Source organism: Escherichia sp. HH26CH, assembly GCF_009820205.1.
Taxonomy (GTDB): Bacteria; Pseudomonadota; Gammaproteobacteria; order Enterobacterales; family Enterobacteriaceae; genus Escherichia; species Escherichia coli_F.
In genome coordinates, this window is sequence record NZ_VNXM01000002.1 from 1 (window position 1) to 85,200 (window position 85,200).

Here is an 85,200-nt window from a genome sequence, read left to right on the forward strand (position 1 = left end):
AAAGGGGTTTTAATAACTGGCTCAAAGCTGAAAGCTTTCCGGAACCCCCAGCCTAGCTGGGGGTTTTCTGTGCACAACGAAAAGGTCCGATGGGTGTCGGACCTTTTATTTAACGCTTATCTGCCGCCAGCAGCGGCGGAATGCTCGGCACCATTGGCGCGTCATCAATATCTTTCTGCGTCATACGGAAGGCTTCGGGATAATGTTCGCGGCTGGTGCGACGTAGCGGTTCAGTATCGCGCCAGGTATAAAGGCAATGCTGGCACTGGTAGACCGTCCAGACATCTTTCACCGGCGATTTCGCCATCACTTCAATCTGTTCATCGGCACAACGTGGACAAATCATCTTGTTCTCCTTATTTACGTGCGGCCAGCATAGCGGTCAGTTTTTCAGCCCAGGCTTTGGTTTCCGGTAAGTCCACCACCGGCTGGCTGTAGTGACCACGGTTGTCCGGGGCGACAGGCGTAGTGGCGTCGATAATCAGCTTATCGGTGATCCCCGCCGGGCTTGAGCCAGGGTCGAGTTCCAGTACTGACATATTCGGCAACTGCACCAGATCCCCTGCCGGGTTCACTTTCGACGAAAGCGCCCACATCACCTGCGGCAGGTTGAACGGATCAACGTCTTCATCGACCATAATCACCATCTTCACGTAGCCCAGACCGTGCGGCGTGGTCATCGCACGCAGGCCCACCGCGCGGGCAAAGCCGCCGTAGCGTTTTTTGGTGGAGATAATCGCCAGCAGGCCGTGGGTGTACATGGCGTTCACCGCCTGCACTTCCGGGAACTCGGCTTTCAGTTGCTGATACAGCGGCACACAGGTGGCTGGCCCCATCAGATAGTCGATTTCGGTCCACGGCATACCGAGATAGAGCGATTCAAAAATCGGTTTGGTGCGGTAAGAGACTTTATCGATGCGCACTACGGTCATGTTGCGCCCGCCGGAGTAGTGGCCGGTAAATTCACCGAACGGCCCTTCAATCTCGCGTTTACGGCTTTCGATTACCCCTTCGAGGATCACCTCCGAGCCCCACGGCACATCAAAACCGGTCAGCGGGGCGGTGGCGATCGGGTACGGGCTTTCGCGTAGTGCGCCAGCCATTTCGTACTCTGATTGATCGTATTTCAGCGGGGTGGCGCCCATCAGGGTGATGATCGGATCGTTACCGAGCGTGATCGCAATCGGCAGATCTTCACCGCGCTCTTCTGCTTTATGCAGATGCAGGGCGATATCGTGCATCGGCACCGGTTGCAGGCCGAGCTTACGCTTGCCCTTCACTTCCATGCGGTAGATGCCGACATTCTGCTTGCCGAAGTTATCCGAGTCGAGCGGATCGCGGGAAACCACGCAGGCTTTGTCGAGATAGAAACCGCCATCGCCATCGTTTAAACGAAACAGCGGCAGAATATCGAACAGGTTGATCTCGTCGCCATCGACGGTGTTCTGCGCCCAGGCAGGATTCGCACGGCGCTCCGGGGCTATCGGGAAGTTATCCCAGCGGCGGATAAACTCATCAATCTGTTTTTTAACCGGGGTGTTTGGCGGCAGGCCGAGGGAAATTGCGTGGTTCTGCCAGGAACCGATGGTGTTCATTGCAACGCGGGCATCGGTAAAGCCGCGAATATTATCAAACCACAGCGCCGGTGCACCGTCACCGATGCGCCCGGTGGCGTTGGCAGCGGCAGCCAGATCCGGCTCGGCATTCACCTCTTCGCTGATTTTCAGTAACTGGCCGTGGTCATCAAGCGCCTGTAAGAAGCTGCGTAAATCATCAAATGCCATTATTCATTCTCCTGAGAAAAATTCCGGGCCTGCGGCAACCCTTGCCAGCGCCTGGCGTGAGGATGTTCGAGGCCAAATTGATCCAGCACGCGGGCTACCACGTGGTGGACAATGTCATCTACCGTTTCGGGATGGTTATAAAAGGCAGGCATCGGCGGCACCATCGCCACGCCCATGTGCGAAAGCGCGAGCATATTTTCGAGATGGATGGTGCTAAGCGGCATTTCACGCGGCACCAGCACCAGTTTGCGGCCTTCTTTGAGCACGACGTCCGCCGCGCGCCCTACGAGACCATCGGCGTAACCAGCGCGGATACCGGCGAGCGTTTTCATACTGCATGGAATAACGATCATGCCGTCGGTACGAAAGGAGCCGGAAGAGATGGTCGCAGCCTGATCCGCCGGGTTATGGCTGAAGTCAGCGAGGGCGGCAACATCGCGAGCGCTGTAAGGCGTTTCCAGTTCAATAGTGGTTTTCGCCCACTTCGACATCACCAGATGAGTCTCGACATTCGGCATCTCCCGCAGCGCTTGCAGTAATGCCACACCAAGAGGCGCACCGGTAGCCCCTGTCATCCCGACGATCAGTTTCATTGCTTACTCTCTTAATTGTTCGTATACGAACGTTATTATTAACATACTCCTTCATTTCCACAGCGGCAAGGATTGAAAAGTAACAACATCTTCTTCGTCACTGAAAAACCGCTATGATAGCGACAGAGAATTAGCCCGGAGTTTACATGGCGTTACGAAATAAAGCGTTCCATCAGTTACGACAGCTTTTTCAGCAGCATACGGCCCGCTGGCAGCACGAGTTACCTGACCTGACCAAACCACAGTACGCGGTGATGCGCGCCATTGCTGATAAACCTGGTATCGAACAGGTGGCACTGATGGAAGCAGCCGTCAGCACCAAAGCAACGCTGGCAGAAATGTTGGCAAGAATGGAAAATCGTGGCTTAGTCAGACGTGAACATGACACCGCTGATAAGCGGCGACGCTTTGTCTGGCTGACTGCCGAAGGAGAAAAGGTACTTGCTGCGGCGATACCGATTGGCGACAGTGTAGATGAGGAATTTTTGGGGCGTTTGAGTGGAGAAGAGCAGGAGCTGTTTATGCAGCTGGTGCGCAAGATGATGGTGTGAAAGTTCCCGCAGTAAATACCGAGGATTCCCCACCTATCAGCACAGAGCCGGATTACGAAGCCTGGATGGGCTTGACGACGTTCCCCACGCCATAAGGGCACTATCCCTTCTGGCTCTGGTAATTAATCAAACTTGTGACCTTTTCCAGCCAACACCAGGAATAACCATGGTAAACATTGAGGTACATATTTATACTTACCAAACTAATAGAATAAAAACGAAATCATTTTCAACCTTACGACATTGGTTTGGTATATTTAATGACTCCTATTCAACTTCCTCGCCCTGTGTTATTTCTTGATTTTTTTGTTCGGGAAGTCAGTTTTCAAGGCAAAGGAACTGTTCGTACAACACTGCCCGCTGATGCGTTTTTCTATACTGGCGAATCAAAAGCAACGTCTTATCTTTATTGGCAGCAAAACAGTCATGCTGCACAGCAAATGGGTATCAACCGTTGGCAAAAAAAACACCTGACATCAATACCGCGCTTACTCTCTTTTATTGATGAACGCCCCGTAATTTCCACCTTAGCAGTAGACCAGGGCAAGGATCAGCTCTGGTTCAAACCCGATATTGCCGTAATTGCCAATATTGGCCATGAATTTCTTCATGAAAATACCTGGTTTCGCACACCAGATGAGGTTGTGACACATCACTATTGCGGAAAAGAAGACTGTTTTCGTTACGTTAATTTGCATGAAATTCTTCCCTGGGGATTCTTCGGCCCGATATTGGATGTTGATGATGCGGGGATAATATGGCGCAGTGGCACAACGCCATGGCCGGTAAAACTTATTGCACCAGGCGAAACTCACTGCCATCTCTGGAGAACAACGGAAACCACTCACAAAAAACCAAATCGCAATATGGTGATGTTTATTAAAAACTACGGACTACATCAGACTGTACGATGTGTCACGCCAATGGACGCGGGACAATACGATAGTAGTCATCTATGCCGGGAAAAATTTACCGTCAGAGATGGACGTTACCATCAACGTGTAGATTAAGCTGACAAAAGAAAAAGGCCAGCCTCGCTTGAGACTGGCCTTTCTGACAGATGCTTACTTATTCGCGGAACAGCGCTTCGATATTCAGCCCCTGCGTTTGCAGGATTTCGCGCAAACGGCGCAGGCCTTCAACCTGAATCTGGCGAACACGTTCACGGGTGAGGCCAATTTCACGACCTACATCTTCCAGTGTTGCCGCTTCGTACCCCAGCAAACCGAATCGACGTGCCAGCACTTCACGCTGTTTGGCGTTCAGCTCGAACAGCCATTTGACGATGCTTTGTTTCATATCGTCATCTTGCGTGGTATCTTCCGGGCCGTTTTCTTTTTCATCGGCCAGGATGTCCAGCAACGCTTTTTCGGAATCTCCACCCAGCGGGGTGTCTACCGAGGTAATGCGCTCGTTAAGACGAAGCATACGGCTGACGTCATCAACTGGCTTATCCAGCTGCTCTGCGATCTCTTCCGCACTTGGTTCGTGGTCCAGTTTATGGGACAACTCGCGTGCGGTTCGCAGGTAAACGTTCAGCTCCTTTACGATGTGAATCGGCAAACGAATAGTACGGGTTTGGTTCATAATCGCCCGTTCGATCGTCTGGCGAATCCACTAGGTTGCGTATGTTGAGAAGCGGAAACCACGTTCCGGGTCAAACTTCTCTACCGCGCGGATCAGCCCCAGGTTGCCCTCTTCGATAAGATCCAGCAAAGCCAGACCACGATTGCCATAACGGCGGGCAATTTTTACCACCAGACGCAAGTTACTCTCGATCATCCGGCGGCGGGAGGCAACATCTCCTCGCAGTGCGCGACGCGCAAAATAAACTTCTTCTTCGGCCGTTAACAGTGGTGAATAACCAATCTCACCAAGGTAAAGCTGAGTCGCGTCCAACACACGCTGTGTGGCCCCTTGCGATAACAGTTCCTCTTCGGCCAAATCGTTATCACTGGGTTCCTCTTCTACTAAGGCCTTTTCGTCAAAAACCTCAACTCCGTTCTCATCAAATTCCGCATCTTCATTTAAATCATGAACTTTCAGCGTATTCTGACTCATAAGGTGGCTCCTACCCGTGATCCCTTGACGGAACATTCAAGCAAAAGCCTGGTTCCGCCGATTTATCGCTGCGGCAAATAGCGCAGCGGGTTTACGGATTTCCCCTTGTAACGAATTTCAAAATGCAAGCGTGTTGAACTGGTTCCGGTGCTACCCATAGTCGCTATTTTTTGCCCCGCCTTCACTTCTTGTTGTTCCCGGACCAGCATTGTGTCGTTATGGGCGTAGGCACTCAGGTAATCATCATTATGTTTGATGATAATCAGATTACCGTAGCCGCGCAGCGCGTTACCGGCATAAACAACGCGGCCATCTGCGGTCGCGATAATTGCCTGTCCTTTGCTGCCTGCGATATCAATCCCCTTGTTGCCCCCCCCAGAAGCACCAAAGGTTTCGATCACTTTGCCCTCAGTCGGCCAGCGCCAGGTGGAGATAGGCGCACTGGTTGATGTACTGCTGACAGTCGGCTCGGTTGTGCTTGCTGTTGGTACCGTTACAGGCGCTGTGACCGTGGTCCCAGTTGGCTTGTTGTTCGGCAACATTTTGTTAGCACTCTGTTCACCCGAAGACTCAGAATACGTAATTGTCGGTTGCGACGCAACAGCAACGGTGGAATTTTGTGCAGGCTTGATCACAACTCCTTGCTCTGCTGCATCGGCCTGGGTAATGGCATTTCCACCAGTGATTGGCGTACCGGAAGCATTACCCACCTGTAAGGTCTGACCTACATTCAGCGCGTATGGTGCCTGAATATTGTTGCGCTGAGCAAGGTCACGGAAATCATTGCCAGTAATCCAGGCGATATAGAAAAGTGTGTCGCCTTTTTTCACGGTGTATGTACTGCCGCTATAACTGCCTTTCGGAATGTTCCCATACTGACGGTTGTAGACGATGCGTCCGTTTTCCATCTGTACCGGCTGCTGAGCTACTGGCTGCACTGGCTGGATTTGCGGTTGTTGTGCAGATTGAATTTGTGGCTGCTGTACCGGCTGAATTTGCGGTTGCTGCGTTGTAGACGTCGTCCCCATTTTCGGCGGCGGCGTAATCAACATACCAGAATTGGTGTTTGCAGACGCATTGCCATTAACGGAGCTGACCGGTGCCGGTGGATTTGAAGTGTCAGAACAGCCTGCCAGCCATAGCGAAACCAGTGACAAAGCCGCAATGCGGCGAACGGTGAATTTTGGGCTTCCCGCGCTCATTTATCCCCCAAGAAAAATTGGTTAATAACCAGTGACATAATTACCGTGCAAGGCACCATACTGAACACTGGAAAAGATGTTCACGATACGCTGACCTGCGGCAAAATAACCAGGAAAAATCCAGGTATTTCCTCACGTTTTAAGCCAGCTCACCCTTCACTAAAGGGACAAAGCGCACGGCCTCCACGGTATCGATAATAAATTCGCCTCCCCGACGACGCACCCGTTTCAAATACTGGTGCTCCTCCCCTACGGGTAAGACGAGAATCCCGCCTTCGTCCAGCTGCGTCATTAGCGCAGTTGGAATTTCCGGCGGTGCCGCCGTAACAATGATAGCGTCAAACGGCGCACGTGCCTGCCAACCTTGCCATCCATCGCCATGACGGGTTGAAACATTATGTAAATCAAGGTTTTTCAGGCGGCGACGCGCCTGCCACTGCAAGCCTTTAATCCGTTCAACCGAGCAAACATGCTGGACAAGATGCGCCAGGATTGCCGTTTGATATCCCGAACCGGTGCCAATTTCCAGCACCCGCGACTGCGGCGTCAGCTCGAGTAATTCGGTCATTCGCGCCACCATATACGGCTGCGAAATTGTCTGCCCCTGACCTATCGGCAAGGCGATATTGTCCCAGGCTTTTTGTTCAAACGCTTCATCAACGAATTTTTCACGCGGCACGGCGGCAAGTGCATTCAGCACCTGCTCATCCTGAATACCTTGCGCACGTAATTGATCCAGAAGTGCTTGTACGCGTCTGCTTACCATTGCGTGCCAACTCCCACGCTGTTTAACCAGTCTGAAACCACATCTTGCGCGCTATGCGCAGTTAAATCCACATGCAGCGGCGTGATAGAGACATAGCCCTCATCGACCGCAGCAAAATCGGTCCCCGGACCGGCATCGCACTTACCACCCGGCGGGCCAATCCAGTACAGCGTATTGCCGCGCGGATCTTGCTGCGGGATCACCTGATCTGCCGGATGTCGGGTACCGCAGCGCGTCACGCGAATACCTTTGATTTGATCCAACGGTAAATCCGGTACGTTAATATTGAGAATACGCCCGGTGCGCAACGGCTCTTTACACAGAGCTCGCAAAATGGAACAGGTTACCGCCGCGGCAGTGTCGTAATGTTTATGCCCGTCAAGCGAGACAGCAAGCGCCGGAAATCCTAAATGACGGCCCTCCATCGCGGCGGCTACCGTACCGGAATAGATAACATCATCCCCCAGATTCGGCCCGGCGTTAATCCCCGACACAACAATGTCCGGGCGCGGACGCATCAGAGCATTCACGCCAAGATAGACGCAATCGGTCGGGGTTCCCATTTGCACAGCAATATCACCATTTTCAAAGGTAAACGTGCGCAAGGAGGATTCCAGTGTCAGAGAATTTGAAGCGCCGCTGCGGTTACGATCGGGGGCGACCACCTGAACGTCAGCAAACTCACGCAAGGCTTTCGCCAGCGTTTGTATACCGGGTGCATGTACCCCGTCATCATTACTCAGCAATATGCGCATAATCACCTGTTGTGTTGATAAGTTCCCTGACAACGCTGGTTGCAAAACTTCCCGCTGGAAGCCAGAAACGGATTTCTACGGTGACGTCATCCCACCAGTTCCAGCTTAATTGTTGCGGATACAGCAGCATCGCTCTGCGCGCGGCTTCAACTTTTTCGCGCACCAGTAAGGCTTGTAATTCAGTTTCTTCGGCGACAGCGGCTTGTTCGAATGCCAGCGCTTCACGCTGAGTTCCCCATTCGCCACTGCCCGGCAATGCAGCAGTAATCATCAGCTCTTTATCGTTGACGCGACGCTGTAATTCCGCCAGTTCTTCATTGGAGGCAACAAACCAGCTGCCACGTCCGGCTAATTGTAGCGCATCGCCGTCAACAACTTGATTAACGTCTGCTTTTTTGAGGCGCTCAGCAACAATCTGATTAAACAACGCACTGCGGGCTGCCGACAACCAAAAACTCCGTTTATTGCGATCACGCACCGGAGTATTGGTTTGCGCCCAGCGCAGCGCACCCTGCAAGTTGCTGCCGCTAATACCAAAACGTTGGGCACCAAAGTAGTTCGGTACACCTTTTACGCAAATATCGATCAGACGTTGTTCAACGTCATCACGATTGCTCACTTCGCGCAGAACCAGGGTAAAAGCGTTACCTTTCAGCGCCCCTAAACGCAGCTTACGCTTGTGCCGCGCATACTCCAGCACCTGACAACCTTCCAGTTGAAAAGCACTGAGATCGGGCATCTCTTTGCCTGGCACGCGAGCGCATAACCACTGTTCCGTAACAGCATGTTTGTCTTTTTGCCCAGCGAAGCTGACTTCACGGGCATGAATTTTCAGGAATTTCGCCAGTGCATCCGCCACAAAACGGGTATTACAGCCGTTTTTGAGGATTCTAACCAGAATATGCTCACCTTCACCATCAGGCTCAAAGCCCAAATCTTCCACCACCACAAAGTCTTCCGGATTGGCTTTCAGCAGCCCGGTACCTTGCGGTTTACCGTGGAGGTAAGTGAGATTATCAAACTCAATCATTTTGTTGCCTTAATGAGTAGCGCCACCGCTTCACAGGCAATCCCTTCCCCACGCCCGGTAAATCCTAATTTTTCCGTAGTAGTGGCTTTCACGTTAACATCATCCATATGGCAGCCGAGATCTTCGGCAATAAACACGCGCATTTGTGGAATGTGCGGCAACATCTTCGGTGCCTGAGCGATGATAGTGACATCGACGTTGCCAAGGGTATAACCCTTCGCCTGAATACGACGCCAGGCTTCGCGTAGCAGCTCGCGGCTATCGGCACCTTTAAATGCCGGATCGGTATCCGGGAACAGTTTGCCGATATCCCCCAGCGCCGCCGCGCCAAGCAATGCATCGGTCAACGCATGGAGCGCCACGTCGCCATCAGAATGCGCCAGCAATCCTTTTTCGTAAGGAATGCGTACGCCACCAATGATAATTGGGCCTTCACCGCCAAAGGCGTGTACGTCAAAACCGTGTCCAATTCGCATTATGTATTCTCCTGATGGATGGTTCGGGTGAGGTAAAACTCGGCCAGTGCCAAATCTTCCGGACGCGTGACTTTAATGTTATCCGCGCGGCCTTCGACCAACTGCGGATGGAATCCGCAATATTCCAGCGCCGAGGCTTCGTCGGTAATAGTCGCACCTTCATTTAAAGCGCGCGTCAGACAGTCATGTAACAGCTCACGAGGGAAAAATTGCGGCGTCAGCGCGTGCCATAAGCCGTTGCGATCAACGGTATGAGCAATGGCATTTTTGCCCGGTTCGGCACGTTTCATGGTATCGCGCACCGGTGCGGCGAGGATCCCCCCTGTGCGACTGGTTTCGCTCAACGCCAACAATCGCGCAAGGTCATCCTGATGCAGACAAGGACGAGCGGCGTCATGCACCAATACCCACTGCGCGCCGTCAGCGGCTTTCAGACCTGCCAGCACGGAATCGGCACGCTCATTACCGCCATCTACAACGGTGATTTGCGGATGATTCGCCAGAGGAAGTTGTGCAAAGCGGCTATCGCCAGGACTTATGGCAATGACGACACGAGTCACCCGGGGATGCGCCAGCAGCGCATGCACCGAGTGTTCAAGAATGGTTTGATTACCGATTGAGAGATATTGCTTAGGACATTCCGTTTGCATTCGACGGCCAAATCCGGCCGCCGGAACCACGGCGCAAACATCCAAATGAGTGGTTGCCATGTTAATTCCCGGGCTGATTTATCGAGTGTTTTGCCCCGCAGACTGTGCGCGTTTCGACGCGTCAGGCACCAGACGATAAAAAGTTTCGCCCGGCCTGGTCATGCTGAGTTCATTACGCGCACGCTCTTCGAGCGCCTCCTGGCCGCCATTGAGATCGTCAATTTCGGCAAAAAGTTGATCGTTTCGCGCTTTAAGTTTCGCGTTTGTAGCTTGCTGTGCCGCCACATCATCATTGACGCGGGTATAGTCATGTATACCGTTCTTACCGAACCACAGCGAATACTGTAGCCAGACCAGAATAGCCAGCAACAGCAGCGTTAGTTTACCCATCCTGCCCCCTGAAAAACGGCATCATCATCCCATGCATCCGAAGACGACTCTACATCCTCTGTTGGGGATACCGCGACAACGCGGGCAAATGTACCACATTTGTCCATTGTTACGTATACCCAGGGCGTGCAGAACATAATCTCATTATTCGTTACGGTTTGAATTATGAACAGAGGAGACGGGAAAGTACAAATTAGCCCAGTAGCCACATAAACAGTGCGCCAAACATAATGCCGACTGTCACCAGGGTGAAAACAATACTGTAGCGTAGCTTTCCGTCCATCAATGAATGCAGCGCAATCCCCACCACCACCGCGACAGGCATCAGTGCCAGAAAGAAAGGCCAGGTGTAGATAAAGAAGAACAGCGTGTTAGAGCCATAAATCAACATCGGCATCGCCAGCGCAAATAACCAGGAGACAAAACCAACCACAGCACCTGGCAGTGACCATGTGGTTTCTTCATCCTCAGTAAGGCTGTCGTTATTTGTTAGTGTAATGTTATGGCTATTACGCATATTTGATCCTGTAACTTTGACGGACCGGGCATGGAAACCCGGTGGTGTCTCAGGATCTGATAATATCGTTCTGTCTCAACAGATCTAATAATTGCTGTACCAAATTTGTTACTAATTGTTCACCATTGAGATGAATTTCTGCCGATTCAGGTGCTTCGTAAACGGAATCTATTCCCGTAAAGTTACGCAGTTCACCGGCACGTGCTTTCTTATATAAGCCTTTTGGATCGCGGGCCTCGCAAATCGCCAGCGGCGTATCGACAAACACTTCGATAAAACGCCCTTCTCCTACGCGTTCGCGAACCATCTGGCGTTCGGCGCGGTGTGGCGAGATAAACGCGGTCAGCACCACCAGTCCAGCTTCAACCATTAAATTCGCCACTTCACCGACGCGACGGATATTCTCTTTACGATCGGCATCGCTAAAACCGAGATCGCTGCATAAGCCGTGGCGGACGTTGTCGCCATCCAGCAAATACGTACTGACACCAAGGTTATGTAACGCCTCCTCCAGCGCCCCGGCGACCGTGGATTTACCGGACCCGGAGAGGCCGGTAAACCACAGCACTACACCACGATGACCGTGGTGTTGCTCGCGTTGTTGCACTGTGACCGGATGGCTATGCCAGACGACGTTTTCGTCATGCAGCGCCATTATTTATCTCCCAGTAAATCGCGCGCACCCCAGTGCGGGAAATGACGACGGACCAGGGCATTCAATTCCAGCTCGAATGCACTGAATTCAGATGGCACAGCAGTAGCCTGGCTAACTGGCTCGTGCACCATACCGGCACCCACGGTCACATTGCTCAGGCGATCGATAAAAATCAGACCACCAGTAACCGGGTTTTGCTGATAACGATCTAACACCAGCGGCTCGTCAAAAGTGAGATCCACCAAACCAATGCCGTTTAGCGGCAGATTTTCAACTTCGCGTTGAGTAAGGTTATTAATATCAACCTGATAGCGAATACCATCAACACGGGCACGCGTCTTCTTACCGGCAATTTTGATGTCGTAACTCTGGCCCGGGGAAAGCGGCTGTTCTGCCATCCATACCACATCCACCGACGCGCTCTGCACAGCCGGTAACGCTTCGTCTGCCGCCAGCAGCAGATCGCCACGGCTGATGTCGATCTCATCCGTCAGCACCAGGGTGATCGCTTCTCCGGCAAAGGCTTCTTCGCGATCGCCATCAAAGGTCACGATCCGCGCGACGTTTGATTCCACACCAGAGGGCAGCACTTTGACACGTTGCCCGACTTCCACGCGACCGGATGCCAGCGTTCCGGCGTAGCCACGAAAATCGAGATTCGGGCGGTTAACGTACTGCACCGGAAAGCGCATTGGCTGAGCATCCACCACTCGCTGGATTTCCACGGTTTCCAGCACTTCGAGCAGTGTCGGACCGCTGTACCACGGCATACTTTCACTTTGCGAAGCCACGTTGTCGCCTTCCAGCGCGGAGAGCGGCACAAAGCGAATATCCAGATTACCCGGCAACTGCTCGGCAAAGGTCAGATAATCTTCACGAATGCGGGTGAACGTCTCTTCGCTGTAATCCACCAGATCCATTTTGTTGATCGCCACGACCAGATGTTTGATACCCAACAGCGTGGAGATAAAACTGTGACGACGCGTTTGATCGAGCACGCCTTTACGGGCATCGATCAGTAAGATCGCCAGTTCGCATGTCGATGCGCCAGTCGCCATATTGCGGGTGTACTGCTCGTGCCCAGGGGTATCGGCGATTATAAATTTACGCTTCTCGGTGGAGAAATAGCGGTAAGCCACATCAATGGTGATGCCCTGTTCACGCTCAGCTTGCAGGCCGTCCACCAGCAGGGCCAGATCCAGTTTTTCGCCCTGGGTGCCGTGACGTTTACTGTCGTTATGCAGTGATGAGAGCTGATCTTCGTAGATTTGGCGGGTATCGTGCAGCAGGCGACCAATCAGGGTACTTTTGCCGTCATCGACGCTACCACAGGTCAGAAAACGCAGCAGGCTTTTATGTTGTTGCGCAATCATCCAGGCTTCGACGCCGCCTTCATTGGCGATTTGTTGTGCAAGTACGGTGTTCATCTTAAAAATACCCCTGACGTTTTTTCAGCTCCATGGATCCCGCCTGGTCGCGGTCAATCACGCGCCCCTGACGTTCACTGGTGGTGGAAACCAGCATCTCTTCGATGATTTCCGGCAGTGTTTGCGCATTTGACTCCACCGCGCCGGTCAGCGGCCAGCAGCCCAGCGTACGGAAACGCACCATCCGTTTTTTAATCACTTCGCCCGGTTGCAGGTCGATACGGTTGTCATCAATCATCATCAACATACCGTCGCGTTCCAGAACCGGACGTTCAGCAGCGAGATACAGCGGGACAATGTCGATATTTTCCAGCCAGATGTATTGCCAGATATCCTGCTCGGTCCAGTTAGAGAGCGGGAAAACGCGGATACTTTCGCCTTTGTTAATTTGCCCGTTGTAGTTGTGCCACAGCTCCGGGCGCTGATTTTTCGGGTCCCAGCGATGGAAGCGGTCACGGAAAGAGTAGATTCGCTCCTTAGCGCGGGATTTCTCTTCGTCACGACGTGCGCCACCGAAGGCGGCATCAAAACCGTACTTGTTCAACGCCTGCTTCAAACCTTCGGTTTTCATAATATCGGTATGTTTTGCGCTGCCGTGTACGAATGGATTAATCCCCATCGCCACGCCTTCCGGGTTTTTATGCACCAGCAACTCGCAGCCATAGGCTTTAGCCGTACGATCGCGAAACTCATACATCTCGCGGAATTTCCAGCCAGTATCAACATGCAGCAGAGGGAAAGGCAGCGTACCCGGATAAAACGCCTTGCGCGCCAGATGCAGCATGACGCTGGAATCTTTACCGATAGAGTAGAGCATCACCGGATTTGAGAATTCTGCCGCCACCTCACGAATAATGTGGATGCTTTCCGCCTCCAGTTGCCGCAGGTGAGTAAGTCGTTTTTGATCCATAACCGTTCCTTTGCAATACCGCTATTTTCTTGCCATCAGATGTTTCGACTATAGGGAGCGTAAGAGAACGAATGAAATTACCAATTAGAATGAGTAGTTCCTTAACGGAATAACGATTTGGCAAAGCTAATATCAAAAAGTGCTTAAGGCACCGGATTTCGGGCGTTTAGGAAGATTTGAAATTGTTTTAGCGCAGCGGCAGTTTCATACTATGGCGGTAAAAAAATTTGCATGGTATTTAAGGACTCACTATGTTTTCCGCATTGCGCCACCGTACCGCTGCCCTGGCGCTCGGCGTATGCTTTATTCTCCCCGTACACGCCTCGTCACCTAAACCTGGTGATTTTGCTAATACACAGGCACGACATATTGCTACTTTCTTTCCGGGACGCATGACCGGAACTCCTGCAGAAATGTTATCTGCCGATTATATCAATCAGCAGTTTCAACAGATGGGTTATCGCAGCGATATTCGGACATTTAATAGCCGTTATATCTTCACCGATAAAAACAAGCGTAAAAGCTGGCATAACGTGACAGGAAGTACGGTGATTGCCGCTCATGAAGGAAAAGTGCCCCAGCAAATCATCATCATGGCGCATCTTGATACCTATGCTCCGCAAAGCGATGCAGATATTGATGCCAACCTTGGGGGGTTAACATTACAAGGTGTGGATGATAATGCCGCAGGCCTTGGTGTTATGCTTGAACTGGCAGAGCGCCTGAAAGATATTCCGACTGAGTATGGGATTCGTTTTATTGCCACCAGTGGTGAAGAGGAAGGGAAATTAGGTGCTGAGAATTTACTCAAGCGCATGAGCGATACTGAAAAGAAAAATACCCTGCTGGTGATTAATCTCGATAATTTGATCGTGGGCGATAAGCTTTATTTTAATAGTGGCGTAAATACACCAGAAGCTGTCAGGAAATTAACCCGTGATCGAGCGCTGGCAATTGCGCGTAATCATGGGATTGCAGCGACAACAAATCCAGGTTTGAATAAAAACTATCCGAAAGGCACCGGGTGTTGTAACGATGCAGAAGTTTTCGACAAAGCCGGTATTGCGGTACTTTCGGTGGAGGCGACCAACTGGAATCTTGGAAATAAGGATGGTTATCAGCAACGCGCAAAAACACCGGCCTTCCCGGCGGGAAATAGCTGGCATGATGTAAGGCTTGATAATCAACAGCATATTGATAAGGCGCTTCCTGGAAGAATAGAACGTCGCTGCCGTGACGTTATGCGGATAATGCTACCGCTGGTGAAGGAACTGGCGAAGGCGTCATGAGGCGTTTGAAAATGGGAGTTGGGAGTTCCCCCGCTGACGCGGGGGAGCTCAGTTATGGGTAACAGTACCCCAGAACCGAGAGCGGTTTATCCCCGCTGGCGCGGGGAACACTTATCATCACTAAAACGGCAGGAAAATAAATCCGGTTTATCCCCGCTGGCGCGGGGAACACTTTTCCATTTAAGTTATTCTAATGCTCCTTGACGGTTTATCCCCGCTGGCGCGGGGAACACTGCGGTCTGAATCTCAATACCGAATTTCGTCTCGGTTTATCCCCGCTGGCGCGGGGAACACGCGCGGGGCCACGCACACAACCTGCGAGAGTCCGGTTTATCCCCGCTGGCGCGGGGAACACACTAAGCATACGTATCTGTTTTTAAACAATTTTATTCCACATCAACAATCTACCAACTAAATTCAAACATTTCCTTATTTTTAAAGAACGGGTAACTTATTGATTCTCAACAGGAAGAAACGAAACCAACCGTAACCCATCCAAATCCACCGGAATACGTCTGTTTTCACCCCAGGTCTGAAATTCAAAACCCGACTCGGTATTGGTCGCCCAGGCCATGACCACATTTCCGCAACCTGCCAGTTGGGAGATTTGCTGCCAGATCATCTCCCGAATACGTTTGGATGTATCACCAACATAAACACCAGCACGCACTTCCAGTAGCCAGATCGCGAGCCGTCCACGTAAGCGCGGCGGGACATTTTCTGTAACAACCACGACCATGCTCATCCGCTGCGCCCCCGGTGACCACTATCACCCAGCGTTTCAGGTTCCGGGATAGCTGGCGGTAACATATCCGGCGCGGGTTGTGGTGGTTCAATTTCACCGGCGGCAAGGACTTCCTCAATTAACGGGATTAATTTGCCCGTTAACTTAGTGCTACGGAAAATATCGCGACAGGCCAACCTGACTTCTTTATCTGGTTCTGCGGGTTGCCTCGCCGCTATTTCAAATGCCTTTGGCACAACCAAATCAAATTTAATGATATCGGCTATGTCATAAACAAATGAAAGCGGTTTGCCACTATGGATAAATCCAATAGCGGGCGCATATCCCGCGGCTAATACCGCCGCTTCAGATATACCGTACAGGCATGATGTGGCAGCACTGATGCAGCGATTCACAACATCGCCTTTTTCCCAGTCTTTAGGATCGTAGTTGCGACCATTCCATTTCACACCATATTGCTTCGCCAGTAATGCATAGGTCTGGCGTACTCGGGCTCCCTCAATTCCCCGTAGCTGCTCCACTGAACGGCGAGCTGGCGGTGGTTCACGAAAACGTAATTCATACATTTTGCGCACCACCTTCAACCGTAGATCTTCCGTTAAAGCCAGCTTTGCCTGGTAGAGTAATTTATCTGCCCGCGCCCCTCCAGGTTGTCCGGGGGAGTAAACGCGAACGCCCGCTTCACCGACCCAGACCAGCAGTGTCCCCACCGTGGCGGCCAGATGCACCGCCGCGTGGGAAACTCTCGTTCCTGGTTCGAGCATTATGCAAGCGACCGATCCCACCGGAATATGCGTGCGGATCCCTGTTTTGTCGATCAGCACGAAAGCGCCATCCAGTACGTCGATCTGACCGTACTGGAGGAAGATCATGGAGGTGCGATCTTTTAATGGGATCGGACTCAGTGGTACAAACGTCACGCCTCTGCTCCGGGTTTGATTAACATCAGACCACAGCCGAACGCCCGGCTTTTGCCATACCCCAGGCAGAGACGTTGCAGAAATAACCCTGGCTCGGTGACCGTCAGCATCCCCGTATAATCCACGCTACTGAACTGGATCAGTTGCCGGGCATTTTCCCGCCGCAGTTGCTGTTGTCGGTAGGCATCGACCGAGGTATCCAGCAGTGTAAAACCACTTCTCTCTCCCTGCGCAGCCAGCCAGCCCAGCACCGCCTGTTGTTGATGCAACCAGACATCACTTCCTTCCGCCTGCCCCCTCACCTGCCGTTTCGCCTCCATCAGCAGATCGTGGCGCTTACCCGCTTTACAGACTGTTGGATTCGCCCGCAGGTTGAAACAAAGGGATTGTCCGGTACGCAGCTCCGGCGCAAATGACCGGCATTCGATGGTGAACATTTCACTTTCCGCCGGGCGTTCCTGCGACAGGACAAAAAAGCGAAACGCGCCCTGGAGTTCTTCCCGACGATAAAGAAATTGCCTTTCTTTGCCGCCAGGAAAAAGATCCCACAGCCACTGATGCATCACATATTCACCGCGATCCACCAGATGCAGTAACTGCGCAGGCGAAAGCTGGCCGGTATGTAAGGTTATTCTTGAGAGGTACATGGTTCCTCCTTGCTGAGCCACGGCCCCTGATTGACGGTGCGTTCCCCAAACAGCCACTGCTGACGATTTAAAGGAACATCCCGGCGGCGTAATATTTTGCTCGAGACCAGGCCATCGTGCTCCCCTTCCCACCAGCATTCATCCTGAAGTTTCGGGAGTGAGACTTTCAGTTCGTGGAAACGATCCTGATACTGTTGGTATGCGTTACGTAAGGCATCAGACGCGTTACCTTCAAGCAGTAACGGCGCAAGGGGTAATGCCAGCGGATGGCTTTTTCGCCCCAGATAAAGCGGAAAAACCGGATGGCGTAAACCTTCCTGCAACTGTTCGAGGCTGTAAGGCGCATCAGCTGTTGTTGCCACGGCCACCATCCACCAGGCATCGGTGTAGTAGTCGCGCCGGGAGATAATCGCGCTTAGAAGATCAGGGGCGCTCAACTCTTCGCGACGGCTGAAATAACGCGCTTTACGCACCTCTTTTGGCATCTGGACCGTGTGATAATCCCGTGCCCAGCGCGGGTTACGGCTGGCGCAAACCACCAGTGAATAGTGGCGATTAAACGCGTTTAAGCATTCGGTGTCATCACGCCGTATCCCTACCCCGGCAGCCAGCAGCCCCAGCAATGCTGAACGCGAAGGCAGTTCATGGGTATGACGCACCTCACCGGGTGCATCAACGCCCCAGGATGCCATTGGCCCATGAAGCTGAAAAATCAGATATTGGCTCATAAGCCGCCCCTTACGCGCAGATAAAGTCCAGCACGTCCTTCATGCTTCCCTGTTTGTTCATCACGTCAAAACTTGCGCATTCGGTCTTCTGTTCGTAAACCGTATTCATGTTTTCGCGAAGCGTTGTAATACGCTGCACTGCCACATCTAACTGACGTGTGCCATTAATGGGTTCATAGAAAGCCGCCGCCAGAGAACGCGGTTGTTCGGTGCCTTTTTCTGCCAGCGCCCAGGAGGCGTAGGCACGGCTGGCAAAGCTGTTTTGTTTACCGGTTGGGGAAACTTTAAACGCTGCTTCCGTAAAGGCGCGCAGGGTCTGATTAGCTAATGCTTCGTCACCGCCGAGGTTTTCGACCAGCAGATCTTTATCAATGCAGATATAGGTGTAGAACAGCGCAGAACCAAATCCAGTTTCACCAAGATGCCCTGCACCAGCATCTTCAGAGACCTGGCGCAAATCATCAACGGCGGTGAAAAAATCATCTTCGACAATCGTTTCACTGACACCAAACGCGTGCGCGACCTGACAGGCGGCTTCAACATTAAACTCGGGTTTATTCGCCAGCATACGACCAAACATGGCGATATCTACCGCCATGCGGTCTTTACGTAACAAAGCGAGATCGTCCTCTTTTGGCGCGCGCTTTTCTTCTGCCAGTTGATGGGCCAGCGCTTTTACGGCGTCAAATTCTGCCGGGCTGATATGGACGAGCTGTTCAGTTTCAGCGTTAGTGAGCGGATCTTTTGGTTTTTTGTCTTTTTTGGCTTTACCAAGATAATCGGCAATATCTGCCGCCCATTCGATGGCTTTTTTTTCTTCGATTCCTTTCTCAATCATGATAGTTGCTGCCTCGCGCGCGATACGCCCACTACGAATACCAATATGGCCCGCCAGCGCCTGTTCAAAAAGTGCAGAAGTGCGCCACGCACGTTTCAGACTTTGCGAGGAAACGCGCAGACGCGTTGCTCCACCCAGCACCACGGTTTTCGGCGCACCGGTGTCATCACGGTTAAGATTGGCTGCAGGGTAAGCGGTTAACAAATGGAGCTGAATAAATGTCGTCATGAGATAGTCCTTTATTAATTTTGTTCGTTATCGGCGTCGCCAGCCTGGTAATATTCCAGCGCCCAGCGGATACGGATAAATTCTGTTGGCCGCTGCTGACGGCGGTGATGGTTGAGCAGGTCGTCACTCTCCTGGCACCAGCGGAAAATATCGTCTGCCAAAGAGATAAGATTGACGGAACCGTTTAATAATTTGACCGCGCGACGTAACTGGCGCAGTAAATCATCCGGCGTTTTTACTGCCGACAGGCGCGAAAACCGCCCTTCTGACATTACTGCCGCCAGCTGCGCGGCAAAAGGCTGCCGTTCATCAATGGCTTTTACATTGGCGCTAACTGCAGCGACCAGTGCCAGTGCGGTAAAACGCCACTCTTGCGCTTCAACTTTCCACAACGTGTGGGTCTGCATTAGCAGAGAACGAAACCCTTCTGACAAACAAACATCATTAACCGTCGTACTACGCCGCAGACTGGCACGATTGCCGCGTTTTTCCTGCAATTCCTCGTGCCATTTGCGCAGCGTGGCTTTGTGCTCCTCTTTTACAATACTCATTCAGCAGCCTCCTGCTTTTTCTCCCTGGCGGCTTTAGCACTTTGCTTCTCCGCCGATGTTGTAAAATATTTCTTGCGCGCGGTCATGACGCGTTTCAAATCAACGGGCTCATAAGGATTAGTGAATACCCGCTCGTCAAAATCCTGACGCGCGAATAACCACATTTCCTTTTGCCATTTGCTGAGTAATTCATCCGCCTCCTGACCTTCTTCAATTTGACGCACTAACCTCAGGAAGCGATGCTGAGTTTTGTTCCAGAAGTCGATATCCACAAAACTGAAATCACCCCGTGCACCTTTTGGATCGGAGAACCATGCTTCTTTCAATGCACTCCGTAACAGACTTAGAATCCGTGAAGCCGTTTGCGCAGCCAGCCGCAGCTTTGGTATCTGGCCTTCTTTTTTATTGAGCAGTAGCGGGAAATGGTGTTCGTACCAACAGCGCGCTTTCATGTTGTCGAAATCATAGCCAAATCCCCACAGGCCCACTTTTGCCTGTTTCAGACTGCTGGCATTAAAGAGTTTCACCACCAGCGCGGGAAATTCCGTATTGTTTTCTGACTTACCCGTTTCGATAAGACCTAACCAGTCGCGCCAGATTAAACCGCCCGGTTGTGGCTTGACCGAGTAAAGCTCGCCGCCCTCTTTAAGTGGTACACGGTAGGGCGTTAAGGGATGCTGCCACATGGCATAATTCGCACCGTAATTTTTGGTCGTCATCAGGCTCAGGAGCGCATCGCTCTGCTCACCGCAAATATCGCAGTTGCCGACTGTCGTGGTATTAAAATCAACACGTATGCGCCGAGGCATTCCCCAGTACGCCTGGAGTTTGTTGACCTGATCATCAGTTACCACCGCACCGGCCAGTTCACTGGTACGCGTCGGGCCAAGCCAGGGGAAAACCAGATCGTCAAATTTTTTGGGTAGCGGTAAGTCAGATTCATCCTGCGGCATCACGTTGAGCCACAGTTTGCGCCACAAGGGTGTTTGTTGATTGCCCTGATATTCCTGTAATTCAATCAGCGTCGTCATCGGCCCACCGCCGCGCAAACCGGTGCGATAGCCTTTGCCACCTGACGGTGCATTTAACTGTAGGGAGAACAGAGCTAACGCAGAACAATGAGGGCATACGTGTTCAGTCACGCCACGCTTAATAAAGTGGTCTTTATTGAACTTCGTTGTTTGAGCGCCGGGAATTTCAGGCAGTAACGAAGCGACAGGAACTTTATCTCCCGTAAGCGCCTCGAAATCCTGCATAAATGAAGGGGAATCTGGGCCAAACTGGAAAGCATGTTCTAAAGATAGCAATGCTTCCCTTAGCTTTTCAGCTTCCAGTCCGTCTTCCCATATATCATCCCAACGACGATGATCTTTTGGCGCAAAGCTGGTTTGTAGTAGCCCCAGCAAAAACTGCCATGCCGCACCTTGTAAATCTGCTCGCGGTGCGGCGATATCGACAACATTTTCATCAGCCAGATCGACTGGTGCCAGCTTGCCTGTTGTTCCGTCTTTATAACGAACGGGCAACCACGGGGTTGTCAGAAGTGAAAACGAGTTCATACGCATCCTCTCGTAAAAAAGACCATCCCTGGTCGGTTGTCCATCCTTCCATCCTTTTTTGTGTATCAACTATTCAGAGAATCCTGTCGCAGGCATCTCAACCAACCTTGCCAATCAATCCCTCCGTAGCCGAATATCCACAACTTTCGTCATCGGTGACTAAAATCACGTTTGCCATCTCCGGATCTTGCCGCTGTTCAACGCACCACTGCCTGAACGCATCCCCTTCCAGTAAAGAAAACTCATCCCGATGTTTTTTCCACCAGCTTCGGCGCACTCTGACAACGCTCATTTCCCATGCGTGTGCACCGGTGGCATAAGGCTTCACTACACCGTCAATACAGCTAGCCAGCCACAGGGAAACAGACTCTTCAGCCAGACGTGTCGACAGTTTTTCCGGGAGGTAATCGTTGATATTGGCGGCATAGCCGGGCCTGAAGTTCAGCACAAACTTATTAGCCATTGAACGATCGCAGTAGTATTTGCCCACTTGCTCCTGCTCGCTGCGGGCAAACCCTTCCGGCATTACCACGTCCTCACCGTAGACTGATTCAATCAGAAGCCGGGCTGAGTGTGGCATCTGAATCGCGCCTTGTTCACGCAGCACACGCTGCGTCAACCAGATTCGCCCATGATCGGGATAGACAAATGCACTGTTACGCATGGCACTGGCAAACCATTCTTCACCCGGAGAGTCGTCCCAGACGGGGGCCAGAATCAGCAATACAGGAGGGTGACGCTCGTCTTTACCGTCACGCTTTAACTGACCATTAATATCGCGGATATGTCGCTGTAATCGCCCTGCTCGCTGGATCAGCAAATCAACAGGGGCAAGGTCGGAAATCATTTCGTCCAGGTCGCAGTCGACGCTCTGCTCCAGGACCTGAGTACAAATGAGGACTTTTCCGGCACGCTGTGAACAGTCTTCTTTACCAAAGCGTGCCAGCGTCTCCGTTTCAATTCGCTGGCGATCGCTGAAAGCAAAGCGGCTATGAAAAAGTGAAAGGCTGGAAGCAGGAATGACGCCGCGGGCAAGCAGCTGACGATGAACCTGGATGGCGTCATCGACAGAATTCCGAATCCAGGCGATGCATTTCCCCTGACTTACCGCCGATTCGATACGCGCAATACACTCTTGTTCGCTATGAAGCCAACCCACACTCACGCTGCGCTCAACGTCTTTGCGCGTCGCTACCCGGTGCGAATGCACATCGGATTTCGTGACATGCGTCAGCCAGGGATAATCATCTTTTTCCAGCAACGGAGCTTCTTGCTGGCCCTCTGCACCACGCGCAAAGGCGGCGACGAGTTTGTCACGCTGCTGTTGAGACAACGTAGCAGAAAGCAAAATAACGCTGTTTCCGCCACGCGCCTGCCGCTCGATCAGCCCTTCAAGAATGCACGACATATAAGCGTCACAGGCGTGGATCTCATCGGCTAGCAGGATTTTGTTACTCAGCCCCAGAAGCCGCAGATTATTATGTTTGAACGGCATCACCGCCATCATCGCCTGATCCAGCGTGCCGACGCCAATTTCAGCCAGCAACGCCTTCTTGTTACTGTCAGCAAACCAGGCCGCACATCCCTGACTGAACGCTTGTTCATCCGGTTCTTCTGACCCCACAAAATCACCAGACCACAGCGATGCGTTAAAGCGATCCATTAGCGAACGAGCGCTGTGTGCCAGCACCAGGCTGGGGCGGGATTGTGGCGAATAGAAAGCAAGCCAGGTTTTTACCAGCCTATCGTACATGGCATTGGCCGTTGCCATTGTTGGCAAACCAAAAAACAAACCCTGTGCTTTCCCCGCAGACATCAACCTGTGCGCCAGGATAAGCGCCGCTTCTGTTTTACCTGCGCCAGTCACATCTTCCAGAATAAACAACTGTGGTCCTGGCTGGCTGATATCCAGATCCAACACCTTTTGCTGTAACGGTGTTGGGTTCTCAATAAAAGGAAACAGCGTATTAATTCCAGTGAAAGGCGCGCTTTCTGCTTTTGGGGGAAAGACGGTTAATGCGTTTTGAGCCTGAACTAAAGCCTTCTGCCAGTAATCTTTAATATCCATTACGTGTGCGACACGTGGAAAAAATCGCGTTGACGATCCCGTCCAGTCTGCGAGTACGACGGTTGCAGAGATATACCAGGAAAGATGTTTTATAAGTTCAACGCCCTCGTCATCATCCCAGAATGTAGGGATCTCGATGAGCGGAAACAGTACCTTGATTTCAAGGAGAAAATCCCTTGCGGCAGCTTTGTCTTCAGGCAGAAAGTTGTCCAGTTCATCGATACGATCAGGAGGCCGACCATGATGCCCGGTTGTCATGGGCATCCACATCTCTATTACCCGTTTAAGTTTGCGGGGAGAGAGTGAAGATGAGGGAAGCAACTCTTCACATTCAATTAAATAATGATTCCACAACCAGTAACCCAGCGTTGAATGAGAGATCTTTTCGTAATTCTTTCTTGCGCCTTCCGGAACCTTGAGTTGTGGGTGCAGGTAAAGTTGCTGAAATGAGCGGGCAAATTTTCCAGTATCGTGCCAGCACAACAACCAGGCGAAAAATTGTGCTGCCTGATCCGTGTCAGCGAAACCTAATTGACGAAAATAGTCAGCCAGCCCGAAACAGTTGTTTTTGACCATTAAATAGCCTATCGCGGCTACATCCAGCGAATGCCAGCAAAGAAGGTGATAATCGTCGCCACCCTCTTTCTCGCCACGTCGGGTTTTTCCCCAGAAATCAAAGAAAGTCACAATGTTTTTATCCTTCAGTAAAACTTAAAGGATATTTACGCATATATTAAAAATTATCTGTGATATATATCGTTCAATAAAGTATTTACATTATGAATAATTCAATGATTTTCATCTGTGATATATATAAATAATAAACACAGGCATAATATTCACAAAAACAATATAAATGAAAAAGGGTGCAGGAGACCAAACCATCACAATTCAATACGCGGGGTTTTACCCCCGCGTGGTGGCTACTTCTTCGGTTCGTAAGCGAGAACTGCCTTAAACTCCATACCACGTTCTCTGATACTCAACTCACACAACGAGTCGCCTACCATCAGCGTGAATCCCAGTACTGTACAACACAGTACGATGATTGCCACAAGGGCATATTTTGTCAGCATGTCTTGCCTCCCTGCAAAGAAGAGACTAACATCCGAATTGCTACGTTCGAACGCGAGCCTCAGGTTGATAGAAATATCGCCTGGGGCTTTTGTCCATCTGGAACCTCGCGAATGCTCAACGCCAGACAGCCTCAAGCACCCGACGCCATTCTATAACTGTTGATTTCCCCTGCTATATTCACGTTTAAATGCCGGAATGCGGCTCGCAAAATAAAAACGCCCCCATCATTTCTGACAGAGGCGTTTATTTTATCCGGCAATATTTACCCTTCGTGCAGCCCACATTCCCTTTTTAAGCCAAAGAAACGCGTTTCTTCTTCCGCCATACCAGGTTCCCATTTACGGGTTGTATGGGTATCACCGACCGATAAATATCCTTCGTCCCATAATGGATGGTATTTCAGGCCATGTTTTTGCAGGTACTGATAAATAGTTCGGTTATCCCAGTCGATAATCGGCAGCACTTTAAATACGCCACGCTGAATTGCCAGCACCGGTAAATTAGCGCGGCTGCCGGATTGTTCACGGCGCAGGCCAGCAAACCACGTTTGCGCGTTTAGTTCTTTCAGCGCCCGGTTCATCGGTTCGACTTTGTTGATATCGTTGTACTTTTCAATGCCTTCAACGCCCTGTTCCCACAGTTTGCCGTAGCGTGCTTCCTGCCAGGCGGCGCTTTCGGTAGCGCGGTACACTTTCAGGTTGAGCTTGAGTTTGTCCGTTAACTCGTCAATAAAGCGGTAGGTTTCCGGAAACAGATAACCGGTATCGGTGAGGATCACCGGAATATCCGGGCGAATCTGATTCACCAGATGCAGGCTAACCGCCGCCTGGATACCGAAGCTGGAAGAAAGCACATATTCACCGGGCAGATTATCCAGCGCCCAGGCAACGCGGCCTTCAGCATCCAGTTTTTCAAGCTCGGCGTTAGTTTCCGCCAGCGCCAGAATGCGATCTACCTTCGGCAGTTCGTTCAGGGCATTTAGATCGAGTTTGGACATAGATTCCTCACTGTTTGCCTTGCCTGATGCGACGCTTACGCGTCTTATCAGGCCTACAAGACTGGACTGATGGTTAATCCCACAAATCACGCGCCGGATCGAGCACCGGGCGAATGATGCCCGCACGCACCGTAAAGTCGCCGAAGCCTTCACCCGCTTCACGTTCTTTCGCCCAGCGCCCTATCAGTTCATCAAGCGTCGCCAGGATTTCCGGCTCGGTGATGTTTTCTTTATGCATCCGTGGGATACGTGTCCCAATGCGGTTGCCACCAAGATGCAGGTTGTAGCGCCCAGGCGCTTTACCCACCAAGCCCACTTCCGCCAGCATCGCGCGACCACAACCGTTCGGGCAGCCTGTTACACGCATCACGATATGCTCATCGCTGACACCATGTTTCGCCATTAAATTATCGATGTTATCGATAAACGACGGCAGGAAACGCTCCGCTTCCGCCATCGCCAACGGGCAAGTCGGGAATGACACGCAGGCCATTGAGTTTTCGCGCTGCGGCGTGACGGCATTCATCAATCCGCTCTCTTTGGCGATCTTCTCAATCTTCGCTTTCTCGCTTTCCGGTACACCGGCGATGATCAGATTCTGGTTCGCCGTAATGCGGAAATCACCTTTGTGGATCTTCGCGATCTCCAGCAGGCCAGTTTTCAGCGGACGCCCCGGATAATCAAGAATTCGACCATTTTCGATAAACAGCGTCAGGTGCCATTTGTCGTCGATCCCTTTTACCCAGCCGATACGATCGCCGCGTCCGGTAAATTCATAAGGACGGATCGGCTCAAATTTGAGCCCCGCGCGACGTTCCACTTCTGCTTTAAACGTCTCAACACCCACGCGCTCCAGCGTGTATTTGGTTTTGGCGTTTTTACGGTCAGTACGATTACCCCAGTCACGCTGAGTGGTAACGACCGCTTCCGCCACCGCCAGCGTATGCTCCAGCGGCAGATAACCAAACTCGCTCGCGGTACGGGCGTAGGTTTTCTTGTTGCCGTGTTCGATAGAAAGCCCACCGCCCACCAGCAGGTTGAAGCCCACCAGTTTGCCGTTTTCCGCGATCGCCACAAAGTTCATGTCGTTGGCGTGCAGATCGATATCGTTCTGCGGCGGGATCACTACCGTGGTTTTGAATTTACGCGGCAAATAAGTCTGACCGAGGATCGGTTCTTCATCGGTGGTGGCGACTTTCTCCTGATCGAGCCAGATCTCCGCATAGGCGCGGGTACGCGGCAGCAGATGTTCAGAGATTTTCTTCGCCCATTCATAGGCTTCCGCGTGCAGCTGCGACTCGTAAGGGTTCGAGGTGCAGAGTACGTTACGGTTCATGTCGTTAGCAGTCGCCAGCGCATCAAGACCGACCGAGTGCAGCATCTGGTGCACCGGTTTGACGTTCTTTTTCAGAATGCCGTGGAACTGGAACGTCTGGCGGTTGGTCAGGCGAATGCTGCCATAAATGGTGTTTTCACCGGCAAATTTATCGATCGCCTGCCACTGTTTAGTGGTGATCACCCCACCCGGCAGACGGCAGCGCAGCAGCATCGCATGACGCGGTTCCAGCTTCTGTTCAGCACGTTCCGCGCGGATATCGCGGTCATCCTGCTGATACATACCGTGGAAACGGATCAGCAGGAAGTTGTCGCCCTTAAAGCCGCCGGTCAGACCGTCGTTTAAATCTTCCGCAATGGTCCCGCGCAGGTAGTTGCTCTCAAGCTTCATGCGCTCGGCGTCTGTCAGTTTTCCTTCGACCACTAAAGGCCCTGGATGTTTTTCGTTCATTAGTAGACATCTCGCTGATAACGGCGCTCTACGCGCAGCTCACTTAAAAATTCATCCGCCGCTTCGGTGTCCATGCCACCAAATTCGGCAATCACTTCCAGAAGTGCCTGTTCAACGTCTTTCGCCATGCGATTAGCGTCGCCGCAGACATAAATGTGGGCACCGTCATTGATCCAGCGCCACAGCTCTGCGCCCTGTTCGCGCAGTTTGTCTTGTACGTAAACTTTTTCTTTTTGATCGCGCGACCAGGCAAGATCAATACGTGTCAGCACGCCCTCTTTGACGTAGCGCTGCCACTCCACCTGATAGAGGAAATCTTCCGTAAAGTGTGGGTTGCCAAAGAACAGCCAGTTTTTACCCGGCGCTTCGTCAGCGGCACGTTGCTGCATAAAGGCGCGGAACGGCGCGATGCCGGTGCCTGGACCAATCATAATCACCGGCGTTTCCGGGTTGGCTGGCAGGCGGAAGTTGTCGTTATGTTCGATAAAGACGCGGACTTCGCCCTCTTCTTCCACACGATCCGCAAGGAAGCTGGAGGCACCGCCAGCACGGGCGCGGCCTTCCACGTCATAACGCACCACACCAACGGTGACGTGTACTTCGTTCTCGACTTCCGCCTGCGAGGAGGCGATGGAGTACAGGCGCGGGGTCAGCGGACGCAGCAGATTAATCAGGGCTTCAGCGTCAAGCTGTGCCGGTGAAAAACGCACCATATCGACAATCGGCGTCGTCGCGGCGTAATGCTGTAACTTCGCTTTATCACCCACCAGCGGCAGCAGCGTTTCACTGCGGGTAAGCGTGGCGTAGTTCTCAACGATGTTGGCGGTGTTGACGGTCAGTTCGAAGTGCCACTGTAGGGCCTCGTTCAGAGGTAACGTTTTGCCCTCGACGGTGACAGGTTCATCGCCTTTCAGCCACAGCAGTTCGACAAGTTCTTTCACCAGTGCCGGATCGTTCTGATACCAGACGCCCAGCGCGTCACCCGGCTGATAACGCAGGCCAGAGTCACCTAAGTCAATTTCGATATGGCGAACGTCTTTTTCAGAGTTACGTCCAGTAATCTTCTGGTTAACAGAGAGGCTCGCCACCAGCGGCGCGTCTTTGCTGTACGGGCTGGTGTGGATTTCATTTACCGCGCCAGTGGCGACGGATTGTGAAGGTGCTGCGACAGGCGCGCGCGATTTAAGAACATCGACCACGCGGGCGCGCCACTCGCTGGCAGCAGCCTGGTATTCAACGTCGGCATCGACACGGTCGAGCAGGCGTTCACCGCCCAGTTCCGCCAGCTTGCTATCGAAATCTTTCCCGGACTGGCAGAAAAATTCATAAGAGCTATCGCCGAGACTAAACACGGCAAACGCGGTGTTTTCCAGCTTCGGCGCTTTTTTGGAGAACAGGAACTTATGCAGCGCGACGGCCTCCTCCGGCGGTTCCCCTTCACCTTGCGTTGACGTCACCACGATGAGCAGTTTTTCGCTGGCGATTTGTTTGAATTTATAGTCGCCCGCGTTCACCAGCTTAACGTTCAGTTTTGCCGCTAATAAATCATCGCGTAATGCTTCAGCAACCCGGCGCGCATTGCCGGTTTGCGAAGCGGAGATAATAGTTATACCCGGCATTTCTGCGGCGGGCGCTGGCGTCGCTGCAAGCGCAGCAGGCTGCTGGTTGAGCACGCCCCAGAAATAGCCAGAAACCCAGGCAAGCTGGGTGGGAGTTAAATCGGTCGTGGCCGCCTGAAGGCGTGCCAGTTGCTCCGGGTTCAACGGAAGCAACGCGGAAGGTGGGACCTGTGTCGTCATGCGTCGTTATGTTCCAGTAAGCAAAGCTGTTTCTGCGCCCTGTCAGCGCCCATAAAACAGAAGAGAAGGTAAGGTTAACGGGGTGAACGGTGTGGATTAAAGACGGGATAGCGATAACTAATAACCAAATCGACTAACCTGTTTTAGCAATAGTCTTTAACAACAAAATAGATTAATCAACCCAATGAAAAACAAATGAATATTGCCCATCATCAAGATAAATCAGCGATTTTGCGCAACAAAGGCGTTTTAGATAATGCGAAAAAACAGGCTTTCCGGTACTCTACGGCGGTTTTATCGTCATGTAGAGAAATTATGATGTCCACCACGTTATTTAAAGATTTCACCTTCGAAGCCGCTCACCGCTTACCACACGTCCCGGAAGGACATAAATGTGGTCGCCTGCACGGGCATTCCTTTATGGTGCGACTGGAAATTACCGGGGAAGTCGATCCGCATACGGGCTGGATTATCGATTTCGCTGAACTGAAAGCGGCATTTAAACCAACCTATGATCGCCTCGATCACTATTATCTCAATGATATTCCTGGCCTGGAAAACCCGACCAGCGAGGTTTTAGCAAAATGGATTTGGGATCAGGTTAAACCGGTTGTTCCGCTGTTAAGTGCGGTTATGGTGAAAGAAACCTGCACCGCAGGTTGCATCTATCGCGGCGAATGATAAGAGTGTGTCGGCGGTCAATTTCCCTTAAGTAACGCTATGTTAGGGTGTTGCGCTCTGGATATCTGGGGCATGACATGGAAGACGACTGCGACATTATTATTATTGGTGCGGGTATAGCAGGCACCGCTTGCGCTTTACGCTGCGCGCGGGCAGGTTTATCCGTTCTGTTACTGGAACGCGCTGAAATTCCCGGCAGTAAAAACCTTTCCGGCGGGCGTTTATACACCCATGCGCTCGCGGAACTCCTCCCTCAGTTTCACCTGACCGCGCCTCTTGAACGACGCATCACTCACGAAAGTCTTTCTCTGCTAACGCCGGATGGCGCAACGACGTTTTCCAGCTTACAGCCCGGCGGTGAATCCTGGAGCGTATTACGTGCACGGTTCGATCCGTGGCTGGTTGCCGAAGCCGAAAAAGAAGGTGTCGAATGCATCCCTGGTGCGACGGTAGATGCGCTGTATGAAGAAAACGGCAGGGTGTGTGGTGTCATTTGTGGTGACGATATTCTCCGCGCCCGTTATGTGGTGCTGGCAGAAGGTGCCAACAGCGTCCTGGCTGAGCGTCACGGGTTAGTGACTCGTCCTGCTGGCGAAGTGATGGCGTTGGGGATTAAAGAAGTTCTGTCACTGGAAACATCCGCTATTGAAGAACGTTTTCATCTGGAGAATAACGAAGGCGCAGCGTTGCTGTTCAGCGGCGGAATCTGTGATGACTTACCCGGCGGCGCATTTCTTTATACTAATCAACAAACGCTCTCGTTAGGGATTGTTTGCCCGCTCTCTTCACTTACGCAAAGTCGTGTTCCGGCAAGCGAGCTGCTGGCTCGCTTTAAAACGCATCCGGCAGTGCGCCCGCTTATCAAAAACACGGAATCACTGGAGTATGGTGCGCATCTGGTGCCAGAAGGTGGCTTGCACAGTATGCCGGTGCAATACGCCGGTAACGGCTGGCTGCTGGTGGGCGATACGTTGCGCAGTTGCGTCAATACCGGAATTTCCGTGCGCGGCATGGATATGGCGCTGGCTGGCGCACAGGCGGCGGCACAAACGCTGATAAGCGCCTGCCAGCACCGCGAGCCGCAAAATCTGTTTCCGCTTTATCATTACAACGTAGAGCGCAGCCTGCTGTGTGATGTTCTACAGCGCTATCAGCATGTTCCGGCGCTTTTGCAACGCCCTGGATGGTACCGTGCGTGGCCTGCGTTAATGCAGGATATTTCCCGCGATTTATGGGATCAGGGTGATAAACCTGTTCCACCGCTGCGCCAGTTGCTCTGGCGTCATTTACGTCGTCATGGCCTGTGGCATCTGGCGGGCGATGTTGTCAGGAGTATTCGATGTCTGTAGCCCGTAATCTCTGGCGCGCTGCTGATGCGCCACATATTGTTCCGGCTGACTCCGTTGAGCGCCAGACGGCAGAACGGTTGATTAACGCTTGTCCGGCTGGTCTTTTTTCGCTCACACCGGAAGGTGATTTGCACGTTGATTATCGTAATTGTCTGGAGTGCGGCACCTGCCGTTTGCTGTGCGATGAAAAAACGCTACAACAGTGGCGCTATCCGCCTTCCGGATTCGGCATCACCTACCGCTTTGGATAAATAATAAGGATAATTTATGCCCCTCTTACATCTGCTCCGCCAGAATCCGGTGATTGCTGCCGTTAAAGATAATGCCAGCCTGCAGTTGGCAATCGATTCTGAATGCCAGTTTATTTCCGTGTTATACGGCAATATTTGTACCATCAGTCATATCGTCAAAAAGATTAAGAACGCCGGAAAATATGCTTTTATTCATGTCGATTTGCTGGAAGGCGCGTCAAATAAAGAAGTAGTAATTCAGTTTCTGAAACTGGTGACCGAGGCGGACGGCATTATCAGTACCAAAGCGTCAATGCTAAAAGCGGCGAGAGCGGAAGGCTTTTTCTGTATTCATCGCTTGTTTATTGTCGACTCGATTTCTTTTCACAACATTGATAAGCAGGTTGCGCAATCGAATCCTGATTGTATTGAAATTCTGCCAGGCTGTATGCCTAAAGTGCTGGGCTGGGTAACGGAGAAAATCCACCAGCCGCTGATTGCTGGCGGGCTGGTGTGCGATGAAGAAGATGCGCGTAATGCGATTAACGCCGGTGTAGTGGCGCTTTCTACCACGAATACCGGGGTCTGGACGTTAGCGAAAAAATTGCTTTGACGAGATAATCGTAACGAATTGAATTTGTGTGATTTGTAGGCCACATGCCAAATCCGGCATTCAGCGCCTGATGCGACGCTTGACGCGTCTTATCAGGCCTACAAGTCCCCAGGCCAGAACCGTAGGCAGGATCATCCGGCAGCACGTTATTGGCAATCTGCGTGAATGGTTGTCACCAGTGCCTCCAGCACCGCTTTCCAGTCATCAACCACGCCAACATCTGCCTGTGAAAATACCGCCGCGCTGGCGTCATGATTAATCGCCACCACAAACTTGCTATTGCGGACGCCCGCCATTAACGCTGCTGCGCCGGAAGCACCAACAACAATACACACCTCAGGTGCCAGCAGATGTCCTGAAATACCAATCACTTTTTCAGCATCAACGCCACCGTTCATCACTCGTGCCCGACTGTAGCCCACTTCGGCTCCCAGCTTTTCTGCCAGCATAGCGATTTCCTGGTTATCTGCCTCTCCGCCCTGCCCCACCACCAGCACCCGTCTGGCCTCAGCTAATGGGTCGCGGGTAACATTTTTCAGGTTTTCTATGCTAACCAGCCAGTCGGGAAGCGCACCTGGGACAATGTTCAGTTGCTGCATACCAGAGGGCAACGAGGCGTTTTTATCTGCTCCCGCCTGACGCGCCAGGGAGAGGCATAGCGGGCGTTTTTCTGTTTGCAGCGTCGCCGTTAGCGCATTTCCCCAGTGGGATTTGCGTACGCTTCCGGTTGAAATATCTAACGAAGTCACCTGGCTGATGCTTGCACCATGTAATCGCCAGGCCAACCGTGTCGACAGTTCATCACCAAACGTTCCCGGCGGAAAGAGAACAACGTCCGCAGGCGTTCGCTGCCACTGTTCTACCAGCGCATCCAGCACCTGTTCCGCGACCATCGGCTGCGGCTCGATTTGCCAGTGCGTTAATGTGCTGCCGCTGAAATCCTGCTCCGCCAGCCAGCCCGCTATTGCGGCATGGTCCTGATTTATTGTCACAATGGCGATATTCATGGCTGCATCCTTTGGCGTAAATAGTCCTGCCATAGCTTTTGCGCTTTTTCTGCTACCGTTTGCCCATCAAGAAGCGTTGCACCGCGTCGTTGCTCTGGCCTTTCCAGTTGCCGGCACTGCATCGCTGACGATTCAGCAGTAACAGTTTTGCGGATAATTTCAGCTTTCCCCGCAGCCATTCGCTGGCGCATTCCCGGTACTGGCAAGGCCGCCTCGCCACACTGGCGCACGGCAATCACCGCAGGCAAGCGAACCCGACAACAGCGTAATCCATGTTCAGTACGCTGTTCGAGCGAGATAAACGGTGCGTCGAGAGTAAAACGCTCCACCTGGGTAAAGCAGGGCCAGGTCAGCATTTCCGCCAGCAAAAATGGCGTTTGCCCGTTCTGCCCTTCGCTGCTCTGGCAGCCAGTAATGATCAGATCCAGCGGATTCTGGCGCTGCCATTCGGCAATATGGCGAGCGACAAATTCCGGTGCAAAGCGCAGATCTGCTGCCGTCTCCAGCAATACTGCCTTCTCAAACCCCAACGCCATAAGATAGCGCAGCCAGTGCAACGCCCGTTCATTCCCCATGCTCAACGCGGTTAAAGACATCGGCGTACCGTTTTTTCTCTGCGCTAACAGAAGCGCGGCAGCGGCCTGTTCATCAGCACCGAGTAAACTTCGCAGCAGCGAAACATCCGGTCCGCAATTACCCTGAGCCGCCACCTGCCACTCTTTTTCTGCCAGCATTCCGGCATCCGGTTCGGCTTTAAACGCTAACAGAATGTTCATTCACACCTCCTACATTTCCCGCCGCCACCAGCGGGAGTGCTTTGGTTTCTGGCGCCCATAGCCAGGTCACAACAAAACCAACCAACAACACTGTCGCCAGGAGCAATAAGGTGACTTGCATTCCCCACTGCGCCAGCACCCACGGCAGCAGGCCAGTACTTACCGCCGCGCCCAACCGACTCATGGCGGTGGCAAAACCGACACCCAGCGAGCGAATGTCAGTAGGAAAACTTTCCGCAGGCAAAATGCCCACCAGATTACTGACTGCCGAAATGGTGGTACTGAAGAGAACAAAAAGCAGCAGCGTTAATGAACAGCCAGAAGGCAAACAGGCCATCACTACCAGCGTTGCCGCCAGCAACAAAAAACTGCCAAGTAAAAATTTGCGATGTGCCAGCAGGTGCGTCAGAAATAATCCCAGCAGCGCGCCCACAATTAACAACGCATTAAGCATCAGGCTGGCAGTCAGCGCATCTTCCAGTCCAATAGTCTGGGCGATAGTTGGCAGCCAGGTGTAAATTACAAACCATGGGATTACGAGGCAGACAAAGAAGACGCTGTTAAACGCCGTGCGCCGCCAATAGCGCGAAGAGAACAAGGTTTTGATGTGTTTATGGGTCGCCGTTGCAACTTCATCGCCCAGTAAAACATGGGGACCAAAATAGCGATGCACGATAGCGTGAGCTTCTGCAAAACGCCCCTGGCGCAGTAGCCAGCGTGGCGATTCTGGCGTTCCCCAACGTAACAACGTAATCAACAGGGCAGGAAATGCCGCCGATGCAAGTAACCATCGCCAGGCTTCGGGGCTTTCGCTAATAAAGTGATGTCCGGCAAGACTTGCCAGCACATAGCCTACGGTCCACACCACGCTGAATGCGCCCAGCAAAATACCGCGATGGCGGCGCGGAGAAAATTCAGCCAGCAAGGTGTGGCCTACTGAGTAATCGCCTCCCAGCCCAATGCCGATCAAAATGCGTAGTCCAATAAGATGCTCTGGCGTGGTGGCAAAAAATTGCAGGAACGAAGCGAGCGTAATCAGCAAAAAGCTGAAGGTGAAGATTTTTTGCCGCCCGATATGGTCGGAGATCCAGCCCAAAACCAGGCTGCCGATAAACAGGCCAAGTAGCGCCGAGCCACCAATCATTCCCGCCATAAACGGCGTCAGTTGCATGGCTGGAGTAAGCTGAATTATGGCGTAACCAATGACGCCGAGAACATAACCGTCGGTCAGGTGTGCGCCGAAAGTCAGCGCAGCAATTCGACAGTGAAAACGGTTAAGCGGTAAATCATCCATTCGCACCGGTGAAGTGTTCATCTTTACCCCTTCATTGTCCGGTAATAAGAACGGCTTCCCGGTTGAGAAGCCGAAAAGACAACGCCCCGTCATCGCGAAACGCTGCCTGACACATTATTTTTCAATCGGATAGATAGTACCCGTATTCATAATACCGTTAGGATCGAACTGTTTTTTCAGCCCTTCCAGCAATGTCCACGCGCTGCCGTGTTCCAGTTTGCTCCAGTGAACACGATGTTTACCGATACCGTGATGGTGTACCATCGAACCGCCGAGGCGAATGGTTTCTTCGCAGATGATTTTGTTGAGCGGATTGTGGTATTTGTCGATTTCCTCTTCCGGCTTACAGTCAACGACGTTGTAGTCGTAGACGAAGTACATGTTGGTGCCGTTCTGATAGCTATGAGAGGAGTGACCGCCCAGCATGGTGATGTCGTCGGCGTGCGCGAACTCGGTACGAATACGGTTAATAACGCTTTCGTAGATTTCGTGTATGCAACTCCAGCAGCCGGACACTTCGGTGGTAAAGCCCATGTTGCCGGTTTTGAGGATCTGCACACGTTCGGCAGCCACTTTATCCGGTCCCCAGTTCAGGTTGTTAAACCAGGTTTCGATCAGCTTGCTGTCCACGCGCTGGCATTGCGAGTAACGTGCCACGATTTCAGCAATCCCTTCGCCCGTCGCCTTCGCAATGCGAGGGTTACCTTCAGCCATAAAGATCAGCACGCATTTTCCGTCGGCAAAATGGGTGAAGTGTTGGGTGCCATCTTCAGCGTCATACAAACGAGCGATCGACGGACGATATCCTTCCACCATGATTTCACGCAGGATGTTGAAGCCGGTTTTCATGTCTTCCAGGATATAGCCGTAGAAGAGGTTGTTTTCCGGGGTGAATTTAAAGATTTTCACAGTGACTTCAGTGATATAGCACAATGCGCCTTCGTTGCCGATGATGATGTGACGAATGTCCGGACCCGCCGCGCGTCGTGGCACGTTTTTAATGCGTGTCACGGTGCCATCAGCCAGTACTGCTTCCAGGCCAACGACCATATCCTCGATTGCGCCGTAGAGTGTGGAGAACTGCCCGATACTACGGGTCGCCACCAGTCCACCCATCTGCGCCAACGGTTTTGACTGCGGAGAGTGCCCCGTGGTGTAACCTTTTTCACGCAACGCGTTTTCCAGCACTTCCAGCGGAACGCCACATTGCGCCGTCGCCTGCATATTCTCTATATCAATATTAATGATTTGATTCATTGCAGAGCCATCAAGCACTACCGAGTTTTCCACAACGGTTTCCAGCCCACCTTCGGTAGCGGAAGCCCCGGTACGCGGCACACCGTTAATTTTGTGTGCATTCATAAAATTCAGCACACGGGACACTTGCTCTGTGGAACCGAGTTTTACGACCGCTGCCGGAATAGGCAAAGTATAAATACCATGAATATCCGGAAATTTACGAAAACGATCAATACTGTTTTTCTTCAATACCGTTTCATCGGTAATTACGCGATCTGCACCAACAATTTCCTTTAGCTGGTCGACAATCGCTGCGCGAGATAAAGACATAGTAATTCCTTCCTGATAATAAAAATGGAATAGTCATTAATAAAAGAAATCAGAAACCACCGTTATGGATTAGCGCACTAAATAACCGCCATCAACCACTAATAAATGCCCGTTGACATAATTCGATGCCGGACTTGCGAGAAATATGGCTGCGCCCATTAAATCCTGAGTATCGCCCCAACGGTTTGCTGGAATATGATCAAGAACGCGCTGATTGGTTTCTGGATTACTGCGTGTCGCCAGGGTGATATCGGTAGCGTAATATCCTGGGGCAATACCATTTACCTGAATATTATATTGACCTAATTCATCGCAATAGGCTTTGGTAAATCCGGCAAGGGCGTGTTTAGTGGCAGAATAAGCAGGAGACCATTGACCACCTAAGTAAGAAAACAGTGAACAGATATTAATGATTTTACCGCTTTTCTGCGGGATCATAATTTTTGCCGCTTCGTAGCTTAACTCGAATGCGGCGGTCAGGTTCACGTCAATCATCGGGTCCCAGTCGGCACGACCGAAATCCAGCACCTTATTCAGCTTACATATACCGGCATTGTTAACCAGAATATCGACGGTGCCGAAACGTTCACAACAGGCGGTAATTATCTTCTGCGGCGCGCCTTCTACGGTGATATCCACCTGCATGAAGTCCACCTCAACACCCTGTTTTTCAATCATTTCCTTTGTTTCGCCATTATCTTTAACGAAACTTGGAATAAAGATATTTGCGCCTGCTTTTGCGAGTGCCATGGCAAATGCCTGGCCTAAACCGCTATTCCCGCCGGTAACAATTGCGGTTTTACCTTTCAGGGAGAAAAAATCCATTGAGAACGCATTGAGAGATTCGATTGACATAGTTAGCTCCAATTTCCGTAAGGCAAAAAAAAAGAAAGGTAACTTCCCCCGCGAGAGGGAAGTTACCTTTCTCATTATCTCTGGTAACTGGAGATAATTTTTAGCATAAGGGCATAAACGCTAATGTGATCGTAATCACAGTGTGATATTCGTATTATCAAATAATTTTAAAAAGCAGAAGCGTGACTACTCTCACACAACACCCCTGCTTTCCATGTTATTTCTTATTGCAATTACTAGAGACCTGAGAAAAGTAATCCACCTGAAAGGGCGGCTTACTTTTCTCTTTTTTTTGTCTATTACAAATGGGAATACGATATGCAACACAACTCATATCGCCGTTGGATAACCCTCGCGATAATTAGTTTTAGTGGCGGCGTTAGTTTTGATCTGGCTTATTTACGTTATATTTATCAAATTCCCATGGCTAAATTTATGGGATTCAGCAATACCGAGATAGGTTTAATAATGAGTACCTTTGGTATTGCGGCTATTATTCTTTATGCCCCCAGCGGCGTTATTGCCGATAAATTTTCGCATCGCAAAATGATTACTTCCGCGATGATCATTACCGGATTGCTGGGTCTGTTAATGGCAACGTATCCACCGCTGTGGGTAATGCTCTGTATTCAGGTCGCCTTTGCGATAACGACGATTTTAATGCTGTGGTCGGTGTCGATTAAAGCCGCATCGTTGCTTGGCGATCATAGCGAGCAGGGGAAAATTATGGGCTGGATGGAAGGGCTGCGCGGCGTCGGTGTAATGTCGCTGGCGGTGTTTACCATGTGGGTCTTTTCTCGCTTTGCACCGGATGACAGCGCCAGCCTGAAAACGGTCATTATCATCTATAGTGTGGTTTACATCTTGTTGGGGATTTTGTGCTGGTTTTTTGTTAGCGATAACAACAACCTGCGCAATACCAACACCGAAGAAAAACAGTCATTCCAGCTTAGCGACATCCTTGCCGTTTTGCGTATCAGCACCACCTGGTATTGCAGCATGGTGATTTTTGGTGTCTTCACCATCTACGCCATTCTGAGTTACTCCACCAATTATCTGACCGAAATGTACGGCATGTCGCTGGTGGCGGCGAGCTACATGGGGATTGTGATCAACAAAATCTTCCGCGCACTGTGCGGCCCACTTGGTGGCATTATCACCACCTACAGCAAAGTGAAATCCCCTATCCGCGTGATTCAAATACTTTCCGTACTCGGCCTGCTGGCGTTAACTGCCCTGCTCATCACGAACTCTAACCCGCAATCGGTCGCGATGGGGATTGGTCTGATTTTACTTCTGGGATTCACCTGTTACGCCTCACGCGGGCTGTACTGGGCCTGCCCTGGCGAAGCGAGAACACCGTCTTACATTATGGGCACCACGGTAGGTATTTGTTCGGTGATTGGATTTCTGCCGGATGTCTTCGTTTACCCAATTATCGGCTACTGGCAAGACACCCTGCCCGCTGCAGAAGCCTACCGCAATATGTGGCTGATGGGCATGGCGGCGCTTGGCATGGTGATCGTCTTTACCTTTTTGCTGTTCCAAAAAATTCGTACTGCTGATAGCACCCCCGCAATGGCTAGCAGCAAGTAAGCCAGGAAAATTACAGGAGAAAAATCATGTCGAAAAAATACATCATAGGGATTGATGGCGGAAGTCAGAGCACAAAAGTGGTGATGTACGATCTGGAAGGTAACGTGGTTTGCGAAGGCAAAGGCTTATTACAACCGATGCACACTCCAGATGCCGATACCGCAGAACATCCTGACGATGATTTATGGGCATCATTATGTTTTGCTGGTCACGATTTGATGAGCCAGTTTGCCGGGAATAAAGAAGATATTGTCGGCATTGGTCTGGGATCTATCCGTTGCTGCCGTGCGTTATTGAAAGCCGATGGCACGCCAGCTGCGCCGTTGATTAGCTGGCAGGATGCACGCGTAACACGTCCCTACGAGCACACCAATCCTGATGTGGCATATGTCACCTCTTTTTCAGGTTATCTGACACACCGTTTAACCGGCGAGTTTAAAGACAATATCGCCAACTATTTTGGTCAGTGGCCGGTGGATTATAAGACCTGGGCATGGAGTGAAGATGCCGCAGTCATGGAGAAGTTTAATATTCCCCGACAGATGCTTTTTGATGTGCAAATGTCGGGCACTGTTCTTGGGCATATCACACCACAAGCCGCGCTGGCGACACATTTCCCGGCTGGGCTGCCAGTTGTTTGTACCACCAGTGATAAACCGGTAGAAGCACTGGGAGCCGGGTTACTGGATGATGAAACGGCGGTAATTTCTCTTGGCACTTACATCGCGTTGATGATGAACGGCAAAGTACTGCCGAAAGATCCGGTAGCGTACTGGCCGATTATGTCTTCTATTCCGCAAACCTTGCTGTATGAAGGTTACGGTATTCGCAAAGGCATGTGGACGGTGAGCTGGCTTCGCGACATGTTAGGCGAGTCGTTAATTCAGGATGCCAAAGCACAGGATCTTTCACCGGAAGATTTGCTCAACAAAAAAGCTTCTTGTGTGCCGCCTGGCTGTAATGGTCTGATGACGGTGCTGGACTGGCTGACCAATCCGTGGGAACCGTACAAACGCGGGATTATGATCGGCTTTGATTCCAGCATGGATTACGCATGGATATATCGTTCGATACTGGAAAGCGTGGCGCTGACGCTGAAGAACAATTACGACAATATGTGTCATGAAATGAATCACTTTGCGAAACATGTGATCATTACTGGCGGCGGTTCGAACAGCGATCTGTTTATGCAAATTTTTGCCGACGTGTTCAACCTTCCGGCACGACGTAACGCCATTAACGGTTGTGCAAGCCTGGGGGCAGCGATTAATACGGCGGTAGGTCTGGGGCTATACCCGGATTACGCAACGGCTGTCGACAAAATGGTTCGCGTGAAAGATATCTTTATGCCGATTGAGAGCAATGCCAAACGCTACGACGCGATGAATAAAGGCATTTTCAAAGACCTAACCAAACACACTGATGTGATCCTGAAAAAATCGTATGAAGTGATGCATGGTGAGTTGGGGAATGCAGATTCGATCCAGAGCTGGTCGAATGCGTAAGTGAGGAAGGCCGGGCGGGAAAATGCCCGGCCTGAACATACCTGAATGGTTATCCCCGCTGGCGCGGGGAACATAAGTTCGACAACATCAAGAATTATAACAAGTCCGGTTTATCCCTGTTTTTACAAGGAATATTAACTACAATCGATGTCCTTAGAATAAAAGACTACGCGAATCGTACTTTATCAATTTTCACTTAAAGTATGAACTGGATATCTTTATTCATAAGAACTATTCATCAACAGCGTATAGAGGCGATTATGTAAAATCATTCATTAGCCTCAAAACAAAGACAAATTTCCAGCTTTATTACTTAATCAATGAATAATAAGCTTAAAAAACAAACCATTATCCTAAAGAAAAAATTAACAAACATCAATTCAATATTAAAAAAATAATATATGATAATTTCTTAATGATTTAAACATCATACAACTAACACTTTAATTAAATTTGATTTTTTGTATCGATAATTGTGAACTTCTCATATATGGAGAGCTATTTTGAACATGAGGTGTTACGTGGATATGTTGCTTAATACGAGTACTGCTAATATAAAAACTTGAGAAAGAGATAACGGGTTATATGGTGGTTTATCCCCGCTGACGTGGGGAACTCATAGCAAGGTCTGTAGCTGCAAGCTGTTGGCGCGGTTTATCCCCGCTGTCGTGGGGAACTCGTACGGCTGTTCGCCGTTAATATCCAGGCTGCCGGTTTATCCCCGCTGACGTGGGGAACTCGCACGGTTTTTTTAATCGTTGAATTGCTGTTACGGTTTATCCCCGCTGACGTGGGGAACTCTTCCCTGTGGTTTAACTGTTGAAAGAGTCAAACGGTTTATCCCCGCTGACGTGGGGAACTCGATCATTTCGTTATTATCGCCATCACAAACAACGGTTTATCCCCGCTGACGTGGGGAACTCTCTAAACATAACCTATTATTAATTAATGATTTTTTAAGCCAGTCACAATCTACCAACTTTACAGGATCACACAAACAACACACCCATTATGTTAAAGAGCACTTAATTCATTGATTGAAAAGCTAAATATTTAAAGTAATCCTATACCGACTAAAATCCACCAAACTTTACCGCAATAATTTTCACTCCAACGAAAAATTAACGCCATAGAATTTGTAGAGAATGATAATGATTAGTCCAGGATGAGCAAAATGGAGGTTTTTCAGAGGCGACAAAGAATATAAATGAGTGGAAGTCTTTACAGGTTCCACCCATTTATAACGCTTATAAATGTTTAATCAGGCAATATTTAAATATTTATGTGTTTGCATCGATAAACGCCAGTTACGCGCAATACAGGTTTCAATGCACAAACGTGTGGCATCGTCCTTCTGGCTAATTGGCTGCAGTGCAATGACTCGTGGTTTATCATCGGTCAGCGTTGCCAGTAGTTCATCCAGTGCTTCAATATCACGTACGCGTCCCACTGGATGCTTGATTTCGTTGGCTCGCTCCAGTGCCTGTGACAACACTTCATAGCCGCCGCGCATGTTCAGCTTTGGCGATACGGTAACCCAGGTATTCGGCGTGCAGCGTACTTCATGAGTACCGCTGGTTTCGATCTGGCAGCTAAAACCGTTCTTTTCGAGCAGGTCAGTCAGTGGCAGCAAATCATGAATGCAAGGCTCACCACCCGTAATCACCACATGCCGCGCGGTGTATCCCTGACGACCAATGACAGCCAGCAAATCTTCACTGCTCGCCGCCCCCCACTTATCACTCTCTTTGGTCTTCGCCAGAATGCTGAAAAGTGAGACTTCCCGATCCTCAAGCTTTTCCCAGGTGTGTTTGGTGTCGCACCAGGCACAGCCGACCGGGCATCCCTGTAAACGAATAAAAATGGCGGGGACGCCGGTAAAGTAACCCTCACCTTGCAGGGTCTGGAACATCTCGTTAATCGGGTACTGCATAGCATTCTCTGTGAAGTGGATAATTGTTAATTATTGCAGATCCTGCCACAACAATCATGTCTTATTAACATTCTGTTACAGGCAGGTTTAAGGCAAAAAGTGGATTAGATCATAAAGAATAAAATGAAGTGGCGTATTATGTTTTAAGGAATTAATTAAAAGGAATTTAACCATGCTCAGAATATTCATCGTAATTATATTTATTTTCAATTTATCAGGCTGTGGATATAACGATATTCAAACCTATGATGAGCAGGTTAACGCTTCCTGGTCTGAGGTATTAAATCAATATCAACGTCGCGCCGATCTTATTCCTAATCTTGTCGCTAGTATTAAAGGTTATTCCAGCCATGAACAAGAGGTACTGGAAGCCGTAACATTGGCACGTAGTCAGGCTAATCGCGCCAGTAGCGATCTTCAGCAAACTCCGGGGGATGAACAAAAATTACAAGTCTGGCAACAAGCTCAGGCGCAGGTGTCTCGCACTCTCGGTCAGTTAACGATAATTAGTGAACGTTACCCTGAGCTAAAGGCCCAGGAACTCTATCAAAATTTGATGGTACAGCTCGAAGGAAGTGAAAATCGAATTGCCGTTGCGCGAGGAAGATATATTAAAGCCATCGAACAATATAATGTCACTATCCGCAAATTCCCCGCAGTGTTAACCGCAAAAGTCATGGATTACACACCGAAGAAAAATTATTTGCCGGATGATGTCGCCGCTGTGAGTAAAGCCCCGACAATAGATTTTAGCCAGAATACTAATGCTCATTAAGCGAGGAAGTCCTGTGCGAAATTTTATCTTCCTTATGGCTTTCTTTTGTTCATCTGTGTTTGCCATACAAATTCCAGTGCCTGAATCACCCAGGTATGTGAATGACTTAACCGGTAAATTGACGAACGATGAAGTAAATACTTTGACCAATCAGATTAAAGAGCTGACGCAAAAAAGCCACGCACAACTGGTCGTGTTAGTGGTTGAAACAACGGGCGATGAAACCATCGAGCAGTACGCTACGCGGGTATTCGATAGCTGGAAACCGGGTGATAAAGACCGCGATGATGGCGTTCTACTGTTAGTCGCCTGGCAGGATCAGGCCGTGCGTATTGAAATCGGTTACGGACTGGAAGGCGTTATTACGGATGCGCAGTCCGGGAAAATTATTCGCAACAGTATTATTCCGGCATTTAAAAATGGCGACCTGGCTGGCGGCTTGCAAAAGGGAATAAGCGATATTGATAATCGTCTGACGGGGAATAATTTAGCAACGATAACACCGACCGATCACCCTTTGCCCTTTAACGGTTGGTGGGCTTTGTTAGTCTGGGCAATAGTACTGACCTTTATTTCCGCCAGAGGATATTTCAAAACGCTGGGACTAATTTGCTTCACAGCTATTGTACTGGCCTTTGTTTTACCTATAGCAGGTTTCGGCGGAAGCTGGGGAGTACTCGCAACATTACTCTGCTTCGCCACACCGTTCCTGGCTGTCGCCATCGCTTTTACCCCCTTCGGCAAAAAGGTTCGGGATTCGATGCGTAGTGCCAACCGACCGTCACGCTACGAAAGAAGTAACTCGGCCTCCTGGCGTTCTTCATCATCGTCGTCATCTTCCTCTTCATCCTCTTTTGACAATGATAATTTCAGCGGTGGCGGCGGTTCTTCAGGAGGCGGCGGTTCATCCGGCCGTTGGTGATTGTTATGCGTATAATCCTTTTTCTACTCACTTTATGGTGCCTTCCTGTGCTTGCCCAGCAAATTGCTGTGCCGGAGCTGCGCCAACAGGTGACCGATATTACTGGTACCTTAAGCACGTCTGAACAACAATCACTGACACAACAGCTGCAGGATATTACACAAAAAACACGGGCACAGGTCGCCGTATTAATAGTGCCATCCACCGGAGACGATACCATTGAACAATATGCAACACGCGTTTTTGATAGCTGGAAACTGGGAGATAAGCAGCGAAACGATGGCATTTTACTTCTGGTTGCCTGGGAAGATCATGCTGTTCGTATAGAAGTCGGCTATGGGCTGGAAGGGGTGGTTACCGACCTGCAAGCGGCAAAGATTATCCGTGATATATTAATCCCTGCTTTCAAAAGTGATGACCTGATGGGGGGGTTAACACTGGCAAGCGAAAATATCGGCGCACTTCTGATGAATGGTGAATTACCGGAAGGCAGGGGGAATTATTACAGTATCAATCCCCCTATCCCATTTTCGCTTGCTGTACTTATATTGCTGGCAGTGCTTTCATATTTTATTATTTTTACCGATCCGTCGAATTTACCCTGGATAACTCTCACTGCCGCAATTTACGGGATGGTATTCCTCTATGTTGCCGAGCCAGGACCATGGACGAATTTAATCGTTGCCTGCGGTATGTTAACGCCTTTTGCGATCGTAGCGCTGCTTATCTTTTGGCTTATCGTTAATAAAAAGCTACGAGCCAAATACAAGACGCTCGGTAAAGAAAGAGCTTCAAGAAAAGGTTCTTCTTCATCCTCTTCCGGTGGCGGCTCAAGTGGCGGCGGATTTAGCGGAGGTGGCGGTTCTTCTGGCGGTGGCGGCGCGTCTGGCCGCTGGTAACTCAGCCATAAAAAATGCCAGCCCGAAGGCTGGCATTTTTAAATCAGATAAAGTCAGGCTTATGCCTGGCCTTTGATCTCTTTACGACCGTTGTACGGTGCTTTTTCGCCCAGAGCTTCTTCGATACGAATCAGCTGGTTGTATTTAGCAACACGGTCAGAACGGCTCATAGAACCCGTTTTGATCTGGCCTGCAGCAGTACCAACAGCCAGGTCAGCGATGGTAGCATCTTCAGTTTCACCGGAACGGTGAGAGATTACTGCAGTGTAGCCAGCATCTTTCGCCATTTTGATCGCAGCCAGAGTTTCGGTCAGAGAACCGATCTGGTTGAATTTGATCAGGATGGAGTTAGCGATACCTTTTTCGATACCTTCTTTCAGGATCTTGGTGTTGGTTACGAACAGATCGTCACCAACCAGCTGGATTTTGTCGCCCAGAACTTTGGTCTGGTATGCGAAACCGTCCCAGTCAGATTCGTCCAGACCGTCTTCGATAGAAACGATCGGGTACTGTTTGGTCAGTTCTTCCAGGAAGTGAGTGAATTCTTCAGAGGTGAACGCTTTGTTGCCTTCGCCAGCCAGAACGTATTTACCGTCTTTGTAGAATTCAGAAGCTGCGCAGTCCATCGCCAGAGTGATGTCTTTGCCCAGTTCATAACCAGCAGCTTTAACAGCTTCAGCGATAACAGCCAGAGCTTCAGCGTTGGAACCCAGGTTCGGCGCATAGCCACCTTCGTCACCAACAGCAGTGTTCATGCCTTTCGCTTTCAGAACTTTTGCCAGGTGATGGAAAACTTCAGAACCCATGCGGATGGCTTCTTTCACAGTTTTCGCGCCAACCGGCTGAATCATGAATTCCTGGATATCAACGTTGTTGTCAGCGTGCTCACCACCGTTGATGATGTTCATCATCGGAACCGGCATGGAGTATTTGCCCGGAGTACCGTTCAGTTCAGCGATGTGCTCGTACAGCGGCATGCCTTTAGCGGCAGCAGCAGCTTTGGCGTTAGCCAGAGATACAGCCAGGATTGCGTTCGCGCCGAATTTGGATTTGTTTTCGGTGCCGTCCAGGTCGATCATGATCTTGTCAATGCCAGCCTGATCTTTGGCATCTTTGCCAATCAGCGCCTGAGCGATCGGGCCGTTAACTGCAGCAACAGCTTTAGTTACGCCTTTGCCCAGGAAACGGGATTTGTCGCCATCGCGCAGTTCCAGAGCTTCACGGGAACCAGTAGAAGCACCTGACGGAGCAGCTGCCATACCGACGAAACCACCCTCCAGATGTACTTCGGCTTCAACAGTCGGGTTACCACGGGAGTCGATGATTTCACGACCGATGATTTTTACGATTTTGGACATTAGGTTTTCCTCAAGTCACTAGTTAAACTGAAACTCCAGACAAACAACGCGTACCCTGGGTACGCGTTGCCGTTCTAACTTTTTTACTTACTTCGCCTGACGTTTCTGGAACTCACTGGCGGCTTTCACAAAGCCTGCAAACAGCGGGTGGCCATCACGTGGAGTAGAAGTAAACTCCGGATGGAACTGGCAAGCCACGAACCACGGGTGATTCGGAACTTCGATGATCTCGACCAACTGATCATCCCCGGAACGGCCCGCAACGCGCAGACCTGCATCTTCAATCTGTTTCAACAGCATGTTGTTGACTTCGTAACGGTGACGATGACGCTCAACAATTGTCGGCGCATTGTACAGCTGGCGAACCAGGCTATCGTCAACCAACTGGCACTGCTGTGCGCCGAGACGCATGGTACCGCCGAGATCGCTCTTCTCGCTACGAACTTCAACGTTGCCGTTTTCATCACGCCACTCGGTAATCAGCGCCACAACCGGGTACTTACAGTCTGGCACAAATTCCGTAGAGTTGGCGTTCTCCATGTTGGCAACATGGCGAGCGTAATCAATTAACGCCACCTGCATACCCAGGCAAATACCCAGATAAGGAATATTGTTCTCACGCGCAAAACGCGCGGTCGTAATCATGCCTTCTACGCCACGATAGCCGAAACCGCCAGGTACGAGGATTGCGTCCAGACCTTTAAGGATTTCAACGCCGCGCGTTTCAACATCTTGTGAATCGATCAGTTTGATGTTGACGCTGACACGATTCTTCAGCCCACCGTGTTTCAGTGCTTCGATCACGGATTTGTAGGCGTCCGGCAGTTCAATGTACTTGCCGACCATACCAATGGTGACTTCACTTACCGGATTCGCTTCTTCGAAGATAACCTGTTCCCATTCGGACAGATTCGCTTCCGGGCAGTTTAAGCTGAATCGTTTACAAATATAATCGTCCAGCCCCTGCGATTTCAACAGGCCCGGAATTTTATAGATGGAATCGACGTCTTTCAGAGAAATAACCGCTTTTTCCGGAACATTACAGAACAATGCAATCTTCGCACGTTCGTTCGCCGGAACAGCGCGATCTGAACGACAAATCAGGATGTCAGGCTGGATACCGATGGAGAGCAGTTCTTTTACAGAGTGCTGAGTCGGTTTGGTTTTGACTTCACCAGACGCTGCCATGTACGGCACCAGCGTCAGGTGCATAAACAGGGTGTGCTCACGGCCAATTTCAACAGCCATCTGGCGAATCGCTTCAAGGAACGGCAGGGATTCGATATCACCTACAGTACCGCCGATTTCTACCAGTACCACGTCATGACCTTCGCCGCCTTCCAGCACGCGCTCTTTGATAGCGTTAGTGATGTGCGGAATAACCTGTACGGTTGCGCCGAGGTAATCACCGCGGCGTTCTTTACGCAGAACGTCAGAGTAGATACGCCCCGTGGTGAAGTTGTTGCGGCGGCTCATTTTGGTACGAATGAAACGCTCGTAGTGCCCCAGGTCCAGGTCGGTTTCAGCGCCGTCTTCAGTAACGAACACTTCCCCGTGTTGGATTGGGCTCATAGTACCGGGATCGACGTTGATGTACGGATCCAGTTTCATGATGGTCACATTGAGGCCACGGGCTTCAAGAATGGCTGCGAGGGAGGCTGCGGCAATGCCTTTACCCAGAGAGGATACGACCCCGCCGGTCACAAAAATATAGTTCGTTGTCATGCTGAACCTGAGAAGTTAGGTTGAAAAGACGATGGAATAACCAGGACGGGAAAGCAGTATACCCGAACATGACCTGTGCCACAAACTTTCATTATCCCTCCTCTTCGCCAGCGCACCATTGAAATCAGGAGTGAGAAAATAGCCCCTTTGGGGTAAATGTTTTTGACGCAAATCAAGCGCTTGTCATTTAAAAAATGACACAAATCGCGCTTGACCGCGTAATTCCCTTAGAGATCAATTTCCTGCCGTTTTACCTGTTGCCAGACTTCTTCCATTGTTTCGAGGTCAACACCTGTCATTTCCAGTCCACGCGCGGCAACAATACGCTCCACTTCGCGAAAGCGACGCTCGAATTTTTCGTTCGCTTTTTGCAATGCGATTTCCGCTTTTGTCCCTAAATGACGAGCCAGATTAACCGTGGCAAACAGCAGGTCACCCATTTCCTCCTCCAGTTTAGCCTGGTCGACAACAGCCTGCCGCGCCTCGTACATCACCTCGTCGATCTCTTCGTAGACCTTATCGACTACCGGGCCGAGCGTCGTCCAGTCAAAGCCAACGTTGGCGCAACGTTTCTGGATTTTTTGCGCACGCATTAAAGCCGGCAAACTACGAGGAATATCGTCCAGCGCCGAATGCTGCGCTTTCTGCGCGCGCTCTTCGGTTTTGATTTCTTCCCAACGGGCGAGCACTTCATTACTGTTTTCGGCAGAACTGCCTGCAAAAACATGTGGATGGCGACGTTCTAGCTTATCGCTAATCGCGGCGCAGATATCATTAAAATCAAAGCGCCCTTCTTCCTGAGCCATTTGCGCGTAAAACACCACCTGGAACAACAGATCGCCGAGTTCACCGCGCAGATCGTCAAAGTCTTCGCGGGCGATGGCGTCCAGCACTTCGTAGGTTTCTTCAAGGGTGTAAGGTGCAATGGTGGCAAATGTCTGCTCTTTATCCCACGGGCAGCCGTTTTCCGGGTCGCGAAGACGCTGCATAATAGTGAGCAAACGATCGATTTGATTCATTAGAATGTCCTGAAAATTGCGGGTCTGTCAGGTGTAATACCTTCGAGTAAAAGATACCGCTGGATACAGCTGATGCCATATCCAGCTATGCAGATTAATTCCCATGCAGTCGACGTGCGTCGATAACATCCGGCACCTGGTTGAGTTTACCCAGCACGCGACCCAGCACTTGCAGGTTGTAAATCTCAATGGTCATGTCGATGGTCGCCAGTTGCTGTTTGGTGTCGCTACGGCTGGCAACGCCAAGCACGTTCACCTTCTCGTTGGCGAGAATGGTCGTGATATCACGTAACAACCCACTACGATCATTAGCCAGAACACGAACCACCAGCGAATATCCGGCGGAGTAACTCTCGCCCCATACAGCGTCAACAATGCGTTCCGGCGCATGGGAGCGCAGTTCCGCCAGTTGTTCGCAATCGGCGCGGTGTACTGAAATACCGCGCCCCTGGGTAATGAAGCCGACAATCTCATCTCCAGGAATCGGCTGGCAGCAACGCGCGATGTGGTGCATCAGGTTGCCGACACCTTCAACCACCACCCGACCGTTATCTTTACTGCGGTTTTGTGGCGTATAGCTTTTTTGCTGAAGTTGCTTCAGCGCGGCGGCATCCTGCTCTTCGGCACTCGGCTTATTAAATTGCGATTGCAGGAAGTTCACCATCTGATTGAGACGGATATCCCCGCCACCAATCGCTGCTAACAACTCGTCGACATCATTGAAGTTGTAACGCGGCAGCAGATGTTTTTCTGCTTCTTTCAGGCTGATCCCCAGATGTTCCAGCTCGTCGTCAAGGATTTGCCGCCCAGCCAGAATGTTTTTGTCACGGTCCTGTTTACGGAACCAGGCGTGAATTTTCGAACGCCCACGGCTGGTTGTGACGTAACCGAGGTTTGGGTTTAACCAGTCACGGCTGGGGTTCGGCTGTTTCTGGGTGATAATTTCAATCTGGTCGCCCATCTGCAACTGGTAGGTGAACGGCACAATGCGCCCGCCAATTTTTGCCCCGATGCAGCGGTGTCCGACATCACTGTGGATGTGGTAAGCGAAGTCCAGCGGCGTTGATCCCGCAGGCAAATCAACGACATCGCCTTTCGGCGTAAAGACATACACCCGGTCGTCAAAAACCTGGCTGCGTACTTCGTCGAGCATTTCGCCGGAATCAGCCATCTCTTCCTGCCACGCAATCAGTTTACGCAGCCAGGCAATTCGGTCTTCATGTCCCGAACGTGCGCCGCCAGCTGCCGCGCCTTCTTTATATTTCCAGTGCGCAGCAACACCCAACTCTGCATCTTCATGCATCTGTTTGGTGCGGATTTGGATCTCAACGGTTTTGCCACCCGGCCCCAGAACCACGGTATGAATAGACTGATAACCGTTTGGTTTCGGGTTAGCAACGTAATCGTCAAACTCATCCGGCAGGTGGCGATAGTGAGTGTGCACTATCCCCAGTGCGGCATAACAATCCTGTAAACGCTCGGCGACAATACGTACCGCACGCACATCAAACAGCTCATCGAAGGCGAGGTTCTTTTTCTGCATTTTGCGCCAGATACTGTAGATGTGTTTCGGACGACCATACACTTCAGCTTTAACGCCTTCAGCTTTCATCTCAGCGCGCAGATGACCGACAAACTCTTCGATATAGTGTTCGCGGTCGAGACGGCGTTCATGCAGCAGTTTTGCGATGCGTTTGTATTCGGTCGGGTGGAGATAACGGAAGCAGTAATCTTCCAGCTCCCATTTCAGTTGTCCAATCCCAAGACGGTTCGCCAACGGCGCGTAGATATTGGTGCACTCTTTTGCCGCCAGTACGCGTTCATCTTCCGGCGCGTCTTTTACTTCGCGCAGATGAGCAATACGCTCTGCCAGTTTGATGACCACGCAGCGGAAATCATCGACCATCGCCAATAACATCCGGCGAACGTTATCGACCTGTTCGGAGGAAACAGAATCGGTATGCGTCGCTTTCAGCTGGCGGATCGCCGCCATATCACGCACGCCGTGAATAAGGTTAACGACCGACTTACCGACGCTCTCACGCAGCACATCTTCGCTAACTACGTTGGCATCCGCCAGAGGGAACAGCAGCGCCGCCCGCAGCGTGTCAATGTCCATACTTAATGTCGAGAGGATCTCCACCATCTCAACACCACGCCACAATAACAGACTGGCATCCGGATGCCCCTGCGTCTGTTGCAGACAATACGCCCAGGTTTCGGCTAAGCACTCACACGACTTCTGGCTGGTAATACCCAGACTTGCGATCCATTTTTCCGGATCAAATTCACCAGCCTTATTGATATGTGCACTTCTTACCGCAACCATCGTCCTCTCCTTTAGGGACCAGACCTGCCGAAATCGGCAAATCGTAACTATTTAACGCGCGAGAAAAGTACCATCGATTCCAGATGTCCCGTGTGTGGGAACATATCCAGCATCGCCAGTCGCGCAATGGTATATCCTGCTTTTAATAACGCTTCGCTATCCCGAGCCAGCGTTGCAGGATTACAGGATACATAAACTATACGAATAGGTTCCAGTTTTATAATTTGCTGCATAACACCTGCGGCACCTGCTCGCGCCGGGTCCAGCAACACTTTATCGAAGCCGTTTTTCGCCCACGGCTGCTTTGTGACATCTTCTTCAAGATTTTCGTGATAAAACGTCACATTGTGTAAGCCATTAAGACGCGCATTCTGCTGGCCTTTTTCAACCAGCGCCGGAACGCCTTCTACACCCACCACACTGGCAGCTTGTGTCGCCAATGGCAGTGTAAAGTTGCCCATACCGCAGAACAGATCCAGTACGCGATCTTCAGGTTGTACATCCAGCCATTCCAACGCACGCGCTACCATTTTTTGGTTCACACCCGCATTGACCTGAATAAAATCGCGCGGGCTAAAAGTTAAGCGCAACCCGTTTGAGTCATACCAGGGCATCTCACCAGAGACGGTTTCGAGTATCTCACTATCGGGGGCGAGATACAGATCCAGGCCTTCAGAATGCGAAAAGCGTTCCAGTTTTTCGCGATCTGCCGAACTTAGCGGTGCGGTATGGCGCAAAATCATCAGCGTGCCGCTGGTTGCCTGTACCAGTTCAACATGACCAAGATGGCGCATAGTTTGTAAGCTGCCCAGGCATGCCCTGACTTTGGGCAGCAATGCTTCAAGTTGGGGCACTAAAATGGGGCATTGTTTAACGTCGACAATGTCACTGGAGCCCGCTTTGCGAAACCCCATCTGAAGTTGCTGTGTTTTCGGTAAGTAGTTCAAACTTAAACGCGCGCGACGGCGATAGCCCCAGGGAACATCGGCGATCACTTCAGAGACTTCGTGTTTCATTAATCGGGCGAGTGCCGCACTTTTGCTTCGCTGCTGTAAATCCTCGCTGGCGTGTTGTTGCTGACAGCCACCGCATACGCCAAAATGAGGGCAGCGTGGCGTTTCGCGTTCCGGGCTATCGCTTAACCGGCGCACGACTTTAGCGCGGGCGTACTGTTTTTTATCTTCAGTAACAGTAACTTCCGCGTTTTCCTGTGGCAATAATCCAGGAATAAATAACGCTTTGCCGTTATGTCGTGCCACGCCCTGACCAAAAGAGTCGAGGTCGTTGACTGAAACAGTTATGATCTGACGCGTCGTCGTGCGTCGTTTTGCAGAGTAGAATTGCGCCATTGGCGAGACTTTCTCAATTTAACAGTGTGACCTTAATTGTCCCATAACGGAACTCCATGACCAACTACAGCCTGCGCGCACGCATGATGATTCTGATCCTGGCACCGACCGTCCTTATTGGTTTATTGCTGAGTATCTTTTTCGTTGTGCATCGCTATAACGACTTGCAGCGTCAACTGGAAGATGCCGGAGCCAGCATTATTGAGCCGCTTGCAGTTTCTACTGAATATGGCATGAGCCTGCAAAATCGCGAATCTATCGGTCAGTTAATAAGCGTACTGCATCGTCGCCATTCCGATATTGTCCGCGCGATTTCGGTTTATGATGAAAATAACCGACTCTTTGTCACCTCCAATTTTCATCTTGATCCCTCATCAATGCAGCTCGGCAGCAACGTGCCGTTTCCTCGCCAGCTCACTGTCACACGTGACGGTGATATTATGATCTTACGCACACCAATTATTTCCGAGAGTTATTCCCCCGACGAATCGCCCAGTAGTGATGCCAAAAATAGTCAAAATATGCTGGGATATATCGCGCTTGAACTGGATCTAAAATCGGTTCGCTTGCAGCAATATAAAGAGATCTTTATTTCCAGCGTGATGATGCTGTTTTGTATCGGTATTGCGCTTATTTTTGGCTGGCGACTCATGCGTGATGTAACCGGTCCAATTCGCAACATGGTGAATACCGTCGACCGTATCCGTCGCGGACAACTCGACAGCCGAGTGGAAGGATTTATGCTCGGCGAGCTGGATATGCTGAAAAATGGCATCAACTCGATGGCAATGTCGCTGGCAGCTTATCACGAAGAGATGCAGCACAATATCGACCAGGCGACGTCCGATCTACGTGAAACGCTGGAGCAGATGGAAATTCAGAACGTTGAGTTGGATCTGGCGAAAAAACGTGCCCAGGAAGCGGCGCGGATTAAGTCTGAGTTTCTGGCAAATATGTCCCACGAGCTGCGAACTCCGCTCAATGGCGTTATTGGCTTTACCCGCCTGACGCTGAAAACAGAATTAACGCCAACGCAGCGCGACCACCTGAATACGATTGAACGTTCGGCAAATAATTTGCTGGCAATTATTAATGATGTTCTCGACTTCTCGAAACTGGAAGCAGGTAAGCTGATTCTGGAAAGTATTCCATTCCCACTACGCAGCACGCTGGATGAAGTCGTTACCCTGCTGGCACATTCTTCTCACGATAAAGGGCTGGAACTGACGCTCAATATTAAGAGCGACGTGCCCGATAACGTAATTGGCGACCCACTGCGATTACAGCAAATCATCACTAACCTGGTAGGGAATGCAATTAAATTCACCGAGAATGGCAACATTGATATTCTGGTAGAAAAACGTGCGCTGAGTAATACCAAAGTGCAGATTGAAGTGCAGATTCGGGATACCGGCATTGGTATTCCTGAACGCGATCAATCGCGCTTATTCCAGGCCTTCCGACAGGCTGATGCCAGTATTTCCCGCCGTCATGGTGGCACCGGGCTGGGGCTGGTGATTACACAAAAACTGGTTAATGAAATGGGCGGCGATATTTCGTTCCATAGCCAGCCGAATCGCGGTTCAACTTTCTGGTTCCACATTAATCTCGATCTGAATCCGAACATTATTATCGAAGGGCCATCCACCCAGTGCCTCGCCGGCAAGCGCCTGGCCTATGTCGAACCAAACTCCGCAGCAGCGCAATGCACGCTGGATATTTTAAGTGAAACGCCGCTGGAAGTGGTTTATAGCCCAACGTTCTCCGCGCTGCCTCCCGCGCATTACGACATGATGTTATTAGGCATTGCGGTGACCTTCCGCGAGCCGCTAACAATGCAACATGAGCGATTAGCGAAAGCGGTATCGATGACCGATTTTCTGATGCTGGCACTTCCTTGCCATGCACAAGTCAATGCTGAAAAACTTAAGCAAGATGGTATCGGCGCGTGTCTGCTGAAACCATTAACACCTACGCGCCTGTTCCCTGCCCTGACGGAATTTTGTCATCACAAACAAAACACGCTTTTGCCTGTTACCGATGAAAGTAAGCTGGCAATGACTGTCATGGCGGTTGATGACAACCCCGCTAACCTGAAACTTATCGGCGCGTTACTGGAAGATATGGTGCAACATGTAGAGCTTTGCGATAGCGGGCATCAGGCCGTTGAACGGGCGAAACAGATGCCGTTCGATCTGATCTTAATGGATATTCAAATGCCGGACATGGACGGAATTCGGGCCTGCGAACTCATCCACCAGCTCCCCCATCAGCAACAAACGCCGGTTATCGCGGTAACGGCGCATGCAATGGCCGGGCAAAAAGAGAAGCTGCTTGGCGCAGGGATGAGCGATTATCTGGCGAAACCGATTGAAGAAGAACGATTGCATAATTTGCTGTTGCGCTACAAGCCTGGCAGCGGTATTTCCTCTCGGGTCGTGACCCCCGAAGTCAATGAAATTGTGGTGAACCCGAATGCGACCCTCGACTGGCAACTGGCACTACGCCAGGCAGCAGGAAAAACCGATTTAGCGCGCGATATGCTGCAAATGTTACTCGATTTCCTGCCTGAAGTTCGCAACAAAGTTGAGGAACAGCTGGTTGGAGAAAACCCGGAAGGCCTGGTTGATTTGATTCATAAACTGCATGGCAGTTGCGGCTATAGCGGTGTGCCGCGTATGAAGAATCTCTGCCAACTGATCGAACAACAGCTACGTAGCGGTACTAAAGAAGAAGATTTGGAGCCGGAGCTGCTGGAACTGTTGGACGAGATGGATAATGTAGCGCGCGAAGCCAGCAAAATTCTCGGGTAATGGACGTCTTGTCGAGTCAAAATAGGTTCCGTCCAATGCCAATGCTGGGAGCAGCACAGACAGTCCCCTCGCCCCTCCGGGGAGAGGGTTAGGGTGAGGGGAACAGGCCAACGCAAGTGCGAATGATTCCCCTCACCCCGGTCCTCTCCTTGAAAGGGCGAGGGGAAAACCGTCCCCGTAAGCCACTTCGTCAGTAATCTCAACCCGGCTCCTGACAGAGCCGGTTTTGGTTTTCTGTCTTAACGCACCATGCACGGACGCTTGTTATCGAACGTCCAGCCAGGAATCAGATACTGCATTCCCATTGCATCGTCACGCGCGCCAAGCCCGTGTTTCTGATACAGCTCGTGGGCTTTCATCACCTGATCCATATCGATTTCTACGCCCAATCCTGGTTTTTGCGGCACCTGTACCAGCCCGCCTTTGATCTCAAACGGTTCTTTGGTCAGACGCTGATTGCCTTCCTGCCAGATCCAGTGCGTATCAATAGCAGTAATTTTACCCGGTGCAGCAGCGGCTACATGGGTAAACATCGCCAGGGAAATATCGAAGTGGTTGTTAGAGTGTGACCCCCAGGTCAGGCCAAATTCATGGCACATTTGCGCCACACGTACCGAACCTTGCATCGTCCAGAAATGCGGATCCGCCAGCGGGATATCAACGGATTGTAACGAGAGCGTATGGCCCATCTGCCGCCAGTCGGTGGCGATCATATTGGTTGCGGTCGGCAGGCCAGTCGCGCGACGGAACTCTGCCATCACTTCACGCCCGGAGAAACCTTGCTCCGCACCACACGGATCTTCTGCATAAGCCAGCGAACCTTTCAGGTATTTACCGATTTTAATCGCTTCGTTCAGCGACCAGGCACCGTTAGGATCGAGGGTAATACGCGCCTGCGGGAAGCGTTGCGCCAGTGCCACAATAGATTCGGCTTCTTCTTCTCCGGCCAGTACACCGCCCTTCAGTTTGAAATCGTTGAAGCCATATTTTTCATATGCCGCTTCCGCCAGGCGCACCACCGCATCCGGCGTCATCGCTTCTTCGTGACGCAGGCGATACCAGTCGCATGAGTCATCCGGCTGGCTTTGATACGGCAGCGGTGTGGCTTTGCGATTACCGACGAAGAACAGATAACCGAGCATTTCGACTTCGCTACGCTGTTGACCATCGCCCAGCAGCGATGCCACGTTAACCCCCAGATGCTGCCCCAACAGATCCAGCATTGCCGCTTCTATCCCGGTAACTACATGAATAGTGGTCCGCAAATCAAATGTCTGCAAACCGCGCCCACCGGCATCACGATCGGCAAAAGTATTACGCACCAGCGTCAGAACGTTTTTGTATTCACCCAGCGTTTTACCCACCACCAGCGGAATTGCATCTTCCAGCGTTTTACGGATTTTCTCGCCGCCGGGAATTTCCCCTACGCCAGTGTGACCAGAATTATCTTTGATAATCACAATATTACGCGTGAAGAACGGTGCGTGTGCACCACTCAGATTCATCAGCATACTGTCATGGCCCGCCACCGGGATGACCTGCATTTCAGTAACAACAGGCGTCGTAAATTGAGAACTCATATCTATGTCCTTTTTCAAAATCAATGACGGCCGAAAACGGGACGTTTACGGTCAAAGGTCCAGCCGGGGATCAGGTACTGCATCGGGCCCGCGTCGTTACGCGCACCGCCAGGCAGACGTTTATAGGCCTCATGCGCCTTTTGTACCTGCTCCCAGTCCAGTTCCACGCCCAGACCGGGCGCATCAGGAACGGCAATTTTTCCGTTTTTAATCTCCAGCGGATTTTTGGTCAGGCGACAATCTCCCTCCTGCCAAATCCAGTGGGTATCGATAGCGGTAGGATTACCCGGTGCCGCCGCACCCACATGGGTAAACATCGCCAGAGAGATATCAAAGTGGTTATTGGAATGGCAGCCCCAGGTCAGCCCCCAGTCGTCGCAAAGTTGCGCCACGCGGACTGCACCGGAAAGCGTCCAGAAATGCGGATCGGCAAGTGGAATATCTACCGCATTGAGCATCACCGCATGGCCCATTTCGCGCCAGTTGGTGGCGATCATGTTAGTCGCGACGGGCAAGCCGGTCGCCCGTCGAAACTCAGCCATCACTTCACGTCCGGAGAAACCCTGCTCAGCGCCGCACGGGTCTTCCGCATAGGTGAGAACATCATTCAGCCCTTTGCACAGAGAAATGGCTTCATCAAGCAGCCATGCACCGTTGGGATCAACGGTAATTCGCGCATCCGGGAAGCGTTTCTTCAATGCACGAACAGTGTCGATTTCTTGCTCGCCAGGTAACACGCCGCCCTTAAGTTTGAAATCTTTAAAGCCATAGCGATCCTGTGAGGCTTCCGCCAGACGCACAACGGCTTCGCTGTTCATCGCTTTCTGATGCCGCAATTGATACCACTCATGGTTGCCCGGCGTATTTTCCAGATAAGGAAGATCGGTTTTGGTCCGATCACCGATATAAAACAGATAACCGAGGACAGTAATAGCATCGCGTTGCTTGCCTGGCCCTAACAGTTCGCAGACCGGAACATTCAGCACCTTACCTAACAGGTCAAGCAAGGCGGCTTCCAGCGCCGCCACGGCATTAACGCGCAATTCAAAAGTCCAGGCACCTTTGCCGAAGGTATCAAAATCGGCTGCCTGATTACCTTTATGCACCTGCTGAACCACTTTATTCAGTCGTGCGATCTCCTGGCCCAGCACCATCGGAATAGCATCGACCAGTGTCTGATAAATCACCTCTCCGCCGGGCGCTTCACCAATACCGGTATGCCCGGCGTTATCGGTGAGTACCACAATATTGCGGGTGAAATATGCGTTATGTGCACCACCAATATTAAGCAACATGCTGTCATGCCCGGCCACCGGAATGACTTTCATATCAGTAATAACAGGACTGGATTGTGTCGCCATCTTATTGCCCCGCAACAGGTTTCAACTCGATACGCTTGATATCGCCCACCAGCACCAGGTAGCTCAGTACCGCGATTAAGGCATGAACACCAACATAAATCAGCGCCCCATTAAACGAGCCAGTCGTGCCAACGATATAACCAATTGCGATTGGCGTGACGATGCCAGAAATGTTACCGAACATGTTGAACAGGCCACCGGAAAGACCGCTGATCTCTTTTGGCGCGGTATCTGCCATTACTGCCCAACCCAGCGCCCCGATGCCCTTACCGAAGAAGGCCAGCGCCATAAAGCCGATGATCATCCACTCAACGTTGACGTAGTTGCAGAACACCATCACCATCGACAGCAACATGCCCATTACGATCGGTGTTTTACGCGCAATGTTCAGCGATCCCGTGCGGCGCATCAGCCAGTCGGAAATAATCCCACCCAGCACACCGCCGATAAAACCGCAAACCGCCGGAACGGAAGCCACAAAGCCCGCTTTCAGAATCGACATCCCGCGTGCCTGCACCAGATAAACCGGGAACCAGGTAATAAAGAAGTAAGTCAGGGCGTTGATACAGTACTGACCGATATAAACGCCGATCATCATCCGTGACCCGAGCAGCTGTTTGATCTGCCCCCACTTCACGCTGAACGGCACTTTAACTTTGGTGTTTTGCTGATCCATATTGATCAGCGCGCCACCCGCGGCGATGTACTCCAGCTCTTTCTGATTTACGCCCGGATGTTGATTTGGCTCATGGATGACTTTCAACCAGATAAAGCTGATGACAATGCCCAGACCGCCCATGAAGAAGAAAACATGTGACCAACCCACTTCATGAGTCAGCCAGCCCATAATCGGCGCGAAGATCACCGTTGCGAAGTATTGGGCGGAGTTAAAAATAGACACTGCAGTTCCCCTTTCCTGCGCCGGAAACCAGGCCGCTACAATGCGACTGTTACCGGGGAAAGATGGCGCTTCAGCAAGCCCGACCAGGAAGCGCAGCGTAAACAGGGCAACGATAATGCCAAATCCACTAAAGATATCGACGAAGCCTTGCAGCAAGGTAAACATCGACCAGATAAAGATCGACCAGAAGTAGACGCGTTTTGAACCAAAACGATCCAGCAACCAGCCACCAGGGATCTGCCCGATAACATAAGCCCATGAGAAAGCTGAGAACACATAACCCATTCCCACTGGATCAAGGCCGATATCTTTTGCCATTTCCGAACCGGCGATAGAGAGCGTAGCGCGGTCGCCGTAGTTGAAGGATGTGACGATAAACAACATCACCACTATCCAGTAACGAGCATTCGTGCGTTTTTCCACACTGCTCGCAGCCTGACTTAAAGAACTCATTGTTGCACTCCTGAAAATTCGCGTTAGCCACGCTCACTCTGGACTGCGACATCGCCAGGAAATCAGAGGTGACGTAGGGTGTTTTTTGCCGTTTTTATAGGTCGTTCGCCGAATACGGCGCGTGTTTATATCTGGCAATAACAGTATAAAAAGCGCGCCATAGCGGCTCACCGTGCAACAACACAACATTAATGCGTTCAATGAGGCCCGATTTTGGCATTAGCCCTGGACGGTGGAATCCACTTCACGGAAATGAAAACAAGAACAAGAAAGGAAGGGTTAAAACGAAGAAATAAAGAAGAGTATGAAATGGATCGCTTGACTCCAGGCAAACGCCAGTAAAAATCCGCGCTATGAAGCAGTTTTTACTGGCATTTGCCTGAAAAGATTCGATTCAGCACCGCTAAAATGGCCTTTACCGCTCGCTGAACGTATCAGGACAACAGCGTGCCCCACTGTTCGACCCACGGATTTGATTCCGTTTCCGGTTCCGGGTTCTCACTGGCGTCAACCAGCAGCATTTCCCCTATCCGCTGCGCACTCTGTTCCTGCAACAAGGCATCGAACTGTTTGCCGCCATTGCAGAAATTCACATAACTACTGTCGCCGAGCGCAATCACGCCATAACGCAGATTCGGCTGGAAGCCCAGGGTATCTTTAATTCCCTGAAAGAGCGGCACAATGCTATCAGGAAGGTCGCCCTGCCCGGTCGTGGACGTAACCACCAGAACGAACTTATCCTGATAGGGCAGCCAGTCGCTTAATTCAGGATCTTCAAATACCGTTACTTTGTGGCCCTGCGCGGTCAGAATTGCTTCCGCTTCTTCCGCCACTAACAGTGAATTTCCGTACATGGTGCCCACAAAAATACCAATTTCCGCCATACCGTTTTCTCCCTGGATTAGGAACTTATCTCTCCATCCTGACCCGATGGCGCGCTGAACTCAACCCTTTCATTTTCAGGAAGCAGACCACGCCAGCCAAATTGTGATAACGCCTGCATCCAGGTGTCGTCCAGGCCCGCGTGAATAGTCAGCGGCTCGCCAGTAAATGGATGTGTCAATGACAACTGACTGGCATGCAGCATTAACCGCTGAAGGCCAAAATGTTCAGCACCGCTACGATTCTGGCGTAAATCACCATGTTTGCTGTCGCCAATAATCGGATGGCGCAAGTGGGCAAGATGGCGACGGAGCTGATGCTTGCGTCCTGTTTTCGGCTCCAGTTCCACCAGACCGTAGCGCGTAGTCGGGTAACGTCCGGTCGCTACAGGCATTTCTACGGTCGCCAGACCGCGATAATGTGTCACCGCTGGCTGTGGACCTTTATCTTCGCGGGCGAATTTATCAGCGATTTTGTCCAGTTCTTCCACCAGCGGATAATCCAGCACAGCCTCTTCCATCAGCCAGCCGCGCACAATCGCATGGTAACGTTTCTGGATTTGGTGCTGTTCAAACTGTTGTGCCAGCAGCCGTCCGGCCTCGCTGGATAGTCCCATCAGCAATACGCCGGACGTCGGTCGATCCAGCCGATGCGCGGTAAATACATGCTGACCAATCTGGTCACGCACGGTTTGCATAACCACCACTTTCTCGTCGCGATCCAGCCAGCTGCGGTGAACCAGCCAGCCGGAGGGTTTATTTACCGCAACCAGCCATTCATCCTGGTAGATTATTTCCAGCATCAGCTCGCATCATCCGCAAAAAGAGCATCCAGTTTTTCCAGCTCAGCCAGAATAAGCGCGCGTTGCGGATGGTCCGTCGCCAGCGCCATTTCATAATAGGGTGCAACAGCAAAAGCGCCCGGTAATGGCTGGTTATTATCTAACAAATCGTGCATTCGCGGGATCAGCACCCACTGCAACCACTCCAGTGGTTCCATGGTGTCCATAAAGAACGGTTGGGTACTGTTAAATTGATGCGGCTGAGGATCATCGTTTCGCCAGTGCTGATGTTCACGCAGTAATGCTTCAAGCGCCTGCAACTGGAGACGAACGCGGTCATGAGTGGTCATAAAGCAACCTCAATAAGAAAAACTGCCGCGAAGGATAGCAGGAATAAAAAAAGGGAGCACTGTATTCACAGTGCTCCCGGTTCGTTTCGCAGCATTCCAGCTACTTTTGTTGCTCCCTGCTCATCCTTGACAACTTTTCCTCTGGCCTTGCGGCCAATCGTTCATCCTGAACTATTGCTTCCTGCTCACACCACCCCGATGTGATACTTCATCCTGAAGTGTCCTTGGCCTTCCTGACCCACCGAATCATCCTGACCGGTTCTCATTCTCCATCCTGGAGGTGTCCTTTAACGCGTCCTGCGTCATCCTCTTCGCTTCATCCAGAAGCCTTTCCCTGAAACACCCTCCTGGTGTGTCCTTCAGAAGTGTCATCATCCTGATGTTCACTTCGTTGTCTGACTCCCTGTCGACGAAGATAGAATCGTCTTTTTCGCGAAGTCTTACAAGGCGCTTACAGACAATGCCTTAAGGAAAATTTCATATGAAAGTTAAGAATTAACAAGCAATATATTGATTTTAAATGAAAATAACGATTCTTATCTTTTTAAGTATTCGCTTATTTCCTGGCGATCTCCTACAGAGTCTGTAAGAGATCTCTCACAACAAGATGGGGTATTTGGATTACAGAAGAGGCTTAAGTTGATTAAGGAATTCCGCAAGATTTGAGGCTAAATGCGTCCGTTTGCGTGTTCCCAGCGTCTCTTTGCACACTTCACCGGAGAGATTACACACCGAGATGACCTCTAACTCTTCTTCCAGCGTCGCGATAAATAGCGTGGGCGGCAGTTTTAGCCTTTTCTGAGTCACCAGATGACCAATCAGATTTTCCTGCACCCGACGGAAGTCGTCTTCACTCCAGGTTTGCAGCAATGTCAGTTTGATATCGCCAAACTGCGCGTGCATATCCCCGGCAAACTGGGTCGTGTAAAAAGTATGAACCGTGGATTGTATCACAATATCAAAAGCACGTTCAACCGCGTTTACATTTTGTTCACCGGTAAACGGCTGGGGTTGCCAGTATACAGCGTCTTCGGTGGTTGAAATAATGCACGGTGAAGGAACGCCGTACAGTTCCTCACTTAACGGCCAGCTTTTATGCTCTTCATGCCACGCATCGCAGTAGCGTGCAGTAAAATCTTTCAAGGCTTGTGCGGTCAAATCGTCCACTAATTTCTCTCTTCACTTAAACCAGATACACTTGTCGTTTAGTTTATCTGGTTTATGACGGTGAAACATGTCTTCTTATGCAAACCATCAGGCACTTGCGGGCCTGACTCTTGGAAAATCAACCGATTACCGGGATATCTATGACGCCAGCCTACTGCAAGGCGTTCCACGCAGCCTGAATCGCGACCCGTTGGGCCTGAAAGCAGATAACCTGCCTTTTCATGGCGCTGATATCTGGACGCTGTATGAACTCTCCTGGCTGAATGCGAAAGGTTTGCCGCAGGTCGCCGTCGGTCATGTTGAACTTGATTACACCAGCGTAAATCTGATTGAGTCGAAGAGTTTTAAGCTCTATCTCAACAGTTTTAACCAGACGCGTTTTAATAACTGGGATGAGGTGCGCCAGACGCTGGAGCGCGACTTAAGCACTTGCGCCCAGGGTAAGGTTAGCGTGGCGTTATATCGTCTTGATGAACTGGAAGGCCAACCGATAGGTCATTTCAATGGCACTTGCATTGATGACCAGGATATCACTATCGATAACTATGAATTCACTACTGACTATCTGGAGAATGCCACCAGTGGCGAAAAAGTAGTAGAAGAGACGCTCGTCAGCCATCTGCTGAAATCAAATTGCCTGATCACCCATCAACCAGATTGGGGATCGATCCAAATTCAGTATCGTGGACGCCAAATTGACAGAGAAAAACTGCTGCGTTACCTGGTTTCTTTCCGTCATCACAACGAGTTCCACGAACAGTGCGTGGAACGCATCTTTAATGACCTGTTACACTTCTGCCAGCCAGAGAGATTGAGCGTTTACGCACGTTATACCCGTCGTGGCGGTCTGGACATTAACCCGTGGCGCAGTAATAGCGATTTTGTCCCATCGACCACAAGACTGGTTCGGCAATAAATTTTTTCTCAATTTTGCGTGCTGGATTCACGCAGAAGGTTGTGAAAGGTCATCAGGCAGGGCTATTGTAATCAAAGGGAATGACGATATTCGTCCCATAAGGAGTTTTTCTTGATTACACATATTAGCCCGCTTGGCTCCATGGATATGTTGTCGCAGCTGGAAGTGGATATGCTTAAACGCACCGCCAGCAGCGACCTCTATCATCTGTTTCGCAACTGTTCACTTGCCGTACTGAACTCCGGTAGTTTGACCGATAACAGCAAAGAATTGCTGTCTCGTTTTGAAAATTTCGATATTAACGTCCTGCGCCGTGAACGCGGCGTAAAGCTGGAACTGATTAATCCCCCGGAAGAGGCTTTTGTCGATGGGCGTATTATCCGCGCTTTGCAGGCCAACTTGTTCGCGGTTCTGCGTGACATTCTCTTCGTTTATGGGCAAATCCATAACACCGTTCGTTTTCCCAACCTGAATCTCGACAACTCCGTCCACATCACTAACCTGGTCTTTTCCATCTTGCGTAACGCTCGCGCACTGCATGTCGGTGAAGCGCCAAATATGGTGGTCTGCTGGGGCGGTCACTCAATTAACGAAAACGAGTATTTGTATGCCCGTCGCGTAGGGAACCAGCTGGGCCTTCGTGAGCTGAATATCTGCACCGGCTGTGGTCCGGGAGCGATGGAAGCGCCGATGAAAGGTGCAGCAGTGGGTCACGCTCAGCAGCGTTACAAAGACAGTCGTTTTATTGGCATGACTGAGCCGTCGATTATCGCCGCTGAACCACCTAACCCACTGGTTAACGAATTAATCATCATGCCGGATATCGAAAAACGTCTGGAAGCGTTTGTTCGTATCGCTCACGGCATCATTATCTTCCCTGGCGGTGTGGGTACGGCAGAAGAGTTGCTGTATTTGCTGGGAATTTTAATGAATCCGGCCAACAAAGATCAGGTTTTACCATTGATCCTCACCGGGCCAAAAGAGAGCGCCGACTATTTCCGCGTACTGGACGAGTTTGTCGTGCATACGCTGGGAGAAAACGCACGACGCCATTATCGCATCATCATTGATGACGCCGCTGAAGTCGCTCGTCAGATGAAAAAATCGATGCCGCTGGTGAAAGAAAACCGTCGCGATACGGGCGATGCCTACAGCTTTAACTGGTCAATGCGCATTGCGCCCGATCTGCAAATGCCGTTTGAGCCGTCTCACGAGAACATGGCTAATCTGAAGCTTTACCCGGATCAACCCGTTGAAGTGCTGGCTGCTGACCTGCGCCGTGCGTTTTCCGGTATTGTGGCGGGTAACGTAAAAGAAGTCGGTATTCGCGCTATTGAAGAGTTTGGTCCTTACAAAATCAACGGCGATAAAGAGATTATGCGTCGTATGGATGACCTGCTACAGGGTTTTGTTGCCCAGCATCGTATGAAGTTGCCAGGCTCAGCCTACATCCCTTGCTACGAAATCTGCACGTAATCTCCCCTTCCCCGGTGACATTTGTTGCCGGGTTTTCTCGTTTTTGGTTACTTACTCATCAATTCATTTCATTTGTTATATAAATGTTTCTTACCGTCCTCACGCGATAAATATCATCACAGTTAATATGTCATACAATTTATATTGCAACGCAAACGTTTCCCTATTTTCACAAACCACATTTTATCGCTATGAAAAATAAATTATCCCCATTATTCACTAAAAGTATTGATTTTTTCAGCTCAACCTACATATATTGCGCGCCCCGGAAGAGGTCAGATGTCGTTTAATGGGCAAATATTGCCCTTAAATTCTCTTTTACTTTTGATTTACAGAGTAAAGCGTTGAGATTATCTATCTTCCAAGTAGATTATTGTATTTGAGATCAAGATCACTGATAGATACATAACTTGTGTGTATCTTTCCGCCCTCAAATTATTACGGCGGAAAATGATTAAGCCATCGCCGATAGACAGATTTCATTTTTACGGTCAGGCACCTTCCCGGGCTGAACTGGCTAAAAGCTGAATTATTTGCATTCCTCCAGGAGAAATTGATGGAAACGACTCAAACCAGCACGATTGTGTCGAAAGACTCACGTAGTGCATGGCGCAAGACAGACACCATGTGGATGCTGGGCCTTTACGGCACGGCAATCGGCGCGGGCGTGCTGTTCCTGCCAATCAACGCCGGTGTTGGCGGTATGATCCCGCTGATCATCATGGCTATCCTTGCGTTCCCGATGACGTTTTTTGCTCACCGCGGCCTGACTCGCTTCGTACTGTCTGGTAAAAACCCGGGCGAAGACATCACCGAGGTTGTAGAAGAACACTTTGGTATTGGCGCAGGTAAACTGATTACCCTGCTCTACTTCTTCGCTATCTACCCGATCCTGCTGGTTTATAGCGTGGCAATCACCAATACAGTTGAAAGCTTCATGTCTCACCAGCTGGGTATGACGCCACCGCCGCGTGCGATTCTGTCGCTGATCCTGATCGTGGGTATGATGACCATCGTTCGCTTCGGTGAGCAGATGATCGTGAAGGCAATGAGTATTCTGGTATTCCCGTTTGTTGGCGTACTGATGCTGCTGGCTCTGTACCTGATCCCTCAGTGGAACGGCGCAGCACTGGAAACGCTGTCTCTGGACACTGCATCGGCAACCGGCAACGGTCTGTGGATGACCCTGTGGCTGGCGATTCCGGTCATGGTGTTCTCGTTCAACCACTCTCCGATCATCTCTTCTTTCGCCGTTGCGAAGCGTGAAGAGTACGGCGATATGGCAGAACAGAAATGCTCGAAGATCCTGGCATTCGCACACATCATGATGGTGCTGACCGTAATGTTCTTCGTCTTCAGCTGTGTACTGAGCCTGACTCCGGCAGACCTGGCTGCGGCTAAAGAGCAGAACATCTCGATTCTGTCTTACCTGGCTAACCACTTTAACGCACCGGTTATCGCTTGGATGGCTCCGATTATCGCGATTATCGCTATCACCAAATCCTTCCTCGGCCACTACCTGGGCGCACGTGAAGGCTTCAACGGTATGGTGATTAAATCTCTGCGTGGTAAAGGTAAGTCTATCGAAATCAACAAGCTGAACCGTATCACTGCGCTGTTCATGCTGGTAACGACCTGGATTGTTGCCACCCTGAACCCGAGCATCCTGGGTATGATTGAAACCCTGGGCGGCCCAATCATCGCGATGATCCTGTTCCTGATGCCGATGTACGCAATTCAGAAAGTACCGGCAATGCGTAAGTACAGCGGTCACATCAGCAACGTATTCGTTGTCGTGATGGGTCTGATTGCAATCTCCGCAATCTTCTACTCTCTGTTCAGCTAAGTCCTTTCGCGCCGCTTTCGGGCGGCGCTTCCTCCGTTTTAACGCGATGTATTTCCTATGATTAGCGTATTCGATATTTTCAAAATCGGCATTGGCCCTTCCAGTTCTCATACCGTTGGACCAATGAAAGCGGGTAAACAATTTACCGACGATCTGATTGCCCGTAACCTGCTTAAAGACGTGACCCGCGTGGTGGTTGACGTGTACGGCTCGCTCTCTCTGACTGGTAAAGGCCACCACACTGATATCGCCATTATTATGGGCCTGGCGGGTAACCTGCCGGATACCGTGGATATCGATTCCATCCCTGGTTTTATTCAGGATGTGAATACTCATGGTCGCCTGATGCTGGCAAATGGTCAGCATGAAGTGGAGTTCCCGGTTGATCAGTGCATGAACTTCCATGCCGATAACCTTTCTCTACATGAAAACGGCATGCGCATTACCGCGCTGGCGGGCGATAAAGTCGTTTACAGTCAGACTTACTACTCTATCGGCGGTGGCTTTATCGTTGATGAAGAACATTTTGGTCAGCAGGATAGCGCACCGGTTGAAGTTCCTTATCCGTACAGTTCCGCTGCCGATCTTCAAAAACATTGTCAGGAGACCGGGCTGTCACTCTCTGGTCTGATGATGAAAAACGAGCTGGCGCTGCACAGCAAAGAAGAACTGGAACAGCACCTGGCGAACGTCTGGGAAGTAATGCGTGGCGGTATTGAGCGCGGTATTGCCACCGAAGGCGTGTTGCCAGGCAAACTGCGCGTTCCACGCCGCGCTGCGGCACTGCGCCGGATGCTGGTTAGCCAGGATAAAACCACCACTGATCCGATGGCAGTTGTTGACTGGATCAACATGTTTGCGCTGGCAGTGAACGAAGAGAACGCTGCGGGCGGTCGCGTGGTGACTGCGCCGACTAACGGTGCGTGCGGGATTATCCCGGCAGTGCTGGCGTACTACGACAAGTTTATCCGCGAAGTGAACGCTAACTCACTGGCTCGTTACCTGCTGGTAGCAAGCGCGATTGGTTCTCTTTATAAGATGAACGCCTCGATTTCTGGTGCCGAAGTGGGTTGCCAGGGTGAAGTTGGCGTGGCGTGCTCTATGGCGGCAGCTGGTCTGGCAGAACTGTTAGGCGCAAGCCCGGCGCAGGTGTGCATCGCGGCGGAAATCGCCATGGAACACAACCTCGGTCTGACTTGTGACCCGGTTGCTGGACAAGTTCAGGTACCGTGCATTGAGCGTAACGCCATTGCGGCAGTAAAAGCGGTGAACGCTGCACGTATGGCGCTACGCCGTACCAGCGAACCACGTGTCTGCCTCGATAAAGTTATCGAAACCATGTACGAAACAGGTAAAGATATGAATGCCAAGTACCGCGAAACCTCTCGTGGTGGCCTGGCGATGAAGATCGTTGCCTGCGATTAATCGCTCTCCAGAGGCCTCGATTTGCGAGGCCTCTTCCCGTTTTCTCATCCAGCCGTAGCCTCTTCCAGTAGTGAATGTTACCCTTATCACCTGATCTTTAAGGGGGTTATCGTGGCTGTTCATTTGCTTATTGTCGATGCACTGAATCTTATCCGTCGCATTCATGCCGTTCAGGGGTCGCCTTGTGTCGAAACCTGCCAGCACGCGCTCGATCAGCTCATTATGCACAGCCAGCCAACCCACGCGGTCGCCGTTTTTGATGATGAAAACCGCAGTAGCGGCTGGCGTCATCAGCGTTTACCAGATTACAAAGCGGGTCGACCACCAATGCCGGAAGAGTTGCACAACGAAATGCCTGCATTACGCGCCGCCTTTGAGCAACGAGGCGTCCCGTGCTGGTCAGCCAGCGGCAACGAAGCCGATGACTTAGCCGCCACGCTGGCGGTCAAAGTAACTCAGGCCGGGCATCAGGCAACAATTGTTTCGACAGATAAAGGCTACTGCCAGTTACTTTCACCTACATTACGTATTCGTGATTACTTCCAGAAACGTTGGCTGGATGCACCATTTATTGATAAAGAATTTGGCGTTCAACCGCAGCAGTTACCCGATTACTGGGGGCTGGCGGGGATCAGCAGTTCAAAAGTGCCGGGCGTTGCGGGGATCGGGCCAAAAAGCGCTACGCAGCTGCTGGTCGAATATCAAAACCTGGAAGGGATATATGAAAATCTGGACGCGGTTGCCGAAAAGTGGCGCAAAAAATTAGAAATGCATAAAGAGATGGCATTTCTGTGCCGCGATATTGCCCGCTTACAGACTGATTTGCATATCGACGGCAATTTACAGCAATTGCGGTTGGTACGGTAACGGCGTGCCGGATACGGCGCAAACGTCGCATCCGGCATCGTCACATCAGCGCAATTACCAGGCGGTATGGTAAAGCTCTACAATATCCTCAAGCGTTGCTTCACGCGGGTTGCCACCGGTACAAACATCATCCAGTGCCGCCTGCGCCAGTGCCGGAATGTCTTCCTTGCGTACACCAACATCACGCAAATGTGGCGGAATACCGACATCACGGTTGAGAGCAAATACCGCTTCAACAGCGGCATTACGCGCGTCTTCCAGGCTCAAACCTTCCACTTTTACGCCCATTACACGCGCAATATCGCGGTACTTCTCACCGGTAAAGTCAGCGTTATAGCGCATGACATGCGGTAACAGGATGGCGTTCGCAACACCGTGTGGCGTGTTGTAAAACGCGCCCAGCGGATGCGCCATACCATGCACCAGCCCTAACCCAACATTCGAGAAGCCCATACCCGCAACATACTGCCCGAGCGCCATTTCTTCTCCGGCATCCTTATCACCAGCAACCGATCCTCGTAGCGCCCCAGCAATAATTTCAATCGCTTTAATGTGCAGCGCATCGGTTAGCGCCCACGCACCACGAGTAATATACCCCTCAATAGCATGAGTGAGCGCATCGACACCCGTCGCGGCTTTCAGCGCAGGCGGCATACCATCCATCATGTCAGCGTCAATAAATGCCACCTGCGGGATATCATGCGGATCAACACAAACGAACTTGCGTCGTTTTTCTTCGTCAGTGATCACATAGTTAATGGTCACTTCTGCCGCAGTGCCTGCTGTGGTGGGGATTGCCAGAATCGGTACACTGGGTTTATTGGTTGGGGAAAGCCCTTCCAGACTGCGCACATCGGCGAATTCCGGGTTGTTGCTGATGATGCCAATCGCTTTACACGTGTCCTGTGGAGAACCACCACCAATAGCGATCAGGTAATCCGCACCGCTACTCTGGAATACACCAAGCCCTTCTTTGACGACAGTAATTGTCGGGTTGGGCACTACACCATCGTAAATCGCCCATGCCAGCCCTGCAGCATCCATCTTATCGGTCACTTTCGCCACCACGCCGCATTGCACCAGCGTTTTATCGGTGACGATCAGCGCCTTCTGATAACCACGGCGTTTCACCTCCTCAGTTAAGGCCCCAACAGCTCCCCGACCAAACCATGCCGTTTCGTTCAGAATCATTCTGTTAGCCATCATCCTGCTCCTTTTTGCTTTACGAAATTACTCTTCAATCCGTAACCCGTAGGTTTTGAATTTCTCCAGCACTACGGCAATCTCTTCATCGCTCAGCACTGGCACCGGGTCCGTAATCGCCAGGGTCGTCAGGTAAAGCTGCGCCAGCACTTCAACTTCATGCGCCAGCCATAACGCTTTCTCCAGATTCACCTCACAAGCGATAAGCCCATGATGTTGTAACAAAGTTGCCTTACGGTTTTTGAGAGCCAGCGCAACATGTTCAGAAAGTTCCCGAGTTCCAAAGGTCGCATAAGGCGCGCAAGGAATAGAATTACCGCCAGCCGCCGCAATCATGTAGTGAATAGCGGGGATAGGTCGGTTAAGAATGGAAACTGCCGTGCAATGAACGGCATGATTGTGAACAACCGCGTTGGCATCCGGTCTGCTTTGATAGGCCGCCATATGGAAACGCCATTCGCTTGAGGGAAGCTTTCCTTCCTCATGTTTACCGTTGCCATCAATAAAGACAATATGCGACTCCGTCAGTTTTTCATACGGAATGCCTGTAGGCGTAATCAGCATCCCATCCTGATAACGTACACTGACGTTACCCGCTGTTCCCTGATTCAGTCCCAGGCGGGTCATTTCCAGGCAAGTGTCAATAATCTGACGAGCAAGTTTATTTCGTTCCATTAGCTACCTCTCTCTGATTCAAAACAGGGCAATAATGTTGTTCCTTTCACACTATTGAATTAGCCGTTTAATTACCCACCATCTTCTTCCTGATTAACCGGAAAGAAATTCACAAGCTTATATTTTGTGACCTGGCTCAACTAATCACAGTAAATAACTGCAAGTTCTCTTTTTATAACCCCGTTAAAAATGACCGCTCTTAAAAATATTTATCAAAACGGTCATTTTTCCATTTCCCCTCGCCAGAAATGCCCGTTTTCGGCATAAACAATTAATACGGTCATCTGGTTTGTGTTTTTTATGATTTATTTTCTGAAACGGGCATAAAATTTCGATTATTAAAGTGATGGTAGTCACATAAAGTCACCTCCCAGCTAATAAGTGTGACCGTCGTCATATTACAGAGCATTTTTTATTTGAAAATGAATCCATGAGTTCATTTCTGACAGGCAAATATTCACTGATATGAAGCCCGAACTCGCTGGTTTTGCACTTTTGAAAACATAACCGATTACGTGCTTAATCTTCTGAACCTAAGAGGATGCTATGGGAAACACATCAATACAAACGCAGAGTTACCGTGCGGTAGATAAAGATGCAGGGCAAAGCAGAAGTTACATTATTCCATTCGCGCTGCTGTGCTCACTGTTTTTTCTTTGGGCGGTAGCCAATAACCTTAACGACATTTTATTGCCTCAATTTCAGCAGGCTTTTACGCTGACAAACTTTCAGGCAGGTCTGATCCAATCGGCCTTTTACTTTGGTTATTTCATTATCCCAATCCCTGCCGGGATATTGATGAAAAAACTCAGTTATAAAGCAGGGATTATTACCGGATTATTTTTATATGCCTTGGGCGCTGCATTATTCTGGCCCGCTGCAGAAATAATGAACTACACCTTATTTTTAGTTGGCCTATTTATTATTGCAGCCGGATTAGGTTGTCTGGAAACTGCCGCAAACCCTTTTGTTACGGTATTAGGGCCGGAAAGCAGTGGTCACTTCCGCTTAAATCTTGCGCAAACATTTAACTCGTTTGGCGCAATTATCGCGGTTGTCTTTGGGCAAAGTCTTATTTTGTCTAACGTGCCACATCAATCGCAAGACGTTCTCGATAAAATGTCTCCAGAGCAATTGAGTGCGTATAAACACAGCCTGGTATTATCGGTACAGACACCTTATATGATCATCGTGGCTATCGTGTTACTGGTCGCCCTGCTGATCATGCTGACGAAATTCCCGGCATTGCAGAGTGATAATCACAGTGACGCCAAACAAGGATCGTTCTCCGCATCGCTTTCTCGTCTGGCGCGTATTCGTCACTGGCGCTGGGCGGTATTAGCGCAATTCTGCTATGTCGGCGCACAAACGGCCTGCTGGAGCTATTTGATTCGCTACGCTGTAGAAGAAATTCCAGGTATGACCGCAGGCTTTGCCGCTAACTATTTAACCGGAACCATGGTGTGCTTCTTTATTGGTCGTTTCACCGGCACCTGGCTCATCAGTCGCTTCGCACCACACAAAGTCCTGGCAGCCTACGCATTAATCGCTATGGCACTGTGCCTGATCTCAGCCTTCGCTGGCGGTCATGTGGGTTTAATAGCCCTGACTTTATGCAGCGCCTTTATGTCGATTCAGTACCCAACAATCTTCTCGCTGGGCATTAAGAATCTCGGCCAGGACACCAAATACGGCTCGTCCTTCATCGTTATGACCATTATTGGCGGCGGTATTGTCACTCCGGTCATGGGGTTTGTCAGTGACGCGGCGGGCAACATCCCCACAGCCGAACTGATCCCCGCACTCTGCTTCGCGGTCATCTTTATCTTTGCCCGTTTCCGTTCTCAAACGGCAACTAACTGAACATATTTTCCGAATAAAGTGAGGAATCTGTAATGAAAAAAATCAGCTTACCGAAAATTGGTATCCGCCCGGTTATTGACGGTCGTCGCATGGGTGTTCGTGAGTCGCTTGAAGAACAAACAATGAATATGGCGAAAGCCACGGCCGCACTGCTGACCGAGAAACTGCGCCATGCTTGCGGAGCTGCCGTCGAGTGTGTCATTTCCGATACCTGTATCGCGGGTATGGCTGAAGCTGCTGCTTGCGAAGAAAAATTCAGCAGCCAGAATGTAGGCCTCACCATTACGGTAACGCCTTGCTGGTGCTATGGCAGTGAAACCATTGACATGGACCCTACCCGCCCGAAAGCCATTTGGGGCTTTAACGGCACTGAACGCCCAGGCGCTGTTTACCTCGCCGCAGCTCTGGCAGCTCACAGTCAGAAAGGTATCCCGGCATTCTCCATTTACGGTCATGACGTTCAGGATGCCGATGACACATCGATTCCTGCCGACGTTGAAGAAAAACTGCTGCGCTTTGCCCGCGCCGGTTTGGCAGTCGCCAGTATGAAAGGTAAAAGCTATCTGTCGCTGGGCGGCGTTTCGATGGGGATCGCCGGTTCCATCGTTGACCACAACTTCTTTGAATCCTGGCTGGGAATGAAAGTCCAGGCGGTGGATATGACCGAACTGCGTCGCCGTATTGATCAGAAGATTTACGACGAAGCAGAACTGGAAATGGCGCTGGCCTGGGCTGATAAAAACTTCCGCTATGGCGAAGATGAAAATAACAAACAGTATCAACGCAATGCCGAGCAAAGCCGCGCAGTTCTACGCGAAAGTTTACTGATGGCGATGTGTATCCGCGACATGATGCAAGGCAACAGCAAACTGGCCGATATTGGTCGCGTGGAAGAATCACTTGGCTACAACGCCATCGCTGCGGGCTTCCAGGGGCAACGTCACTGGACCGATCAATATCCAAATGGCGACACCGCCGAAGCGATCCTCAACAGTTCATTTGACTGGAATGGCGTGCGTGAACCCTTTGTCGTGGCGACCGAAAACGACAGTCTTAACGGCGTGGCAATGCTAATGGGCCACCAGCTCACCGGTACCGCTCAGGTATTTGCCGATGTCCGTACCTACTGGTCACCAGAAGCAATTGAGCGTGTAACGGGGCATAAACTGGACGGACTGGCAGAACACGGCATCATCCACTTGATCAACTCCGGTTCTGCTGCGCTGGACGGATCCTGTAAACAACGCGACAGCGAAGGTAAACCGACGATGAAGCCGCACTGGGAAATCTCTCAGCAAGAGGCTGACGCTTGCCTCGCCGCGACCGAATGGTGCCCGGCTATCCACGAATATTTCCGTGGCGGTGGTTACTCTTCCCGCTTCCTTACTGAAGGCGGTGTCCCGTTCACCATGACCCGTGTCAACATCATCAAAGGCCTGGGCCCGGTACTGCAAATCGCGGAAGGCTGGAGCGTTGAGTTACCGAAGGATGTGCATGACATCCTCAACAAACGCACCAACTCAACCTGGCCAACCACCTGGTTTGCACCGCGCCTCACCGGTAAAGGGCCGTTTACGGATGTGTACTCGGTAATGGCGAACTGGGGCGCTAACCACGGGGTTCTGACCATCGGCCACGTTGGCGCAGACTTTATCACTCTCGCCTCCATGCTGCGTATCCCGGTATGTATGCACAACGTTGAAGAGACCAAAGTGTATCGTCCTTCTGCCTGGGCCGCGCACGGCATGGATATTGAAGGCCAGGATTACCGCGCTTGCCAGAACTACGGCCCGTTGTACAAGCGTTAATACATTACTCCCTGATGTGATGCCCGGTCGCTCCGGCTATCGGGCCTGAACAAGCAAGAGTGGTTAGCCGGATAAGCAATGTTATCCGGCTATATTGCAGGAGCGATTATGAAACAAGAAGTTATCCTGGTACTCGACTGTGGCGCAACCAATGTCAGGGCCATCGCGGTTAATCGGCAGGGAAAAATTGTTGCCCGCGCCTCAACGCCTAATGCCAGCGATATCGCGATGGAAAACAACACCTGGCACCAGTGGTCTTTAGACGCCATTTTGCAACGCTTTGCTGATTGCTGTCGGCAAATCAATAGTGAACTGACTGAATGCCACATCCGCGGTATCGCCGTCACCACCTTTGGTGTGGATGGCGCTCTGGTAGATAAGCAAGGCAATCTGCTCTATCCGATCATTAGCTGGAAATGTCCGCGAACAGCAGCGGTAATGGACAATATTGAACGGTTGATCTCCGCACAGCAGTTGCAGGCTATTTCTGGCGTCGGAGCCTTTAGTTTCAATACGTTATATAAGTTGGTTTGGTTGAAAGAAAATCATCCACAACTGCTGGAACGCGCGCACGCCTGGCTCTTTATTTCGTCGCTGATTAACCACCGTTTAACCGGCGAATTCACTACTGATATCACGATGGCCGGAACCAGCCAGATGCTGGATATCCAGCAACGCGATTTCAGTCCGCAAATTTTACAAGCCACCGGTATTCCACGCCGTCTCTTCCCTCGTCTGGTGGAAGCGGGTGAACAGATAGGTACGCTACAGAACAGCGCCGCAGCAATGCTCGGCTTACCCGTTGGCATACCGGTAATTTCTGCAGGTCATGATACCCAGTTCGCCCTTTTTGGTGCTGGTGCCGAACAAAATGAACCCGTACTCTCTTCCGGTACCTGGGAAATTTTAATGGTCCGCAGTACGCAGGTTGATACTTCACTGCTAAGTCAGTACGCCGGTTCCACCTGCGAACTGGATAGCCAGGCAGGATTGTATAACCCCGGTATGCAATGGCTGGCATCCGGCGTGCTGGAATGGGTGAGAAAACTGTTCTGGACTACTGAAACGCCCTGGCAAATGTTGATTGATGAAGCTCGTCTGATCCCCCCGGGTACGGATGGTGTGAAAATGCAGTGTGATTTATTGTCGTGTCAGAACGCTGGCTGGCAAGGAGTGACGCTCAATACCACGCGCGGACATTTCTATCGCGCGGCGCTGGAAGGGTTAACCGCGCAATTACAGCGCAATCTACAGATGCTGGAAAAAATCGGGCACTTTAAAGCCTCTGAATTATTGTTAGTCGGTGGAGGAAGTCGCAACACATTGTGGAATCAGATTAAAGCCAATATGCTTGATATTCCGGTAAAAGTTCTCGACGACGCCGAAACGACCGTCGCAGGAGCTGCGCTGTTCGGTTGGTATGGCGTAGGGGAATTTAACAGCCCGGAAGAAGCTCGTGCGCAGATTCATTATCAGTACCGTTATTTCTACCCACAAACTGAACCTGAATTTATAGAGGAAGTGTGAAATGCTGAAAACAATTTCGCCGTTAATTTCTCCCGAACTATTGAAAGTGCTGGCAGAGATGGGACATGGAGATGAAATTATTTTTTCCGATGCTCACTTTCCCGCCCATTCGATGGGACCGCAGGTGATCCGCGCTGATGGCCTGTTGGTGAGCGACTTGCTCCAGGCGATAATCCCGTTATTTGAACTGGACAGTTATGCACCGCCGCTGGTGATGATGGCGGCGGTAGAAGGTGACACTCTCGATCCTGAAGTAGAACGACGTTATCGTAATGCGCTTTCACTACAAGCCCCTTGTCCTGACATCATCCGCATCAATCGTTTTGCGTTTTATGAGCGGGCGCAAAAAGCCTTTGCGATCGTTATCACAGGCGAACGAGCGAAGTACGGGAATATTCTTTTAAAAAAAGGGGTAACACCGTAATCTCATACCGGTACGCCCGCATGACGCGGGCGGTTATCGAATGATGGGGTGAAAAATATGAAAGCGGCACGCCAGCAAGCGATAGTCGACCTGCTGCTGAACCATACCAGCCTGACCACGGAAGCGCTCTCTGAACAGCTAAAGGTCAGTAAAGAAACCATTCGTCGCGATCTCAATGAATTACAGACGCAGGGTAAAATTCTGCGCAATCATGGGCGCGCTAAATATATCCACCGTCAAAATCAAGACAGTGGCGATCCCTTTCACATCCGGCTGAAAAGCCATTATGCGCATAAAGCAGATATCGCGCGCGAGGCGCTCGCGTGGATTGAAGAAGGGATGGTGATAGCCTTAGACGCCAGTTCAACCTGCTGGTATCTGGCACGCCAGTTGCCTGACATCAACATCCAGGTCTTCACCAATAGCCATCCGATTTGCCATGAACTCGGTAAACGTGAACGCATTCAACTGATCAGTTCCGGCGGCACACTTGAGCGCAAATATGGCTGTTACGTCAATCCCTCGCTGATTTCCCAACTTAAATCGCTGGAAATCGATCTGTTTATTTTTTCTTGTGAAGGGATCGATAGCAGCGGTGCACTGTGGGACTCCAATGCCATCAACGCTGATTACAAATCGATGCTATTAAAACGTGCCGCGCAATCGTTGTTATTGATTGATAAAAGTAAATTTAATCGTTCAGGGGAAGCCCGCATCGGGCATCTGGATGAGGTCACGCACATTATTTCTGATGAGCGCCAGGTTGCGGCTTCTTTGGTAACAGCCTGACAGAAATGGGAGCAGGCCGGAGACGACGCCCCGGCCTTGTTAGTTATCGCTCGTCGCGACGGCCACCCACCGCAGCCCAGATGCGGCGGACATGCACCGTCACTTCTTCACGATCGTGATACAACTGTCGCGCCTGAATCTGAGCATTTATGCCATGTTCATCAAGCTGTGCCTGAATATACGCCAGATTATGTGACACTTCTTCGTAGCGTTTTTTCATCGGCAGTTTGAGGTTGAAAATGGTTTCACGGCACCAGCCATTAACCAGCCACTGCGCCATCAATGCCGCAACTTTCGCCGGTTTTTCAACCATATCGCATACCATCCAGGAGATATTGCTGCGTGTCGGACGGAATTTGAAACCGTCTTCCCGCAGCCACGTCACCTGCCCGGTATCCATCAGGCTTTGTGCCATCGGGCCGTTATCAACGGAATATACCCACATGTTGCGCTTCACCAGTTGGTAGGTCCAGCCGCCTGGGCAAGCACCTAAATCCACCGCCCACATCCCGTTCGCCAGACGTTCATCCCACTCATCCGCCGGAATAAACACATGAAATGCCTCTTCCAGTTTGAGCGTGGAACGACTCGGCGCATCTGCCGGAAATTTCAGGCGCGGAATGCCCATATAGAACGGCGAATTATTGTTGCTGTATGAGTAACCGGTATAGCAGCAACCTGGTGCAATAAAGAATACATGCACAACCGGACGCTTCGGCGTTTCATAGTTCGCCAGCACCCCGGCATCGCGCAAGGCAGCGCGTAGCGGCACGGTGAATTTACGGCAGAATTTCAGCAACTCTTTGCTTTCGTTGGTATCGGCAACTTCAACACGCAGTTCACCGCCCTTCTCTACTACGCCCTGTAACATGCCGACAATGGGGGTAATACGATCTTCTGGCGGCAAATGCTGCAGGAGTTCCCCCACCACAAACCACTGGCGGGCAAAAATTAATGAACTGAACGGCAGCTCACGGATTAACTTATCGCCATCATCAGGTTGATAACATTCATAAATGACATAACCCGCATTCTCTTTCACGCGGGCAAAACCGAAAATTTCCCGCTGGCCGGCTTTATCGGTAATTTCTGCGGCGCACTCTTTTTCAAAGCCCGGACGGCACAGCAATACAACCTTATTCATGACTTACGCCCTTGCGCTTTAAACGGATAGCACCAACTAACATTAACGCCCAGCCCGCGAGGAAGCTCACGCCGCCAACCGGTGTGACAAATGCCCACAAACGCAGATGGGACAGCGCCAGGCAATAAAGGCTGCCGCTGAACAGCACCGTGCCTAACGCAAGGAAAACGCTACTCCAGTAAAACCAGATACTGATGCGACGCTGCATTGCCACCGCCAGACCTAAGATCGCCAGCGTATGGAACGCCTGGTATTCGAGACCGGTCTGGATCCAGCCCATCTCAACGGCCCCCATGGTTTTACTTAACACATGCGCGCCAAAAGCGCCCAGAGCCACAAAAATGAAGCCGCTAATGGCGGCAAAAATCAGCATAAAACGGCTGGTCATGGTCGTACCCTACGTAAATTATTGTTCATAACGAAAGCGGAATTTTTCTTGTTCAGCAGCGGCTTTCGCCAGGATCCATTGGCGAAAGGCGGCTATTTTACCCAGTTCTGCCTGGCTGTCATGACAAACCAGATAAAAAGCGTTTTTACTGACCAGAACATCATTAAACGGGCAAACAAGACGTCCGGCTTCAATTTCAGATTGCGCCATCACGTTATTCGCCAGCGCCACTCCCTGCCCGTGGATAGCCGCTTGCAGCACCATGGCGCTATGACTAAATATTGGTCCTTGCTGAACGTTGATATGATTTAACCCCAATTGGCGAGTATATGTCTGCCAGTCACGGCGAGACGCATCATGTAATAACGTATGTTTAGCCAAGTCTTCCGGGGTCTTCAAGGGTTTATCGCCTGTCAGCAGTAGCGGCGAACACACCGGCAATAAATATTCGGCGTAAAGTTTTTCCACCCGTAGCCCCGGCCAGTTGCCCCGACCATAGAATATCGCCACGTCAACATCATCCGCCAGCTTATCTTCCTGACGATCAACCGCCTGGATGCGAACGTCAATTCCCGGATAAGCTGAATTAAAGCTGGAAAGTCGTGGAACCAACCAATGAATGGCGAAACTGGGGAGTAAACTGACCGTCAACGCCCCCTTGGCGCTACGGGCCTGGAGTTTACGTGTCGCTTCGGTTAATTGCGAAAATATCTCTTTGATATCGAGGAAATAGCTTTGCCCTTCCTCGGTCAGCAGGAGTGAACGATTACGGCGGCGGAACAGTTTTAGCCCCAGAAAATCCTCAAGAGACTTGATTTGATGACTTACTGCGGCCTGAGTCACAAAAAGCTCTTCTGCTGCGCGAGTGAAACTTAAATGGCGTGCTGCGGCATCAAAAACTCGTAAGGCATTTAGCGGTGGTAATCGTTTAGACATGGCTTTTAAACTTTGATGTTAAATGAATTTAACAATTAGATCACTCTGTGTAACCTATTAGTTTTTTTAATCTGAGCCATTATAAATTGTCCGTTGAGCTTCTACCAGCAAATACCTATAGTGGCGGCACTTCCTGAGCCGGAACGAAAAGTTTTATCGGAATGCGTGTTCTGGTGAACTTTTGGCTTACGGTTGTGATGTTGTGTTGTTGTGTTTGCAATTGGTCTGCGATTCAGACCATGGTAGCAAAGCTACCTTTTTTCACTTCCTGTACATTTACCCTGTCTGTCCATAGTGATTAATGTAGCACCGCCTAATTGCGGTGCTTTTTTTTACCTTGCGAACGCGAATTATTGATCCAGTTCGACCATCTCTTTCACGTCGGTACGGTTGATCTGCTGTTTGTTGCCATTAGCGTCTTTATACGAAATCATACCGGTATCGTTATCAGTCTGTGGTTTGCCGTCAGAGACGATGGTACGTCCGTCATTGGTGTGCATCACATAGTTCGAACCGGAACAGGCGCTCAGGGCAAAAGTCAGCATACAGGCAGAAATAATTGCGGCAGTCTTTTTCATCATCTTCTCCTTAAAGCGATTAATAAATCTTAATAGTATTGATTAACAGGCTAAAATTAACGCCTAACACTATTTAGCATATGTTACTTACGCGGCTTCGCCAGGATATCCAGATAATTCTGATGGTTAGCACTCTCCTTGTATCAAAGTGAATTTTGCGTCACGATCGGTGCATCAAGCCGAGGAGTACCATGAACGTTTTTAATCCCGCGCAATTTCGCGCCCAGTTTCCCGCGCTACAGGATGCGGGCGTCTATCTCGACAGTGCCGCGACCGCGCTTAAACCTGAAGCCGTGGTTGAAGCAACCCGACAGTTTTACAGCCTGAGCGCCGGAAACGTCCATCGTAGCCAGTTTGCCGAGGCCCAACGCCTGACCGCGCGTTACGAAGCTGCACGGGAAAAAGTGGCGCAATTACTGAATGCACCAGATGACAAAACTATCGTCTGGACGCGCGGCACCACTGAATCCATCAACATGGTGGCGCAATGCTATGCCCGTCCGCGTCTGCAACCGGGCGATGAAATTATTGTCAGTGTGGCAGAGCATCACGCCAACCTCGTCCCCTGGCTGATGGTCGCCCAACAAACCGGAGCCAAAGTGGTGAAATTGCCGCTTAATGCGCAGCGGTTGCCAGATATCGATTTGTTGCCTGAACTGATTACTCCCCATAGTCGGATTCTGGCGTTGGGCCAGATGTCTAACGTCACTGGCGGTTGCCCGGATCTGGCACGAGCGATTACCTTTGCTCATTCAGCCGGGATGGTGGTGATGGTTGATGGTGCTCAGGGGGCGGTGCATTTCCCCGCGGATGTTCAGCAACTGGATATTGATTTTTACGCTTTCTCTGGTCACAAACTGTATGGCCCGACAGGGATAGGCGTACTTTACGGCAAACCAGAACTGCTGGAAGCAATGTCGCCCTGGCTGGGCGGCGGCAAAATGGTTCACGAAGTGAGTTTTGACGGCTTCATCACTCAATCTGCGCCGTGGAAACTGGAAGCAGGAACGCCAAATGTCGCTGGTGTCATAGGATTAAGCGCGGCGCTGGAATGGCTGGCAGATTACGATATCAACCAGGCCGAAAGCTGGAGCCGTAGCTTAGCAACGCTGGCGGAAGATGCGCTGACGAAACGTCCAGGCTTTCGTTCATTCCGCAGCCAGGATTCCAGCCTGCTAGCCTTTGATTTTGCTGGCGTTCATCACAGCGATATGGTGACGCTGCTGGCGGAGTACGGCATTGCCCTGCGGGCCGGGCAGCATTGCGCTCAGCCGCTATTGGCAGAATTAGGCGTAACCGGCACACTGCGCGCCTCTTTTGCGCCATATAATACAAAGAGTGATGTGGATGCGCTGGTGAATGCCGTTGACCGCGCGCTGGAATTATTGGTGGATTAATGACAAACCCGCAATTCGCCGGACATCCGTTCGGCACAACCGTTACCATAGAGACGTTACGCGATACTTTCGCGCCACTGACGCAATGGGAAGACAAATATCGCCAGCTGATTATGTTGGGGAAACAGCTTCCTGCTTTGCCAGACGAGTTAAAAGCGCAGGCTAAAGAGATTGCCGGATGCGAAAACCGCGTCTGGCTGGGGTATACCGTGGCTGAAAACGGCACGATGCATTTCTTTGGCGACAGCGAAGGACGCATTGTGCGCGGCCTGCTGGCAGTGTTGTTGACTGCCGTTGAGGGGAAAACCGCCGCCGAATTGCAGGCTCAGTCGCCGCTGGCATTGTTTGATGAGCTGGGATTGCGTGCGCAGCTTAGCGCCTCACGCAGCCAGGGGTTGAATGCGTTAAGTGAGGCGATTATCGCGGCGGCGAAGCAGGGTTAAGCGCAAAACCAGGTCGGATAAGACGTTCACGTCGCATCCGACCTGATTGTTTACCCCTGACGCGCCGCTTTCGCCATCATCTTCCTCAACGCATGAGAAACCGCAACAAAACCAAAGGTGGCGGTCACCATCGTCGCCGCGCCAAATCCAGATGCACAATCCATCCGCTTCGGCCCTTCTGCCGTGGCTTTCATCGCGCACACCGTACCGTCTGACTGCGGGTACACCAGCGCTTCGGTAGAGAACACGCAATCCACGCCGAGCTTACCTTTGCTGTTTTTCACTACGCCAAAATCGCTTTTCAGGCGCTCGCGCAACTTCGCCGCCAGCGGGTCCTGAATCGTTTTAGCCAGATCGGTAACCTGAATCTGCGTCGGATCAATCTGCCCACCAGCACCACCAGTCGTGACCAGAGGGATTTTATTGCGACGACAATAAGCAATCAGCGCCGCCTTGGGTCGCACACTATCAATGGCATCAATCACGTACGAATAACCGGCACTCATATATTGCGCTACGTTATCCGGCGTCACGAAGTCATCCACCACCGTTACACGGCACTCCGGGTTAATCTGGCGAATACGTTCGGCCATGACTTCCGCTTTGGCCAGCCCGACGTTATCTCGCAGCGCGTGAATTTGCCGATTGGTATTAGTGACGCACACATCATCCATATCGATAAGTGTGATTGCGCCAATACCCGTGCGCGCCAACGCTTCCGCCGCCCAGGAACCAACGCCACCGATACCGACCACACAAATATGCGCATCAGCAAACAGTTGCAACGCTTTTTCACCATACAGACGCGCAGTGCCACCAAAACGCTGACGCCATGCATCACTAATTACCACAGACATAGCACCTCAGAATTAAAAAGGGCGAGGTTATCCCTCACCCTGTCGTATCCGTCAAAACGGTATACAGAATAACACATCAGCCGCTAAAGACGTTACCTGCGCCCGGGGCGGTTTTCAGCACCCAAACACGTCCATAGTGGTTGTACCAACCTGCGCGGTGTCCGGCTTCCGGCCCGATACCTTGATAAATATCGAAGTGTTGGCCTTTGATTGCACCACCGACATCCAGCGCCACCATCAGCCGCAGTTCGTACTGACCGTTAAATTTGCCGTTATTATCCAGCAGCGGCACTTCTGCCAGTAAGGTTGTACCAGGCGGGATAATGGAACGATCGGACGCAACTGAAGCGCGACCAACCAGCGGCACCGCACTTGCCCCTTTCACCGGAGCAAAAGATTGCGGTTTAAAGAAGACGAAAGACGGGTTCTGTTCCAGCAGCTCGCGAACCTCGGCTTCACTGTGTGTTTCACCCCAGTGACGAATCGCCTGCATCGACATATCTTCTTTTTTCACTTCGCCACGGTCAATCAGCACCTTACCGATGCTGCGATAGGCATGACCGTTTTTCCCTGCATAGCTGAAAAAGTTAAGCGGACTGCCATCACCAAAGTCGATATACCCGCTACCCTGCACATCCATAATGAAGTTATCCATCAGAGAGTTGCTGTAAGCGAGGATGTATTTATCGCTCAATGCTCCCGCGTAGATCTCAGCACGAGACGGCAGACGACCACGTTTTGGCGGCATACGGTAAATAGGATACTGGAACTCGCCCTGACGGGTATGGCGCGCCTGAATGACAGGCGTGTAATAGCCCGTAAACTGCACGTTGCCATAGTTGTCGGCACCTTCCATCTGCCAGGCGTCAATGCCGAACTGACGCATATTGCGGGTATCACCGCCTGCGCGTAGCCACTCCTGCACCGCATTATAAACATTACTCTGGTTGCCATACAGACGCGGTGACGAAGTACGGATATGGTTAATTTGCTCGGCAAAATCACCGGCGTTAATTGGCGCGCCAACGGCATCTGGCTGGTTTACCAGAGAGAAAGGCTGGGTAAATTTCCCGTCTTTATATTGCTGTCCGCGATCGGTTGGTTTGGAAGAGCAGGCGGCAAGCATTGCCACAACCGTGCCCATAAGAAGGTACTTTACCCAACGTCCTTTCATTGTTCTCTTCTTCAGTTTAAAAAATAAGGCGCAATGAAGATAACAAACCGCCGCGTTTAATGAAATGAGCAGCCTCTCCCTGACGCAAATTTTGCACAAAAAACAGGCTTTAGTGATTTGTTTTTGCTCAAAATCATACCAAATCCGTGATCTGGGTAAAAAAAAGGTTGCATGAAAACGCGAGCGGAGTATAGTGCGCATCCACGGACGCGGGGTGGAGCAGCCTGGTAGCTCGTCGGGCTCATAACCCGAAGGTCGTCGGTTCAAATCCGGCCCCCGCAACCAATTAAAATTTGATGAAGTAAAGCAGTACGGTGACGCGGGGTGGAGCAGCCTGGTAGCTCGTCGGGCTCATAACCCGAAGGTCGTCGGTTCAAATCCGGCCCCCGCAAC

Annotated in this window: 75 protein-coding genes, 2 tRNA genes, 3 pseudogenes and 2 CRISPR repeat arrays; of the genes and pseudogenes, 27 read left to right on the forward strand and 53 right to left on the reverse strand. The window is 50.9% G+C overall.

Going from position 1 to position 85,200, the window contains the following annotated elements; genetic code table 11:
- Nucleotides 1-109: 109 nt before the first annotated feature.
- From FQ015_RS00010 to FQ015_RS00020, 3 genes are read right to left on the reverse strand one after another with little or no spacing between them, the layout of a single operon-like run.
- The gene (locus FQ015_RS00010) at nt 110-346 is read right to left on the reverse strand and encodes a non-oxidative hydroxyarylic acid decarboxylases subunit D (RefSeq protein WP_000562980.1); all 237 of its coding nucleotides are present in this window, start codon (nt 344-346) and stop codon (nt 110-112) included.
- A gap of 10 nt (nt 347-356) precedes the next feature.
- Nucleotides 357-1,784 (reverse strand): non-oxidative hydroxyarylic acid decarboxylases subunit C, encoded by a 1,428-nt coding sequence (locus FQ015_RS00015; RefSeq protein ID WP_160523540.1) that lies wholly within the window; start codon nt 1,782-1,784, stop codon nt 357-359.
- Nucleotides 1,784-2,377, reverse strand: a complete 594-nt coding sequence (locus tag FQ015_RS00020) for a non-oxidative hydroxyarylic acid decarboxylases subunit B (RefSeq protein WP_160523541.1) — start codon at nt 2,375-2,377, stop codon at nt 1,784-1,786. The genes FQ015_RS00015 and FQ015_RS00020 overlap by 1 nt, the downstream gene beginning before the upstream one ends.
- Before the next feature lie 146 nt (nt 2,378-2,523).
- Here FQ015_RS00020 and FQ015_RS00025 point away from each other — a divergent pair, with 146 nt between their 5' ends.
- Both FQ015_RS00025 and FQ015_RS00030 read left to right on the forward strand, forming a co-directional pair.
- Entirely contained in the window at nt 2,524-2,928 is a 405-nt protein-coding gene (locus FQ015_RS00025; protein WP_001208081.1) for a MarR family winged helix-turn-helix transcriptional regulator, read from the forward strand.
- 260 nt (nt 2,929-3,188) lie between these two features.
- Complete coding sequence (locus tag FQ015_RS00030; protein ID WP_148936340.1) at nt 3,189-3,938, forward strand: hypothetical protein; 750 nt, start codon at nt 3,189-3,191, stop codon at nt 3,936-3,938.
- A gap of 58 nt (nt 3,939-3,996) precedes the next feature.
- Here the strand turns inward: FQ015_RS00030 and rpoS are convergent.
- The 12 genes and pseudogenes from rpoS to cysD form a co-directional block, all read right to left on the reverse strand.
- Nucleotides 3,997-4,989, reverse strand: a pseudogene (gene rpoS / locus FQ015_RS00035) (RNA polymerase sigma factor RpoS).
- A 62-nt stretch (nt 4,990-5,051) separates the two neighbouring features.
- Nucleotides 5,052-6,146, reverse strand: a complete 1,095-nt coding sequence (nlpD, locus tag FQ015_RS00040; protein ID WP_337191366.1) for a murein hydrolase activator NlpD — start codon at nt 6,144-6,146, stop codon at nt 5,052-5,054.
- 184 nt (nt 6,147-6,330) lie between these two features.
- On the reverse strand, nt 6,331-6,957 hold the full coding sequence (pcm, locus tag FQ015_RS00045; RefSeq protein WP_000254708.1) for a protein-L-isoaspartate O-methyltransferase: 627 nt from the start codon (nt 6,955-6,957) through the stop codon (nt 6,331-6,333).
- On the reverse strand, nt 6,951-7,712 hold the full coding sequence (gene surE / locus FQ015_RS00050) for a 5'/3'-nucleotidase SurE (protein WP_001295182.1): 762 nt from the start codon (nt 7,710-7,712) through the stop codon (nt 6,951-6,953). Before surE ends, pcm begins: the two co-directional genes overlap by 7 nt.
- Nucleotides 7,693-8,742, reverse strand: a complete 1,050-nt coding sequence (gene truD / locus FQ015_RS00055) for a tRNA pseudouridine(13) synthase TruD (protein WP_000568944.1) — start codon at nt 8,740-8,742, stop codon at nt 7,693-7,695. The genes surE and truD overlap by 20 nt, the downstream gene beginning before the upstream one ends.
- Entirely contained in the window at nt 8,739-9,218 is a 480-nt protein-coding gene (gene ispF, locus FQ015_RS00060; protein WP_001219242.1) for a 2-C-methyl-D-erythritol 2,4-cyclodiphosphate synthase, read from the reverse strand. The genes truD and ispF overlap by 4 nt, the downstream gene beginning before the upstream one ends.
- A complete protein-coding gene (gene ispD / locus FQ015_RS00065; RefSeq protein WP_032303660.1) occupies nt 9,218-9,928 on the reverse strand; it encodes a 2-C-methyl-D-erythritol 4-phosphate cytidylyltransferase in 711 nt (236 codons plus the stop codon). Before ispD ends, ispF begins: the two co-directional genes overlap by 1 nt.
- 18 nt (nt 9,929-9,946) lie before the next feature.
- Nucleotides 9,947-10,258 carry a cell division protein FtsB gene (gene ftsB / locus FQ015_RS00070; RefSeq protein WP_000517477.1) on the reverse strand — a complete coding sequence of 104 codons (312 nt, stop codon included), beginning with the start codon at nt 10,256-10,258 and terminating at the stop codon, nt 9,947-9,949.
- A 193-nt stretch (nt 10,259-10,451) separates the two neighbouring features.
- Nucleotides 10,452-10,775, reverse strand: coding sequence for a DUF3561 family protein (locus tag FQ015_RS00075; protein ID WP_001246111.1), 324 nt, complete (start codon nt 10,773-10,775; stop codon nt 10,452-10,454).
- Between the two features lie 49 nt (nt 10,776-10,824).
- Entirely contained in the window at nt 10,825-11,430 is a 606-nt protein-coding gene (cysC, locus tag FQ015_RS00080) for an adenylyl-sulfate kinase (protein WP_039021008.1), read from the reverse strand.
- Nucleotides 11,430-12,857, reverse strand: coding sequence for a sulfate adenylyltransferase subunit CysN (cysN, locus tag FQ015_RS00085; protein ID WP_160523543.1), 1,428 nt, complete (start codon nt 12,855-12,857; stop codon nt 11,430-11,432). Before cysN ends, cysC begins: the two co-directional genes overlap by 1 nt.
- Nucleotide 12,858: 1 nt before the next feature.
- Nucleotides 12,859-13,767, reverse strand: a complete 909-nt coding sequence (gene cysD, locus FQ015_RS00090; protein ID WP_000372392.1) for a sulfate adenylyltransferase subunit CysD — start codon at nt 13,765-13,767, stop codon at nt 12,859-12,861.
- Nucleotides 13,768-14,018: 251 nt separating this feature from the next.
- Here cysD and iap point away from each other — a divergent pair, with 251 nt between their 5' ends.
- On the forward strand, nt 14,019-15,056 hold the full coding sequence (gene iap, locus FQ015_RS00095) for an alkaline phosphatase isozyme conversion aminopeptidase (protein ID WP_160523544.1): 1,038 nt from the start codon (nt 14,019-14,021) through the stop codon (nt 15,054-15,056).
- Between the two features lie 82 nt (nt 15,057-15,138).
- A CRISPR array of direct repeats spans nt 15,139-15,411; the repeat unit is 29 nt; unit sequence CGGTTTATCCCCGCTGGCGCGGGGAACAC.
- Nucleotides 15,412-15,507: 96 nt separating this feature from the next.
- Here iap and cas2e read toward each other — a convergent pair.
- The 12 genes and pseudogenes from cas2e to cysJ all read right to left on the reverse strand — a co-directional run bounded on the left by cas2e (nt 15,508) and on the right by cysJ (nt 28,999).
- Nucleotides 15,508-15,801: a type I-E CRISPR-associated endoribonuclease Cas2e gene (gene cas2e / locus FQ015_RS00100; RefSeq protein ID WP_000063171.1), complete on the reverse strand. Its 294-nt coding sequence runs from the start codon at nt 15,799-15,801 to the stop codon at nt 15,508-15,510.
- Nucleotides 15,798-16,721, reverse strand: coding sequence for a type I-E CRISPR-associated endonuclease Cas1e (cas1e, locus tag FQ015_RS00105; RefSeq protein WP_000144840.1), 924 nt, complete (start codon nt 16,719-16,721; stop codon nt 15,798-15,800). Before cas1e ends, cas2e begins: the two co-directional genes overlap by 4 nt.
- Nucleotides 16,718-17,368, reverse strand: coding sequence for a type I-E CRISPR-associated protein Cas6/Cse3/CasE (gene cas6e, locus FQ015_RS00110; RefSeq protein ID WP_160523545.1), 651 nt, complete (start codon nt 17,366-17,368; stop codon nt 16,718-16,720). Before cas6e ends, cas1e begins: the two co-directional genes overlap by 4 nt.
- Nucleotides 17,350-18,096, reverse strand: a complete 747-nt coding sequence (gene cas5e / locus FQ015_RS00115; protein ID WP_000085046.1) for a type I-E CRISPR-associated protein Cas5/CasD — start codon at nt 18,094-18,096, stop codon at nt 17,350-17,352. The genes cas6e and cas5e overlap by 19 nt, the downstream gene beginning before the upstream one ends.
- A 10-nt stretch (nt 18,097-18,106) precedes the next feature.
- Entirely contained in the window at nt 18,107-19,162 is a 1,056-nt protein-coding gene (cas7e, locus tag FQ015_RS00120) for a type I-E CRISPR-associated protein Cas7/Cse4/CasC (RefSeq protein ID WP_000206455.1), read from the reverse strand.
- A 14-nt stretch (nt 19,163-19,176) separates the two neighbouring features.
- Nucleotides 19,177-19,713, reverse strand: a complete 537-nt coding sequence (gene casB / locus FQ015_RS00125) for a type I-E CRISPR-associated protein Cse2/CasB (protein ID WP_000029337.1) — start codon at nt 19,711-19,713, stop codon at nt 19,177-19,179.
- Complete coding sequence (gene casA, locus FQ015_RS00130) at nt 19,710-21,272, reverse strand: type I-E CRISPR-associated protein Cse1/CasA (protein WP_160523546.1); 1,563 nt, start codon at nt 21,270-21,272, stop codon at nt 19,710-19,712. Before casA ends, casB begins: the two co-directional genes overlap by 4 nt.
- A gap of 97 nt (nt 21,273-21,369) precedes the next feature.
- Nucleotides 21,370-24,070 (reverse strand): annotated as a pseudogene (gene cas3 / locus FQ015_RS00135) (CRISPR-associated helicase Cas3').
- Nucleotides 24,071-24,263: 193 nt separating this feature from the next.
- On the reverse strand, nt 24,264-24,416 hold the full coding sequence (locus FQ015_RS00140) for a Hok/Gef family protein (RefSeq protein ID WP_000956457.1): 153 nt from the start codon (nt 24,414-24,416) through the stop codon (nt 24,264-24,266).
- Nucleotides 24,417-24,679: 263 nt separating this feature from the next.
- Entirely contained in the window at nt 24,680-25,414 is a 735-nt protein-coding gene (gene cysH, locus FQ015_RS00145; RefSeq protein ID WP_000039850.1) for a phosphoadenosine phosphosulfate reductase, read from the reverse strand.
- Nucleotides 25,415-25,487: 73 nt separating this feature from the next.
- The gene (gene cysI / locus FQ015_RS00150; RefSeq protein WP_160523548.1) at nt 25,488-27,200 is read right to left on the reverse strand and encodes an assimilatory sulfite reductase (NADPH) hemoprotein subunit; all 1,713 of its coding nucleotides are present in this window, start codon (nt 27,198-27,200) and stop codon (nt 25,488-25,490) included.
- Nucleotides 27,200-28,999, reverse strand: a complete 1,800-nt coding sequence (gene cysJ / locus FQ015_RS00155) for an NADPH-dependent assimilatory sulfite reductase flavoprotein subunit (protein WP_097399354.1) — start codon at nt 28,997-28,999, stop codon at nt 27,200-27,202. The genes cysI and cysJ overlap by 1 nt, the downstream gene beginning before the upstream one ends.
- Nucleotides 29,000-29,314: 315 nt before the next feature.
- On the opposite strand from cysJ, the gene queD reads away from it, so the two are divergent.
- The 4 genes from queD to FQ015_RS00175 all read left to right on the forward strand — a co-directional run bounded on the left by queD (nt 29,315) and on the right by FQ015_RS00175 (nt 31,872).
- Complete coding sequence (gene queD / locus FQ015_RS00160; RefSeq protein WP_001329795.1) at nt 29,315-29,680, forward strand: 6-carboxytetrahydropterin synthase QueD; 366 nt, start codon at nt 29,315-29,317, stop codon at nt 29,678-29,680.
- A 77-nt stretch (nt 29,681-29,757) separates the two neighbouring features.
- Nucleotides 29,758-31,029, forward strand: coding sequence for an FAD-dependent oxidoreductase (locus tag FQ015_RS00165; RefSeq protein WP_160523549.1), 1,272 nt, complete (start codon nt 29,758-29,760; stop codon nt 31,027-31,029).
- On the forward strand, nt 31,020-31,280 hold the full coding sequence (locus FQ015_RS00170; RefSeq protein ID WP_032185005.1) for a ferredoxin family protein: 261 nt from the start codon (nt 31,020-31,022) through the stop codon (nt 31,278-31,280). Before FQ015_RS00165 ends, FQ015_RS00170 begins: the two co-directional genes overlap by 10 nt.
- A 16-nt stretch (nt 31,281-31,296) precedes the next feature.
- A complete protein-coding gene (locus FQ015_RS00175) occupies nt 31,297-31,872 on the forward strand; it encodes a glycerol-3-phosphate responsive antiterminator (protein ID WP_001130254.1) in 576 nt (191 codons plus the stop codon).
- Nucleotides 31,873-32,018: 146 nt separating this feature from the next.
- On the opposite strand, the gene FQ015_RS00180 is transcribed toward FQ015_RS00175, so the two are convergent.
- The 5 genes from FQ015_RS00180 to FQ015_RS00200 all read right to left on the reverse strand — a co-directional run bounded on the left by FQ015_RS00180 (nt 32,019) and on the right by FQ015_RS00200 (nt 37,373).
- Nucleotides 32,019-32,879: an electron transfer flavoprotein subunit alpha/FixB family protein gene (locus FQ015_RS00180; RefSeq protein WP_160523550.1), complete on the reverse strand. Its 861-nt coding sequence runs from the start codon at nt 32,877-32,879 to the stop codon at nt 32,019-32,021.
- Entirely contained in the window at nt 32,876-33,655 is a 780-nt protein-coding gene (locus FQ015_RS00185; protein WP_160523551.1) for an electron transfer flavoprotein subunit beta/FixA family protein, read from the reverse strand. Before FQ015_RS00185 ends, FQ015_RS00180 begins: the two co-directional genes overlap by 4 nt.
- The gene (locus FQ015_RS00190) at nt 33,633-35,042 is read right to left on the reverse strand and encodes an MFS transporter (RefSeq protein ID WP_160523552.1); all 1,410 of its coding nucleotides are present in this window, start codon (nt 35,040-35,042) and stop codon (nt 33,633-33,635) included. The genes FQ015_RS00185 and FQ015_RS00190 overlap by 23 nt, the downstream gene beginning before the upstream one ends.
- Nucleotides 35,043-35,063: 21 nt before the next feature.
- Nucleotides 35,064-36,518, reverse strand: coding sequence for an FAD-binding oxidoreductase (locus tag FQ015_RS00195; protein ID WP_160523553.1), 1,455 nt, complete (start codon nt 36,516-36,518; stop codon nt 35,064-35,066).
- A 69-nt stretch (nt 36,519-36,587) separates the two neighbouring features.
- A complete protein-coding gene (locus FQ015_RS00200) occupies nt 36,588-37,373 on the reverse strand; it encodes an SDR family oxidoreductase (protein ID WP_160523554.1) in 786 nt (261 codons plus the stop codon).
- A 318-nt stretch (nt 37,374-37,691) separates the two neighbouring features.
- Between FQ015_RS00200 and FQ015_RS00205 the strand changes: the two genes are divergently transcribed.
- A complete protein-coding gene (locus tag FQ015_RS00205; RefSeq protein ID WP_160523555.1) occupies nt 37,692-38,969 on the forward strand; it encodes an MFS transporter in 1,278 nt (425 codons plus the stop codon).
- A 26-nt stretch (nt 38,970-38,995) separates the two neighbouring features.
- Nucleotides 38,996-40,474 (forward strand): FGGY-family carbohydrate kinase, encoded by a 1,479-nt coding sequence (locus FQ015_RS00210; protein WP_160523556.1) that lies wholly within the window; start codon nt 38,996-38,998, stop codon nt 40,472-40,474.
- 589 nt (nt 40,475-41,063) lie between these two features.
- Nucleotides 41,064-41,397: direct repeats of the CRISPR family, unit length 29 nt; unit sequence CGGTTTATCCCCGCTGACGTGGGGAACTC.
- A 338-nt stretch (nt 41,398-41,735) separates the two neighbouring features.
- On the opposite strand, the gene queE is transcribed toward FQ015_RS00210, so the two are convergent.
- On the reverse strand, nt 41,736-42,407 hold the full coding sequence (gene queE, locus FQ015_RS00215; RefSeq protein ID WP_001199973.1) for a 7-carboxy-7-deazaguanine synthase QueE: 672 nt from the start codon (nt 42,405-42,407) through the stop codon (nt 41,736-41,738).
- A 172-nt stretch (nt 42,408-42,579) separates the two neighbouring features.
- Between queE and FQ015_RS00220 the strand changes: the two genes are divergently transcribed.
- The 3 genes and pseudogenes from FQ015_RS00220 to FQ015_RS00230 all read left to right on the forward strand — a co-directional run bounded on the left by FQ015_RS00220 (nt 42,580) and on the right by FQ015_RS00230 (nt 45,003).
- Nucleotides 42,580-43,182 (forward strand): LemA family protein, encoded by a 603-nt coding sequence (locus tag FQ015_RS00220; protein ID WP_160523557.1) that lies wholly within the window; start codon nt 42,580-42,582, stop codon nt 43,180-43,182.
- Between the two features lie 13 nt (nt 43,183-43,195).
- Nucleotides 43,196-43,867, forward strand: a pseudogene (locus FQ015_RS00225) (TPM domain-containing protein); the annotation flags it as partial.
- A 233-nt stretch (nt 43,868-44,100) separates the two neighbouring features.
- Nucleotides 44,101-45,003, forward strand: a complete 903-nt coding sequence (locus FQ015_RS00230) for a TPM domain-containing protein (protein ID WP_160523563.1) — start codon at nt 44,101-44,103, stop codon at nt 45,001-45,003.
- A 59-nt stretch (nt 45,004-45,062) separates the two neighbouring features.
- Here the strand turns inward: FQ015_RS00230 and eno are convergent, their stop codons facing one another.
- The 5 genes from eno to rlmD all read right to left on the reverse strand — a co-directional run bounded on the left by eno (nt 45,063) and on the right by rlmD (nt 52,783).
- Complete coding sequence (gene eno / locus FQ015_RS00235) at nt 45,063-46,361, reverse strand: phosphopyruvate hydratase (RefSeq protein WP_000036723.1); 1,299 nt, start codon at nt 46,359-46,361, stop codon at nt 45,063-45,065.
- Nucleotides 46,362-46,448: 87 nt separating this feature from the next.
- A complete protein-coding gene (gene pyrG / locus FQ015_RS00240; RefSeq protein ID WP_000210878.1) occupies nt 46,449-48,086 on the reverse strand; it encodes a glutamine hydrolyzing CTP synthase in 1,638 nt (545 codons plus the stop codon).
- Nucleotides 48,087-48,313: 227 nt separating this feature from the next.
- A complete protein-coding gene (gene mazG / locus FQ015_RS00245; RefSeq protein ID WP_001071668.1) occupies nt 48,314-49,105 on the reverse strand; it encodes a nucleoside triphosphate pyrophosphohydrolase in 792 nt (263 codons plus the stop codon).
- Between the two features lie 94 nt (nt 49,106-49,199).
- Entirely contained in the window at nt 49,200-51,434 is a 2,235-nt protein-coding gene (gene relA, locus FQ015_RS00250; protein ID WP_000226809.1) for a GTP diphosphokinase, read from the reverse strand.
- 47 nt (nt 51,435-51,481) lie between these two features.
- A complete protein-coding gene (gene rlmD, locus FQ015_RS00255; RefSeq protein ID WP_160523559.1) occupies nt 51,482-52,783 on the reverse strand; it encodes a 23S rRNA (uracil(1939)-C(5))-methyltransferase RlmD in 1,302 nt (433 codons plus the stop codon).
- A 56-nt stretch (nt 52,784-52,839) separates the two neighbouring features.
- Between rlmD and barA the strand changes: the two genes are divergently transcribed.
- Complete coding sequence (gene barA / locus FQ015_RS00260; protein WP_000186438.1) at nt 52,840-55,596, forward strand: two-component sensor histidine kinase BarA; 2,757 nt, start codon at nt 52,840-52,842, stop codon at nt 55,594-55,596.
- A 239-nt stretch (nt 55,597-55,835) separates the two neighbouring features.
- Here barA and gudD read toward each other — a convergent pair whose 3' ends face one another.
- The 7 genes from gudD to syd all read right to left on the reverse strand — a co-directional run bounded on the left by gudD (nt 55,836) and on the right by syd (nt 63,071).
- The gene (gene gudD, locus FQ015_RS00265; RefSeq protein ID WP_000098256.1) at nt 55,836-57,176 is read right to left on the reverse strand and encodes a glucarate dehydratase; all 1,341 of its coding nucleotides are present in this window, start codon (nt 57,174-57,176) and stop codon (nt 55,836-55,838) included.
- A gap of 20 nt (nt 57,177-57,196) precedes the next feature.
- Entirely contained in the window at nt 57,197-58,537 is a 1,341-nt protein-coding gene (locus tag FQ015_RS00270; protein ID WP_039021099.1) for an enolase C-terminal domain-like protein, read from the reverse strand.
- Between the two features lies 1 nt (nt 58,538).
- Nucleotides 58,539-59,891, reverse strand: a complete 1,353-nt coding sequence (gudP, locus tag FQ015_RS00275; protein WP_000097082.1) for a galactarate/glucarate/glycerate transporter GudP — start codon at nt 59,889-59,891, stop codon at nt 58,539-58,541.
- A gap of 434 nt (nt 59,892-60,325) precedes the next feature.
- Complete coding sequence (locus FQ015_RS00280) at nt 60,326-60,775, reverse strand: flavodoxin (protein ID WP_039021098.1); 450 nt, start codon at nt 60,773-60,775, stop codon at nt 60,326-60,328.
- Between the two features lie 17 nt (nt 60,776-60,792).
- A complete protein-coding gene (gene truC / locus FQ015_RS00285; protein ID WP_000889771.1) occupies nt 60,793-61,575 on the reverse strand; it encodes a tRNA pseudouridine(65) synthase TruC in 783 nt (260 codons plus the stop codon).
- On the reverse strand, nt 61,575-61,904 hold the full coding sequence (locus FQ015_RS00290; RefSeq protein WP_000206981.1) for a YqcC family protein: 330 nt from the start codon (nt 61,902-61,904) through the stop codon (nt 61,575-61,577). Before FQ015_RS00290 ends, truC begins: the two co-directional genes overlap by 1 nt.
- 621 nt (nt 61,905-62,525) lie before the next feature.
- Nucleotides 62,526-63,071, reverse strand: a complete 546-nt coding sequence (gene syd, locus FQ015_RS00295; protein WP_103253752.1) for a SecY-interacting protein — start codon at nt 63,069-63,071, stop codon at nt 62,526-62,528.
- A 67-nt stretch (nt 63,072-63,138) separates the two neighbouring features.
- On the opposite strand from syd, the gene queF reads away from it, so the two are divergent.
- From queF to xni, 5 genes are all read left to right on the forward strand, one after another.
- The gene (queF, locus tag FQ015_RS00300) at nt 63,139-63,987 is read left to right on the forward strand and encodes an NADPH-dependent 7-cyano-7-deazaguanine reductase QueF (RefSeq protein ID WP_160523560.1); all 849 of its coding nucleotides are present in this window, start codon (nt 63,139-63,141) and stop codon (nt 63,985-63,987) included.
- Nucleotides 63,988-64,098: 111 nt separating this feature from the next.
- Nucleotides 64,099-65,463 (forward strand): nucleotide 5'-monophosphate nucleosidase PpnN, encoded by a 1,365-nt coding sequence (gene ppnN / locus FQ015_RS00305; protein ID WP_160523561.1) that lies wholly within the window; start codon nt 64,099-64,101, stop codon nt 65,461-65,463.
- Nucleotides 65,464-66,019: 556 nt separating this feature from the next.
- Nucleotides 66,020-67,309: an HAAAP family serine/threonine permease SdaC gene (gene sdaC / locus FQ015_RS00310; protein WP_000450486.1), complete on the forward strand. Its 1,290-nt coding sequence runs from the start codon at nt 66,020-66,022 to the stop codon at nt 67,307-67,309.
- A gap of 57 nt (nt 67,310-67,366) precedes the next feature.
- Nucleotides 67,367-68,734 (forward strand): L-serine ammonia-lyase II, encoded by a 1,368-nt coding sequence (gene sdaB, locus FQ015_RS00315; RefSeq protein ID WP_000626401.1) that lies wholly within the window; start codon nt 67,367-67,369, stop codon nt 68,732-68,734.
- Between the two features lie 111 nt (nt 68,735-68,845).
- Entirely contained in the window at nt 68,846-69,601 is a 756-nt protein-coding gene (xni, locus tag FQ015_RS00320; protein WP_039021094.1) for a flap endonuclease Xni, read from the forward strand.
- A gap of 54 nt (nt 69,602-69,655) precedes the next feature.
- On the opposite strand, the gene fucO is transcribed toward xni, so the two are convergent.
- Together fucO and fucA are read right to left on the reverse strand one after the other, a co-directional pair.
- Nucleotides 69,656-70,804, reverse strand: a complete 1,149-nt coding sequence (gene fucO, locus FQ015_RS00325) for a lactaldehyde reductase (protein WP_160523564.1) — start codon at nt 70,802-70,804, stop codon at nt 69,656-69,658.
- A 27-nt stretch (nt 70,805-70,831) separates the two neighbouring features.
- Nucleotides 70,832-71,479: an L-fuculose-phosphate aldolase gene (gene fucA, locus FQ015_RS00330; RefSeq protein ID WP_000440775.1), complete on the reverse strand. Its 648-nt coding sequence runs from the start codon at nt 71,477-71,479 to the stop codon at nt 70,832-70,834.
- Between the two features lie 546 nt (nt 71,480-72,025).
- Here fucA and fucP point away from each other — a divergent pair.
- The 5 genes from fucP to fucR all read left to right on the forward strand — a co-directional run bounded on the left by fucP (nt 72,026) and on the right by fucR (nt 77,890).
- Nucleotides 72,026-73,342 (forward strand): L-fucose:H+ symporter permease, encoded by a 1,317-nt coding sequence (fucP, locus tag FQ015_RS00335; protein WP_000528603.1) that lies wholly within the window; start codon nt 72,026-72,028, stop codon nt 73,340-73,342.
- 32 nt (nt 73,343-73,374) lie between these two features.
- The gene (gene fucI / locus FQ015_RS00340) at nt 73,375-75,150 is read left to right on the forward strand and encodes an L-fucose isomerase (protein WP_000724148.1); all 1,776 of its coding nucleotides are present in this window, start codon (nt 73,375-73,377) and stop codon (nt 75,148-75,150) included.
- A 108-nt stretch (nt 75,151-75,258) separates the two neighbouring features.
- Nucleotides 75,259-76,677 (forward strand): L-fuculokinase, encoded by a 1,419-nt coding sequence (gene fucK, locus FQ015_RS00345; RefSeq protein ID WP_105276677.1) that lies wholly within the window; start codon nt 75,259-75,261, stop codon nt 76,675-76,677.
- Between the two features lies 1 nt (nt 76,678).
- On the forward strand, nt 76,679-77,101 hold the full coding sequence (gene fucU / locus FQ015_RS00350; RefSeq protein ID WP_000920840.1) for an L-fucose mutarotase: 423 nt from the start codon (nt 76,679-76,681) through the stop codon (nt 77,099-77,101).
- A 57-nt stretch (nt 77,102-77,158) separates the two neighbouring features.
- A complete protein-coding gene (gene fucR / locus FQ015_RS00355; RefSeq protein WP_001308912.1) occupies nt 77,159-77,890 on the forward strand; it encodes an L-fucose operon activator in 732 nt (243 codons plus the stop codon).
- A 43-nt stretch (nt 77,891-77,933) separates the two neighbouring features.
- Here fucR and rlmM read toward each other — a convergent pair whose 3' ends face one another.
- The 4 genes from rlmM to FQ015_RS00375 form a co-directional block, all read right to left on the reverse strand.
- On the reverse strand, nt 77,934-79,034 hold the full coding sequence (gene rlmM, locus FQ015_RS00360; protein ID WP_001045520.1) for a 23S rRNA (cytidine(2498)-2'-O)-methyltransferase RlmM: 1,101 nt from the start codon (nt 79,032-79,034) through the stop codon (nt 77,934-77,936).
- Nucleotides 79,027-79,422, reverse strand: coding sequence for a DUF423 domain-containing protein (locus tag FQ015_RS00365; protein ID WP_000203905.1), 396 nt, complete (start codon nt 79,420-79,422; stop codon nt 79,027-79,029). The genes rlmM and FQ015_RS00365 overlap by 8 nt, the downstream gene beginning before the upstream one ends.
- Nucleotides 79,423-79,440: 18 nt before the next feature.
- On the reverse strand, nt 79,441-80,358 hold the full coding sequence (gene gcvA / locus FQ015_RS00370) for a glycine cleavage system transcriptional regulator GcvA (protein WP_000044394.1): 918 nt from the start codon (nt 80,356-80,358) through the stop codon (nt 79,441-79,443).
- 350 nt (nt 80,359-80,708) lie between these two features.
- The gene (locus FQ015_RS00375) at nt 80,709-80,936 is read right to left on the reverse strand and encodes a YgdI/YgdR family lipoprotein (RefSeq protein WP_000750398.1); all 228 of its coding nucleotides are present in this window, start codon (nt 80,934-80,936) and stop codon (nt 80,709-80,711) included.
- 191 nt (nt 80,937-81,127) lie between these two features.
- On the opposite strand from FQ015_RS00375, the gene csdA reads away from it, so the two are divergent.
- Together csdA and csdE are read left to right on the forward strand one after the other, a co-directional pair.
- On the forward strand, nt 81,128-82,333 hold the full coding sequence (gene csdA / locus FQ015_RS00380; RefSeq protein WP_115738194.1) for a cysteine desulfurase CsdA: 1,206 nt from the start codon (nt 81,128-81,130) through the stop codon (nt 82,331-82,333).
- A complete protein-coding gene (csdE, locus tag FQ015_RS00385; protein ID WP_032303708.1) occupies nt 82,333-82,776 on the forward strand; it encodes a cysteine desulfurase sulfur acceptor subunit CsdE in 444 nt (147 codons plus the stop codon). Before csdA ends, csdE begins: the two co-directional genes overlap by 1 nt.
- Nucleotides 82,777-82,826: 50 nt before the next feature.
- Here csdE and tcdA read toward each other — a convergent pair whose 3' ends face one another.
- Both tcdA and mltA read right to left on the reverse strand, forming a co-directional pair.
- Complete coding sequence (tcdA, locus tag FQ015_RS00390) at nt 82,827-83,633, reverse strand: tRNA cyclic N6-threonylcarbamoyladenosine(37) synthase TcdA (protein WP_105271799.1); 807 nt, start codon at nt 83,631-83,633, stop codon at nt 82,827-82,829.
- A gap of 76 nt (nt 83,634-83,709) precedes the next feature.
- Nucleotides 83,710-84,807 carry a murein transglycosylase A gene (gene mltA / locus FQ015_RS00395; RefSeq protein ID WP_000678652.1) on the reverse strand — a complete coding sequence of 366 codons (1,098 nt, stop codon included), beginning with the start codon at nt 84,805-84,807 and terminating at the stop codon, nt 83,710-83,712.
- Between the two features lie 208 nt (nt 84,808-85,015).
- Between mltA and FQ015_RS00400 the strand changes: the two genes are divergently transcribed.
- Together FQ015_RS00400 and FQ015_RS00405 are read left to right on the forward strand one after the other, a co-directional pair.
- Nucleotides 85,016-85,092 (forward strand) — tRNA-Met (locus FQ015_RS00400).
- Between the two features lie 33 nt (nt 85,093-85,125).
- Nucleotides 85,126-85,199 (forward strand) — tRNA-Met (locus FQ015_RS00405).
- Nucleotide 85,200 lies beyond the last annotated feature (1 nt).

Excerpts from the sequence above, each read along its gene's own strand:
- rlmD (WP_160523559.1), bottom strand. The coding sequence starts at position 52,783 with ATGGCGCAATTCTACTCTGCAAAACGACGCACGACGACGCGTCAGATC.
- FQ015_RS00030 (WP_148936340.1), top strand. The coding sequence starts at position 3,189 with ATGACTCCTATTCAACTTCCTCGCCCTGTGTTATTTCTTGATTTTTTT.
- cysC (WP_039021008.1), bottom strand. The coding sequence starts at position 11,430 with ATGGCGCTGCATGACGAAAACGTCGTCTGGCATAGCCATCCGGTCACA.
- FQ015_RS00290 (WP_000206981.1), bottom strand. The coding sequence starts at position 61,904 with ATGACCACTCATGACCGCGTTCGTCTCCAGTTGCAGGCGCTTGAAGCA.
- ispD (WP_032303660.1), bottom strand. The coding sequence starts at position 9,928 with ATGGCAACCACTCATTTGGATGTTTGCGCCGTGGTTCCGGCGGCCGGA.
- FQ015_RS00175 (WP_001130254.1), top strand. The coding sequence starts at position 31,297 with ATGCCCCTCTTACATCTGCTCCGCCAGAATCCGGTGATTGCTGCCGTT.
- eno (WP_000036723.1), bottom strand. The coding sequence starts at position 46,361 with ATGTCCAAAATCGTAAAAATCATCGGTCGTGAAATCATCGACTCCCGT.
- FQ015_RS00375 (WP_000750398.1), bottom strand. The coding sequence starts at position 80,936 with ATGAAAAAGACTGCCGCAATTATTTCTGCCTGTATGCTGACTTTTGCC.
- mazG (WP_001071668.1), bottom strand. The coding sequence starts at position 49,105 with ATGAATCAAATCGATCGTTTGCTCACTATTATGCAGCGTCTTCGCGAC.
- FQ015_RS00365 (WP_000203905.1), bottom strand. The coding sequence starts at position 79,422 with ATGACCAGCCGTTTTATGCTGATTTTTGCCGCCATTAGCGGCTTCATT.
- gudD (WP_000098256.1), bottom strand. The coding sequence starts at position 57,176 with ATGAGTTCTCAATTTACGACGCCTGTTGTTACTGAAATGCAGGTCATC.
- queE (WP_001199973.1), bottom strand. The coding sequence starts at position 42,407 with ATGCAGTACCCGATTAACGAGATGTTCCAGACCCTGCAAGGTGAGGGT.
- surE (WP_001295182.1), bottom strand. The coding sequence starts at position 7,712 with ATGCGCATATTGCTGAGTAATGATGACGGGGTACATGCACCCGGTATA.
- cysH (WP_000039850.1), bottom strand. The coding sequence starts at position 25,414 with ATGTCCAAACTCGATCTAAATGCCCTGAACGAACTGCCGAAGGTAGAT.
- queF (WP_160523560.1), top strand. The coding sequence starts at position 63,139 with ATGTCTTCTTATGCAAACCATCAGGCACTTGCGGGCCTGACTCTTGGA.
- sdaB (WP_000626401.1), top strand. The coding sequence starts at position 67,367 with ATGATTAGCGTATTCGATATTTTCAAAATCGGCATTGGCCCTTCCAGT.
- cas6e (WP_160523545.1), bottom strand. The coding sequence starts at position 17,368 with ATGTACCTCTCAAGAATAACCTTACATACCGGCCAGCTTTCGCCTGCG.
- tcdA (WP_105271799.1), bottom strand. The coding sequence starts at position 83,633 with ATGTCTGTGGTAATTAGTGATGCATGGCGTCAGCGTTTTGGTGGCACT.
- queD (WP_001329795.1), top strand. The coding sequence starts at position 29,315 with ATGATGTCCACCACGTTATTTAAAGATTTCACCTTCGAAGCCGCTCAC.
- truD (WP_000568944.1), bottom strand. The coding sequence starts at position 8,742 with ATGATTGAGTTTGATAATCTCACTTACCTCCACGGTAAACCGCAAGGT.
- cysD (WP_000372392.1), bottom strand. The coding sequence starts at position 13,767 with ATGGATCAAAAACGACTTACTCACCTGCGGCAACTGGAGGCGGAAAGC.
- fucP (WP_000528603.1), top strand. The coding sequence starts at position 72,026 with ATGGGAAACACATCAATACAAACGCAGAGTTACCGTGCGGTAGATAAA.
- fucK (WP_105276677.1), top strand. The coding sequence starts at position 75,259 with ATGAAACAAGAAGTTATCCTGGTACTCGACTGTGGCGCAACCAATGTC.
- FQ015_RS00140 (WP_000956457.1), bottom strand. The coding sequence starts at position 24,416 with ATGCTGACAAAATATGCCCTTGTGGCAATCATCGTACTGTGTTGTACA.
- casB (WP_000029337.1), bottom strand. The coding sequence starts at position 19,713 with ATGAGTATTGTAAAAGAGGAGCACAAAGCCACGCTGCGCAAATGGCAC.
- cas2e (WP_000063171.1), bottom strand. The coding sequence starts at position 15,801 with ATGAGCATGGTCGTGGTTGTTACAGAAAATGTCCCGCCGCGCTTACGT.
- ftsB (WP_000517477.1), bottom strand. The coding sequence starts at position 10,258 with ATGGGTAAACTAACGCTGCTGTTGCTGGCTATTCTGGTCTGGCTACAG.
- csdE (WP_032303708.1), top strand. The coding sequence starts at position 82,333 with ATGACAAACCCGCAATTCGCCGGACATCCGTTCGGCACAACCGTTACC.
- barA (WP_000186438.1), top strand. The coding sequence starts at position 52,840 with ATGACCAACTACAGCCTGCGCGCACGCATGATGATTCTGATCCTGGCA.
- iap (WP_160523544.1), top strand. The coding sequence starts at position 14,019 with ATGTTTTCCGCATTGCGCCACCGTACCGCTGCCCTGGCGCTCGGCGTA.
- FQ015_RS00280 (WP_039021098.1), bottom strand. The coding sequence starts at position 60,775 with ATGGCGGAAATTGGTATTTTTGTGGGCACCATGTACGGAAATTCACTG.
- cysJ (WP_097399354.1), bottom strand. The coding sequence starts at position 28,999 with ATGACGACACAGGTCCCACCTTCCGCGTTGCTTCCGTTGAACCCGGAG.
- pyrG (WP_000210878.1), bottom strand. The coding sequence starts at position 48,086 with ATGACAACGAACTATATTTTTGTGACCGGCGGGGTCGTATCCTCTCTG.
- truC (WP_000889771.1), bottom strand. The coding sequence starts at position 61,575 with ATGCTGGAAATAATCTACCAGGATGAATGGCTGGTTGCGGTAAATAAA.
- pcm (WP_000254708.1), bottom strand. The coding sequence starts at position 6,957 with ATGGTAAGCAGACGCGTACAAGCACTTCTGGATCAATTACGTGCGCAA.
- FQ015_RS00205 (WP_160523555.1), top strand. The coding sequence starts at position 37,692 with ATGCAACACAACTCATATCGCCGTTGGATAACCCTCGCGATAATTAGT.
- FQ015_RS00220 (WP_160523557.1), top strand. The coding sequence starts at position 42,580 with ATGCTCAGAATATTCATCGTAATTATATTTATTTTCAATTTATCAGGC.
- FQ015_RS00170 (WP_032185005.1), top strand. The coding sequence starts at position 31,020 with ATGTCTGTAGCCCGTAATCTCTGGCGCGCTGCTGATGCGCCACATATT.
- FQ015_RS00025 (WP_001208081.1), top strand. The coding sequence starts at position 2,524 with ATGGCGTTACGAAATAAAGCGTTCCATCAGTTACGACAGCTTTTTCAG.
- FQ015_RS00180 (WP_160523550.1), bottom strand. The coding sequence starts at position 32,879 with ATGAATATCGCCATTGTGACAATAAATCAGGACCATGCCGCAATAGCG.
- cysI (WP_160523548.1), bottom strand. The coding sequence starts at position 27,200 with ATGAACGAAAAACATCCAGGGCCTTTAGTGGTCGAAGGAAAACTGACA.
- fucA (WP_000440775.1), bottom strand. The coding sequence starts at position 71,479 with ATGGAACGAAATAAACTTGCTCGTCAGATTATTGACACTTGCCTGGAA.
- casA (WP_160523546.1), bottom strand. The coding sequence starts at position 21,272 with ATGAACTCGTTTTCACTTCTGACAACCCCGTGGTTGCCCGTTCGTTAT.
- FQ015_RS00190 (WP_160523552.1), bottom strand. The coding sequence starts at position 35,042 with ATGACGGGGCGTTGTCTTTTCGGCTTCTCAACCGGGAAGCCGTTCTTA.
- FQ015_RS00195 (WP_160523553.1), bottom strand. The coding sequence starts at position 36,518 with ATGTCTTTATCTCGCGCAGCGATTGTCGACCAGCTAAAGGAAATTGTT.
- FQ015_RS00185 (WP_160523551.1), bottom strand. The coding sequence starts at position 33,655 with ATGAACATTCTGTTAGCGTTTAAAGCCGAACCGGATGCCGGAATGCTG.
- sdaC (WP_000450486.1), top strand. The coding sequence starts at position 66,020 with ATGGAAACGACTCAAACCAGCACGATTGTGTCGAAAGACTCACGTAGT.
- relA (WP_000226809.1), bottom strand. The coding sequence starts at position 51,434 with ATGGTTGCGGTAAGAAGTGCACATATCAATAAGGCTGGTGAATTTGAT.
- cysN (WP_160523543.1), bottom strand. The coding sequence starts at position 12,857 with ATGAACACCGTACTTGCACAACAAATCGCCAATGAAGGCGGCGTCGAA.
- FQ015_RS00015 (WP_160523540.1), bottom strand. The coding sequence starts at position 1,784 with ATGGCATTTGATGATTTACGCAGCTTCTTACAGGCGCTTGATGACCAC.
- gcvA (WP_000044394.1), bottom strand. The coding sequence starts at position 80,358 with ATGTCTAAACGATTACCACCGCTAAATGCCTTACGAGTTTTTGATGCC.
- FQ015_RS00020 (WP_160523541.1), bottom strand. The coding sequence starts at position 2,377 with ATGAAACTGATCGTCGGGATGACAGGGGCTACCGGTGCGCCTCTTGGT.
- fucU (WP_000920840.1), top strand. The coding sequence starts at position 76,679 with ATGCTGAAAACAATTTCGCCGTTAATTTCTCCCGAACTATTGAAAGTG.
- ispF (WP_001219242.1), bottom strand. The coding sequence starts at position 9,218 with ATGCGAATTGGACACGGTTTTGACGTACACGCCTTTGGCGGTGAAGGC.
- gudP (WP_000097082.1), bottom strand. The coding sequence starts at position 59,891 with ATGAGTTCTTTAAGTCAGGCTGCGAGCAGTGTGGAAAAACGCACGAAT.
- FQ015_RS00210 (WP_160523556.1), top strand. The coding sequence starts at position 38,996 with ATGTCGAAAAAATACATCATAGGGATTGATGGCGGAAGTCAGAGCACA.
- rlmM (WP_001045520.1), bottom strand. The coding sequence starts at position 79,034 with ATGAATAAGGTTGTATTGCTGTGCCGTCCGGGCTTTGAAAAAGAGTGC.
- fucO (WP_160523564.1), bottom strand. The coding sequence starts at position 70,804 with ATGGCTAACAGAATGATTCTGAACGAAACGGCATGGTTTGGTCGGGGA.
- FQ015_RS00075 (WP_001246111.1), bottom strand. The coding sequence starts at position 10,775 with ATGCGTAATAGCCATAACATTACACTAACAAATAACGACAGCCTTACT.
- FQ015_RS00165 (WP_160523549.1), top strand. The coding sequence starts at position 29,758 with ATGGAAGACGACTGCGACATTATTATTATTGGTGCGGGTATAGCAGGC.
- mltA (WP_000678652.1), bottom strand. The coding sequence starts at position 84,807 with ATGAAAGGACGTTGGGTAAAGTACCTTCTTATGGGCACGGTTGTGGCA.
- FQ015_RS00270 (WP_039021099.1), bottom strand. The coding sequence starts at position 58,537 with ATGGCGACACAATCCAGTCCTGTTATTACTGATATGAAAGTCATTCCG.
- cas7e (WP_000206455.1), bottom strand. The coding sequence starts at position 19,162 with ATGACGACATTTATTCAGCTCCATTTGTTAACCGCTTACCCTGCAGCC.
- FQ015_RS00010 (WP_000562980.1), bottom strand. The coding sequence starts at position 346 with ATGATTTGTCCACGTTGTGCCGATGAACAGATTGAAGTGATGGCGAAA.
- FQ015_RS00200 (WP_160523554.1), bottom strand. The coding sequence starts at position 37,373 with ATGTCAATCGAATCTCTCAATGCGTTCTCAATGGATTTTTTCTCCCTG.
- fucI (WP_000724148.1), top strand. The coding sequence starts at position 73,375 with ATGAAAAAAATCAGCTTACCGAAAATTGGTATCCGCCCGGTTATTGAC.
- fucR (WP_001308912.1), top strand. The coding sequence starts at position 77,159 with ATGAAAGCGGCACGCCAGCAAGCGATAGTCGACCTGCTGCTGAACCAT.
- cas5e (WP_000085046.1), bottom strand. The coding sequence starts at position 18,096 with ATGAGCCAATATCTGATTTTTCAGCTTCATGGGCCAATGGCATCCTGG.
- csdA (WP_115738194.1), top strand. The coding sequence starts at position 81,128 with ATGAACGTTTTTAATCCCGCGCAATTTCGCGCCCAGTTTCCCGCGCTA.